Genomic DNA, 115,343 nt, shown 5'->3' on the forward strand with positions numbered 1-115,343 from the left:
CGTTTTCTCGCCATGATCGCCTTTGGCAATAGGTTTCAGCAGCGTGGCGCAGAGGGCAGGGGTCAGAATCAATGCCACCAGCACAGACAGCACCATTGCGGAAACAATCGTGATGGAGAACTGACGGTAAATAGCCCCTGTGGATCCGCCAGTGAACGCCATGGGGACGAATACTGCTGACAGAACCAGGGCAATACCGACCAGCGCGCCCTGTATCTGTTCCATGGAGCGTTTTGTCGCTTCTTTCGGCGGCAATCCTTCTTCCGCCATGACGCGTTCCACGTTTTCGACCACGACGATGGCATCATCCACCAGAAGCCCGATTGCCAGAACCATCGCAAACATGGTCAAGGTGTTAATGGAGTAACCAAAGGCCGAGAGGATGGCGAATGTACCCAGCAGAACAACCGGTACCGCAATCGTAGGAATCAGCGTGGCGCGGAAGTTCTGCAAGAACAGATACATCACCAGGAAAACCAGTACGATGGCTTCTGCCAGTGTTTTTACCACTTCGTTAATTGAGATTTTAACGAAAGGGGTTGTGTCATAGGGATAAACGACTTTCAGCCCGGAAGGAAAGAATTCTTCCAGGTTGGCCAGTTCGTTTTTTACTGCGGTTGCCGTATCCAGCGCGTTCGCACCGGTTGCCAGTTTGATACCGATACCCGCAGCGGGTTGACCGTTGAAGCGGGCGATAATGTCATAGCTTTCGGCCCCGAGTTCGACACGCGCTACGTCCTTTAAACGAACCTGTGAGCCATCCGTGTTCACCTTCAGCAGAATCTGCGAGAATTGCTCCGGCGAGTTCAAACGGGTCTGCGCAATGATTGACGAGTTCAACTGCTGGCCGGGAACCGGAGGCGAGCCGCCCAACTGGCCTGCCGCAATCTGGTTGTTCTGCACCGTGATAGCTGAAGTTACGTCACTGGTCGTCAACTGATAGTTATTCAGCTTGTTCGGGTCCAGCCAGATACGCATTGCGTACTGTGCGCCAAACAGCTGTGCATCACCCACGCCGGAAGTACGGCTGATCGGATCTTTGACGTTAGCCGCCACATAGTCCGCAATATCTTCCTGCGATAATTTGCCGTCTTCACTGATGAAGGCTGCAACCATCAAGAAGCTGCTGCTGGATTTCTGGACGTTCACCCCTTGTTGCTGAACTTCCTGAGGCAGTAAAGGCATTGCCAACTGTAGCTTGTTTTGTACCTGAACCTGAGCAATGTCGGCGTTGGTGCCGGCATCAAAGGTCAAGGTAATCTGTACGGTACCAGATGAGTCACTGCTTGATGCCATGTACATCAGATTATCGATACCGTTCATATTCTGTTCGATAACCTGCGTAACAGAGTCTTGCAGCGTTGACGCATCGGCCCCCGGATAATTTGCTGTCACTTCAATTGCGGGTGGCGCGATCGTCGGATATTGGGCAATGGGCAATTTTACAATTGCCAGCAACCCCGCCAGCATCACGATAATGGCGAGTACCCATGCAAAAATGGGGCGATCTATAAAAAACTTAGCCATGAATTACCGGCTCCTGTTAAGACTTCGCGGGTTCAGCCGACGCTTGCTGCGGCTGCTCATTATCTTGAGCGACTTCTTGGGCCTTCACTTGTATACCGGGTCTGATTTTTTGCAGGCCGGTGAGAATAACGCGATCGCCTTCTTTCAAGCCTTCCGTAACCAACCATTTGTCACCAATTGCTTTACTGGTTTTAAGCGAACGCGGTTCGACTTTATCGCCTTCTCCGACAAGCATCGCCGTTGCTTCACCGCGTGGATCGCGGGTAATTCCCTGCTGTGGAACCAGTAACGCATTATTGTTTATACCGGACTCGAGACGCGCACGTACAAACATGCCGGGCAGAAGGTCGTGTTGCGGGTTAGGGAAAATGGCCCGTAAGGTGATTGAACCTGTGGTTTCATCAACGGTCACGTCCGAAAATTCCAGCGTACCCGGATGACCGTATTCTGAACCATCTTCCAGCAGCAGACGAACGGTCGCTTTACCTTCGTTCTGCTTCAGCGTGCCGTTTTCCAGTTCTTTTTTCAGTTGCAGGAAATCATTACTGGATTGCGTGACATCGACATACATCGGATCCAACTGCTGTACGGTGGTTAATGCGGTGGTTTGACCGGTGGAAACCAGCGCGCCTTCTGTTACCGTGGATTTACCAATCCGACCGGAGATCGGCGAACTTACTTTGGTATAGGCGAGGTTGATCTGAGCGGTATCTACCGCGGCTTGCGCGGCCTGAACAGCGGCATCGGCCTGACGGGACGTTGCAACCGCCTGATCGTAATCCTGTTTGCTGATGTAATTGGTTCCCAGCAGAGGTTTGTAACGATTAACGGTTAAACGAGCGATTTCAGCGCTGGCCTGTGCCTGTGCTAATGAGCCTCTGGCACTATTATAACTGGCCTCATACGTCGCAGGATCGATCTGATACAGTGATGCGCCAGCCTGAATATCACTTCCTTCAACAAAGTTGCGTTTCAGAATAATGCCACCGACCTGAGGGCGAACTTCTGCAATGCGATAGGCATTGGTACGGCCAGGCAAGTCAGTCGTGACATTCAGTGACTGTGTTTTCAATGTCACAATACCCACTTCAGGAGCCTGTTGTTGCGCATCAGCCTGCTGATTTTCACTACTGTCGCACCCTGCGAGAATTAAGCCGCCAGAAAGCATCAGAACTGCCGCCAGAGGCGTTAGCCCTCTGTTTTTGTTCATAGATAAACCTCAAGTGTCCGATTTGAAATTGACCAATGGATCACGTGCTTAAAACCCATTGCTGCGATAGTCTTATCTTCATGCTATGTTACATACATACTCGAATGTATGTAAATCACACTTTCCTTCAAATACAGCGATATGGCACGAAAAACCAAACTACAGGCTCAAGAAACCCGACGACAAATAATTGATGCAGCGTTGAGAGTATTCTCAGAGCATGGTGTATCTGCTACGTCACTGGCTGATATTGCCGCTGCCGCAGGCGTTACCCGTGGCGCTATTTACTGGCATTTCAAAAACAAAGCTGAATTATTTGATGAAATATGGGCATTAGCAGAAGCAAAAATCAGTGATTTTGAAATAGAGTATCAGACAAAATTCCCTGATAATCCACTCCTTGTGATGCGTGAATTATTGATTTATATGCTTCGTTTAACCGTCAATGACCCTCAGTGGCGCTCCATGATGGAAATCATTTTTCATAAATGTGAGTTTGTAGGTGAAATGCTACAGTCTTATAACGCTCGCAAAGCGCTTTATCTTTCCTGCTACACCGACATTGAAGATAACCTGATACGATGTATTCGTTTGGGGATGCTGCCAGCGGATGTTCATCCCCGTCGCGCCGCTATCGCATTACGCGCCTATTTTTCGGGCATTATGGAAAACTGGTTGTTCATGCCCGAGAGCTTCAACCTTGAGCAGGACGCGCCCACATTGACAGATGCTTTTATTGATATGCTTCGCTTCAGCACGGCCATTCGTCATACTGCTGTCTGATCGGCTCATTGAATATCGCTCGGTCTGGCTGTGTCGTTGATATGGGCGACGGGCGCTTGTCATCGCCCGTGCTTTGAAGGCTACGCTTCGGTAGGTTTTTTTTCCTGCTGCGCCTTCTTCTGAAAGTCTTCGCGTACGATTTCCAGGGCAGCCAGGGCAAGCTGCGGTTCGATTTGGTTATCTTCCAGTAACATGATCAGATCGACTGCCAGTTTGATCTCCGGGGGCGCATTTTCCAGTGACATAACGGATTCCCCTCCCTCATATTCTGTATGGGTCTTTCAGATATAGCAGAAAGACCACACAATTTACAGGCCCTGCTCGTTGCGTTCGATTAAGCGTTCCAGTCGGGAGAGTGCCTGCCGGCAGCGCGATAGTCGACCTTCCAGCGCCGCCAGTTCTTTTTGCAGCCGCTGTTGTTCACTGAATAACGTTTGTGTACTGAGCAGGCTTTCCCTGTCCTGAATCATGGAGAGCAGGCGGCGTTCGTAACCTTGATGTTCCGCTAATTTATGGTAGAGATCGTCTGCCGGGGGAGTGGTTGGCTGTTCCTGGCGTCGTAACGATTGTGTGGCCGACTCGCGTTGTAGCGCCGTAATTTGACTGACCAGTTTTTCTGCCATGAAGGCGACCTGTTCCGTGCGTTGTTCCGCGACCAGTTGCCGGATCAAATGTAAGTTCTGGCTGACTTCCGCGAAGTAATCTTTCAGGCGCGTACCATAGCTGCTGAATAATTGACGATCGAAACGCGACTGTGAAACGGATTTATTCGCGATCGGCTCGATTTCTTTTGCCAGCGTTGCAATCTGCTGTTCAAGAACCAGCAGCAGTTTGTGAGTGTTCACATTATTCCCCTACGCCAAGCGGATAGCCCAGCTTGCCTGTAATGATAGGCCGGTACAAGTTAATGTCGTTGTCCGGAATGAGAATATCTTAACTAACCAGTCGAAAAAGTTGGTGATAAAGTGTCATTGTCATAGCCGATGTTTTTAGATCGCAAGGGTGAATATGTATCGTGTGGCGTTGATAATATTAGGGTGGATCGCTGTGGTGCTGGCAACGCTTGGCGTGGTGTTGCCCCTGCTGCCGACTACGCCGTTTCTATTATTGGCGGCGTGGTGTTTCGCCCGTTCGTCTCCGCGTTTTCATTATTGGCTGCTTTATCGTTCATGGTTCGGCGGTTATTTACGTCATTGGCAGCAATACCGGGCGTTACCGCCGGGAGCAAAGTGGAAGGCGGTTACCGTTATTTTGTTAACGTTTGCGCTCTCGCTTTGGCTGGTTAAAATGATCTGGGTAAGAGTCTTGCTACTGGTGATTCTGGCAATTTTATTGACCTTTATGCTTCGTTTACCGGTTATTGATCCGGAACAACAAAAAATTTCCGGAAGAAATTTTTAATAACGCGTGGCGTTAACCGTTAGGTGACGAGGCTCGACAGCCCGTCATAAAAAGCGCGCTGACGCCGTGCAGATGGTTGCTTTTATCTGCCAGTTTGACTAGATTTGACCGTTTTCGTGCGCCGGCCGCCATTTCCTTTCTTTCGCAAGTGTGTCAATTCACTGGCAGATGAAGTGCTGGAAGTGGTGTGTGGGTCAGCATTAGTATGATTAGAACGTTTTATCAGGCACAGATATGATGACAGCGCAGCGTCCCGAATTGATTAAAAACAGTATCAAAAGCATTCCCGACTACCCAAAACCGGGGATTCTGTTCCGCGATGTAACGAGTCTGCTGGAAGATCCTGCCGCTTATGCCGCCAGCATCGAAATGTTGACCCATCGTTACCTCGATGCCGGTATTACCAAAGTCGTGGGAACAGAAGCGCGTGGTTTCCTGTTTGGCGCGCCAGTTGCTCTGGCACTGGGCGTTGGTTTCGTTCCTGTTCGCAAGCCAGGCAAGCTGCCGCGTCCCACCATCAGCGAGAGCTATGAACTGGAATATGGTTCCGACAGTCTGGAAATCCACTCGGATGCAATCAATGCCGCGGATAACGTACTGGTTATTGACGATCTGCTGGCAACCGGCGGGACGATTGAAGCGACGGTAAAACTGATTCGCCGTTTGGGTGGTCACGTCACCGACGCCGCTTTTGTCATCAACCTGTTCGATTTGGGTGGAGCACAACGTCTGGAAGCGATGGGCGTGCACTGCTATAGCCTGGTTGACTTCCCCGGACATTAATCATAACAGCCTCGCCGATAACGGCGAGGCTGTGTTAGCATGACCTCCTCAATAACTCAACTGTTGCGGTATTGATGAGCTATCAGGTTCTTGCCCGTAAGTGGCGTCCCCAAACCTTTGCCAATGTCGTTGGTCAAGAGCATGTACTGACCGCGTTGGCCAATGGCCTTTCTTTAGGCAGAATTCATCATGCCTATCTGTTTTCCGGTACGCGCGGCGTAGGGAAGACCACCATCGCGCGTTTGCTGGCAAAAGGGCTGAATTGTGAGCAGGGCGTAACCGCGACCCCTTGTGGACAATGTGAGAACTGCCGTGAGATCGAGCAAGGTCGTTTTGTCGATTTAATCGAGATCGATGCGGCTTCCCGCACCAAGGTCGAAGACACCCGCGAACTACTGGATAACGTGCAGTATGCGCCGGCGCGCGGCCGCTTCAAGGTCTACCTGATCGATGAAGTTCATATGCTATCGCGGCACAGTTTCAATGCGTTGCTGAAAACGCTGGAAGAACCGCCGCCGCACGTCAAATTCCTGCTGGCGACCACCGATCCGCAAAAGCTGCCGGTGACAATTTTGTCACGCTGCCTGCAATTCCATCTGAAAGCGCTGGATGTTGAACAGATTCGGGCGCATCTGGAGCAGGTGTTGCAGGCTGAACAACTGGTCAGCGAACCCCGGGCGTTACAATTGCTGGCGCGTGCCGCCGATGGCAGCCTGCGCGATGCGCTGAGCCTGACCGATCAGGCGATCGCCATGGGACAAGGTCAGGTGACGACCGAATCCGTTAGTCGGATGCTGGGAACGCTGGATGATGAGCAGCCGCTGGCGATTATCGAAGCGCTGGTGAAAGCCGATAGCGCGCACGTGATGTCCCTGCTCGATCAGGCGGCAGCGCGAGGCGTCGACTGGGAGGCGCTGCTGGTGGAAACCCTGACGTTACTGCATCGTATCGCCATGGTTCAATTGCTGCCGACGGCATTGAGTCACGATTATGCGTCGGTTGAAGCCCGCCTGCGGGATTTGGCCCGGGCGCTACCGCCTGCGGATGTGCAGCTTTACTACCAGATACTGCTGATAGGGCGCAAAGAATTGCCTTATGCGCCGGATCGCCGCATGGGCGTGGAAATGACGCTGCTGCGGGCGTTGGCATTTCACCCGCAACAGATAATCGAAGCGCCTGCGTCGGCGCCACCGGCAAATACCGGGCCGTCTCCCTCAACGCCGTCGGCGGCAACAGCCAATACCGCTGCGCCGCAAGGCAGTGCGCCGCAGGATAATGCGTTCGCGCCATCTTATCCGACGGACATGCCCGTGCCGCCTGCCGATTATGCTTCCGGCGCCTCCGCAGACGCCGAGTATGCGGCATCTGCGCCTCCCCCGGATACGGTTGATAGCGATCTTTCTGATACCACATCGCAACTGCTACAGGCGCGTAGCCGGCTGTTGCGCAAGCAGGGGACAACCCCGCCAAAAAAGGCTGAACCGGCAGCGTCTGATAAAACGCGGCCGGCAACCTCGGCGCTTGAGCGTTTAGCCTCGGTGACCGAGCGCAGCATGCAGCGGAAAAACGAAAAGGATTCGGCTGCGGTTTCCTCCAAAAAACCGGAAGCTTATCGCTGGCGTGCGCAAAACAAGGCTGAGGAGATAAAAGCGGATGTCACCACGCCGAAAGCGTTGCGTTCCGCGTTGGAGCATGAAAAAACGCCTGAACTGGCGGCGCGGTTGGCGGAGGAGTCGCTGGAGCGTGATGAATGGGCGGCGGAAATTAATCGCCTGTCGTTACCAAAACTGGTACAACAGCTGGCGTTAAATGCCTTCAGAGAGATCCCCGAGGCAGGTAAAATACATCTGCATCTGCGTTCTTCCCAGCGTCACCTGAATTCACCGGCGGCGCAGGAAACGCTGACGGAAGCGCTGACGGCGCACTACGGTCATCCGATAACGCTGTCGGTGACCGAAGATGATAATCCGGCGGTGCTGACGCCGCTGGAATGGCGTCAGGCGATTTATGAAGAAAAGCTGGCGCAGGCACGCCGGTCGATTCTGGCTGATAATACGATTCAAACGCTGCGGCGTTTCTTTGATGCGGAACTGGACGAAGAGAGTATCCGCCCTGTTTAACCGCTGCGAGTTTGCAGCCCGAAGTGATAGAGAGAAAACTATGTTTGGTAAAGGTGGAATTGGCAATCTGATGAAGCAAGCCCAGCAGATGCAGGAAAAAATGCAGCAGATGCAGGAAGAGATTGCAAATCTGGAAGTCACGGGTGAATCGGGTGCCGGTCTGGTGAAGATTACGATCAATGGGGCGCACAATTGCCGCCGTGTTGAGATCGATCCCAGCCTGATGGAAGACGATAAAGAAATGCTGGAAGATCTGATTGCGGCGGCGTTCAACGATGCCGCGCGTCGTATTGACGAAACGCAGAAAGAAAAAATGGCTTCTGTTTCCAGCGGCATGCAGTTGCCGCCAGGCTTTAAGATGCCGTTCTGATGCAAACCAGTCCGCTTCTTGAAGCACTGATGGAGGCGTTGCGCTGTTTGCCGGGGGTCGGGCCGAAATCGGCGCAGCGCATGGCTTTTCATCTGTTGCAGCGTAACCGCAGCGGAGGGATGCGTCTGGCGCAGGCGCTGACTCGCGCCATGTCTGAAGTTGGTCACTGTGCCGACTGCCGCACCTTCACCGAACAGGATGTGTGCACCATCTGTTCCAACCCGCGCCGTCAGCAAAATGGTCAGATCTGCGTGGTGGAAAGCCCGGCGGATATTCATGCCATCGAACAGACCGGGCAGTTTGCCGGACGTTACTTTGTGCTGATGGGACATTTATCGCCGCTCGATGGGATCGGCCCGGATGATATTGGTCTGGGGCGTCTGGAAGAGCGTCTGCAAAGCGAATCGATCGGCGAAGTCATTCTGGCCACCAACCCGACGGTGGAAGGTGACGCGACGGCTAACTACATTGCCGAACTGTGCGCGCAATATGGCGTGATGGCCAGCCGGATTGCCCATGGCGTTCCTGTCGGGGGAGAGTTGGAAATGGTGGATGGCACCACGCTTTCCCACTCGCTTGCCGGTCGTCAACCTTTCAAGTTTTAATCTCAACCGGCTGTCAGAGTGCTGCCTGACCGCCGGGTTACCCTTTCATTTATCCGATCTTTTTGCCTGGCCTCGCCCTTGAAATTATCGTGTCTTATCCCCACTTCATGCTCATCGTCAGTTTAATCAGCCTGAATAATATTAGGATTGAGGTAAGCAACAATGAGTATGAAAGGCCAAGAAACCCGTGGATTCCAGTCCGAAGTAAAGCAACTGCTGCATTTGATGATCCATTCACTGTATTCCAATAAAGAAATCTTCCTGCGTGAATTGATCTCCAATGCCTCCGATGCGGCAGATAAATTACGTTTCCGGGCATTGTCTGCCCCTGAACTGTATGCCGGCGACGGTGACCTGCGCGTGCGAGTTTCGACCGACAAAGAAAAACGTACTCTGACGATTTCTGATAACGGTATTGGTATGAGCCGTGAGGAAGTGATTGATAATCTGGGAACGATCGCTAAATCCGGCACAAAAGCGTTTTTGGAGTCGATAGGGTCCGATCAGATTAAAGACAGCCAACTGATTGGTCAGTTTGGCGTTGGGTTTTATTCAGCCTTTATCGTAGCGGATAAGGTTACGGTGCGCACTCGTGCGGCCGGCGCGGCTGCCGATCAGGCGGTGTTCTGGGAATCGGCGGGCGAGGGGGACTACACCATCGCCGATATCACCAAAGACGATCGCGGCACTGAAATTACGCTGCATCTGCGGGAAGGGGAAGATGAATTTCTGGATGACTGGCGCGTGCGCTCCATCATCAGCAAATACTCCGATCACATTGCGCTGCCGGTGGAGATTGAATCCCGAACGGAAAGTGAAGAAGAGGGCGGTGAATCAACCGTAAGCTGGGAGAAGATCAACAAGGCACAGGCCCTGTGGACGCGCAGCAAATCTGAAATCAGTGATGACGAATATAACGAGTTCTACAAGCACATCGCCCATGATTTTACCGACCCGCTGAGCTGGAGCCACAACCGTGTGGAAGGCAAGCAGGAGTACACCAGCCTGCTGTATATCCCTGCCCGTGCGCCGTGGGACATGTGGAACCGCGACCATAAGCACGGTCTGAAACTGTATGTGCAGCGCGTATTTATTATGGATGATGCCGAACAGTTCATGCCGAACTATCTGCGTTTCGTTCGCGGCCTGATTGATTCCAATGATTTGCCGCTCAACGTTTCCCGCGAGATTCTACAGGATAGCCGTGTCACTCAGAACCTGCGTAATGCCCTGACCAAACGCGTATTGCAGATGCTGGAAAAACTGGCGAAAGATGACGCGGAAAAATATCAAACCTTCTGGCAACAGTTCGGCCTGGTGCTGAAAGAAGGCCCGGCTGAAGACAGCGGCAACCGCGAAGCGATCGCTAAACTGCTGCGCTTCGCCACAACGCAGTCCGACAGCTCAGCACAGACCGTATCGCTGGAAGAGTATGTTGGCCGGATGGTTGAAGGTCAGGATAAAATTTATTACATCACGGCTGACAGCTATGCCGCCGCGAAGAGCAGCCCGCATCTGGAACTGTTCCGCAAGAAAGGCATTGAAGTGCTGCTGCTGTCCGATCGTATCGACGAATGGATGATGAGCTACCTGACTGAGTTCGATGGCAAGTCATTCCAGTCTGTCAGCAAGGCGGATGACGCGCTGGATAAGCTGGCGGATGAAGAAAACGATGCGCAGAAAGAAGCGGAAAAAGCGCTGGAGCCTTTTGTCGATCGCGTGAAAACCCTGTTGGGTGAGCGGGTGAAAGACGTTCGTTTGACGCACCGCCTGACGGATACGCCCGCGATTGTGGTCACTGACGCCAATGAAATGAGTACGCAGATGGCGAAACTGTTTGCCGCTGCCGGACAACAGGCGCCGGAAGTGAAGTATATTTTTGAACTGAACCCGGAACATGCGCTGGTTAAGCGTGCTGCCGATGTCAGTGATGAAGCCGGATTTGCCGAATGGGTAGAGCTGCTGCTCGATCAGGCTTTACTGGCAGAGCGCGGTACGCTGGACGATCCTAACCAGTTTATCCGTCGCATGAACCAGTTGTTGACGGCCTGATATCGTCTCTCAGACCCCGGTTCTCCGGGGTCGTTAAACGCCGCTGGCGGCGTTTTTTCATTATTTATCGGTTATGACGCCATGCCCATTCGCGTGGCAGCCCGATCGGATTTTCTCTGGTTTCCACCTCGCCGAATATTCTTTTATTCGTCTACACTCACAGTCATGACCGCCCGTCCATAAGGTTTGGCGGCTTTTTCACCGACTGATGATATGCTGAAGCGAGCCCGTTCCTTGAGGATAAGCGCCTGGAATGGTATGGTTTAGCGTTTTTCAAATTTATTTTATAAAAACTACATAGCAAGGGGATTTACGCAATGCGTATTATTCTGCTGGGCGCTCCAGGCGCAGGCAAAGGTACTCAGGCTCAATTCATCATGGAAAAATACGGGATCCCGCAGATTTCCACTGGTGATATGCTACGTGCCGCGGTAAAAGCGGGTACTGCACTGGGTAAGCAGGCTAAAGAAATCATGGACGCTGGTAAGCTGGTGACGGATGAATTGGTCATTGCCCTGGTTAAAGAACGTATCGCCCAGGATGATTGTCATAACGGTTTTCTGCTGGATGGTTTCCCGCGGACTATTCCGCAGGCTGATGCCATGAAAGAAGCGGGCATCAATGTGGATTATGTGATTGAATTTGCTGTTCCTGATGAACTGATCGTCGATCGTATTGTGGGACGCCGCGTTCATGCCGCGTCCGGCCGGGTTTATCATGTGAAATTTAATCCGCCTAAAGTTGAAGGCAAGGATGACGTTACGGGCGAAGAACTGACGACGCGTAAAGACGATCAGGAAGAAACCGTACGTAAACGTCTGGTGGAATATCACCAGCAAACCGCGCCGCTGGTGGCTTACTACCAGAAAGAAGCTGATGCGGGCAACACCCGTTACTTCAAAGTGGAAGGTACGCGCAAAGTCGCAGAAGTTCGCGCCGAACTGGAAACGATCCTGGGCTGATTTCCCCAGCGCCCGGAACATAGGGTCAATGCTTCTGATGCCAGACAACCGTCTGGCATTTTTTATGGCGGGCTGTCACTACTACATGACGTTGAAAAACGCAGGCGCGTTTTTATGTCGGCGTCGGACACGGTTACTTTCTTCTATTGATGACATCGGTTTTAACCATGCTATCTATCCGTATTGGTTTGGTTTTTTTCGCTACAATAAAGACTTCGATAGGTAGGCATAGCGGGTTGGCTGGATAGATAAGCGGCTTGTTTTAAGGGGAAGGTATGAGAGTAGAGAAACTCGGCGTTTTGATGGTGAATTTAGGGACGCCCGATGCACCGACACCGCATGCGGTGAAACGCTATCTGGCCGAGTTCCTGAGCGACAGGCGTGTCGTGGACACGCCTCGTCTGTTATGGCAGCCGCTGCTGCGTGGCGTCATACTGCCGTTCCGCTCTCCGCGAGTGGCAAAACTCTATCAGTCCGTCTGGATGGAGGGCGGCTCGCCGCTGCTGGTGATTAGTCGTCGGCAACAGCAGGCGCTGGCGTCACGCCTGCCTGATATTCCTGTCGAGTTGGGGATGAGCTATGGCTCTCCCAGCCTGCATTCTGCGCTGGATAAACTGTTATTGCAGGGCGTCACGCAACTGGTGGTTATACCGATGTATCCCCAGTATTCCTGTTCGACCACGGCCTCTGTCTGGGATGGACTGGCGACACAGCTACGCCGCTATCGTCAATTGCCCGCCATTCGCTTTATTCGTGATTACGCGGAACACCCTGCTTATATTGCCGCATTAAAATATCGGGTTGAACAGGCCTTTGCCGAGCATGGTGAGCCAGATCGACTGGTGCTCTCTTTTCATGGTATCCCGCAGCGTTACGCTAACGAAGGCGATGACTATCCGCAGCGTTGTCATGCAACCGCCGACGCATTGATTACCGCATTGGGATTGCCGCAGGAAAAGGTGATGATGACCTTCCAGTCGCGTTTCGGGCGCGAGCCCTGGCTGACGCCTTATACGGATGAAACGATGCAGGCGCTGCCTGCGCAGGGTGTTAAACGTATTCAGATTATGTGTCCGGGATTTGCCGCAGACTGTCTGGAAACGCTGGAAGAGATTCAGGAGCAGAACCGCGAGATCTTTTTGCACGCGGGCGGCGAAGCATTTAACTACATTCCCGCGCTGAATGACGATCCGTTGCATATCGATATGCTTGAGCAATTAGTCACAAAAGCAGATTAAGCCAACGTGCGATAACAGCAGAAAATCAAGGCGAGGATATCCCCGCCTTGTTGCTATGGGAGGCGATTGTCGGAGCAATCGTCCTTACCAGAAATCAGATAGGACATTCCCGCGGAGTTGCCGGCTCTTGGTCCAGATTCAGCAATGTGATCATGCTATTGGCTATTTCACGTTCGCCCATCACAACCTCATTGGCGCCATGTTCCGTGATATAGCTGACCTCGTCGTCATAATGCGCGCGAGCAATGATCTCCAGATCGGCGCGTTTTTCCCGTGCGGCGGCCACAATTTCCCCGGCTTCATAGCCGTTGGGAATAGTGAGTAACAGCCAACGCGCGCAGTCCAGACGGGCGATTTCCATGATTTCGGGTTTGGTGGCGTTACCGAGGACGGCCTTAATGCCTTGCTCACGCAGGGCATCGACACGCGAGCGGGAGTTTTCAACCACGACGACCGGAATGCCGACCTGATGCAGCTTAGCGCCAATCAGGCTGCCTACGCGTCCATAGCCGACCAGCAGCGCATGGTTGCATAAATCGACGGGAATCTGTTTCTCTTCCTCAATCGCTTCTTCCACGATCTGCTCTTCAATGGTTTCATTTTTCGCCAGATAGCGTTCAAGCATTGCAAAGATCAAGGGGTTGATCATGATAGAGAGAATTGCCCCGGCCAGCACCAGGCTACGGCCTTCCTCTGACAGCAGACCCAGCGCGATACCGAGACCGGCAAGAATAAAGGCAAATTCGCCGATTTGCGCCAGGCTGGCAGAAATAGTCAACGCGGTGCGCTTGGAGTGACCAAACAACCGCACCAGAATAAATGCGGCGGCCGACTTGCCGAATACAATGATCGCCAGCGTAATCAAGACGGCAATCGGATCATTGATGAGAATCATCGGGTCGAACAGCATGCCGACGGAAACAAAGAACAGCACCGCGAAGGCATCACGCAGAGGTAATGTATCGTGTGCCGCCCGCTGACTGAGTTCCGATTCATTCAGCACCACGCCAGCGAAGAATGCGCCCAGAGCAAAAGAAACATCAAACAGTTTAACCGCGCCGAAGGCGATGCCCAGTGCCATGGCAAGCACTGCCAGCGTAAACAGTTCGCGGGAGCCGGTACTGGCGCTTTTCGCCAGTACCCAGGGAACCAGACGGCGTCCGACAACAATCATCAGGGTAATAAAGGCAATGACTTTACCGATGGTCCAGGCCAGATCGCGTAGCAGTTTGCCGGTATCCGCATGTTCCGCACCAATCATGTCGCCAAATGCCGGCAGGAGAACCAGCGTTAGCACCATGGCCAGATCTTCAACAATCAGCCAACCGATGGCGATTTGGCCGCGTTGGCTGTCAATTAGCTGTCGCTCTTCCAATGCCCGCAGCAGGACAACGGTACTGGCGGTGGAAAGGCAGAGGCCGAAAACCAGACCGCTTGCCAAACTCCAGCCCAGCATGGCCGAAAGCGCCATGCCAAGCAATGTTGCTACGGCGATCTGCGCTATGGCCCCGGGAATCGCGATTGATTTTACCGCCATCAGATCTTTCAGGGAGAAGTGTAAACCGACACCAAACATCAAAAGAATAACACCCAACTCCGCCAATTCCGGCGCCAGTGAGGTGTCAGCAACAAATCCTGGCGTAAACGGCCCGACGAGTACACCGGCAACAAGATAGCCAACAAGAGGGGAGATGCGCAGGCGATTCGCCAGAATACCGAGGAGGAAGGCGAGTACCAGCCCTCCGGAAATAGTAGAAATTAGAGGTGTTGCAGCATGCATCCCGACTCCTTGTGCCATGAGGTGAAACGTGAATGAGCGGACTTCTTCTTACCCTTCTTATCTGACGTCGCAGCCAAAACATAATGAGAACGTGGTGAATGGCTTCTCACCCATTGGAATCACCCGATTGTGTAATTCGTTTGTTTTTTCTTGACGGCAAGGCCAGCAACGTCGGCAATATACAAATTCTATTGCATATGGAGAAATCTTGCTTGGGAAAAAATGGGTTTTTGTAAAAAAGGTTAGTTTACCAAGCGATTCATATTGTAACACAGATTTAAACACGGTTTCTCACGATAAGCATTGATAAACATGCGTAATTATTACCATAAAGCGCCCATCTTGGTGAGTATCCCACATGACTTTTCAGAGTATCCGATAAAACAACGTCATCGTCAGGTCGAAAACCAGAGAAAATAAGGAATAAAAGGCATGAAAATGGATTATCCCGACGAACTATCCATATTAAGAAGAATTCATGACAACACGAAGACAGCCCGACTGAGTTGACCATCGAAAGAATGGATAAGTGTGCTTGATGAAACACATCTATTATAGAATGTGTGCCGCTTCCTTAAGGGACAACGTCAGATAGGGTTCATCAGTCTGTGCTAGCCTGATTGGCGGGGTTTCTCTATCCACAGTCACTGGGTATTTAAAATAAATGGAGATTTATCATGCGTTTTTCAATAAAAACTCTGGGCTACGCGGTTGCGGTATCGCTGGCGCTGACGTCTGTAGGCGCGATGGCCTGGGAAAAAGATAAAACGTATGCCATCACAATATTGCATACAAACGATCATCACGGCCACTTCTGGCAAAATGATTATGGTGAGTATGGGTTGGCGGCACAGAAAACACTGGTTGATCAAATTCGTCAGGACGTCACCAGCAAAGGGGGGAGCGTTCTGTTGCTGTCCGGCGGTGATATCAATACCGGGGTGCCTGAATCAGATTTACAGGATGCCGAGCCGGACTTTCGCGGCATGAATATGGTTGGCTATGATGCGATGGCGCTGGGTAACCACGAGTTTGACAACCCGCTTTCGGTGCTGCGTCAGCAGGAGAAATGGGCCGATTTCCCGCTGCTTTCCGCCAATATTTATCAAAAGAGCACCAATAAACGTCTGTTCAAACCGTATGCCCTGTTTGATAAACAAGGGGTGAAAATTGCTGTTATCGGCCTGACAACCGACGATACCGCCAAACTGGGCAATCCTGAGTATTTTACGGATATCGAATTTCGTCAGCCCGCGACCGAGGCCAGACAGGTAGTCGATGAATTACGCCAGACGGAAAAACCGGATGTCATCATCGCGGCGACGCATATGGGCCATTATGACGATGGTCAGCATGGCTCTAATGCGCCGGGCGATGTGGAAATGGCGCGTAGCCTGCCCGCCGGCTATCTTGACATGATTGTCGGCGGCCATTCGCAGGACCCGCTTTGTATGGCCAGCGAAAATAAAAAACAGGTGGATTATGTGCCTGGTACGCCTTGTGCCCCGGATCGTCAAAATGGCATCTGGATTGTTCAGGCACATGAATGGGGTAAATATGTCGGTCGTGCAGATTTCACTTTCCGCAATGGCGAGTTGAAACTGGAGCACTACCAGCTTATTCCGGTCAACCTGAAGAAAAAAGTCGAGAAAGCGGACGGAAAAAGTGAACGCGTTTACTACACGCAGGAAATTGCGCAAGACCCTTCCGTACTGAACATGCTGACGCCTTTCCAGGAAAAAGGTCAGGCACAACTGGATGTGAAAGTCGGCAGCGTCAACGGAAAACTGGAGGGCGATCGCAGTCAGGTTCGTTTCCATCAGACCAATTTGGCCCGGGTGCTGTTGTCCGCCCAGCTTGAGCGTGCGAACGCCGATTTTGCCGTCATGAGCGGCGGTGGCGTGCGAGACTCCATTGAATCCGGGGATATCACGTATAAAAGTGTGCTGAAAGTGCAGCCTTTTGCCAACACGCTGGTTTATGTCGATATGAAAGGCAGCGAAGTGGAAAAGTATCTGACGGTGGTCGCCAATAAAAAGGTCGATTCCGGTGCGTATGCTCAGTTTCTTAACGTCAGTCTGATTGCCGACGGTGAAGGCGTGCAGGACATCAAGATCAAAGGGGAACCGTTGCAGGCAGACCGCGTCTACCGTATGGCTACGCTGAATTTTAACGCGCTGGGTGGGGATGGGTATCCGCGTATTGATAGTTTACCCAGCTACGTGAATACCGGGTTTATCGACGCTGAAGTCCTGAAACAGTACATTGAAACACACTCGCCGCTGGATGCCGCGGCGTATGAACCGCAAGGCGAGATTGTTTATAAATAGCCAATCGTCGTCGTTCAGAGACAGACTGCTGAAAACGCAGTCTGTCTTTACCCACTTTTCCGTTTCTGCCGCTGGCCGGAACTAAGCGGATTTTTGGCGCGGAAAAAGATTGCCACACGTCGCTGCCGTGCTTTCCGCAGTGTGTTCCTGACCCCGCAGCTGAATGTTTCACGGCGCTGATATCGATGTCGCTATCGGCGCTTTTACTGGCGGGTATTTTCCGCTAACCGCTCACCGGACAATTCTAACCGCTTAGCTCGCTATTCTGCCTCCTACTCAAATACCCGCCGTCCGCCCCCACGCGATGCCGTAATGTGCCGCCATCATTTTCTGTATCCGAACGATGCGCTAACCCGTGTTATCGCATGAGGTGTTACCAGGGTTTACCTTTCCACAGCTAACTAAATCAAACAATGACGATTTTCAATTGAAGGATGTCTTATGAAGAGCAGTACTATTCTTAAACACATCCCCTGGATGATCCTTGGGGTCATAGGGGCTGCCTGTCTTGGCGTAGTCGCACTGCGCCGCGGCGAGCATGTCAGTGCGTTATGGATTATTGTCGCTTCTGTCGCCGTCTACCTTGTGGCTTACCGATACTACAGCCTGTATATCGCGCAAAAAGTCATGCAGTTGGATCCGACCAGAGCGACGCCGGCCGTGGTCAATAACGACGGCCTTAACTACGTTCCGACCAACCGCAATGTGCTGTTTGGGCACCACTTTGCCGCTATCGCGGGCGCGGGTCCGCTGGTTGGGCCGGTACTGGCCGCGCAGGTCGGCTATCTGCCGGGCACGCTGTGGCTGCTGGGCGGCGTGGTGCTGGCGGGTGCTGTTCAGGACTTCATGGTGCTGTTCATTTCGACCCGTCGTAACGGCGCGTCGTTAGGCGAAATCGTTAAGAAAGAGCTGGGGCCGATTCCAGGCACGATTGCACTGTTTGGCTGCTTCCTTATCATGATCATTATTCTGGCCGTACTGGCATTGATTGTGGTTAAAGCGCTGGCAGAAAGTCCGTGGGGGGTGTTCACCGTGTGTTCCACGGTGCCGATCGCGCTGTTTATGGGCATCTACATGCGCTTTATCCGTCCGGGCCGCGTAGGCGAAGTTTCGGTTATCGGGATTGTGCTGCTGGTGATGGCGATCTGGTTTGGTGGCGTTGTCGCGCATGACCCGTACTGGGGTCCGGCGTTGACCTTCAAGGACACCACCATCACCTATACGCTGATTGGCTACGCCTTTGTTTCCGCGCTGCTGCCGGTATGGTTGATTCTGGCGCCGCGTGACTATCTGGCCACTTTCCTGAAAATCGGGGTTATCGTTGGTCTGGCTATCGGCATCGTGATCCTGAACCCGGATCTGAAAATGCCTGCGGTGACGCAGTTTGTGGATGGCACCGGCCCGGTATGGAAAGGTACGCTGTTCCCATTCCTGTTTATCACCATTGCCTGTGGCGCGGTATCTGGCTTCCATGCGCTGATTGCTTCCGGTACGACGCCGAAACTGCTGGCTAACGAAATGGATGCGCGTTTCATCGGCTATGGCGCCATGTTGATGGAGTCCTTCGTCGCGGTAATGGCGCTGGTTGCGGCCTCTATTATCGAACCGGGTCTGTACTTTGCGATGAACACCCCGCCTGCGGCGTTGGGTATCACCATGCCGGATCTGCACCGACTGGGCACGGCTGATGCGCCGATGATCCTGTCACAGTTGCAGGATGTTTCCGCGCACGCTGCGGCGACGGTCAGTTCCTGGGGCTTTGTCATTTCTCCTGAGCAAATCCTGCAAACGGCGAAAGACATTGGTGAACCTTCTGTTCTGAACCGTGCGGGCGGCGCCCCGACGCTGGCGGTGGGGATTGCGTACGTGTTCCATCAGATCATTCCGGGCGCCGACATGGGTTTCTGGTACCACTTCGGTATCCTGTTTGAAGCGCTGTTCATCCTGACCGCACTGGATGCGGGTACGCGTGCCGGCCGCTTTATGTTGCAGGATCTGCTGGGCAACTTTGTTCCATTCCTGAAGAAAACCGATTCGCTGGTGGCGGGTATCATCGGTACGGCTGGCTGCGTGGGTCTGTGGGGTTACCTGCTGTATCAGGGCGTTGTCGATCCGCTGGGCGGTGTGAAGAGCCTGTGGCCGCTGTTCGGTATCTCTAACCAGATGCTGGCGGCTGTGGCGCTGGTATTGGGTACGGTTATCCTGATTAAGATGAAACGTGCGCAGTACATCTGGGTGACGTTAGTACCGGCTATCTGGCTGCTGATCTGCACCACCTGGGCGCTGGGCCTGAAACTGTTCAGTGATAATCCGCAGTTGGAAGGCTTCTTCTATATGGCCAACATGTTCAAAGGCAAGATCGCCGAAGGCGGCGCCGATCTGAGCGCGCAGCAGATTGCGAATATGAACCATATTGTGACCAACAATTACACCAACGCGGGTCTGAGCATTCTGTTCCTGATCGTGGTGTACAGCATTATCGCGTACGGTATCAAAGCCGCGCTGGAAGCCCGGAAAGCACCGGGGCGCACGGATCAGGAAACGCCGTATGTGCCGGTTCCTGAAGGTGGCGTGAAAGTCTCTTCCGGTCACTAAGTATCACTATCCCGTCAGATTTTGGGAGACGGCTAGCACGGTCGGAACGCAAAAGATGACGGGTCTGTCTACCCTGTATAATGTATAACGTTATACAGGGTATTTTCATATAGCGACCGTCGTTTGCGGTGGCCCGGAGGTGATGATGTTTGGCAATCTGGGAAAAGCAGGAAAGTATTTGGGCCAGGCGGCACGTATGCTGGTTGGTATGCCGGACTACGATACCTATGTGCAGCATATGCAGACTAACCACCCTGATAAACCGATGATGACTTACGAAGAATTTTTCCGCGAGCGCCAGCAGGCGCGTTATGGCGGAGATGGCAAAGGCGGGATGCGTTGTTGTTAACAAATAAGTTGTTAACAAAATAAATTGTTAACAGATAAGCTGTTGGCAAATCGGGAGCAGTTATGACTCAACCACTCTATGTAACCATACTTACCGGCTTTCTGGGCGCGGGCAAAACCACGTTGTTACGCCATATTCTGAATGCCGATCATGGTTACAAGATTGCCGTAATTGAAAATGAATTTGGTGAAGTACCGATTGATAACGCGCTGATTGGTGAGCGGGCAAGCCAAATCACGACGCTGAGCAACGGCTGTATCTGCTGTAGCCAGGCGAATGAACTGGCGGACGCGTTGCTTGATCTGTTGGATGGCGTTGATAGCGGCAAGCTGGATTTCGATCACGTCATCATTGAATGTACCGGTATGGCCGATCCTGGTCCGGTGGCGCAGACGTTCTTCTCCCATGAGGCGCTCTGCGAGCGCTTTGTGCTGGACGGCATTATTACGCTGGTTGATGCGGTACACGCTCAGCAGCAGCTCGATCAATTTACCATTGCCCAGTCGCAGATTGGCTATGCCGATCGGATTCTGCTAACGAAAACCGATGTGGCGGGCGAAGATGAAACCTTGCTTGCGCGCCTCCAGCGTATCAATGCCCGCGCACCGATCTATCCGGTGATACATGGCGATATCGATCTGGGCGTTTTGTTCAATATCGAAGGCTTTATCCTTAATGACAAGCTGGCGGTGAAAACACCGGTGTTTCGCTTTATCGCGCCGACAGAAAACAATGTTCAGTCGATAGTCGTGTATCTGGATAAACCGGTTGAGCTGCCAGCCGTATCGGATGTGATGGAGAACCTGCTATTGCAGTTTTCCGATAACCTGTTGCGTTACAAAGGCATTCTGGCTATCAACGATGATGCCCGCCGCCTGCTGTTTCAGGGCGTTCAGCGTTTGTATAGCGCTGACTGGGACAGAGAATGGCGGGACGGCGAGGAAAGGCAAAGCGTGCTGGTCTTCATTGGCCAGGATCTTCCTGAACAGGAAATTCGTGACGCATTTGCTCGTCTGACGGCATAAATGAACCCCTTGTCGCCGGCCTTGTCAGGCTGGCGATGCGTTTTCTCTCTTTACATATTCTTGCCCGGCATAGCCGGTTGATCAATCGTGTTTGGCGATATCGGCGAAGGTGGCGCGTAACAGACGCGCCAAATCATCGGCGGCCAGCTCGATATCCAGCCCGCGTTTACCGCCCGAAATAAAAATCGTACTGAACTGGCGAGCTGGTTCGTCAATTACGGTTGGCAGCAGTTTTTTCTGTCCCAGCGGACTGATGCCCCCCACCAGATAACCGGTGACCCGTTGAGCAATGGCCGGATCGGCCATATCGGCTTTTTTCGCCGAGAGGGCGCGCGCCACTTTCTTTAAATCCAGCATCCCGGCAACCGGCGTCACGGCCACTGCCAGATTTTTGGCGTCGCCATTCAGTGAAACCAGCAGCGTTTTATAAACCTGTTCTTTATTTAATCCCAGTTTTTGGGCTGCTTCTTCGCCAAAGTTCGTTTCTTCACTGTCGTGGTGATAGCTATGCAGCGTAAAAGCAATCTTGTTTTTCTCTAAAAGTTTTACTGCCGGTGTCATGATTCAAATATCCTTACGGGCGACGTTTCGCTCAATTTGCCTGTAACAATGTCGGTAGGTTGTCATCACCATATAAATGCAGCGCGCCCACGGCAACTACATAGTTACCGGAAGGCAGCGCCTGAAGTTGTTTCTGCCAGCGACGGTTGCGCTGATTCATCAACAAATCGGTCATTTCATTGCTGAAGGTGGCCGGCATCTCCGGTGGGAGCTTGCCGGGCTTACGCTCCAGCCACCAGCCAACCATCGTTTGCAGCAGACGGGCGTTGGTGTGCCAGTGCCGGATTGTATCTTCCAGCAACAGCAGCCCGCCTTGTGGTAACTGCTGTAGCAGCGCGATCTGGGTATCCTGTCCCTCGAGTTCGATGATGGGCAAGCCTTGAGATTTTGCCGCTGTAATCAGTTGATAATCAATGCCGTAATCGGGTCTGAGCCCCAGTCTCTGGGCCTGATGCGCCTGTAACATCAGGGCGGCCTGCCAGGCTGGCAAATGGTCGATGGTGCTTTCACCGATCGGCAGCGATTCGCAGATTTGCTGTAATTGATGATAGTCGGCCGGATTCAGCCGCTGTGAAAGTGGAACGTCGATTTCCGACGGTTCAAAAGGAGAACCGGTATCTGAGATGTCTGCTTCGACAATCAGGGCGGTGGCATGCTGTAGCTGTTGCAGCAGTTCGCCGGGTAATGGCGACATATCCAGACTGCCCATATGAATACTGCCAACCAGGTGAAACTGGCGTTCGTTCGCGAGTTGAATATCGATCGCGGGATAGGCATAAGTCAGGGGCGAGATAAACCCAAGGAACGTCGCTATCCTGCGCAGTTGCTGCCACATAAATTTCTGTCTCCGGACGTGAAGAATCCTATGCTAAACGCTAATGCAATCAAGTTGTACTGGTTATCGGATGAAAAATGCGGATGCGGGTAAATCGGGTGGCAAATCAGGGCAGGGGGTAGTGACGTCTGGCAGCATACGCCGTACTCAGGTCGTCATGCCTGCGCACAAAAACACGTTCAGTGTCGTTGTGCGCAGGACAATGTTGCTGCATATGGCTTTCTGCCGGTAAAGCCGATCACGACTTCGGTTTGAAGCGCAATAACCGGTTGGCGTTACTGACGACGGTAATGGATGACAATGCCATCGCCGCGCCGGCAACGACCGGACTCAACAGCGTACCCGTCAGCGGATAGAGCACGCCAGCGGCAATGGGAATACCGAGCGAGTTATAGATAAAGGCCCCCAGCAGGTTCTGTTTCATATTACTCAGCGTGGCTCTGGAAAGGGCCAGCGCGTCGGCAACGCCGTGCAGGCTGTGGCGCATCAGGGTAATGGCCGCGGTTTCGATAGCAATATCGCTGCCGCCTCCCATGGCGATCCCTACGTCAGCCTGCGCCAGCGCAGGCGCGTCATTAATGCCGTCGCCAATCATGGCAACGCGTTTCCCCTGTGCTTGCAGCTTTTTGATGGCGTCGGCTTTGCCGTCCGGCAGAACGCCCGCAATCACCCGATCGATTCCGGCGTCTTTGGCGATGGCATTCGCCGTCAGCGGATTATCGCCTGTCAACATGACCAGTTGGTAACCTTGCTGATGCAGACGTTGCAGCGCGGTAACGCTGTCCTGACGCAATGGATCCTGAATGGAAAATACGGCGGCGATATGACCGTTTGCCGCCAGCAGCACAGGGGTAATACCACGCCGCGCCTGTTCATTAATCCAGCTCTCTCCGGCCTCGATATCTATCTGATGCTGTTTTAGCAGCGCCGGATTGCCGAGTAGCAGCGAGTCATCTCCGATGTTGCCACTGACGCCCAGGCCGCGAAGGGTTCGGAACTGTTCAACCTCTGTGAGTGGCAATCCATCGGCCCGTTCGACCAGCGCTTTAGCCAGCGGATGGTTGGAGCCCTGCTCCAGCGCTGCCGCCCAGATCAGCGCCTGTTGTTCGGTTATCGACCCAAACGTATGCACATCGACGACGCGCGGCTGGCCCTCAGTGAGCGTACCGGTTTTATCAAACACCAGCACGTCCAGTTTACTGGCCTGTTGCAGGGCGTCGGCATCCCGAACCAGTACGCCCAGTTCCGCCGCACGACCAACGCCGGAAATGATCGACATCGGCGTTGCCAATCCAAGCGCGCACGGACAGGCGATGATCAGGACCGTCGTGGCAATGACCAGCGTATAGACGATTTGTGGCGGCGGCCCGGTGAAATACCAGATTGCACCGCTGATGATGGCAATCGCGACCACGACGGGCACAAACACGGCGGAAATACGATCGGCCAGTTGGCCGATAGCCGGTTTGCTGCTCTGCGCCTGCCTGACCAGGCGGATGATGCGTGACAGCGTGGTTTGATTGCCGACGGCATCCGCCCGGAATAACGCACTGCCATCGGCAACCAGCGTACCGGCATGCACCGTATCACCGTGGGCTTGCTGCTGAGGAATGGGTTCGCCGGTCAACATGGCTTCATCGATCCACAATTCCCCTTGCAGGATTTCGCCGTCAACGGGAATGCGATCGCCCGTTGTCAGTCTCAGCGTCATTCCGGCCTGCACATCGGACAGCGGGATGGTTTTCTCTCCGTCCGGCGTGACCACGCGGGCGCTTGGCGGCGTCAGATCCAACAGCCTTTCCAGCGCGCGTGAAGAACGTTGGCGGGCACGTTGTTCCAGAGCATGGCCGAGATTAATCAGACCGATAATCATGGCGCTGGCTTCATAGTAGAGATGGCGCGCCGCCATAGGAAACACGTCCGGCCACACATTAACGGTAATGGAATAGAGCCAGGCGGCGCCGGTGCCGAGTGCGACCAGCGTATCCATCGTTGCGCTGCCATTTTTCAGGCTACGCCAGGCATTACGATAGAAATGTCCTCCGGCGAAAATCATCACGGCCAGCGTCAGCAGACCGACCACCAGCCACGGCGTGCGGCTTTCCGGCGTCAGCGTCATGCTGCCGCCCAGCACGCCCCAGAGCATCAGCGGTACGCCCAGTAGCAGGCCTAATGCGGCCTGCCATTGGAAGCGGCGGATGTTTTGTTGCGCGGTTTCCTGCTGACGCGCACGGCGTTCGTCTTCATCCACAATGATTTCTGCGCCATAGCCTGCCTGTTCAACCGCCGTAATCAAGGCTTCGTGTGTGGCGTGTCCGTTGACCAGCGCGCTGCGTTCCGCCAGATTGACGCGTGCCTGCGTTACGCCTTCGACATTCAGCAAAGCATGCTGAACGCGGTTAACGCAACTGGCGCAGCTCATGCCCTGAAGCAGAAGCTGTACGCTGTCATCATTATCGCTATCCGCGGTGAGCGTTGCCGGAAGATCGTTCTGGGCCGCTGGCAGCGCTTCCGGCGCGATCGCTACCTGTGCCAGCGGCTCAGTTTTTGGGTGAGCGGTTTCCAGTACGCTGGCCTGATAGCCGGCCTGTTCGACGGCATTAACCAGGGCGACAGCGTCAGCATCGCCATAGATTTGAGCCTGTTCTTTTGACACTTCAGCCGCGATAACGCCCGGAACGGCTTCCAGAGCCTGGCGCGTGGAAGCCACGCAGTGATTGCAGCTTAACCCTGAAAGCTGTAATGAAACATCGGGCGTGGTGGCGCGATGGGCTTCATAGCCCGCCTGCCCGATACTGTGAATCAGTGCCTGCACATCAGCATTGCCGGTGATTCTGGCGTAGTGGAGCGTGACCTCGGCCTGTTCGACGTCAGGCATCGCTTCCAGCGTTTTTTTGACTCGTTGTATACAATGTCCACAGGTGAGACCCTGTAATGACAAGACGGTCGTTGGTGACATAATCTTCTTCTCCTGTGAGTTCAGCCGTGGTTAACGGTGGACTTCATCTTGTAATCTTTCAGGCTGCGGAAAAAAGACAGTGGAAAAAGATAAAACCTGTACCTCGATCGGCTGTCTGATTTCTGTGACTTGTTGAACAGGTTAAACCTTCCAGCAAGGGGAGGGTCAAGGGGGAAATGATGAATATCAGCGATGTGGCAAAAAAAACCGGCCTCACCAGTAAAACGATTCGTTTCTATGAAGAGAAAGCATTGATGACGGCACCGCTACGTTCTGAAAATGGCTATCGTAGCTATGATGCTCATCATGTCGAAGAACTGACTCTGCTGCGTCAAGCTCGCCAGGTTGGGTTTAATCTGGAGGAGTGCCGGGAACTGGTGGCGCTGTTTAACGATCCTTTGCGACACAGCGCAGACGTTAAAGCCCGCACCATGCAGAAAGTACATGAAATTGAAGTGCATATTGAAGAACTGAAAGCGATGCGCCAGCGTTTACTGCTTTTGGCGGAACAATGTCCGGGCGACAGCGGCGCAGAGTGCCCGATCATCGACAATCTCGCAGGGTGTTGTCATACGGAAGGAACGGGTCCTTCCGATCATGACGACTGAGATTAAGACTTCACTTCGCGAACGTACAAGGTTATGCCTTCAACGGCAATCACTTCAATGTGCGTACCGGCAGCCAAATCCTGTGCTGATTTTACCCGCCAGGTGCTGTCGCCGATGCGGGCCCGGCCAAAACCATTGACGACGGGCTCGCTCAGCGTCGCGCGCAGACCAACCAGCTGTTTCCCGCGTTGATTCAGCACACTCTGTGGTTGCGCAAGCGTTCGCCTGCGTAACCAGTACCACCAGAGCAGGGCGGTGATGATCGTCAGCACGGAAAAGGCGATGCCTTGCCACGGCCACGAAAATGGTACGGCCCATACCAGCAGACCGACCAGTATCGCAGAGATACCGCTCCAGAGCAGATAGCCACTGGCTCCCAGCATTTCGGCCGCCAGTAACAGGCCGCCGAGCGACAGCCAGAACCAGTGCGCATTTTCCACCACCAGTTCGATGTCCATTATTGGCCTCGGCTATCTTTACTGTCTTTGATCAATTCGGTGATACCGCCGATAGCGCCCATCAGATTGCTGGCTTCCAGCGGCATCATGATGACCTTGCTGTTATTGGATGAACCAATCTGTTGCAGGGCATCGGTATATTTCTGGGCGACAAAGTAGTTGATTGCCTGAATGTTACCGGCGGCAATCGCCTCTGATACCATTTTGGTTGCCTGCGCTTCCGCTTCCGCCGCACGTTCACGCGCTTCCGCTTCGAGGAACGCGGACTGACGCTGGCCTTCCGCTTTCAGGATCTGCGACTGTTTTTCGCCTTCAGCGCGCAAAATAGCGGCCTGACGCACCCCTTCCGCTTCAAGAATATCAGCACGTTTGTTACGTTCGGCTTTCATCTGGGCATTCATTGCCGCAATAAGTTCGGCCGGCGGGCGAACATCGCGGATTTCGATACGGGTAATTTTCACGCCCCACGGATTGGTTGCCTCATCGACAATGTGCAGCAGGCGGCTGTTAATGCTGTCACGCTGAGAAAGCATTTCATCCAGTTCCATTGAGCCCAGTACGGTACGGAAGTTGGTCATGGTCAGGTTGACGATGGCCTGTTCCAGATTACTGACTTCATAGGCCGCGCGCGCGGGATCGATAACCTGAATAAAGCAGACCGCATCGATCGCCACATTGGCGTTATCGCGCGAAATGACTTCCTGAGACGGGATATCCAGTACCTGTTCCATCATGTTGATTTTCCGGCCAATGCGATCCATGAACGGCACCACCAGATTAAGACCCGGCATCAGCGTTTTGGTGTAGCGGCCGAAGCGTTCAACGGTCCATTGGTAGCCCTGGGGCACAATTTTAATGCCTGACCAGACGAGGATCAGTGCGACAAAGATCAATACAGGAATCACGGTAAGCATTATCTAAAACCTCCCAGTTGTTTTATCAGATGTTAGTGTAACCCAAGCGTAGCCGGAATCCGTTGCGTTGTGGTTATTTTCCACCGTTTTGTCGCTTTCGGCAGCCTTTGTCCTGTTCTTGTCCCGTTAGTGGAAAACCGGGGCAGGAAAAACACGCTGAATGAAAAATATGACAGCTTTGATAAGTTTGTCATATTAGACAAGTTTGGAAGGTTTTTGCTACGGTGAATCGACTTCATTAATCCTTGGTCTATATATCCGGCGATACGCCCGCGCTGCGGCAAGGGATATCCGGAGATGCTGTTAATCAGGAGTATGTGATGAGCCCTTCACCTGCAATAAAAAAAGCGCCGCCTAACGATCCCGCCTCACCTCCGGTAGCCATCTCGATGAAAGGAGTGAAAAAGCAGTTTCTGGATCACGATGAAAACGTGGTGGATGTGATTAAAGACATCTCGATTGATATTTATCATCGGGAGTTTATCAGTATTGTCGGCCCCAGCGGATGCGGCAAGACCACCATGTTCAACATGATTGCCGGACTGCTGACGCCCACTTCCGGTGATATTCAGGTGTTTGACCAATACTACGCCATTCCCAAGAAAGGGCGGGTGGGTTACATGCTGCAAAAGGATCTGCTGTTTCCCTGGCGCACCATCCTCGATAACGTCTGTCTGGGGCTGGAAATCAGTGAAGTGCCGAAGAAAGAGCGCCATGAGCGCGCCATGGACTACCTGCAAAAATATGGTCTGGGCGATTTTGCCCATGCTTATCCCGCCACGCTTTCCGGGGGAATGCGCCAGAGGGCGGCGCTGATCCGTACCTTGGTGATCGATCCGGACATCATTCTGCTTGATGAGCCGTTCTCCGCACTGGATTACCAGACCCGTCTGGTGCTGGAAGAAGAGATCCTGTCGATTCTTAATGAATACGGCAAAACGGTGGTGCTGATCACCCACGACATCGGCGAAGCGATCTCGATGTCCGATCGCATCGTGGTGATGTCGCAGCGGCCGACGTGGAATAAAAAAACCTATGAAGTCGGTCTGGCCAAGCAACATGGCTCTGCCATGGGCGCCCGTAAAGATGCGCGCTATCAACAATTTTTCGACGCGATATGGGCCGATATGGACATTCAACTGGGAGGCCGGTCATGAATACGCCTGTTACCGCTACGGATAAAAACCGTTCCCGTCTGTCGGCCCTGAGCCGTCGGCGCAAAAAGAAATTTCAGTCGCTGCTGAAAGATAATGGCTGGCGGGCGCTGATCCTCATCACGCTGGTGGCGCTGTGGCAATACGGCGTAGACACCGGCATGGTTAATGCCTTTCTGATGGGCTCTCCGGCAGGGATCTGGCAAGAGTTTAGCCGCTTGCTGGCGAACGGCGAACTGCTGACCAATACCTATGTCACGGTTTACGCCACGGTGACCGGCTTTGTGCTGGGCAGCCTGCTGGGGTCGTTGTCCGGGCTGCTGCTGTGGTATTCACCTACGCTGGCGCGCATCCTCGATCCGTTTTTTATTGCCCTGAACGGACTGCCGAAAATTGCGCTGGCGCCCATCATTATCATCTGGTTCGGCTCCGGGCTGTTTTCCAAAATCGCGCTGGCGTTTATCGCGACTTATATCGTCGCGCTGCTGTCGGCGTGGCAGGGAACGCGCCAGATTGATGACAATCAGGTGAATTTGATGCGTTCGCTGGGGGCTAATAAGAATCAGATTTTCCGCAAAGTGGTGATCCCGTCCACGCTGCCGTGGATCATCTCCGCCTTCCGCCTGAACATCGGTTTCGCGCTGATTGCCGATATCGGTGGGGAATTTATCTCCTCTGATTATGGCCTGGGCAAAATGATTTTCGTCGCCGGTAACCTGTTCAACCTCAATGTGGTGTGGGTCGGCGTCTTTACCCTGCTGTTTGTCGCTATCGTGCTCTATCTGCTGGTTATCCAACTACAGCGCTGGCTGCTGCCCTGGGAACGCCAGTCCGGTAATCGTTAGTCATGCCTTTAACCCATTAATCGAAGGAATTCACAGATGAATAAAATTGTTTCATGGCTGTGTGCCGCCGTCTTTACCCTGGGCTCTGCCGGCGGTTTCGCCGCCGATGGCAAGGCCGATCGCGTGCTGGTGACCGAGGCGTTTCACACGCTGTTGTATCTGCCGGTTTATGTGGCGAAACATCAGGGAATGTTTGCCCAGAATCAGATTGATATGGCGACCATCCGCTCGGCCGGCTCCGGCCCTACCGCGCTGGCGGCCGTGCTGTCCGGCGAGGCGCAGTTCTCGGTTCACGGGCCCGAACATGTGGGATTCGCTCAGCAGAAAGGCGGTAAAGCCAAAGCCGTCAGCGCCGTCGCCAATAGTGCGCCGGTGTGGATACTGGCCAGGCCGGACTTTACCTTTAACTCACCCGCCGATTTGAAAGGTAAACGAGTGGTGTCGGGGCTGGCGCCAGGCACGTCCAATACGCTGCTGCTGCGTTTGCTACAGCAACAGGGTCTGGACGCGAAGCGAGATGTCACGATTGAAGAGGTGCAGAACGGCTCGGAGCTGGGACCGCTGCTGGCCGGCAGAGCGGACGCGGCGGTGGTCTATGAGCCTCAGGCGGATCAGGGCATAGGGCAGGGGTTGAAAGTGATTTACGACTTTACCCGCGATTATCCTGAGTATGCGTTCTCCACCATCAATACCTCAGAGAAAATCATCGCCGACAATCCGCAGTTGGTTGCACGTTTCGTCAAATCCATCAACGAATCGCTGGCCTTTATCCACCAGCACCCGGATGAAGCGAAAAAGGTGGCTCGTCTGGAGTTTGCCTCTCTGGATGGCAAGGTGGTGGATGCCGCGGTGCAGCGCATGATCGACAGTAATGTCTATCCCGCGAACGCGGTTATTTCACCTTTGGCATTCACAACCGCGATCGATATTCAAAAATTCGTCGGCAATATCACGCAGGATATGCCTTATGAACAGATTGTCGACGGTCAGTTCGCCAGCCAGCCCTGATAAGGATCGGTTCTATGAATAATGTGTTAGACCATTCTCCTTTTGCCACGATTGCCGCCACCCGGCGGCTGTTGGCGGCAGGTAAAGTCTCGCCGAGCGAGTTGCTGAATCACTTTCTGGCGCGTATTGATGAGCGCGATGGTCAGATCAAAGCCTGGCGTTATCTCGATCGGGACGGCGCCAGACGACGGGCGGCGGAGCTGGACCGGCAGATGGCGGCGATTGCCTGCAAACCCGCGCTATTTGGCATTCCCTATGGCGCCAAGGATATCTTCCACACCCGCGGACTGCCCACCGAGGGCGGCTCTAAAGTCTGTCAGGGGGCGATCTCCACCGAGAACGCCAGCGTTATCGACCGGCTGGATGAGATGGGGGCGCTGTTGCTCGGTAAGCTGACCACCACGGAGTTCGCCAATTTAGGCACGCCGCCGGAAACCGGCAACGCCTGGAATCCACAGCATACGCCCGGTGGCTCAAGCAGCGGTTCCGCGGCGGCGCTTGGCGCGCGCATGGCGCTAATGACGCTGGGTACGCAGACGGCCGGATCGCTGTCCCGTCCGGCGGCGTTTAACGGGGTCACGGTGCTCAAGGCAACCTATGGCCGTATCAGTAAAGCCGGGGTTATTCCGGCCAGCTGGTCGCTTGATCATGTCGGCGCCTTTACTCACACCGTTGAAGATGCGGCGTTGGTGTATAACGCGCTGTCAGGGCCGGACCCGCGGGATGAAACCACCCAGACGCTGCCTTACACGCCGTTGCAACTAAGGGAAAAACACGATTATACCGTCGGCATCGTGGAACATCCGTGGTTTGACAGCGTGGATGATGAGGTCGGCGTTGCCTGCCGGAAGGCGATGGATGAACTGGCCGGACGCGGCGTCCGGCTGCGGCGCATCGGTCTGCCGGAGAGCTTTGATGCGGCCTGTCAGGCCCATCAGATCGTGATGCAGGCTGAATGTGCCGCCTATCACCGCACGACATTCCTGCAAACGCCGACGTTGTTCGGCGCCTATTTACAGGAATTTCTGCAACAAGGTCTGGCTATTTCCGCCCATGAGTATCTACAGGCTCAGCAGACTCGTGCCCGTTACCGCGCGGATCTGGCGGCGCTGTTTGACGGCGTTGATCTCCTGATGACGCCGGCGGCGCCGACGCTGGCGCCTTATAGCCTGGAACGCACCGGTTCGCCGGCGTTTAATATGCCGTTCACCAATGCCGGCGTGCCGACGCTGGCGCTGCCGGTCGGTTTTTCCCGTTCGGGATTGCCCATCGGTATGCAGTGGGTGGCCCGGCACGGTAATGAACAGGCGCTGGTGGACCTGGGGTTATACTATCAGCAGATGACCGACTGGCATGCCTGTTTACCTCCGGTCTGTCAGCACTGAAAATAACCCGCTCGCTGGTGTAGTCTGGTCCAGCGGGCGGGAGACAAACGCATTATGATTTTTTTGATGATAGGCCGTCACTTTGTGACGTTGAAAAACGCTTCCGGCGTTTTTTTAAGCGCACGGTCTGTGCGCGGTAGTCTTTTCCGGTTAACCAGGATGGCGTGTTATGTACGATAAATTATTGACGGTGTCTGATGCGGCAAAAATGTTGGGGATTTCCGCCAGCACCTTAAGGCGTCTGGAGGAAAATGGCGAGGTGAAAACCTATGGCCTCAAGGTGGTTTATACCCCCGGCGGCCAGCGCCGCTATCTGGCCGATGAAATCCAGCGTATTTATTCACAGACGGGGTTTGCCAGCCAAATTGGTTTCGGCTTGAAGGCGGCCGTACTGATACGGGACGTGACCTATGCCTTTATGGATTCGGGTTCCACGCTGGCGATCAACACGCCGTTCAATAAAACCGCCCTGCGTCAGCTGCTGGAAATGGCGAAACAACGTCAATTGCCGACGGTTTTTACCCGCACGGTTTATCAGGAAGATCACCATTTTTCCCGCATGTGGGGGAAAAAGTTTTCCTCCATTACCGTCCTGACCGATGGCGCTTACCTCAACCGGACCGATGCGGCGCTGGAGGATATCTCGTTCGATCGGATGCAGTCCACGTGCTATATCTCCGATTTTCACGGTCACGATCTGGCTAACTGGTTAAAGCAGCGGGACGTTGATACGGTAATTCTGGGGGGCGTGACCGCCAGCGGCAGTTTGCGCGCCACGGCGATTGAAGCGTTTCAGGAGGGGTTTCATGTGGTGGTGCCGCGGGAGACGGTCGGCGACAGAAGTCAGTCGGTACTGGATTTCACGCTGTTGGATCTTAACGCCCGCTATGCCGATGTGCTTGGCATTGACGAGGTATTTGGCTGGCTGGCCGATCAACCGGTTCTGGCGGAACCGGTGTAACCGGTGCGGCGGCGATGCGTCACATATCCAGTTCGATATCGTTTAGCGGTATACAGCAACAGGGCAGGATTTCTCCCTGTTGCAGGCAGGCTAACGGCGTCTGGCGATAAGCGACGTTGCCTTTGAGCAGACGCAGGCGACAAGAGCCGCAGTAGCCGGATCGGCACTGGTATTCGACGCTCACCTGATGAGACTCCAGCACATCCAGCAATGAATGCCCGTTGTCGGTGCAGGCGATCTGCGCACCTGACGTGCGCAGCGTGATGGTTGCGTTATCCATGGCGGTTAAAGCTGGAAATCACTCAGATCGTCAGCATTCATTTCAGAATCAATCTGACCCACCAGGTAAGAGCTGACTTCGACTTCCTGCGGCGCGACCTGAACGTTATCGGAAACCAGCCAGGCGTTGATCCACGGAATCGGGTTGGTGCGCGTTTCAAACGGCAACGACAGACCAACGGCCTGCATACGGATGTTGGTAATATATTCCACGTACTGACACAGAATGTCTTTGTTCAGGCCAATCATGGAACCATCGCGGAACAGATATTCCGCCCACTCTTTTTCCTGCTGTGCGGCGAGCACGAACAGGTCATAGCATTCCTGCTGGCACTCTGCGGCAATTTTGGCCATCTCCGGGTCATCATTCCCGGAGCGCATCAGGTTCAGCATATGCTGGGTGCCGGTCAGATGCAGCGCTTCATCGCGGGCAATCAGCTTGATGATTTTGGCGTTGCCTTCCATCAGTTCACGTTCCGCAAAGGCGAATGAACAGGCGAAGCTGACGTAGAAACGGATCGCTTCCAGCGCGTTGACGCTCATCAGGCACAGATAGAGTTTTTTCTTCAGTTCATACAGGTTAACGGTAACGGTTTCGCCATTGACCTGATGCGTTCCTTCTCCCAGCAGGTGGTAGTAGCTGGTCATTTCGATGAGCGAATCGTAGTAACCGGAAATATCTTTGGCGCGCTTCAGAATCTCTTCATTGGTAACGATGTCGTCAAAAACCAGCGACGGATCGTTAACGATGTTGCGGATAATATGGGTATATGACCGGGAGTGAATGGTTTCGGAAAACGCCCAGGTTTCTACCCAGGTTTCCAGCTCAGGAATGGAAATCAGCGGCAGCAGCGCGACGTTCGGGCTACGGCCCTGAATGGAATCCAGCAGAGTCTGGTATTTCAGGTTACTGATAAAAATGTGTTTTTCATGCTCAGGCAGCGCCTGATAGTCGATACGGTCACGGGATACGTCAACTTCTTCCGGGCGCCAGAAGAAGGAAAGTTGTTTTTCAATCAACTTTTCAAAGATTTCATATTTTTGCTGATCGAAACGGGCAACGTTAACCGACTGACCGAAGAACATCGGTTCAAGTAACTGGTCGTTTTTATTCTGTGAAAAAGTGGTATAGGCCATGGGTTTCTCCGAAAAAATGCCTGGAGCATTTTTTAACGCCGCTTACGGCGGCCCGTAGGGGGGCGGACAGGGATTGTCCGCCATAAAAGGATAAAAGGCTGCTGTGCAGCCCCTTGATACTGGCTTAAATCTTACACGCGCCGCCTTCGCAGCCATCATCCTGCGGCTCTGCCAGCAGGTCATCCTGCGCATCTTCCGCGCCGTCACGGGTATTCTGGTAGTAGAGCGTTTTTACGCCGAACTTGTACGCCGTCAGCAGATCCTTCAGCAGTTGCTTCATCGGCACTTTCCCTGACGGGAAACGAGACGGATCGTAGTTGGTATTGGAAGAAATTGCCTGATCGACAAATTTCTGCATCACGCCAACCAGTTGCAGGTAGCCGTCGTTGTTCGGCATTTCCCACAGCAGTTCGTAAGCGTCTTTCAGCGTTTCATATTCAGGCACCACCTGACGCAGGATACCGTCTTTTGACGCTTTGACGCTGATGTGTCCGCGCGGCGGCTCAATGCCGTTGGTGGCATTGGAGATCTGCGAAGACGTTTCGGAAGGCATCAGTGCCGACAGCGTCGAGTTGCGCAGGCCGAATTCCTGAATGTCTTTACGCAGCGCTTCCCAGTCATAATGCAGCGGTTCGCTGCAAATCGCGTCCAGATCGCGTTTGTAAGTGTCAATCGGCAGCACGCCCTGAGAGTAGGTGGTTTCATTGAACCACGGGCAGGCGCCTTGTTCGCGAGCCAGCACGTTAGAGGCTTTCAACAGGTAGTATTGAATGGCTTCAAAGGTTCTGTGAGTCAGGTTGTTGGCGCTGCCATCGGAATAGCGCACGCCATTTTTCGCCAGATAGTAAGCGAAGTTAATTACGCCGATACCCAGCGTGCGACGTCCCATGGCGCCACGCTGGGCTGCCGGAATGGGGTAGTCCTGATAATCCAGCAGGGCGTCCAGCGCACGAACCGCCAGCGTCGCCAGTTCTTCCAGATCGTCCAGACTGTCGATGGCGCCGAGGTTGAACGCGGACAGCGTACACAGGGCAATCTCGCCGTTTTCGTCATTCACGTCATTCAGCGGTTTGGTCGGCAGCGCAATTTCCAGACACAGGTTGGACTGGCGCACCGGCGCGACCTGCGCGTCAAACGGACTGTGCGTATTGCAGTGATCCACGTTCTGGATATAGATACGGCCAGTGGACGCGCGCTCTTGCATCATCAGCGAGAACAATTCGACCGCTTTGATCCGCTGTTTGCGGATGCTGTCATCCTGCTCGTATTGCACATACAGACGTTCAAATTCATCCTGATCGGCAAAGAAGGCGTCATACAGCCCCGGAACGTCAGATGGGCTGAACAGCGTGATGTCTTCACCTTTGACCAGACGCTGATACATCAGCTTGTTCAACTGTACCCCGTAGTCGAGATGACGAACGCGGTTGCCTTCAACGCCGCGGTTGTTTTTCAGTACCAGCAGGCTTTCCACTTCCAGATGCCACAGCGGATAGAACAGCGTAGCGGCGCCGCCGCGCACGCCGCCCTGCGAACAGGACTTCACGGCGGTCTGGAAATGTTTGTAGAACGGGATACAGCCGGTATGGAAGGCTTCACCGCCGCGGATCGGGCTACCGAGCGCACGGATGCGGCCTGCGTTGATACCAATCCCCGCCCGCTGGGAAACGTATTTCACGATGGCGCTTGAGGTGGCGTTGATGGAATCCAGGCTATCGCCACATTCGATCAGTACGCAAGAGCTGAACTGACGAGTGGGGGTGCGCACGCCGGCCATAATGGGGGTCGGCAGCGAAATCTTGAACGTTGAGATCGCATCGTAAAAGCGTTTGATGTAGCCCAGACGGGTTTCTTTGGGATAGCCGGAGAACAGGCAGGCGGCGACCAGAATATACAGGAACTGCGCGCTTTCGTAGATGTCGCCGGTCACGCGGTTCTGAGTCAGATATTTCCCTTCCAGCTGTTTAACCGCGGCATAAGAGAAGTTCATGTCACGCCAGTGATCGATAAAGGCGTCCATTTCAGCGAACTCTTCCGCACTATAGTCTTCCAGCAGGTGCTTGTCGTATTTCCCCATCTCGACCATTTTGGCGACGTGATCCAGCAGTGCCGGCGGTTCAAACTGGCCGTAGGCTTTTTTGCGCAGGTGGAAGATCGCCAGACGCGCAGCCAGGTATTGGTAATCCGGGCTTTCACGGGAAATCAGGTCGGCAGCCGCCTTGATGATGGTTTCATGGATATCAGAGGTTTTGATGCCGTCATAAAACTGAATGTGGGAGCGCAGTTCCACCTGAGAAACGGAAACATTGTGCAAACCTTCTGCGGCCCAGGTAATGACGCGATGGATTTTATCCAGATTGATTTTTTCTTTCGTGCCATCACGTTTGGTAACGAGCAAACTCTGGTTCATGAGAAGTAACACCTTCGGTTTTTCTGCCCCATCCTTCGTGCGTGCGAAAAACGGCACATCGGGCACACTTGTGCCTTTCTGCCAGAAGCAAACACTATATGTAGGGGGTTGGGTTTGGTTTGACAACAAGATAATGAGAAAAATGTGTTATTGCAAGTGAACAAAACCGCGGTAAATTGTGGATAACTTAGGGAGGAAATGTTATTGATTCGCTAACTGCCTGTTTGCTCGGGCTCTCCGGTATTGTCAACCCGTGGGGAGAAAAAACGAAATAATTGATCGGTTGGCGTTTTATTGTTCGTGTCGAAAATCATCATATTGATCAAATCGTAAAGCGGAAAAATAAACTCGGACTTATCTGATGATTAAGGCTGAGGTTTTGACCATCCTGCGAACCGGTTCTGCCATCCCCGCGAAGACAGGGAGCCATTCACTTCGCGGGGGATGGGGGAACGTATTTATGCTTCGTGCCGGGTATGCAGCATATAGTTCACATCCACATTCGGGCCGAGCTTGAAGTGGTCCATCAGCGGATTGTAATGCAGCCCGATAATATGTTTCTCGCGCAGCGGGGTGGTATCAATCCATGCCATGAGTTCAGCCGGACGGATGAATTTTTTTATGTCGTGCGTGCCGCGCGGCACCATTTTCAGAATATATTCTGCGCCGATCACCGCCATCATCCAGGCTTTGGCGTTGCGGTTGATGGTGGAAAAAAAGACATGGCCGCCCGGTTTGACCAGCCTGGCGCAGGCCTGAACGACGGACTGCGGATCGGGGACATGCTCCAGCATTTCCATACAGGTGACGACGTCGTATTCGCCTGCGTGCGCCTGTGCATGGGACTCTACGGTTTCCTGAACATAATTTACCGCCATGCCGCTTTCCAGCGCGTGCAAACGTGCAACCTGTAAGGGTTCCGCTCCCATATCCAGACCGGTTACGTCTGCGCCTTCACGCGCCATGCTTTCGGTCAGAATGCCGCCGCCGCAGCCGACATCCAGGATTTTCTTGCCGAACAAACCTTCCGCCCGCTGGGCGATATAGCCCAGGCGCAGCGGGTTGATGCGGTGTAGCGGTTTGAATTCGCCTTCCAGATCCCACCAGCGGGAAGCGATCGCCTCGAATTTGGCAATTTCCTGATGATCGACGTTTGGGGTTTGATGTTCAGCGTTCATTTACAATCACGACCTTTGGTTATCTTCAATTAAACGCGAGTATATCGATACCGTTCACGATGTTGTAGCGCTCATCGATTTGCTCTCGGGATGATTTATTCACGCTCCGTTATTTCTGCTGATGCAAAGTATCACGTCATTGATTGCGGGGAGTTTCCCCCGAAACGGCGGTTTGTGATATAATTTTCCACCTTTTGAACTCGGGTAGATGCATAAATAGAGGGATAGCGGCTCCATGAGCGACCTTGCCAGAGAAATCACACCGGTCAACATTGAAGAAGAGCTGAAAAGCTCGTATCTGGACTATGCCATGTCCGTTATTGTCGGGCGTGCGTTACCAGATGTTCGTGATGGACTAAAACCGGTACACCGTCGCGTACTGTACGCGATGAGCGTATTGGGGAACGACTGGAATAAACCTTATAAAAAATCGGCCCGTGTTGTCGGGGACGTGATCGGTAAATATCACCCGCATGGTGATACTGCGGTCTACGATACCATTGTGCGTATGGCGCAACCTTTCTCACTGCGTTATACGCTGGTGGACGGGCAGGGTAACTTCGGCTCCATCGACGGCGACTCCGCGGCGGCGATGCGTTATACCGAAGTTCGTATGGCGAAAATCGCCCATGAACTGCTGGCCGATCTGGAAAAAGATACGGTTGATTTTGTGCCTAACTATGATGGCACGGAGCAGATTCCTGATGTTATGCCGACCCGTATCCCCAACCTGTTGGTCAACGGGTCTTCCGGTATTGCGGTTGGGATGGCGACCAACATTCCGCCCCACAACCTGACGGAAGTGGTGAACGGCTGTCTGGCCTATATCGACGACGAAAATATCAGCCTTGAAGGTCTGATGGAGCACATTAAAGGGCCCGATTTCCCGACGGCCGCCATCATCAACGGCAGACGGGGTATTGAAGAGGCGTACCGCACCGGACGGGGCAAGATCTACATTCGCGCGCGCGCTGAAGTAGAAGCCGACGCCAAAACCGGACGCGAAACCATTATCGTGCATGAAATTCCTTATCAGGTGAACAAAGCGCGCCTGATTGAGAAGATTGCCGAACTGGTAAAAGACAAGCGTGTTGAAGGCATCAGCGCACTGCGCGACGAGTCTGATAAAGACGGTATGCGCATTGTCATTGAGATCAAGCGTGACGCCGTGGGCGAAGTCGTCCTGAATAACCTTTACTCCCAGACGCAGCTGCAAACGTCTTTCGGCATCAACATGGTGGCGCTGCATCAGGGCCAGCCTAAGATCATGGCGCTGAAAGATATTCTGGCTGCTTTTGTACGTCACCGCCGTGAAGTGGTGACGCGCCGTACCATTTTTGAACTGCGCAAAGCTCGAGACCGTGCTCATATTTTGGAAGGTCTGGCGATCGCGCTGGCGAATATCGACCCGATTATCGAACTGATTCGTCGCGCGCCGTCACCGGCAGAAGCGAAAGCCTCGCTGATTGCCGAGTCGTGGGAGCTGGGTACGGTAGCGGCCATGCTGGAACGTTCGGGTGATGATGCTGCGCGTCCTGAATGGCTGGAACCGGAATTTGGTATCCGCGAGGGCCGCTATTATCTGACCGAGCAGCAGGCTCAGGCGATTCTGGATCTGCGTTTGCAGAAACTGACCGGTCTTGAGCATGAAAAACTGCTGGATGAGTATAAAGAACTGCTGACTCAGATCGCCGAGTTGCTTTATATCCTGAACAGCCCGGACCGTCTGATGGAAGTCATTCGTGAAGAGCTGGAAGCGATCAAAACGCAATACAGCGATGAACGTCGTACTGAGATCACCGCTAACACGGCCGACATCAACATCGAAGATTTGATCAACGAGGAAGATGTGGTGGTGACCCTGTCTCATCAGGGGTATGTGAAATATCAGCCGCTGAGCGACTATGAAGCCCAGCGTCGTGGCGGTCGCGGTAAGTCTGCCGCGCGCATTAAAGAAGAAGATTTCATCGATCGTCTGCTGGTGGCCAACACCCATGACACGATCCTGTGCTTCTCCAGCCGTGGTCGTCTGTACTGGATGAAGGTGTACCAACTGCCGGAAGCCAGCCGTGGCGCTCGCGGTCGTCCGATCGTCAACCTGTTGCCGCTTGAGGCGGATGAGCGTATCACGGCAATTCTGCCGGTTCGCGAATATGAAGAAGGCCGCCATGTGTTTATGGCGACCGCCAGCGGTACGGTGAAAAAGACCGCACTGACGGAATTCAGCCGCCCGCGTAGCGCCGGTATTATCGCCGTCAATCTGAATGATGGTGATGAACTGATTGGCGTCGATTTGACCGACGGTAAAAACGAGGCGATGCTGTTCTCGGCGGAAGGTAAAGTGGTGCGCTTCTCTGAAGGCGCGGTGCGCTCCATGGGCCGGACGGCAACCGGGGTTCGCGGCATCAATCTGCAAGGCGAAGATCGCGTCGTATCGTTGATCATTCCTCGCGGTGAAGGCGATATTCTGACCGTGACGCAAAATGGTTTTGGTAAACGTACCGCCGTCAGCGAGTACCCGACCAAGTCCCGCGCCACGAAAGGGGTTATCTCCATCAAGGTGAGCGAACGTAACGGTAAAGTGGTTGGCGCCGTTCAGGTTGACGCTGCCGATCAGATCATGATGATCACCGATGCGGGAACGCTGGTTCGTACGCGTGTGTCTGAAGTCAGTATTGTGGGCCGCAACACCCAGGGTGTTACGTTGATCCGTACGGCGGAAGATGAACATGTCGTCGGCCTGCAACGCGTTGCTGAACCGGTCGAAGATGAAGAGTTGGATGGCGTCGTAAACGTTGAAGGTGAAATAGCCGAAGACGAAGACATCGCCGACGATATCGACGCCGATGACGACGTAGCGGAAGACGACGAAGATTAAGTCCCCGTTATGCCCTGAATAATTCGGGTGGCAGGACAACGCGTTGTCGTTTTGAACAACGCCCATGCAACCTGAAGTCTGGCGGGGATAGCGGTAATAAACCTGAGCCAGCGCGTGATGCGCTGGCTTTTTTTATGCAGGATCGGTAGTGTATCGGCAGGTGTGCGACACTGGTTAATCTTTTTCTCAATTCAACGGTATCCACTTGAAATATCTCGCCTCGTTCCATACGACATTAAAAGTCTCCCGTTATTTATTTCGGGTGCTGGCCATTATGCTATGGGTGCTCGGCGCGCTGATATCCGTGTTTTATATCAGTAACGTATTGAATGAAAAAGAATCGGATTTACGTCAGGAATATAACCTGAGTTTCGATCAATCGCAGGGATATATTCGCCACGCGGCTGATATTGTTCGTGAGCTTAAATATCTGGCGGCCAATCATCTGGCGAGTCCGGCGGAAAAACCGGATAGTCCGATAGATAAAGAGCCCGGTCTATCCGTTTATCCGATTTTGCCGGGTGCCGATTGTTACGATGGGGATCATAATCATTCACTGGTGTCATTAAGTGATTTTTTTGATGGTTGGCGAGAAAACTTTTCAGCGGTATACGATCTCAATCGGGTATTTTTTGTCGGGGGCGATCAGCAGTGCATGGTGGATTTTGGTATCCGCAACCAGTCGCTGGATCGCGATAATCTGTTTAAAAATGTCCAGAATCGTTTTCAGGAACAGAAGAATGCTGTTCGGTCGGCATCTCAGGATGAAACGGTCTACTGGATTACACCCGCACAGGCGCCCGATGTCGGTTACTTATATGCGTTGACGCCTATTTATGTAGGGAATAAGCTTGAAGTTATCATGGGGATTGAACAGACAGTCCGCCTGGATGATTTCGTGTCGGTCGGGAAATTCCCGATCAGCGTGCAATTGATTAACCAATATAACCAGCCGATTCTGCATTTTTCCGAAGGCAAAGGCCGCTATGTTCCTTCCGCCAGCACAAACCCGATAGACCACAATTATTTCGGCTATGTGAACGGGTATGATGAAATCATCCTGAAAAAGAACCTGCCTCCCACGGCGTTCAGCATTATCTATTCGCTTCCTCTGCGGGTATTGCTGTCCCATATCAGCACTCTGATCATTAATATGGCGCTGTTTAATACGCTGTCAGCCATATTGCTGTTTGTGCTGGCCTGGATCTTTGAACGGAAAATGCTGTTGCCCGCGGAAGTGAATGCTTTCCAGCTAGAGGAAAACGAGCAGTTCAACCGTAAAATCGTGGCCTCTGCGCCGGTGGGCATCTGTATTCTGCGGATTAACGATGGCACCAATATTCTCAGTAATGAGCTGGCACATAATTATCTGAATTTACTGACTCATGAAGATCGCCTGCGTATTACCCGGATTATTTGCGAGCAGCAATCCAAATTTGTCGATGTGCTGACCAGCAGAAATCATCATCTGCAAATCAGCTTCGTCCATTCCCGCTATCGTAATGAGAATGTGGCGATCTGCGTACTGCTTGACGTCAGCGCGCGCGTAAAAATGGAAGAGTCGCTACAGGAAATGGCCAATGCCGCCGAGCAGGCCAGCCAGTCCAAATCCATGTTTCTGGCGACGGTAAGCCATGAATTGCGCACGCCGCTGTATGGCATTATCGGCAACCTGGACTTATTACAGACGAAAGCGTTGCCTAAGGACGTGAGTCGTCTGGTCGCGGCGATGAATAACTCCTCGTCGCTATTGTTGAAGATCATCAGCGACATTCTCGATTTTTCCAAGATCGAGTCAGAGCAGCTGAAAATTGAACCCTGCGAGTTTGCTCCACACGAAGTGATCAGCCACATCACCAGCAACTATTTGCCGCTGGTGGTGAAGAAACACCTTACGCTGTACTGCTTTATCGATCCCAATGTTCCGGTCAGTTTGTCTGGCGATCCCGTTCGTTTACAGCAGGTACTTTCCAACCTGCTGAGTAATGCCATCAAGTTCACTGATACGGGATGCATTATTTTTCAGGTGGAATGTCGCGATGGTTATCTGGAGTTTCTGGTGCGCGACACTGGCGTGGGGATCCTGCCGCGTGAAGCAGCGAAGCTTTTTGATCCCTTCTTTCAGGCTGGTAGCGGGGTGCAACGCCATTTTCAGGGCACTGGGCTGGGGTTGGCGATCTGTGAAAAGCTGATCAATCTGATGGATGGCGATATCTCGATCGAATCGGAGCCTGGACTGGGCAGCCAGTTTGGTATCAGAATTCCGCTCTATAAGGCACATTATGCGCCGGTCCCCATCAATGCTGGTTTGCAGGGGAAAATGTGCTGGCTGATGGTGCGCAATATCCGGCTGGAGTCTTATCTGCTCGCCTTTTTACAGGAACACGGTTTGCGGGCTTGCCGTTACCAGCGTCAGACCATCGGTAGTGATGATGTGATTATCAGCGATTCCGACGTGTCTGAATCGCTCGATGCCCGTGCACGGATCGTTATCAGTGGTTCACATACGGGATCTGCGCAGGAAATCAGCCCGGGATACTGGCTGCACAGTACGTCTATGCCGCAGTATCTGCCGGATTTGCTGGAAAGAATATATCGTCCGCAAACGGAAGATGGATCGTCCGCGGCGCTTTCAACGCCGTTGACCAATTATAGCCGTACCGAGAACGGCGATGTCATGATTCTGGTCGTCGACGATCATCCGATTAACCGACGGTTGTTGGCGGATCAGCTTGGTTCACTGGGTTATATGGCCATGACGGCAAACGATGGGGTTGATGCGCTGAGCGTGTTGGGTAAAAACGCTGTCGATATTGTGCTGACGGACGTCAATATGCCGAATATGGATGGTTATCGGTTGACGCAATGTCTGCGGGAACAGGGGCGACATTTCCCGGTCATCGGCGTGACGGCGAATGCGTTGGCGGAAGAGCGGCAGCGCTGTTTACAGGCGGGAATGGACAACTGTTTATCCAAACCTGTGACGTTGGATACCCTGCAACAAACGCTGTCCTATTACAGCGATGTGGTGCGTCAATCCAGAGCGGCCGCTGAAACCTGAATGCCCCGGATTCTCCCCTGTGAAGAGAAGCGCCCGGGATAAACCAAATCAGAAGGTTGGTCATCAAACCCAGGCAACGTTATCTGTTGCCTGGTGCCCCCAATCATGAGGGCTTTAGCTCAACTTACTCTTTTTCTGCCGAGGTGGAGTTGATGCTCACAGAAGAAAGGTAGTTCAGCAGAGCGATATCGTTATCGACGCCGAGTTTTGTCATCGCTGATTTCTTCTGGCTGCTGATGGTTTTGATGCTACGGTTAAGTTTTTTGGCAATCTCGGTGACCAGAAAACCTTCGGCGAACAGACGCAGCACTTCGCTTTCTTTCGGAGACAACCGTTTGTCGCCATAGCCGCTGGAACTGATTTTTTCCAATACTCTGGTGACGCTTTCCGGCGTGAATTTTTTGCCTTTTTGCAGTGCGGCCAATGCCTTGGGTAAGTCGGTTGGCGCACCTTGTTTTAGTACAATCCCTTCAATATCCAGATCCAGAACCGCACTTAAAATAGCCGGGTTATTGTTCATGGTCAGAACGATAATGGAGAGATGGGGAAAATGACGTTTAATGTATTTAATTAAGGTAATACCATCGCCATATTTATCACCCGGCATGGACAAATCGGTAATTAAAACGTTAGCGTCCAGTTTCGGCAGGTTATTGATCAGCGCGGTTGAATCTTCGAATTCACCCACGACGTTGACCCACTCAATTTGTTCAAGTGACTTTCTGATGCCAAAAAGGACAATAGGATGGTCGTCGGCAATAATTACGTTTAGGTTACTCATCGGTTAGGTTACTCATATTGTTGGCTACCTTGCTGTATACCCTTCATCTTTCAAGTTGCAGGTGTGTTGGCTTCATCATTTGGCTCTCTCTGGGCCTCACCCCTTCGGGACGGCTGCTGGCAGCGTTCAAATCTGTCCAGGCAATTTGTTACCCGAATCACATACTCAGGTAAGCCCATCGGGGTGCTTTCGGTCGCCGCCTTCCTGTTCCCCGGAATCTATTGGGGATAGTAATGCACTGACAAATCTTTCAATTTCATGAAGGTTATTTTCGATCTGTGCACCATCGTGCGCGGTAATATGTTGTTCAAGCCGCTCACACAACTGTTTGCCAGGATGCAGGTTTAACATGGCAAACACGCCTTTCAGCCGATGTGCCGTTTGTGAAAGTGACATAAAATCGCCATCTTCCGCTTCAGTATACAGCCTCTTTAAATCATCGGGTACTGTCTCAATAAACAGAGAATAATAATCACTTGACGCCAGCTGACCGGCGTAGAACGCGTCATCATGCTCATCGTCTGTTAGCCCCGTATCGGTTGGCGCTTCCAGCTGTTGCTCAATCAACTTAAGCAATGCTCCCAGCAAAAGTTGGCTGATATTATAATTCGCTCTCAATCGATGAGGACCCAGAGGAATGATGGCCGGGTCATCACCAGTTAGTAATATAGAATAATCAGCGGTTCTTTCCGGATCGTCGGTGATGCAGATATCCACTTTCTGATTAATCTGCCGTTCATCACTGATGAGATAATTGGCTCCCCAGCCAGTGATAAGATGGCTGACAATATGTCGCACTTCATCGGCGGTGATATCCAGTAATACGGTAATGCCGTCCAGCAGCTTTTCTTCCTCGACCGGAAGGGGATCCGGCGTCATGTTTACCGTCAGGATGTAGTGTGTGCCGAGTCCTTTCTTACTGTGAATATTTAACTGGCCGCCAAGTTTATTGCACAGCTGATTGCACAAAAACAGGGTTAATCCCGAGTTTTGACCAAAGCGGTCCGCCGTGGTCGGATTCAGGAAGGGATGATTGAGATTATCTTGTTCCGTCCCCGAAATTCCTGCGCCGGTATCACTGATTTGTACGATTAGTTTTTCCGGCGCGGTTTGGTCACTGACGATCGAAACGGTAATTTTTCCGTATTCGGTATTGGTAATGGAATAATTCAGCAGGAGCGACAGGGTCTTTTTCAGCAGTTCGCCATCACCCATATAGGTTTGATTGATATCCAGCTTGTAATGACTGAACAGGCAAAGCCCTTTCTGATTAATGCGCGGGAGCCATTCCAGCAATAAACTGTCGATCATGGTCAGTGGAGAGAAACTTTCGTTAGCCAGTTTCCACTCCTGAACTTCCAGTTTTTCCTGTAGGGCAATATTATCCAGTAGTTCGATAGCACAGGCGGTATCGACCGTAAGTTGTTCAGTTAACTGCTGCTGTTCGCTTTTATCATCGGTATGGCGAATCGCTTGTAAATTTTTATGCAGCGACAGCAGGGGTTGTTTGAATTCGCTCAGCAGGTTTCTGAACAGGCGCTTTCTGGCCTGCACATTTTTCTCATATTCACGCTGCGCCAACTGGAGCTTTCTATTGACCAGAATCTCTTTGTCTTGCTCGCGCAGCAGGAACAGGCAATAGTCGGCGGAATATTGGCTGCGGAACTGGCGAATTTCAAACATCTCATTATTCACCGTTACCTGAATCACGCCTTGATGTTCATCCGCCATATTGGCGACTTTTTGCAAGCTCAGGTGCGGCAATAAATGTTCTGCCTGTTCATTCTGAACAATCACTTTGTTACTGCCAAAATCATAAATCAGCACGCCCATCGGAATACGACCGATAGTCTCATGATAAATGTTGAGCTGCTTTCTCAGCCGGTGGGAAAGATCTTCATCCGGATGGGAGTATTTCTGGCGGAAAATATAAAAACCGGCAATGGAAAATAGCAATAACGCCAGATTAAGCAATAGCAGCCAGACGTTATTGCGCAGAATGTCAATGAGCAACACTTTTATCGGGGTCTGAAACACAATTTTCACTGGCGCATTCACCAGCGGCGATGATATTTCAATCAGCGATCTACCCAACTGGATATCCGTCATGTCTTCGCTGCCGCTGTTCGTATCAATATTATTGGCCGAAGGCGTGTCTTGCCTCAGTTGGAGGCCTTCGCGCGGCAGGATGGACGGAATCAAATCGTTAATCGGTAAATCGAAAGCAATAATGGTTGCCAGGTGACCGGGCTGATTAAACGTTGTGCGCAATGTGAAATAGTAATCATCATAAAAGCGCAGCTTGCGCAGCGGAGAGAAACTTTCACGTTCATCCAGTGCGTTGGCCTGTTGCAGCATTTCCGTTCGGCGCGCCTCGGCAATTGCCGTAATGTAACTTCCGCGGAATTGGGATGAAATATCCTTCAACGTCTGCGTTGAGATCATCGTCAGGCTATTATCCACCCCGTTCAGGTAATACATGGAATATACGTTGGTTTCCGCCCCCCACAGAATATCCAGCGAGCGGGAGATGCGGCGAACGGAATGGAGCGTCGATACATCATGCTGACCAAATATCAGGGCATCCGTTTTCTGGCCGTTCTTTTCTACATAGAAAACGTTGGGCATCAGGTTGATGGCGTTGATATCCTCCTCGCTGGAGAGCGGGTCGTTATTCAGGTCGCCATAAATCTGGTAAGTGAAAAAGCGGTAGGCATCAATACGTTTCTGCACACCCTGGGTCAGATCGATCAGGGCAAGCTTCTTTTCCGCCAGCCAGTTACTGAAGTAGTTATAGCCAAACGCACCGGTTACGAAGCACAGTAGCAGGGTAAGCAGAGCAAAATAACGCATGATGATGGCTGGCATTGATCAATGTTCCTGATTACGGGTAATGGCTCGCGCACTGGCGCAGACAATCAGTAACAGCAATGCCACAAAGCCAAAAGCGAGTGACAGGCTGCTGAGTTGAGCGATGAAACCCAATAGCGTCGGGCCAACCAGAATACCAGCGTAACCTACAGTTGTAATGGATGCGATAGCCAGATTTGCCGGCATGATTTTCTGATTGCCTGCCGCGCTGAACAGAATCGGAACTACGTTTGACGCGCCGATCCCCACCATGACGAAACCGAGAATCGACGTCAGCGCGTTGTCGATACTGATGGTCAACAACAGACCCAACGCGGCGCAAAGACTACCGCCCGCAAGGATCGCGTAGCGTCCGAGTGCATTGACCACGCGATCGCCGGTCAGCCTGCCGATCGTCATCGCGACGGAAAACGCGGCGTAACCGATCCCCGCTTGCGCGCTGCTCAGGTGACGTTTAACGGTTAAAAACAGCGCGCTCCAGTCCAGAATGGCGCCCTCCGCCAGAAACATGATGAAGCATAGCAGGCCGATAAACATGACCCAGCCGCGGGGGATCGCAAAGAGCGGACCGCCCTCGCCCTCATTAGTGGTACGCAGCAGATGTGTTTGCGCCCTCGACATCAAGACCAGCAACAGTGCAACAATGACCCAAATGGCCGTCAGCGGTGACAGGCCAAGCCACAATAAGGCGCTGACGCCGCCGGCCCCGGCAATCCCGCCAACGCTGAAGAAACCGTGGAAACCGGACATCATGGCTCGACCGCTTGCGCGCTCGACAATGACGGCCTGAATATTCATTGATACGTCAATCATGCCAATCGCCGCGCCGAAAAAGAGCAGCGTCACGGCCATGACCGGAATCGTACCTGCCTGTGTCAGCATCGGCAGAATCACACACAGTGTGGCACTGGCGATCAGAATGACGGTGCGGCAGCCGAGTTTGCCGGTGAGTAATCCGGTAAACGGCATTGCCAGTAGCGAGCCAATTCCCAGAGAGAGTAGCAGCATACCCAAAGAAGCGTCGTTGATGTCCAGACGATGCTTAACAAAAGGAACCAGCGGCGCCCAGGAAGCCATAGCGAAGCCTGCGACAAAAAAACAGATGCGAGTTGCCGCCTGTGCTTTTCGGCCGGGTTGCTGTTCGGTATATAACGATTCGGAATTCAGCGTTGAGCTCATATCCTTGACGGCACTATCGGGTAGACGTAATAAGGGATTCTTTCTACCATAATTAAGTTATTGAATCGAAGGATTCATGATCTGTCGACGTCCTGTGGACGTATTATCAGATAAGTTAACGTAAGTTGCATAAAAGATGTCCGCACGCTCAGTGCGGTTGATAACGTCTTCGCTTCAACCTATGGTGAATCGTCCTGATGCTCTGACCGTTTATTATCCTCGGGAAATAAAAAAATGCCGGTTAAAAAACCGGCGAAAGGAATAAGGTTAATTAGAGAAATAATGATGAAGGATTATTCTAATGGTAATGTGTAATAGTGTTTTGTCGTTTCATGCGATCAATGCCTCGCCTGGGCAGAATGCTTAATTGGGATGTGACAGTCACTATTGGTAACGATATGAAAAAAGCGGGGGGCAGCTATCATTGGCGTTGAAGAAAATAATGCTTTCATCTTGTTAATTTTTTATCTTTCTTATTTATATCAATATGTTGTTATTTTAGTGGCGCGTCGGGTTATTATTTTTTGTGCAGGTTTCATTTAAATTGTCAATGCGTTTTTTCTGATAAAATAAACTCATTCAGTAATGATAAATTCTCTCTATAGTTGGATTCGTTATTCCAAATTATTATTTTTTCATGACTTATGTGGCGCTAACGATTAAAAGATCGGTGCTTTGTCCGTATTACGTGGCGACAACGTCGGTTATTGTCTGACGGGAATGGCAGCAGCGGCTGGAAATGCTTTTATGCCCAATCAGCGCCATCCGATTCTAACGCTGGTGGCGGGGGATGTCCTTTTGCCAGATGCGTAACATGGCTTCATGCATTTCTCATCTTGTGAAGCGGTTAACCTGATGGCGCGTATTGCCCTTTTTTATCCTGAATAACCTCTCACCCAAAGTGTCTTTTTTTACCGTATAATCCTGTGCTTTACGTTAGGTTACCGGGGTTAGGGTGAAACAACTTTCCGACCTGTTGTGGCATATGCAGCAGGATTTACGCGAACCACAGCCTGAGAGTGCGGGTTTCAGACAGATAACACGTTCATTGATCCTCAGTGAAAGTGAACCGTCTGGGCTGCTGCCATGGCTGGCGACTCAGCCTGCGTATCCCCAGTTTTACTGGCAACATCGTCAGGACGATGAGGAAGCCGCCGTGTGTGGTCTGGTTTGTGGTTTCCATCACGCTCAGGAAGCGGAAGATTTCCTTTTGCAGCATGGCTGTGACAGCCATGTGCGTATCTGGGGATTGAATGCCTTCGACCAGACACCGCGTGAGTATCGGTCTGGTCTTTCCCCCAGCTATCTTTTTCTGCCCCGCGTGGAGCTATTGCGCCAGGGTAATACGCTGAGCCTGCGAATTAATTTATTCAGTGGGGCATCGCTACAGCAGGACGCTGATGAAGCCTCTGCATTTATCAAGTTCTTGCTGCCGATACGGCCGCTGCCGCCCTTGCAGGCGGAAGTGGACGCGGTTGACCATCGGCCGGATCGTCAGAATTGGATCAAACTGTTGCAACAGGCGCTGCACAATATTGCGGCCGGGGGGATGGAAAAAGTGGTTCTGGCAAGAAAGACCACGTTGACCCTGAAACAGCCGTTACAGGCAACAACCTTTATGGCCGCCAGCCGGGCGGCCAACCATCATTGTTTTCATTTTATGCTGGCGCATGATGCCCGGCAGGCTTTTCTTGGTTCCAGCCCGGAGCGGCTTTATCGCCGTTATGACACGCAGTTGGAAACCGAAGCGTTGGCGGGTACGGTTGCCAGCGACAAGGATGATGAAAAAGCGGCGGCATTTGCACATTGGCTGATGAAAGACACCAAAAACCAGTGCGAGAATATGCTGGTGGTGGACGATATCTGTCAGCGGTTGCAACAGTCGGCGTTATCGCTGGATGTCATGCCGCCGGAAGTGGTGCGGCTACGCAAAGTGCAGCATCTGCGCCGCGCGATTCAGGCGACGCTGAGACAGCCGTCAGATGTCGTTTGTCTTGATAACTTGCAACCGACCGCGGCCGTTGCCGGATTGCCAAGACGGGTTGCCCGGCGTTTCATTGCTGAGAAGGAACCTTTCGAGCGCGGCTGGTATGCGGGGTCTGCGGGCTACCTGTCTCGTCGACAGGCCGAGTTTTGCGTCGCACTGCGTTCGGCAGAGATCAATAACAACATTTTGACCTTGTATGCCGGAGCCGGAATTGTCGCCGGATCTGATCCAGAACAAGAATGGCAGGAACTGGAAAACAAAGCTGCGGGTCTGAAATCGCTGTTAGACGGTGATATGTCATAGTTTTGTTTTATCTTTGTTGTATCAGGTACTGGTTTATATCAAAGTTGACGCTGTAAAAAAAAATATAATTATTTTCGGAATCCGCAACCTGAGCTGTTGAGTAAATCATGGCAACAAGTGTATTTAATCGTCGCTGGGCCGCGTTGCTGCTTGAAGCGCTGACCCGTCATGGTGTCCGCCACATATGCATTGCGCCCGGTTCCCGTTCCACACCGCTGACACTGTCAGCGGCCAATCATGATGCGCTGACGTGCCATACCCATTTTGACGAACGGGGATTGGGGCATTTGGCTTTAGGGCTGGCAAAAGGCGCTCATGAACCGGTGGCTATTGTGGTGACCTCAGGTACGGCTGCCGCGAATCTCTATCCGGCGATCATTGAAGCGGGTCTGACGGGGGAGCGGCTGGTGGTCTTGACCGCCGATCGTCCTCCCGAATTGATTGATTGCGGAGCCAATCAGGCTATCCGCCAGCATGGGCTGTATGCGTCCCATTCCATGGCCGCGCTGAATTTGCCGCGACCGACGCCGGACATTCCTGCCAGTTGGCTGGTTTCCTCGCTCGATAGCGCCATGGCGCAGTTAACGCACGGCGTGTTGCACATTAATTGTCCGTTTGCCGAGCCGTTATATGGCGCGGATGATGATGCGGCTTTCCAGGACTGGTCGCTGACGCTGGGTGACTGGTGGCAAAGCGGGGAACCCTGGCTGCGTGAAATGCATCAAACCACGCTAACGGTTCAGCCGGACTGGCATGAATGGCGGCAAAAACGCGGGGTGGTGATTGCCGGTCGCATCAGCCCGGCGCAGGGGGCGCGGGTCGCGCAGTGGGCGAACGAATTAGGCTGGCCGCTGATTGGCGACGTTCAGTCACAAAGTGGTCAGCCCTTGCCCTGCGCGGATATCTGGCTGGCGAACGCCGCCGCGCAGGAACGATTGCGGCAGGCTGAAATTGTCGTGCAATTTGGCGGTAGCCTGACTGGAAAACGTCTGCTGCAATGGCAGGAAAAATGTCAGCCACAGACGTTTTGGCTGGTGGATGCGCTGCCGGGGCGTCTTGATCCCGCACATCACCGTGGTCGCCGTCTGATTGCCGACGTCAGCGACTGGCTGGCCGCTCATCCCGCTATTACGCAAGCTCCCTGGGCGGATGAATTGAACGGTATCGCCCTCCATGCCCAACAGCAGGTTATCGAATATCTGACCGATCGTTTTGGCGAGGCGCAGCTTGCACAGCGGCTCCCCGAACTGCTTCCCAGCGATGGTCAATTGTTTGTGGGTAACAGTCTGGTTGTGCGTTTGATCGATGCGCTGGCGCAGTTGCCGGCACATTACCCGGTATACGGTAACCGCGGCGCCAGCGGTATTGATGGGTTGATCTCGACGCTGGCCGGCGTTCAGCGTGCGACCGGCAAGGCTACGCTTGGGATCGTGGGCGATCTTTCCGCGTTATACGATCTCAATGCGCTGGCTTTACTGCGTCAGGCGCCCGCGCCGCTGGTGCTGATTGTCGTAAATAACGATGGCGGCCAGATTTTTTCGCTGCTGCCGACGCCTGCTGAACAGCGGGAAGCATTTTACTGCATGCCGCAACACGTTGAATTCGGTCACGCGGCTGCCATGTTCGGCCTCAACTATGTCCGCGCCGAACGCTGGGAACAGATCGCGGATACCGTAGCCAGGAGTTGGGCGCAGGGTGGCGTCACGCTGCTGGAAGTGATAGTGCCGCCAAAAGATGGGGCGGAAACGCTGAACGCGCTGGTATCACAGGCGGCAACGTGGTTACGCTAAGCTGTCAGCGGCTCATGCCGGCGGAGATGACGCCCGCGCAGCCGTGGCTGATATGCTTACATGGCCTGCTGGGCAGCGGTGAAGACTGGCGGCCCATCATGCCTTTTTGTAATGAATGGCCGCTGCTGCTGGTGGATTTGCCGGGGCACGGCGCATCGCGGAACGTGGCCGCGGGGGATTTCGCACAAATCAGTCAGCAACTGGCATCGACCATCGCGCAACAGGGCATTGAGCGCTATTGGCTGCTGGGATATTCGCTGGGCGGACGGCTTGCCATGTATCACGCTTGCTTTGGTCGGCATCAGGGCATGCAGGGCCTGCTGGTGGAAGGCGGTAATCCCGGACTTGACGATGCTCATCAGCGCGAGGCGCGTTTATTGCACGATGCCCGCTGGGCGCAGCGCTTTCGCGATGAGTCACTGGAAACGGTGCTGAACGATTGGTATCGACAGGACGTGTTCGCCGATCTGGATGCCGCGCAGCGTAATGAGCTGATTGCCCGGCGTCGTCATAATCATGGCGCGGCGGTGGCGGCGATGCTGGATGCCGCCTCGTTAGGGCATCAGCCCTGGCTGGTGGACAAGCTTCGGCAGTTGGTTATCCCATTTGGTTATCTGTGCGGCGTCAGAGACATGAAATTTCAGGCGCTGGCAATGCAATATGGTCTGCCCTTAATGCGCGTGGCGCAGGCCGGCCATAACGCGCATCAGGCGAATCCGGCGGAGTATGCCGCCCGGATATTTTCTTTTATCTCGCATCCCGTTAAGGATTAATACTTATGCTTTATCCCAGTGAAGAACTGCTTTACGCCCCGGTAGAATGGCACGATTGCAGCGGTGATTTCACCGATATCCTCTTCCATAAATCGACGGATGGCATTGCCAAAATCACCATTAACCGTCCGCAGGTGCGCAATGCTTTCCGCCCGCAAACGGTAAAAGAGATGATCCACGCGTTGGAAAACGCGCGTTACGACGACGGGATTGGCGTGATTATTCTGACGGGCGCCGGCGACAAGGCATTCTGTTCCGGCGGCGATCAGAAAGTTCGTGGCGACTATGGCGGCTATCAGGACGACAGCGGCGTACATCATCTGAATGTGCTGGATTTCCAACGCCAGATCCGCACCTGTCCGAAACCGGTAGTGGCAATGGTGGCGGGCTATTCCATCGGCGGCGGCCACGTGCTGCACATGATGTGTGACCTGACGATTGCGGCGGAAAATGCCATTTTCGGTCAGACCGGGCCACGCGTGGGGTCCTTTGACGGGGGCTGGGGCGCGTCCTATATGGCGCGTATCGTCGGACAGAAAAAAGCCCGCGAAATCTGGTTCCTGTGCCGCCAGTATGATGCCGCCCAGGCGCTGGATATGGGGCTGGTCAATACCGTCGTTCCGCTGGCCTCCCTGGAAAAAGAAACCGTTCGCTGGTGCCGTGAAATGTTGCAAAACAGCCCGATGGCGTTGCGCTGCCTGAAAGCGGCGCTGAACGCCGACTGTGACGGACAGGCTGGGTTGCAGGAGCTGGCGGGCAACGCCACCATGCTGTTCTATATGACTGACGAAGGTCAGGAAGGCCGCAATGCCTTCAATGAAAAACGCCAGCCCGATTTCAGCAAATTCAAACGGAATCCGTAATGCGTCAGGTTAAGGTTTATCGCTACCGTGTGCCGATGGAAGCGGGGGTGGTGCTGCGTAATCAGCGCCTGAAAACCCGCGACGGGCTGATCGTCTGCTTGCAACAGGGTGAGCAGCAAGGCTGGGGGGAAATCGCGCCGCTGCCGGAGTTCAGTGTGGAAACGTTGGCGGAAGCCGAATCCGCCACGCTTGAACAACTCACGCGCTGGCTGGCGGGTGATACATGGTCTGACGCGCTGCCGCCGTCCGTTGCGTTTGGTCTGAGCTGTGCGGCGGCAGAGCTGGAACAGCGCTTACCGATAGTGGCGGATTACCGTAAAGCGCCACTTTGTAACGGCGATCCTGACGAACTGTTCGCCATGTTACAGGCGTTGCCCGGTGAAAAAGTGGCGAAGGTCAAAGTCGGTCTGTATGAAGCGGTCCGCGATGGCATGATCGTCAACGTGCTGCTGGAGGCATTGCCTGACCTGAAGTTGCGTCTGGATGCCAACCGCAGTTGGACGCGAGCCAAAGCGGATGGCTTTGCCCGTTATGTCGCGCCCGCCCTGCGTTCCCGCATTGCGTTTCTGGAAGAGCCTTGCAAGACCCGTCAGGAATCCCGCGAGTTTGCACAGCAAACCGGCATTCATATCGCCTGGGATGAAAGCGTGCGCGAAGCGGATTTTCGAGTGGAAGCCGAGCCGGGCGTGAGCGCTATTGTGATCAAGCCAACGCTGGTGGGCAGTCTTGCCCGTTGCCAGCAGCTGGTACAGGATGCGCATCAGGCGGGATTAACGGCGGTAATCAGTTCCAGTATTGAATCCAGCCTGGGGCTAACCCAACTGGCGCGGCTGGCGCACTGGCTGACGCCAGACACCATTCCCGGGCTGGATACGCTGGATTTGATGCAGGCGCAGATAATACGGCCGTGGCCGGAAAGTCCGTTACCGCTGCTGCCAGCCGAGCAACTGGAACGGGTATGGCAGGCCTGACCGACTGGCCCTGGCATTATTGGGCCGGACAGACGCCATCTTCCGTCGCGTTGATTGATGGAGAGGTCCGCTGGCATTGGCGGCAGCTTGCCCGGCGGGTGAATCAGTTGGCCGCGGGGTTCGAACAGCAGGGGGTGATGCCCGGTTGTGGCGTGGTGTTGCGCGGTAAAAACAGCAGGACGATGTTGTGCTGCTATCTGGCGCTATTGCAATGCGGTGCGCGTTTGTTGCCGCTTAATCCCCAGTTGCCCGAATCATTAACCGAAAATTTGCTGCCTTCCCTCAATATGCAATACGGGCTGTTTCTGGATGAGCAACCGTTGCCGTCTGGTTTGATTGCTTTGTCGTGCGTATCGGATGCGTTTTCCCCGCCATCTCAATCCGCTTTACCGCGCTGGCAGCCCGATCAACTGGCGACGCTGACGCTGACTTCGGGGTCGAGTGGATTGCCTAAAGCCGCCGCACATACCTTCTCTGCCCATCTGGCGAGTGCGGAAGGCGTGCTGGAAATGATGGCTTTTTCCGCAGAGGATAGCTGGCTGCTGTCACTGCCGCTGTTTCATGTTTCCGGACAGGGAATCGTGTGGCGCTGGTTGGCGGTCGGGGCGACGATTGTCGTACGCGCGCATCAACCGCTGGAATCTGCTTTGCGGGATTGTACCCACGCTTCTCTGGTTCCGACTCAGCTATGGCGTCTGTTATCGCAAAATACGCTTCCCCCCACGTTGAATGCGGTGTTGCTGGGCGGCGCGATGATCCCGCTGGCGCTTACGCAGCAGGCCGAATCCCTCGGCGTTCGCTGCTGGTGCGGCTATGGCCTGACGGAACTGGCTTCCACGGTGTGCGCCAAGCGCGCCGATGGCCGGGGGGGCGTAGGATTGCCGCTGCGCGGACGTGAAATTCGTCTGGTTGGTGAGGAAGTGTTATTGCGCGGCAGCACGCTGGCTTCCGGCTATTGGCGTGATGGCCGGCTTTTCCCGCTGGCGGATGAAGCGGGGTGGTTCCACACCCGGGATCGCGGCGCTTTTGACGAGGGCGAATGGCGCATTCTGGGGCGTCTGGATAACCAGTTCTTCAGCGGTGGAGAAGGCATCCAACCGGAAAATATCGAAACGGCGCTGCTGGCGCACCCCGATATTCAGCAAGCCTGTGTGGTACCGGTTGATGACGCAGAGTTTGGCCAGCGTCCCGTTGCCGTTGTGGAAATCACCGGCGCCACGACGTTGGCGGCTATTCGCGATTGGCTGTTGCCGCAGCTCGCCGGATTTCAGCGTCCGGTAGCCTATTATTCACTGCCTGAGGAATTAAAAAACGGCGGCATTAAAATTTCCCGTCAACAGGTGAAGGCGTGGGTGCAGGCGACGGCCAAAGGGGCGGGCTATCCTGCCCGCGAGAGTGACCACAAAAAAGGTTAAGCAGAGGAATGATGCTTATCAGACGACAGTTGTCACAACTTTTCAGATGATTAAAAGAATAAATTGGGTTTTAGGCCGATTTTGTACTGGAGCATAGGGACGTTTGCGGTAAAATCGCCGAGGATATCGATATGTTTTGCACGGCGTTTAATGACTATTTTAAGGATATTGAAATGAAAAAGTTTGTAATTGCCTGTGCAGGAAGCTTGCTGCTCGCCAGCGCTTCTGTACATGCCATTAGCCTTTCAGGGGAAGCGGGACGCGACTATTCCGGCGCCAATGTCGGGTTTGGTTTGGGCGTCCCCGGACTGGCCGGCAGCGTGAGTTATTCCCACGGCGACAACAACAACGATGTCTACGGGTTTGGATTAGGCTATACCATTCCTGTCGGCCCGTTGAAACTGACCCTCGGCGGCAAGGCGTTGTATCTGAATCAGGATCGCGCTACTGACGGTCATGCGCTGGCGCTGGGCGGCGGTCTGCAATGGCCGATTAACCGTTACTTCTCCATCTACGGCGAAGGTTATTATTCCCCGGACGCGTTTTCCAGCCACGTCGATCACTACGTTGAAGGCAAGGCGGGCGTTCGCTGGCAGGTCTTCGGTCCGTTAAACGTGGATGTGGGCTATCGCTACATCAATCTGGCGGGCGAAAGCGGTCGTTCAGATAACAAACTGGCTGATACGGCCTATATCGGGGTTGGTTTGAACTTCTGACGGCCGGTCGAAAGACGCAAGGTCACTAAAAAGAGCGTGAATCATCACGCTCTTTTTACATTCAACCTCCGCTGGCTGAGGGAGGGCAACCAGCCGGCTGCCATCGCGCATTGAATCATAATGATGCTTTATCTATCGGGGAAAATCGCCGGAGTCATTGCCAGAAAGAAACGTTGTGTTTCACCAACCGAGTTTTTAAAGTGGGTAAAGCGTAATCACGAGGAGTAAAAGATGCTTAGGGTCGAGATGTTATGTACCGGCGATGAAGTGCTGCATGGTCAGATTATTGATACCAATGCGGCCTGGCTGGCGGATTATCTGTTTCAACAGGGATTACCGATGACCAGCCGTATGACGGTTGGCGATGACCTCGATGCCTTGGTGACAACGATTACACAACGTAGTCAGATTGCGGATGTTCTGATTGTCAATGGCGGACTGGGGCCGACCAGTGACGATCTCAGCGCGTTGGCGGCTGCCACGGCCGCCGGGGAAGGCTTGGTTGAACATGCTGAATGGCTGGCACGGATGGAGGCGTTTTTTACCGAACGGGGGCGGGTAATGGCGCCCAGCAACCGGAAACAGGCGCAGATCCCCGCCAGCGCCGAAATGGTCGATAATCCCGTGGGGACGGCATGCGGCTTTGCCATGCCGCTCAATAAATGCCTGATGTTTTTTACGCCGGGCGTACCCTCGGAATTCAAGGTGATGGTGGATCAACAGATCATGCCACGTCTGCGCGATCGTTTTGCCATTTCCGAACCGCCGCTGTGTTTGCGACTCACCACGTTTGGGCGATCTGAAAGCGATCTGGCCAGTCAACTGGATGGACAATCACTCCCGCCGGGGGTGGTTCTGGGCTATCGTTCTTCCATGCCGATTATTGAACTGAAACTGACCGGACCCGCCGCGCAACGGCCGGCAATGGAACGGCTGTGGGAACGGGTACGCACCGTGGCGGGTGAAAACGCCATCTTTGAAGGGACGGAAGGCCTGCCGGCGCAGCTGGCGCGTCGGCTGCGCGAGCGGGATCTTAAGCTGGCGATCGGTGAAGACTTTACTGCCGGTTTGCTGAACTGGCAGTTACAGTCCGCCAGTGTGCCATTAGCGGGGGGTGAACTGCGGGTGAATAGCGCTGAGCTGGATTTGCAGCCGTTTGCCGATGACACGCGTCAGCTGGCAGAACGTCATGGATCGCCGCTGGCGCTGCGAGTTGGAGGCCGGCGGGGCGACCGGCTGGTGATTGCCCTGCATACGCCGCAAGGCACATTTGCGCAGGCCATACAGTATAACGTTCCGCGCTATAGTCTGAACACGCATCAGGACGTTGTGGCCATGTTTGCCATGAACATGTTGCGCCGCTGGTTGAATGGCTGGTCTGTTTACGGCGGTCACGGGTGGATCAATGTACTGGAGACGTTAGCGTAAGAGACATCTGATTAATCGGATGGCCGCTCGCCGGCTTTTGCCGGCGACAGGGACGAATGTCTGCGGCGTGATTTTTTACCCTTTTTAGCGTGCAAAATTTTTCTCATTTTCCCCTTGTGGGCTGTCGTGGATTTTTTTACTGGTTTCCCATTTCTGATGCAACAGGATGAATGAATATGACATTGAAGCTGAAGAGCTTGCTGGGCGGCGCTCTGCTGGCCGCCACGACGATGGTGTTTTCTCCCTCGGTATGGGCGCATGCGCATTTGAAAAGTCAGGTCCCGGTAGCCGACAGTACCGTTGACACGGCCCCCGACGCGCTTACGCTGACCTTCACGGAAAATATTGAACCCGCGTTCAGCGGCGTTGAAATCATTGATGATGCCCGGCAATCGCAATCAATAAGCAAAACCTCGGTTACGCCTGATGCGCGTAATCAGATGAATGTGACGTTGGCGAAACCGCTGGCAAGCGGGCGTTATCAGGTCAACTGGCACGTTTTGTCCGTTGACGGCCATAAACTCAAAGGTAGCTACCGTTTTACGGTGAAATAACCTGTGGCGCTGGATAGCCTTTATGTGGCGCTGCGCTGGGGATATTTTTCTGCCCTGATGCTGACAACCGGCGGCGCCTTTTATGTTGTCTGGCTGGCGCCGGGCGATTTCAGACGCTATCTGGCCGGTCGGCTGAATCTGGTATTGCGAAGTACCCTGTGGGTTACGCTGGGATGCGCAAGTGTCATCCTGTCGCTGCAACTGGTTATCATGAGCGGCGACTGGCGCAACCTGACGGATGGCGATATCTGGCAGGCGGTGCTGACCACTACGGTCGGCAAGGCATGGGGCGTACAGATATTGCTGGCGCTATTGGCGTTTCTGGGGCTGATGGCGCGTGATGTTTCCCGATACCGGTTTATCTTGCTGGTTTGCGTAACGCAGTGGTGCGGCATGGCGTATATCGGACATGCCGCCGGACTGGAAGGCGGGTTGGGAATAGCGCAGCGGGCTAATCATGTGCTGCATCTGATCTCGTCAGCATTATGGGCCGGCGGTCTGCCGCCGTTGCTGTACCTGATGGTTGAAGGACGAAATCCGGCAGTGCGTAAGGATGCCATTGCCACAATGATGCGTTTTTCCCGCTACGGGCATGTCTGGGTCATGCTGAATATCGTGACCGGAGCGTTCAGCGCTCTGCTGCTATTGGGATGGCCTCCGCCGGTTAGCCTGTACAGCGGATTATTGCTGGTCAAGGCGGCGTTAGTGCTGGTGATGATCGCGCTGGCATTGTTCAATCGGTATTGGCTGGTTCCCCAACTGGGGAGAGAGAACGGAGAGTCGGTGTTGCGTAAGCTGGTCACGTACGTCTGGATAGAGATTGGGCTGGCATCGCTGGTGCTTCTGCTGGTGAGTTATTTTGCTACGCTGTCTCCCTATCCGGTGAACGGATAACCACCAGAACGGCACGATATTCCCCTGTTGAATTCTGGTGGATGTCGTGCCGAAATCTGTAAAGCTGCAATCAGTAAAGCAGGGAGTAGAGCTGGCGGCGGTAGCGGGCGGCCAGTGCGTCGCCGGTGCCCAGCGCGGCCATAATATCCATCAGCGTCTTGCGGGCGTTACCGTTGGCGGCCCCCAGATCTTTCTTCAGAAAGCTCATCAACAGCTCAAGGGACTCTTCATTGCGTCCAACCTGATGCAGCTGCAAAGCCAGTTGTACCGCCAGCTCCGCGTTTTGCGGGTCAGCGTCCAACTGCTGCTGTAACAGTTGAATTTCCGGCGTATCCGCGGCCTGCCTGAGCAATTCAATCTGCGCCACCAGACTATGGTAACGGGTATCCTGATCCTGCAATGGAACCGTCGCCAGCACCGCTTCGGCATCTTCGCTGCGGTTAAGCTGAATCTGGACTTCCGCCAGCATCAGACCGATATCGCTGCGCTGTTGGCTCAACTGCCAGGCTTCTTTCAGCAGCGGCATGGCCTCGGGTAACTTACCTTCCTGAATCAACTGCTGCGCTTCAGCTACCTTCAGCTCTTCTTCTTTCGGCAGCGCGCGTTTTAACAGTTCACGCACCGCTTCTTCCGGCTGCGGCCCCTGAAAACCATCCAGCGGCTGACCGTCTTTAAACAGATAGACGGTTGGAATGGCGCGCAAACCAAATTGGGCGGCAACGTGCTGTTCCGCATCGCAATCGACTTTTGCCAGAATAAATTGCCCGGCGTATTCCTGCGCCAGTTTGTTCAGTATCGGTTCCAGTTGCAGACAGTGCTGACTGCGTTCGGACCAAAAATAAAACAGTACGGGTAATGTCGTGGAATGCTCCAGCACCTGATGCAGGTTGGATTCGTTGACATCAATGATATTGGCTTGTTGTTCTAGCATTATGCGTTCTCTCTTATCCTCGTCCGTCTTGGCTATTAATGGGGGCGAAATGCGCCACTTCAAGCCAATCCCCGTCATCTTTCAGGTTGCAGGCGTGTTGGCTTCGTTCAACGATTCGGCCCATCCGTTGGCCCCGATCCGTTGGGGGGCGCTGCTTGCCGCCTTCCTGCAAAGCGATATCAGGAGCGGGTTCGTAATACATTGTCCAGATAGCGTCCCGGCAGCAGGCGGCGTAGCCATGATAACGAGTGGGCTACCAGCGTCACGGGGTAGCGCAGTCTGGGCCGGGGGCTTTCCAGCGCGTGATACAGTTTAGGCAATACGGCTTCCGGCGGCAGCGTGAATCGTCGGGCGATGCCGGGATTGGTGACCGGTTGGTCCGTTTGCGTCTGATCGACGTTGTCGGTAAAGCGCGTGCTGAGCGGTCCGGGTTCAATCAGGCTGACGTGTAAACCGCTGCCATACAGTTCCATCCGCAGGGCATCCGACCATGCCTCCAGTGCAAATTTGCTGGCGGCATACGCGCCACGCCCCGGCGTGGCGACCAGTCCCATCACCGAACTGGTCTGAATAATCCGTCCTTCGCCGTGTGGCAGCATGGCGGGCAGCAATAGCTGCGTCAACTGATGCGTCCCGAACAGATTGCTGGAAAACTGATGTTCAAGCTGCTGGCGCGATATACTGTTCAGCGGCCCGTATAAGCCGTATCCGGCGTTATTAAACAAACCATACAATCGGTTATCGGTCAGTCTGATGACGTCGGCGGCGGCTTGTTCAACGCTGGCGGCGTCATCCAGATCCAGTTCAATCCCTTCCAGTCCCAGCGCGCTCATACGTGCGACGTCATCGGCCCGGCGGCAGGCGGCAAGCACGCGATAGCCGCGCTGTTGCAGAGCCTGGGCGGCAATCAGACCAATACCGCTGGAACAACCGGTAATGAAAACCGTTTTTTGCATAACTTTACCTAATTCAAAAGCCCTATTTATCAAGACTCATGGTTAACTAAGGGTTCCAGCTGTTTCGCCATCCAGTCGGCGATAAACGGTTGGGCATCACGGGTCGGGTGGATGCCATCTTCCATTATCCACTCGGGTTTTTGATAAACCTGCTCCATAAAAAAGGGTAGCAGCGGAAGCGCAAACTGCTTCGCCAACCGGGGATAAACGTCGCTGAACGATTCCGTATAGCGGCGTCCATAGTTGGTCGGCAGACGAATTTGCATGAGCAGGGGTTCGGCGTTGGCCTGCCTGACCAACGTGATGATTTTGGTCAGGTCCTGTTCGATATTTTGCGGAGGAAAACCCCGTAGTCCATCGTTGCCGCCAAGTTCGATCAGAACCCAGCGCGGCTGATGCTGTTCCAGCAATGCCGGAAGACGTGCCAGCCCTTGTGCGGCGGTATCGCCGCTGATGCTGGCATTAACCACGTTGGCGCCTTTTTGCCGGGTCTGCCACTGTTTGTTCAGCAAGGCGGGCCAGGCGTTGGCCGCCGGCATCTGGTAGCCCGCGCTGAGGCTATCGCCCAGAATCAATAAAGTGTCCGCGGCGAAAGCGCGTACACTGCATAATCCCAGAAGCAAAAGGACGAAAACATGTTTGCAAAGACCAGTCCAGCGAGTGCTATGCCAACCAAAACCGGGCCCGCGGAAAACATTCTTGAAGTTCATCATCTTAGTAAGCACGTTGGTCAAGGAGAGAATCGGCTTTCCATCCTTACCGGAGTTGAGCTCATTGTCAAACCCGCACAGACAATTGCGCTGATTGGTGAGTCTGGATCGGGGAAATCGACGCTACTGGGCATTCTCGCCGGTCTGGATGATGGCAGTGAAGGTGAAGTCAGCCTGATGGGCGAGTCATTAAGCAAACTGGATGAGGAAGGGCGTGCGGCGCTGCGAGCCAGAGACGTGGGATTTGTCTTTCAGTCTTTTATGCTGGTGCCGACGCTGAATGCGCTGGAAAACGTCCAGCTCCCCGCGCTGTTACGCGGCGAGAGTGATAGCCACAGCCGCGGTCAGGCAGAGCAACTGTTGCAGCAACTGGGGCTGGGTGAACGATTACATCACCTGCCGGCCCAGCTTTCCGGCGGCGAACAGCAGCGCGTGGCGCTGGCGCGGGCTTTTAGCGGTCGTCCCAAAGTGCTGTTCGCCGATGAACCGACCGGGAATCTGGATCGCAAAACTGGCGAGCGTATTGTCGACCTGCTGTTTTCTCTGAACCGCGATTATGCCACCACGTTGATTCTGGTCACCCATGATGAACAGCTTGCGGCTCGCTGTGAGCGCCGGCTGCGTCTGATAGATGGCAAGCTGCGGGAGGACGCATGATCTGGCGGTGGTTCTGGCGCGAATGGCGCTCTCCTTCCTTATTGATTGTCTGGCTGGCGTTAACGCTGGCCGTGGCTTGTGTGTTGGCGCTGGGCAATATCAGCGATCGCATGGAAAAAGGGCTGAGCCAGCAGAGCCGGGATTTTCTGGCTGGCGATCGGGTGTTACGCGCATCGCGTCCGGTGGATGAAACATGGCTTCAGACGGCGCAACAGCAAGGGTTGACGCTTAGCCGACAGATTTCATTCATGACCATGACGTTTGCGGGCGATACGCCTCAGCTAGCGAGGATCAAGGCGACCGATCGGCGTTATCCGCTGTACGGTCAATTGCAGACGCGTCCGGCCGGGCTGCATGCCGAAGCGGGAACCGTGCTGGTGGCGCCAAGGCTGCTGGCATTGCTGGGACTGAACGTCGGCGACATGCTGGACGTGGGAGATACCTCCCTGCGTATTGCCGGGGAGCTGATTCAGGAGCCGGATGCCGGATTTAATCCGTTTGATACCGCGCCGCGTGTTTTGATGAACCTGGACGATGTGGAAAAAACCGGGGCCATCCAACCCGGCGGCCGGATTACCTGGCGCTATATGTTTGCCGGAGATGAGCAGCAAATCAGCAGGTTCAGTGATTTCATCAAGCCGCAGCTCAAACCCGATCAGCGCTGGTACGGCATGGAGGATTCCGAAGGCGCGCTGAGTCAGTCGCTGAAGCGTTCTCAGCAATTCCTGTTGCTGTCGGCCCTGCTGACGCTGTTGCTGTCCATCGCGGCGGTAGCGGTTTCCATGGGGCATTATTGCCGCAGCCGTTATGATCTGGTGGCGGTGCTAAAAACGCTGGGAGCAGGGAAAAAAGCGCTGCAACGGCTGATTGTCGGCCAATGGCTCTCGGTGCTGGGACTGGCGGCGCTGTGCGGCAGCCTGGTCGGGCTCGGGTTTGAAGCATTGTTGATGAAAATGCTGGCACCGGTATTGCCTGCGGCGTTGCCCGCATCGGGACTATGGCCGTGGATCTGGGCGCTGGGTTCATTAGTGCTGATTTCATTGCTGGTCGGGCTGAGGCCTTATCGCCTGCTGCTGGCGACGCAGCCGCTGCGCGTATTGCGTCAGGACGTGGTGGCGAATGTCTGGCCGCTGCGTTATTACCTGCCGATAGTGCTGGCGATTGTGGTTGGTCTGCTTGCCATTCTGTCCGGCGGCGGTTCGCTGCTGTGGGCCTTGCTGGGCGGGATGGCGGTACTCTCGCTGCTATTGGGCGTGATTGGCTGGGGCGGATTGCTGCTGTTACGGCGCCTGACGGTTAAGCGACTGGCGATGCGGCTGGCGATTAACCGTTTGTTGCGCCAACCCTGGTCGACGCTCAGCCAGTTGGCGGCATTTTCACTGTCGTTCATGTTGCTGGCTTTGCTGCTGGTGATGCGGGGAGATTTGCTGGAACGTTGGCAACAACAGTTGCCGCCGGGCAGCCCGAACTATTTTCTGCTGAATATGACCGCAGAACAGGTGCCGCAGGTCAAAACCTTCCTTGAACAGCATCAGGTCGATGCGGGGCAATTTTATCCGATCGTTCGTGCGCGCCTGACGGAAATTAATCAGCAGGTGGCAACGGAAGTGATTCATGAGGACGATCCCGGCGGCAATACGGTCAATCGTGAGCTGAACCTGACCTGGATGGACGGTATTCCTGAACACAACGTTCTGGTTGAGGGGGACGCGCCGCAAGCGGGCGAAGTCTCGATGGAAGCGGAAGAAGCCAAAAAGATGGGGATCAACATCGGGGATACGCTGACCTTTACCGGCGACACGCAGCCATTCAGCGCCAAAGTGACCAGCTTCCGGCAGGTGGATTGGGAAAGTTTGCGTCCGAACTTTTTCTTTATCTTTCCCGCGGGCGCGTTGGATAGTCAGCCGCAGTCCTGGCTGACCAGTTTCCGCTACGACGGTGATGAAAAGATGATTACGCAGCTTAATCGTCAGTTCCCGACGTTGAGCGTAATGGATGTCGGCAGCATTCTGCGTCAGATTGGACAGGTATTGCAGCAGGTGAGCCGGGCGCTGGAAATCATGGTCATTCTGGTGTTGTTCTGTGGCGTGCTGTTGCTGCTGGCGCAGATTCAGGTCGGCATGCGCCAGCGGCGACAGGAACTGATGGTATACCGGACGCTGGGCGCCGGACTTCGTCTTCTGCGTACCACACTATGGTGCGAGTTTGCGGTTCTGGGGCTGGCGGCCGGTATTGCCGCCGCCATTGGCGCGGAAGCGGCGCTGTGGTTATTGCAGCGCGAGGTCTTCAACTTCCCGTGGGAACCGAATATCGTCATGTGGGTGACATTGCCGCTGTCCGCCGCTTTTCTGCTGTCACTGTGCGGCGGCTGGCTGGGGATTCGCCTGCTGCGCGGCAAGGCGCTGTTCCGGCAGTTCGCGGGGTAAGATCATAGGCCGGGTGATACCGGTCTGAGGTTGATGATAAACGTTTACGCCACGGAATGACTATCTACCTACCATGCAAAGAGCGGCGGCTGTTTCGTGCGTGATAAATCGCGGAATCTCTCTGCGGCACTCGTGCCACGCCCGACTCAGGGCGCTCATTCGCCAGCGCCCTGAGAACCCGGGCTTTTGGCGGAAATTATGCCGCTGACGCGGTGCCCTCGGCGTTCATGCCGCTGTTCGAGCCGCCAGTGACGCGTTCCCGACGCGGCACTGGCTTTCGCGACGTCCTGTCGCTCACTCGGCGGTCATGCCCACCTCAGCATAATTTTTTACGCCGGAAAGTAAAAAAACAGTGAAATGCGCTGTCTGTTAGCGCTTTTTTCACAGTTTTACAGGCCGGGTGAACCGGCCTTATTTTACGATTATTGGCTGATTGAACTACCCGGTGCGGGGCCGCCGGTGCCGGTTACCGTTTTGTGCTTCGCCAGATATTGCTGCTGGAAAATGCACATGCGGATGGTGTTGCGGTATTCGCCGTTGATGAAGAACTCGTGGATCAGCTCGCCTTCCACTTCAAACCCCAGCTTGCTATAGATGTGAATCGCTCTCTTATTCTCTTTATCGACAATCAGATACAGCTTATACAGGTTCAGCACCGAGAAACCGTAATCCATTGCCAGTTTTGCCGCGGCGCTGGCGTATCCGTGGCCCTGATAGGCGGGATCGATGATGATTTGGAATTCGGCGCGCCGATGGATGTGATTGATTTCTACCAGTTCGACCAAACCGACCTTGGTCTGTTCGTGCTCAATGATAAAACGCCGCTCGCTCTGGTCGTGGATATGTTTGTCATACAGATCGCTGAGTTCGACAAACGCCTCATAAGGTTCTTCAAACCAGTAACGCATGACGCTGGCATTGTTATCCAACTGATGGATAAAAGTGAGATCGTCCCGCTCCAGCGGTCGTAGCCGAACGGCGTTGCTCGTACCGGACATAGTGAATCCTTAAAATTTCAATTTTTTCTGCCAATAAAATTGCCTTAATCATAAACTCATTCGAGTTAGCAAGGCATTAGTCAGGCGAATATTTTTGCTGTCTTTAGCCGAAAAACAACGGTTATGTCAGTCAGATTTCCGCCATTTATTCACCAAAACCCGTATTGGATCACGTTTCATTCGCCTATCTCGGTTCAGCCCGTTGAACCAGGCGTATTTTCCGCTTTTCAGGGCGGATAAACTTTATTTCAACAGAGGGCGGGAATCGTTATGAGTGGTAAAGGCTGTAATTCATTAATCAGAGCGGAAAAAATACTCACGCATATCGCCTATGTCGGCATGGCGAGTTTTATGGAGCTGTTAAGAGAATTTCAGTATCCGAAAAGTAGCCTGCTGAATTTATTAAATGTGATGGTGGAGTGCGGCTTCTTAATTAAAAGTGAACAGAATCAATATTCTCTGGGCATTAAAACTTATGAGCTTGGTTGCCAGGCGCTGCACCGGAAAAATATCTTTGAAGTCACCAAGCGCCCGATGCAGGAACTGTCGATGAAAAGTGGCCTGGTTTGTCATTTAGGGGCGATGGAAAGTTATTCCGCGATTTATCTCGATAAAGTCGAAAGCCCGGATTCGGTGCCGACGCGGAAAAGCTGGATTGGTAAAAAGCTGGAATTACACATCACCGCACTCGGCAAGGCGTTGCTGGCGTGGAAGAGCCGCGAAGAGATCGATTATTTTCTCGATGCGTTAGTTCTGAAAAAACACACTCGTAATACGTTTACCGATAAAAAATTATTTCGCGAAGAGTTACAGAAAACGCGTTTGCGCGGATGGGCGATCGACAATGAAGAATCAACCTATGGCGCCGTATGTTTAAGTATGCCGGTCTTCGATATGTATAACCGGGTTAATTATGCGATCTCACTGTCGGGCGATCCGGTGGTGTATTCAGGCAAGAAGGTCGATGGTTATCTCGAGCTGCTCAGGCAATGCGCCAGGCAAATATCACATGGGCTGGGATACCGTAATGAAAATGAGTATTTAAGAAAAGGAAACTGATGTAATGAAAAAATTTAGCGGCATTATTCCGCCTGTCTCCAGCACCTTTGATAGTAATGGCAATATTGATAAAGCCGCCATGAAAGAGGTTGCCGATTTTCTGATTAACAAAGGCGTCGATGGCCTTTTTTATCTGGGTACCGGCGGGGAGTTTAGCCAGATGAACGCGCAGCAGAGAATGGCTTTCGCCGAGGAAGCCGTTGCGGTGGTCGCCGGGCGGGTGCCGGTGTTGATTGGCGTGGGCTCCACGTCAACCGACGAGGCGGTAAAACTGGCCCGCCACGCCGAATCCTGCGGCGCGGAGGGGATCGTCGCCATTAACCCCTGGTACTGGAAAGTGGCTCCGCGCAATCTGGACGATTATTACCAGCAAATCGCCCGTAGCGTCAGCCTGCCGGTGATCCTTTACAACTTCCCGGATCTCACCGGCCAGGACTTAACGCCGGAGGTCGTCAAGCGTCTGGTGCTGCAAAACGAAAACATCGTCGGCATTAAAGACACCATCGACAGCGTCGGCCATCTGCGCGCCATGATCAACACCGTCAAAGCCGTGCGCCCGACGTTTTCCGTGTTCTGCGGTTTCGACGATCATTTACTCAACACCCTGCTGCTGGGCGGCGATGGGGCGATTACCGCCAGCGTCAACTTTGCTCCGGATTTATCCGTTGGGATTTACCGGGCCTGGCAGGAGGGCGATCTGGCGACGGCGGCCGCGCTCAATAAGAAGCTCCTGCAACTGCCGTCCATTTATGCGTTGGAAACCCCGTTTGTCTCGCTGATTAAATATGCCATGCAATGCGTGGGGCTGCCGGTGAATACCCGGTGCCTGCCGCCAATTCTGGACGCCTCAGCAGAGGCGAAAGAGAAAGTTCGTGAGCTGTTAGTCGCGCAGGAAATTTTAAAATCATAAGGGGACACCATGTCTGTTTGCGATATTTATGATGACGATAACCCGGACATTTACCGCGTCAGAACCCACGCCGCTGGCCCGCAGGGCGAGCTGCCGCTGACGTCGGAGATGCTAATTAACCGTCCCAGCGGCGATATTTTCGGCATGACGATGAATGCCGGGATGGGCTGGCAACCGGACGAGCTCGACCGTGACGCCATTCTGCTGCTGAGCACGCTTGGCGGCCTGCGCGGCGCCGACGGCAAGCCTGTCGCCCTGGCGCTGCATCAGGGGCACTATGAGCTGGATATCCAGATGAAAGCGGCGGCGGAGGTGATCAAAACACATCGCGCTCTGCCTTATGCCGTGTATGTTTCCGATCCCTGCGACGGGCGTACGCAGGGCACCACCGGCATGTTTGATTCGCTGCCTTATCGCAATGACGCATCGATGGTGATGCGTCGTCTGATCCGCTCGCTGCCCGATGCGAAAGCGGTGATTGGCGTGGCGACCTGCGATAAAGGGCTACCGGCGACCATGATGGCGCTGGCATCCCAGCATGACAAAGCGACGGTGCTGATCCCCGGCGGAGCCACACTGCCCGCGCAGCACGGCGAAGATAACGGCAAAGTACAGACCATTGGCGCGCGCTTCGCAAACGGTGAGTTATCATTGCAGGATGCGCGCCGGGCAGGCTGTCAGGCGTGCGCCTCATCCGGCGGCGGCTGTCAGTTCCTCGGCACCGCCGGCACGTCGCAAGTTGTGGCCGAAGGCCTGGGGCTGGCGATCCCGCACTCCGCGCTGGCGCCCTCCGGCGAACCGGTGTGGGAAGAGATTGCCCGCGCCTCCGCCCGCGCGGCCCTGCGTCTGACGCAAAAAGGCATCACCACCAAAGCGATCCTCACCGATAAAGCCATTGAGAATGCCATGATGGTGCATGCCGCGTTTGGCGGGTCCACCAATTTGCTGCTGCATATCCCGGCGATTGCGCACCAGGCGGGCTGCCGCATCCCCACCGTCGAAGACTGGATCCGCATTAATAAACAGGTGCCACGGCTGGTGAGCGTGCTGCCAAACGGCCCGGTCTATCATCCGACCGTGAACGCGTTTATGGCGGGCGGCGTACCGGAAGTGATGCTGCATCTGCGCCAACTGGGTCTGTTGCATGAAGATGTGATGACCGTCACCGGCCACACGCTGAAAGAAAATCTCGACTGGTGGGAACAGGCCGGGCGTCGGCAGGCATTTAAAGATCTGCTGCGCAAACAGGAGCAGGTGGAGCCGGACGACGTCATTATGTCGCCGCAACAGGCGTTAAAACGCGGATTAACCTCGACCATCACCTTCCCGGTGGGGAATATTGCGCCGGAAGGCTCGGTGATCAAATCCACCGCCATTGACGCTTCCGTTATTAATGAAGAGGGCGTGTATTATCATAAAGGTGCGGCGAAGGTGTATCTGTCAGAGAAAACCGCCATTTACGATATCAAACACGACAATATCAAAGCCGGCGATATTCTGGTGATTATCGGCGTCGGCCCATCCGGCACCGGGATGGAGGAAACCTATCAGGTAACCAGCGCGCTGAAACATCTCTCCTACGGTAAGCATGTTTCGCTGATTACCGATGCCCGTTTTTCCGGCGTATCCACCGGGGCCTGTATCGGCCACGCCGGGCCGGAAGCGCTGGCTGGCGGCGCAATAGGTAAATTACGCACCGGAGATATTATTGAAATTAAAATCGACTGCAAACAGCTTAAAGGAGAAGTGAATTTCTTAGGCGCTGGCAGCGATAAAGTATTACCCACACGCGAGGAGGCCACCGCTATTTTAAATGCCAGAAGTCGTCATCCCGATTTAATTCCTGACCCTGATTTACCCGATGATACCCGGTTGTGGGCAATGCTCCAGGCGGTAAGCGGCGGGACATGGACTGGGTGTATTTATGATGTCAATAAAATAAGCGAAGCACTAAGCGAATATATTAATAAACACTGAAAGAAATAAAAACATTCTTATCCGAAATCCTTCAGGCGCCGCGCTCGCCCCGCCTGAACGATAACTGATTGCTATCTGATAATGAGAGGACATTATGCCACTGTTAATTGTTGTGGCAGGTATTGCTGTACTCCTGCTTTTAACCATAAAAATTAAATTAAATACATTTGTTTCATTAATTATTGTCTCGATCGGTGTCGCCATCGCCAGTGGAATGGGACTGAATAAAGTTGTCGCTTCGGTCGAATCCGGCCTTGGCGGCACGCTGGGGCATATTGGCCTGATATTCGGCTTCGGCGTTATGCTCGGCCGTTTATTATCCGATGCCGGGGGCGCGCAGCGTATTGCGCTGACGATGCTGAAATATTTCGGCGCTAAAAAACTGGACTGGGCGGTCGTCTGTTCAGCCTTTATTGTCGGGATTGCGCTGTTTTTCGAAGTGGGTTTGATTCTGCTGGTGCCCATTCTGTTCGCTATCGCCCGTGAAGCCAAAATTTCGCCGATGTATATGTGCGTGCCGATGTTATCCGGTTTGCTGGTGGCGCACGGCTTTCTGCCGCCGCACCCGGGGCCGACCGTTATCGCCAGAGAATATGGCGCGGATGTCGGTATGGTGCTGATTTACGGCATCATTGTCGGTATCCCCACCTTTATTCTTTGCGGCCCGCTGTTGAATAAAGTGTGCCAGCGCCTGATCCCGGAGGCGTTTAAAAAAGAGGGCAATATCGCGTCGCTTGGCGCCACCAAAAGCTTTAGTGAAAGCGAAATGCCGGGGTTTGGTATCAGCTTTTTAACCGCTATGCTGCCGGTGATCCTGATGGCGCTGGTGACCATCATGCAGATGGCGCGGCCAAAAGATGCCGGCGACCCCAGCGCGTTGTACAACATGTTCCTGTTTCTGGGCAACTCCACCATTGCGATGCTGATTTCGCTGCTCTTCGCCATTTACACCATGGGCGTGGGCAGAGGGAAAACCATTGTGGAACTGATGGACTCCTGTAGCAAGGCGATTGCCGGTATCGCCGGTCTGTTGCTGATTATCGGCGGCGGCGGCGCGTTCAAGCAGGTGTTGATTGATTCCGGCGTCGGCCAGTATATCTCCACGCTGGTGTCGGGGATGGATATCAACCCGATCCTGATGGCGTGGGGCGTAGCGGCCTTCCTGAGGATCTGTCTGGGGTCCGCCACGGTGGCCGCGATTTCAACCGCCGGGTTAGTGATCCCGCTGCTGGCCGTGCATCCGAGCACCAACCTGGCGTTGATTACGCTGGCGACCGGCGCGGGTTCGTGTATTTGCTCTCACGTCAACGATGCCAGCTTCTGGATGATTAAGGATTTCTTCGGCCTGACTACGAAAGAGACGCTATTGTCCTGGACGCTGATGTCGACCCTGTTATCCCTCTGCGGGCTGATTTTTATTCTTCTTGCCAGCATGGTGATATAAAACTAAAACATAGCGCAGGCGCTTAACCCGAAGGCTGGCTTTATGCCAGCCTTCGGGATTTCTGCGTAGAACGTCTGGTTGGACGAAAAAGAAAGGAGAGTACCGTCCTGCTTTGTCAGCGGCAAAGCAGGACGGCGGGGCGTCAGAAATCGACGCTGGCGCGCAGCACCACCTGCCGCGGCTCGCCAACGGCGATGCGCAGGTTATTGCCGCTGGACGGATAATAGGTTTTATCAAACAGATTTTTCACGTTGATCTGCCATTTCACCTTATAGCCGTTAAGCGGCAGGCTATAGGCCACAAACGCATCGGCCACCGTGTAATCATCCAGATAGAAACTGTTTGCCGCGTCACCCGCGCGGCGGCTCACATAACGCGCGCCTGCGCCGGCGCGCAGGTCATCGCCGGCAGCCAGACCAATATTGCCGAAATCCTGTGTCAGGAATAAAGACGCCGTATGACGAGCCGCATTCGGCATTCTGTTGCCGTTATTGCCTGGATCGGCAGTCACGCGGGCATCGGTATAGGCATAGGAACCGATCAGGCTCAGCGAATCGGTCAGCTTCCCGGCCAGATCCAGTTCCACGCCCTGTGAACGGACTTTACCCGCGGTACGGGTCACCGTTTCTCCGTTGAGGGTTTCGTTGACCATCACATTGCGCTTTTCAATGTCAAATAAGGCCAGATTCCCGGTAATCCGGTTGGGCAGATCGAGCTTGGCGCCAATCTCGTAAGCTGTGCCAATTTCCGGCGGTAGCGCGCCAATTTGCGTCGCAATAGATGAGTTGGGCTTAAACGATTCGCTGTAGCTGGCATAGAGGGAAGAATAGTCGGTCAGGCTGTAAATAATCCCGGCCCGCGGTACCAGACGATGGTATGAACTGTCTGTCGCGGTAACAAATGGGCGGCCTTTGCCCGCCATAACGTCAAAGCTGTCATAGCGTAAGCCGCCCAGCAACTGCCAGCGATCGTTCAGGCGAATCACGTCCTGCATAAAGAAGCCGGTGCTGTCGATATTTTCCCGCTGGTCGCTGTCGGCGGCGCTGACGTTGGTCGATGCGGGTTGTTGTCCATAGACCGGGTCATAGACGTTGAAGTTTGAGCTGGCGGTCCCGCGGATCATATCGCCACGGTAGGTTCGATCGGCTTCGTAATCAAAACCAAACAGCAACTGATGATTGATGCGCCCCCAGTCGATATCACCATTTAATGTAAGCTGCACCACCTGCGTCTGGGCATGAGCATCGGCGGTTGCGTCTGGCTGACGCCTCAGTACGCCGGTATCGGGGTTATACGCCGTTGCCCGCGCCTGATTGTCGCTGTACCGGTTGCGGTTATAAGAATAGGTCAGGCTGCTTTTCCAACGATCGGTCAGATTGCGATCCACCTGCATGGTGATGCTGTCCTGATCGCCGCGGGTAGCGTTGTAGTGCTCGTCGAAGCGGCGTTTGCGCGGCGTATTTACCGGCTTACCGGTATTGGTGTCGAGCACGGTGCCGCGGTCAAACGGCGTCAGGTATTCCATATGTTCGTATGCCACCCGCACGGTGGTGTCTTCACCGTACCACATCAGCGATGGGGCGATGGTGGTCTGGCGGTTGCGGCCAAAATTACGCCAATAGTCGGTTTCATCATGATCGACCACCATACGATAGGCCAGCCCGGAAGCCCCCAACGGCCCGGTGACATCCAACTGACCGCCGCCGCCGTTAAAGCTGCTGCCCCAGCCTTCAATATGGGTCTTCTGTTCCAGCTCCGGTTTTTTACTGACGATATTGATTACGCCACCGGGTTCACCCATGCCATACAGCATGGAGGCCGGGCCTTTCAGCACCTCCACGCGATCGCTGGTGGGGGTGAAATTACGGGCCTGAATGGAGCGGACGCCGTCACGAAAGATGGAGCCGTCGCGGTTGTCGCCAAAGCCGCGTTTGATGAGCGCATCCTGCGTGCCGCCGAGCGTATTGGATTGGGTAATCCCGCTGACGTTATATAAGGCTTCATCAATGTTCCGTACCGCGCGATCCTCAATGACCTGAGCCGGGACGACGTTGACCGCCTGCGGCACATCCAGCAGCCGGCTTTCGGTACGGGTGCCGGTGGTGGTTTTATGCGGCTGATAGCCCGTTTCGGTTTCAGCCTGTTCCACCGTGGTTGCGGTGACCTCCAGCGTGTCGTTTTGGGCGTCGGCGATGGCCGCCTGAGTTCCAAATGGCAAAAGTACCAGCAACGGCCAACCGTTACGCAGTGTCTTGTTATTCATGCGAGATCTGACTCCAATAAGTCCCTGAAAAATCGATGGGTAAAAATTGCAGGTAAAGTTCTTGTAGTGTGCGTTGCGGATCGATGTCGGCAAACAGGTCGGGATACAGCGCTTTGGCGAACATCTCTACCATCACCACGTGATAAGGACTGAGGTAAAAGTTGTGCCACATACTCCAGGCTCGGCCAGTCTGTACGGCCTGAAGGTGAGAAAGAATCGGTTCCTGACGAATCAGGCTGTTGAAGCTGGTCTGCGCCTGCTGTTTGGTCACCATCGGTCCCAGCATCAGGCTGGAGAAGCGTTTTCCTTCAGGCCCGGCCATTCCGGTGGCGATGTAGACATCGGGTTTGGCTGCCAGTACGCGTTCCGGGCTGAGTTCGCCGTAGACGCTGTTAATGGCCCCGGCAGCGATGTTTTCACCACCGGCGAACCTCAGCAAATCGCCAAGATTGCCGCCCACGGCCGTCGTGCAGCAGGTATCGCGGCGCCCAAGGTGCAGGTGCAACATCACGGTGGTTTTTCTACCGTGGTATTGGGCAATTCGTTCCCCGATCGCCGCCATGTGTTTCTGATAGAAGGCGCTGAAGTCGGCCGCCCGCTGTGGTTGATTCAGAACGTCACCCAGCAGGCGAATACTTGGCAGCGTGTTATTAAGCAAATCCACGCGTAAATCGATATAAATCACCGGTACGCCAGCGCGCGCCAGCGTCTGTTCCAACTGGTCTTCGTTTGACGGGGTTTTTGCCAGGCGCGGTAAAATAACCAGATCGGGTTTTAACGGCAGCAGCGCTTCTGCATTCATGGTCTGCAAACTGCCGTTGCCTAATTGTGGAATCTGGCCGATCGACGGAAATTTTTCCGTATAGCGTTGCCAGCTCTGCGCATCGTAACGTGACATATCTCCCGGCCAGCCCACCACATTTTTTGCCGGATTACCCGGCTCCAGCAGCGCCAGCGTGTAGAGCATGCGGCTTTCGCCGAGGATGATGCGTTGTGGATTGTCGGGGATCTCTACCTGCCGGCCGAGAATATCGGTAACGGTTTTTGCCGGCGATAACGGGCTAAGGATCGATAGAAAAAAGAGTATGACGATACGCATGATTAACTCTGCCAAAAACCGGGCTGCGAAGGATAATCATTGTTATTTCTATTTTCAACGTACAGCGGGTAGGGTTAATGACCGCGGGTGACAGATATCGTTGCAGATCCGAAAGTTACTGTTAATTAAGTAAATAATTAAAGCGGAAGGCGGTAATAAAAAGCCGGAATAATCGTCATGTTACGGATTGCGCTAAGAGAGGAATATTCAATATTGGGCGGGGTAAAAAGCCTTAAGCGAGATGCACATCCATATGATTGGTATGAATGTGCATCTGAGTCATTATTCCGCGGCATAACCCTGAGGGGGAATGCGGATGCCATCAAGCCATGCCTCGTTTTCACGCATGACCAGACGACCGTTCAGGAACCAATTCACGACCATGGGATAGATAGTGTGTTCCTGCGTTTTTACGCGAGCGGTCAACGTTTCTTCGGTATCGTCGCTAAAAACCGGTACTTTTGCCTGCAAAATAATCGGTCCGCCATCCAGATCATCCGTTACGAAATGCACGGAGGTGCCATGTACGGCATCGCCATTTTCCAGCGCCTTGCGGTGCGTGTGCAGCCCGGGATATTTCGGTAACAGCGATGGGTGGATGTTGAGTATTTTGCCTGCGAACTGCGCGACAAAATCGGGGCTCAGAATCCGCATATACCCCGCCAGAACAACCAGAGCGGGTTCATACTGTTCAATTTCCTGCGCCATGGCCGCATCATAGGCCGCACGTTCAGGAAAGGCTTCCGGGCTGATGATATGCGTCGGAATGTCTGCATCCTGCGCAATCTGTAGCCCGTAGGCTTCGGGGTTATTGCTGAATACTGCGGCTATCTTTCCTTTCATGCGTCCGCGCTTGCCGGCGTCAATCAACGCCTGCAAGTTGCTTCCCTGACCTGATATCAAGACAACGACGTTTTTCATCAGTTAATGACCACTGAGTCTCCGGCATCGGTTTGCGTAATGACGCCGATTTTCCATGCGTTCTCGCCACTGCTGTTCAATAAAGCGATGGCCTCGTCTGCCTGTTCGGTTGGCAATACGATGATCATACCAACACCACAGTTAAAAGTACGATACATTTCGTGTCGGCTGACATTACCCGCCTGTTGCAGCCAGTTAAAGACCGCCGGCCATTGCCAGCTGGATTCATCGATCGTTGCCTGCATACCTTCCGGCAGTACGCGTGGGATATTTTCCCAGAAGCCGCCGCCGGTCAGGTGGGAGATAGCGTGTACGTCGATTTTTTCAATCAGGGACAGGACTGATTTCACGTAAATCTTGGTCGGAGCCAGCAGATGGTCGGCCAGCGGTTTGCCTTCCAGCATAAACTGCTCTGGATTGGTCTGGCTGACTTCAAGAACTTTACGTACCAGCGAATAACCGTTCGAATGCGGCCCGCTGGATGCAAGGGCAATCAGCGTGTCGCCAGATTGTACTTTGCTGCCATCAATGATTTCGGATTTTTCAACGACGCCAACGCAGAAACCCGCCACGTCATAATCTTCACCGTGGTACATGCCCGGCATTTCGGCCGTTTCGCCGCCGACCAGCGCGCAGCCAGACTGTTTGCAGCCTTCAGCGATACCGGTAATGACGCTGCTGGCCGTATCCACATCCAGTTTGCCAGTGGCGTAATAGTCGAGGAAAAACAGCGGCTCGGCACCCTGTACGACCAAATCGTTAACACACATGGCAACCAAATCGATACCGATCGTATTGTGGCGCTTGAGATCCATTGCCAGACGCAGCTTGGTGCCGACTCCGTCAGTGCCGGAAACCAGAATGGGTTCACGGTATTTTTGCGGTAAGGCGCACAAGGCGCCGAAACCACCCAGACCACCCATGACTTCCGGGCGACGGGTCTGTTTCACTACACCTTTGATACGGTCTACCAATGCGTTGCCAGCATCAATATCCACACCTGCGTCTTTATAGCTGAGAGAGGTTTTGTCGGTCACTGCGGAGTCCCCACGGAGGTTACATTTTGTGGTTAAAAAATTGAGCGCGCTAATTCTAGCAGTGTGGGCAAACGTTTGCGAGTAATGTGTCATCGGCTGTCGGGTTTTTCCTTAATACTCTTCACGTTTTTTAAAGCGGCAGGGAAATGATTTTCCTTTTCTGTCTGCTTCAGACTGGCGTTGGCGCCTTTTCGCAACGTGCGGCCTATCGGGTGTCGGCAGTAATTTCCTTTATCGGTTGATCTGGATCAGGCTTAATCGTATAGCACTAAGTAAAAAAAGCGGTATAATCCCGCGATTTTTTTATGGCGGGCGTGCTGTCCGCCACCCTGCGGGCCGTCACCAGGTGACGTTAAAAAACGCGCCCGGCGTTTTTTAAGCGGTAGGCTATCCTGCAGGCCGCCGCAAACGGCGTTTAAAAGCGTCTCAGGCGTTTTTTGTCCGTCCACTGTCTAGGGGAGAATAATGATGAAGATCGTCGAGGTGAAACATCCACTCGTCAAACATAAACTTGGTCTGATGCGTGAAACTGATATCAGTACCAAACGTTTTCGTGAGTTGGCTTCGGAGGTCGGAAGTTTGTTGACCTATGAAGCAACGGCCGATTTAGCCACCGAGAAGGTGACCATTGACGGTTGGTGTGGCCCGGTTGAAGTCGATCAAATCAAAGGCAAAAAAATTACCGTGGTGCCTATCCTGCGGGCCGGTTTGGGGATGATGGAAGGCGTGCTGGAAAATGTGCCCAGCGCACGTATCAGCGTTGTCGGTATTTACCGTAATGAAGAAACGCTGGAGCCAGTACCGTATTTTCAAAAGCTGGTTTCCAATATCGAAGAGCGTATGGCGCTGGTTGTTGACCCGATGTTGGCAACGGGCGGTTCAATGATTGCCACGATCGATCTGTTGAAGAAAGCGGGCTGCCAAAATATCAAAGTGCTGGTACTGGTTGCCGCCCCGGAAGGGATCGCCGCGCTGGAGAAAGCCCACCCGGACGTTGAACTCTATACGGCATCGATCGATAAGGGACTTAACGAGCATGGTTATATCATGCCGGGCCTGGGCGACGCGGGCGATAAAATATTTGGTACCAAATAGCAGGCAGGCCGACTGATTCAGTCGGCTTTTTTATGATGGGCAGTCTCTGCCCATCACCCTTCGGGTCGTCGCAAGCGACGTTGAAAAACGCCTTTGGCGTTTTTTTATGATGAGCGGTCTCTGCCCGTCGCCCTTTGGGTCGTCGCAAGCGACGTTGAAAAACGCCTTTGGCGTTTTTTTATGANACGTTGAAAAACGCCTTTGGCGTTTTTTTATGATGAGCGGTCTCTGCCCGTCGCCCTTTGGGTCGTCGCAAGCGACGTTGAAAAACGCCTTTGGCGTTTTTTTATGATGAGCGGTCTCTGCCCGTCGCCCTTTGGGTCGTCGCAAGCGACGTTGAAAAACGCCTTTGGCGTTTTTTTATGACGGGTGGTTCCTGCCCGTCGCCCTTTGGGGGGCAAAGTCGGTCTCAACAACATAATCAGCCGGAATGGTTGGCTCCGCCGCGGCGGGGCGGATGAAGTCTGGCTGTAATAACAGGTGCGGGCACCGGCCCGCATACAATAAATAGCAACGTTACAGAGGATATAAAGATGACTCGTCGCGCCATCGGGGTAAGTGAACGACCGCCCTTGTTACAAACCATCCCGCTGAGCTTCCAACATCTGTTCGCGATGTTTGGTGCCACCGTTTTGGTGCCGATCCTGTTCAAGATCAACCCGGCGACCGTACTGTTATTCAACGGTATTGGCACGTTGCTTTATTTGTTTATCTGTAAAGGCAAAATTCCTGCCTATCTGGGCTCCAGTTTTGCATTTATTTCACCGGTGCTGCTGCTGTTGCCGTTGGGCTATGAGGTCGCATTGGGTGGATTTATCATGTGCGGCGTGCTGTTTTGTCTGGTGGCGCTGATTGTCAAAAAAGCCGGGACCGGCTGGCTGGACGTCTTGTTCCCGCCTGCGGCCATGGGGGCGATTGTTGCGGTAATCGGCCTTGAACTGGCGGGCGTCGCTGCCGGTATGGCCGGGTTATTGCCTGCCGACGGTACGGCAATGGATACCACGGCGGTGACTATTTCGCTGTCCACGCTGGCGGTGACGATCCTTGGATCGGTGCTGTTCCGTGGTTTTCTGGCGATTATCCCGATTTTGATCGGGGTGTTGGCGGGATATGCCTTGTCGTTTGCCATGGGCGTGGTGGATTTCGCTCCTGTCAGCGAGGCGAACTGGTTTGCTCTGCCGACTTTTTACACGCCGCGTTTTGAATGGTTCGCCATTCTGACTATTCTGCCAGCCGCACTGGTCGTCATCGCTGAACATATCGGCCATCTGGTTGTGACGGCGAATATCGTCAAGAAAGATCTGATGCGTGAGCCGGGGCTACACCGCTCCATGTTCGCCAACGGTATTTCTACCGTTCTGTCCGGATTCTTTGGTTCCACGCCCAATACCACCTACGGCGAAAACATCGGCGTACTGGCGATCACCAAGGTATACAGTACCTGGGTAATCGGCGGCGCGGCGATCATTGCCATCCTGCTTTCCTGTGTCGGTAAACTGGCGGCGGCGATCCAGGCGGTACCGGTGCCGGTAATGGGGGGCGTCTCGTTATTGCTGTACGGGGTAATCGGCGCATCGGGTATTCGCGTGTTGATTGAATCCAAAGTGGATTACAACAAAGCGCAGAACCTGATTCTGACCTCCGTGATCCTGATTATCGGTGTCAGCGGTGCGAAAGTTCATCTGGGAGCGACCGAGCTGAAAGGTATGGCGCTGGCTACGGTCGTGGGCATCGGTATGAGTCTGTTATTCAAAGTGATTAGCCTGTTCCGCAAAGAGGAAGTGATTCTTGATGCGCCTGATGCAGAAGACACTATCCATCGTTAAGGCGATGTTTACGGATTGCCGTCTGCTTTGTCTCACTCTGTTGCGGGGCTGGTTCGCGACGCCCTCAACAGGGATGAGTTTCTGTGATAGACTCGAACGGTTTTCCTGCCTGTCTTGCTTGAGGTGATTCTGAACACGCCGGCACAGCTTTCATTGCCACTTTATTTACCGGATAACGAAACGTTCGCCAGTTTCTATCCGGGAGAGAACGCGTCTCTTCTTGCCGCGATTACCAACGCGCTGCGTCAGGAACATGGAAGTTATATTTACTTCTGGTCACGGGAAGGGGGAGGCCGCAGCCATCTGTTGCATGCCGCCTGTGCCGATTTATCCCGTCATGGACAGGCGGTGGGCTATGTGCCGTTGGATAAACGGGCCTATTTCGTCCCTGAGGTGCTGGACGGCATGGAGCAACTGGCGCTGGTGTGCATGGATAATATTGAGTCTATCGCGGGTGATGAAGCCTGGGAAATGGCCGTTTTCAATCTCTATAACCGCGTTCAGGAAACCGGCCACACCCGTCTGCTGATTACCGGCGATCGTCCTCCGCGCCAGCTTAACCTGCATCTTCCCGATCTTTCTTCACGCCTGGACTGGGGGCAGATTTACAAGCTACAGCCACTGTCCGATGAAGAGAAAGGCGAAGCGCTGCAACTGCGGGCGAAACTGCGTGGTTTTGAACTGCCGGAAGACGTCAGCCGTTTTTTGCTTAAACGGCTGGATCGTGAAATGCGAACGCTGTTCACGACGCTGGATCAGCTCGATCATGCTTCTATCACCGCCCAGCGCAAGCTGACCATTCCTTTCGTCAAAGAGATCCTCGGTCTGTAGCCCGACTACAATATCTCCAATACCTGCTCGGGCGGACGACCAATGCGGGCCTGTTGACCAACCACCACGATGGGGCGCTCAATCAGCCTGGGATGGTCGATCATGGCCTGAAGCAGCTGCGCTTCCGTCAGTGACGCGTTGGCGAGATTCAACTGCTGGTAAATCTCTTCTTTCTTGCGCATCAGATCGCGGGCGCTGTTCAGGCCGAGTTGCTGAATCAAGCGGGTCAGCGTGTCCGCATCGGGCGGCGTATCCAGGTAGCGCACCACATCGGGTTCAATGCCGTGCTGTTGCAGCAGCGCCAGCGTTTCACGGCTCTTGGAACAGCGGGGGTTATGGTAAATCGTTACGCGTTTGGTCACGGTAAATTATCCTTAATTTCTATCCGGCGTCAGGATTTCTGATATTGGCGGAAGCGCTGCTGGAGCTGGCGCAGCTGGTCGATACGCGCATCATAGCGGGCCTGTTCCAGGCTGCCGAGTTTAACTAACGAGCTGGCGTTGCTGAGCAGGCGTATGGATTGATCGAGCTGCCCGGTTAACGCCATGCTTTCCGCTCTGGCCGATAATTCTTCCGCCCGCAGTCCCTGGGCGGCAGAAGCCTGCGCCAGCAGATCCCAACCGTTTGGATCGTCAGGATGGGCATAGGTATAGCGATAGAGAATTTTACTCGCGGCGGCAGGCTGTTTCCCTTCAACGTAAGCGTTCGCCAGATTGAGTTGCAGTACCGGATTGTTTTGTACGCCAGCCTGGTTTTGCAGCCGGGCGATCGCCTGTGTCGCACGATTTTGCCCCAGATCGATATCCGTCATGAGATCCAGAAACCACGGGCTATCAGGCGTCTTACTCAATAGCGGCTGTAAGATATTGCGGGCTTCATCGTATTTTTTGGCCTGATAGAGACGAATGGCCTGCCCATATTGTGCCGCCAACTGCTCACGCACATTCCCTTTCGCCCAGGTATCCAGCAGATCATCACTGAGAGGCCGGTCCGCCGATCCATACATACCAAAGGTGCGCACTTTCGCAAACAGGAAATCCTGTGACGACTGAACCGGCGTTGAACGCATCTGATTGGCGCGGTTACGCGCATCGGACAGACGGCTTTCCGGTAAGGGGTGGGTAAGCAGAATTTCCGGCGGTTTCGAGCTATAGCGCGACTGATCGGCCAGCTTTTGCATGAAGTTCGGCATGGCCTGCGGATCAAAACCGGCGCGTTGCAATACCTGGATACCGATACGGTCCGCTTCTTGTTCGTTAGCCTGAGTAAAGGTAATCATTCCCTGTTGGGCCCCGGCCATTGTCCCGCTTAACGCCGCCATGCCCAACTGAGGATTTGCCATCGCCAGGAGAATGGAACCGAGCGCGCCTACCCAGGTTAGCGGCGCATTACGCTGTTGCGACTCCATGGTTCGGGCCAGATGGCGCTGCGTAACGTGCGAAATTTCATGCGCCAGTACCGAAGCCAGCTCGCTTTCGTTATCCGCGTAGCGAAACAGGGCTGAGTGCAGCACGACGTTGCCGCCGAAAAAGGCGAAGGCGTTGATGTCATCATTACGAATCAGGAAGAAGTGGAAAGGCGTTCGTACCGAATCCGCCTGTTTTACCAGCCGGTTTCCCAACTGATTGATGTAATTGGACAGCAAGGGATCGTTAATCAGCGGCGCGCCGGCCCGTAACTGGCGGACATAAAAATCGCCCATCGCCAGTTCCTGATTGATGCTGAGTGTGCCGCCAGCGGTTGTGCCGATATCAGGCAGCCTGTCCTGAATGTCGGCCTGTACGGGAAACTGGGGGCTGGTCAACAGCGTCCCTAACAGGACGGCGATGACCGTTTTTTTTAACCGGCTAGACATAACGGAAAATAACCTTATCAACAGCCAACATTAAAGAAGCTTACTAACCATCTTAGCCAGCAGCGGCAAACAAAGAAATATTTATCCGGAAAATGGTGATGCTATGTGTTGCCGACGTCAAAAAAGAAGTGGAAATCCCGGCTTCAGGTATTGATGATCCGCCGACCCCATTCTCCGGCGGTATGCGCAATGTTTATCGGCAAAAGCGTTGCTCTACCTGGCCTATCGCCGCCACTCGTACCTGGTGGCGGGCACCTTCAAACTCCGCGTTCAGCCAGGCATCAACAATCATTTTCGCCAGTTCCAGTCCTACCACGCGGGAGCCGAACGCCAGAATATTGGTGTTGTTATGCTGGCGGGAAAGCTGTGCCGAATAAGGCTCGCTACAGACCACCGCGCGAATGCCGGGAAATTTATTCGCCGTAATAGAAATGCCCACGCCAGTACCGCAGATCAGGATCCCGCCATCGGCCTCGCCGTTCATCACCGCTTCCGCCACCGCGCTGGCAAAACGCGGGTAGTCAGTGCGTTCATCCGACCAGGTGCCTTTATCAATCGCTTCAATCCCTGTTGCCCGCAGATGCGCCAGAATCTCCTCTTTGAGGATAAAACCGACATGGTCACAGCCAAATGCAATCCTCTTCATGTTACACGCCTCATGTTTTGTCAGACTTTACGGTTACGATGATTTTTGTGATTTATTGCCGGTTGTAGGGTGAATAAAACCGCAAAAACACCGCAGGTGGCCCCTGTTTTACACGTCATGCTTTTACGAAGCAATACGGAAAAGTGCACCGCAAGGATGGTCGACACCGCGTTAATTTCTGGGGAATTCATTTATATTTATGTTTTTATTATATTTTGTTGGGTTGTTGAATTTGGCTTTCCGCCATAACTTCACAATAAACAAAACTTTATGAATTATTTTATTTTGTGAAGTTGTCGGCATATTTTATGTTCACCCTGTGGTGATATAGTGATGTCTTCATTTCAAGGACAAGAGAAAGCGATGAGCCAGTCTGAGTTTGATCAAGGGCTTCCACAGGGTATCGGCATTGCACCTTATCTGCGTATGAAGCAGGAAGGGATGACGGAAAACGAAAGCCGTATTGTGGAATGGTTGCTGACGCCGGGTAATCTGAGTGATGCGCCGGCTATTAAAGACGTTGCCGAAGCCCTGATGGTGTCTGAGGCGATGATTGTCAAGGTGTCAAAACTGCTGGGGTTTAGCGGCTTTCGCAATCTCCGCAGTGCGCTGGTTGACTACTTTTCGCAGTCTGAACAGGTTTTGCCCGCAGAGCTGTCATTTGATGAAGCGCCACAGGATGTGGTCAATAAGGTGTTCAACATCACATTGCGCACCATTATGGAAGGGCAATCCATTGTTAACGTCGATGAGATTCACCGCGCCGCTCGTTTCTTTTACGGCGCAAACCAGCGCGATCTGTATGGGGTTGGCGGTTCGAACGCGATCTGTGCCGACATCCACCATAAGCTGCTGCGTATCGGCGTGCGCTGTCAGGCTTATCAGGACGCACACATCATGATGATGTCCGCCGCGCTGTTACAAGAAGGAGACGTTGTGCTGGTGGTGTCCCATTCCGGGCGGACCAGCGATTTGAAAGCAGCTGTCGAACTGGCGAAAAAGAACGGCGCAAAAATTATCTGTATTACCCATAGCTACCATTCGCCAATTGCCAAACTGGCCGACTTTATTATTTGTTCGCCAGCACCGGAGACGCCGTTATTAGGGCGAAACGCTTCAGCCCGAATATTACAACTCACATTGTTAGATGCTTTTTTTGTTTCTGTTGCCCAACAAAATATTGAACAGGCAACATTAAATATGGAGAAAACCGGCGCCATCGTCGATTTTTTTCGTCGTGACCGATGAAGTAAAAAAAGATTAATCCCGGGATACTGGGATTAATCGCTACGTACCCCTACAAAGAGAATACTGCTATGAATAAATTTCTGAAATTATTCAGCGCCGCCGCCGTGGGCTTAATATTATCTACCAGCGCCTTCGCTGCTGCTGAATATGCCGTAGTATTAAAAACCTTATCCAATCCTTTTTGGGTGGATATGAAAAAAGGGATTGAAGAGGAAGCCAAAACGCTTGGCATTTCCGTAGATATATTTGCTTCGCCATCTGAAGGTGATTTTCAGTCTCAGTTGCAGTTATTCGAAGATTTAAGCAATAAAAATTACAAGGGTATTGCCTTTGCGCCACTCTCTTCCGTTAATCTGGTCATGCCGGTTGCCCGTGCGTGGAAAAAAGGGATTTATCTGGTCAACCTCGATGAAAAAATCGATATGGATAACCTGAAAAAGGCGGGGGGCAATGTCGAAGGCTTCGTTACCACCGATAACGTCGCAGTCGGTGCAAAAGGCGCCGACTTCATTATCGGGGAACTGGGTGCGGAAGGCGGAGAAGTCGCCATTATCGAAGGCAAAGCCGGTAACGCGTCCGGTGAAGCGCGCCGCAATGGCGCAACCAGTTCGTTCAAAAAGGCAAGCCAAATCAAGCTGGTTGCCAGTCAGCCTGCCGACTGGGATCGCATTAAGGCGCTGGACGTCGCCACTAACGTGCTACAGCGTAACCCGAATCTGAAAGCGTTTTATTGCGCTAACGACACTATGGCGATGGGCGTGGCCCAGGCCGTTGCCAACGCCGGCAAGATCGGCAAAGTACTGGTGGTGGGGACCGATGGCATCCCGGAAGCGCGTAAAATGGTTGAGGCGGGGCAGATGACCGCAACCGTGGCACAGAACCCGGCGGATATCGGCGCGACCGGCCTGAAACTGATGGTCGACGCGGCGAAAACCGGCAAGGTGATCGCGCTGGAGAAAGACCCGGAATTTAAGCTCGTCGACTCGATTCTGGTGACAAAGTAATTTTCCCCTCACCCTGGCCCTCTCCTCTGAGGAGAGGGAAAATTTGAGGAATCAATATGGTCACGCCTTATATCAATATGGCGGGGATCGGCAAATCCTTTGGTCCGGTTCACGCATTAAAATCGGTTGATTTAACGGTTTATACTCATGAGATTCATGCGTTATTGGGAGAAAATGGCGCCGGTAAATCAACGTTAATGAAAGTATTGTCGGGAATATATGAACCGACCAAAGGCACCATCAATATTAATAATGTTAATTACGATAAGCTTGACCATAAATTGGCGGCGCAATTGGGTATCGGTATTATTTATCAGGAACTCAGCGTTATTGATGAATTAACCGTACTGGAAAATTTATATATAGGTCGCCACCTGACCAAAAAAGTTTGTGGCGTCAATATTATTGACTGGAAAGAGATGCGCGTCCGTGCGGCAATGATGTTATTACGCGTCGGGCTGAAAGTGGATCTCGATACGAAAGTCGGGAATTTATCCATCAGCTATAAACAGATGCTGGAAATTGCCAAAACATTAATGCTCGATGCCAAAGTCATCATTATGGATGAACCCACCTCGTCTCTTACCAGCAAAGAGATTGATTATCTGTTTCTGATTATGAATCAGTTACGTAAAGAGGGAACGGCCATTGTTTATATCTCGCATAAGCTGGCGGAGATTCGTCGTATTTGCGACCGCTATACGGTGATGAAAGACGGCAGCAGCGTGTGCAGCGGTATGGTCAGCGATGTATCGAACGATGACATTGTGCATCTGATGGTTGGCCGCGAGCTGCAAAACCGCTTTAACGCCATGAAAGAAAGTACCGGCAATATCGAACGCGACACCGTGTTTGAAGTGAAAAACGTCACCAGTCGCGATAAGAAAAAAGTTCGCGATATCTCGTTTAGCGTTAACCGTGGGGAAATTCTGGGCTTTGCCGGACTGGTTGGTTCCGGGCGCACCGAACTGATGGATTGTCTGTTCGGCGTGGATAAAAGAAGCCGGGGAGAAATCCGCTTGAATGGCAAGGTGATTTCACCGCGTTCGCCGCTGGATGCGTTGAAAAAGGGGATGGCCTATATCACCGAAAGCCGCCGCGACAATGGTTTCTTCGCTAATTTTTCCATCGCGCAGAACATCGCTATCAGTAAAAGCCTGAAACAGGGCGGCTACAAAGGCGCGATGGGGCTATTTCATGAAGCCGAAGAGCGCAAAACGGCTGAAGTACAGCGCAACCTGCTGGCGCTCAAGTGTCATTCCGTGGACCAGAACATTACCGAGCTTTCCGGCGGCAACCAGCAAAAAGTGCTGATTTCCAAATGGTTATGCTGTGAACCTGACGTCATCATTTTCGATGAGCCGACCCGCGGCATTGACGTTGGCGCTAAAGCCGAGATTTACAAGGTCATGCGCCAACTGGCTGATCAGGGCAAGGTCATCCTGATGGTCTCGTCTGAACTTCCTGAAATTATCGCCGTCTGTGACCGCATCGCCGTGTTCTGCGAAGGGCGACTGACGCAAATCCTGACCAATCGTGAAGATCTGAGCGAAGAGGAGATTATGGCATGGGCGTTACCACAAGAGTAAACGGTGAAACGGGCGGGAAAAAGCCGTTTAATTTCGCGCAATTCTGGGACAGATTCGGCACCTTTTTTATTCTGGCGATCATTGTGGCGATCTTCGGCACGCTGTCGTCGGAATACTTCCTCACCGCCAATAACATCACGCAGATCTTTGTTCAAAGCTCCGTGACCGTATTGATCGGCATGGGGGAGTTCTTCGCCATACTGGTGGCGGGGATCGACCTTTCCGTCGGTGCGATTCTGGCGCTATCGGGCATGGTGACCGCCAAACTGATGCTGGCCGGCGTCGATCCGTTTCTTGCGGCCCTCATCGGCGGGGTGCTGGTGGGCGGCGCGTTAGGGGCGATTAACGGCTGTCTGGTGAACTGGACCGGACTGCATCCTTTCATCATCACCCTCGGTACTAACGCTATTTTCCGCGGAGTGACGCTGGTCATTTCCGACGCCAATTCTGTCTACGGTTTTTCCTTCGAATTTGTGAACTTTTTTGCGGCAAGCGTACTTGGCATTCCGGTCCCGGTGATCTTCTCGCTGCTGGTGGCGGTGATCCTCTGGTTCCTCACCACGCGCATGCGGCTCGGACGCAATATCTATGCGCTGGGCGGCAACAAAAATTCGGCGTTCTATTCCGGTATCGATGTGAAATTCCACATGCTGGTGGTGTTCATTATATCCGGCGTGTGCGCGGGGCTGGCGGGCGTGGTCTCTACCGCCCGTCTGGGCGCCGCTGAGCCCATGGCCGGCATGGGGTTTGAAACCTACGCCATCGCCAGCGCCATTATCGGCGGTACCAGTTTCTTCGGCGGCAAGGGCCGTATCTTCTCAGTGGTCATTGGTGGTCTGATTATCGGCACCATCAATAACGGGCTGAACATTCTGCAAGTACAAACCTATTACCAACTGGTGGTGATGGGCGGGCTGATTATCGCAGCCGTCGCTCTTGACCGGCTTATCAGCAAGTAAGGAATTCATGATGAAAATATCCCCCTCTCTGATGTGTATGGATCTGATGAAATTCAAAGAACAGATCGAGTTTATTGATAGTCATGCGGACTATTTTCATATCGACATCATGGACGGCCACTTCGTACCGAACCTGACGCTGTCTCCGTTTTTTGTCAGCCAGGTGAAAAAGCTGGCGAGTAAGCCGCTGGACTGTCACCTGATGGTGACCCGCCCGCAGGACTACATCGGTCAACTGGCGCGTGCGGGCGCGGATTTCATCACCCTGCATCCGGAAACCATCAACGGTCAGGCCTTTCGCCTGATCGATGAGATCCGCCGCCACGGCATGAAAGTGGGGTTGATCCTCAACCCGGAAACAGCGGTTGAAGCGATGAAATACTATATCCATAAAGCCGATAAGGTCACCGTGATGACGGTCGATCCTGGCTTTGCCGGGCAGCCGTTTATCCCGGAAATGCTGGACAAAATTGCCGAACTGAAAGCCTGGCGTGAGCGTGAAGGGCTGAGCTACGAAATTGAGATCGACGGTTCCTGTAATCAGGCCACCTACGAGAAATTAATCGCCGCAGGTGCGGATGTGTTCATTGTCGGCACGTCAGGGTTGTTCAATCATTCAGACAATATCGACGAAGCCTGGTCATTGATGGCGCAACAAATTCTGACGGCGAAGAAGAAGAGCGAGGTACAGCCTCATGCCAGAACTGCATAACGTGGTGGCGGGCGTGGACATGGGGGCAACCCATATCCGGCTCTGCCTGCAAACGGCTGAAGGCACCGTGCTGCACTGTGAGAAACGCCGTACGGCGCAGGTGATTGAACCCGGCGTAGTGGTGGGGATCGCCGCGTTTATCCAGGAGCAGCTTTATCGCTTTCATGCTCGCTGTCACTGCCTGATGATGGGGTTGCCGGCGCTGATCGGCAAAGATAAGCGCACGATTATCTCCACGCCCAACCTGTCGCTCGAATGGGGGGCGCTGGCAGACAAACTGGAAGCGGTACTGGGTTGCCCGGTGGAATTCGCCCGCGATGTGAACCTGCAACTTTCTTATGACGTCAGTGAAAACGAACTGACCGATAAGCTGGTGCTTGGCGCTTACCTTGGCACCGGCATGGGCTTTGCCATCTGGCTGAACGGTGCGCCGTGGACCGGCGCGCATGGCGTGGCGGGCGAGCTGGGGCATATTCCGCAGGGCGATATGAATTTGCAATGCGGCTGTGGCAACGCGGGTTGTCTGGAAACCGTCTGTTCCGGCGTAGCGTTACGCCGCTGGTATGAACAGCAACCGCGAGATTATGCGCTGGGAGAACTGTTCCTGCACGCCACTAATGAACCGTTTGTACAGGCGCTTTTGCACCATGCGGCGCGTGCCATCGCCACCAGCATTAATCTGTTTGATCCCGATGCCGTCATTCTGGGCGGCGGGGTGATGGATATGTCCGCTTTCCCCCGCGCAACGCTGGTTACACAGATTCAGGCGCATGTGCGCCATCCGTTACCGCACGATGAAGTGCGTTTCCTGGCGGCATCTTCTTCTGCATTTAACGGTGCGCAGGGCGCGGCGACCCTTGCCCGGAACCATTTTCTGACGCGTGAGCACACTGAGTGGAAATAAGGGGGAAAGACCGCAACGGTCTGTGAACTGCACCCCAAAAGTTGGACACCCAACGAGTAAGGGTGGTCTGAGGCGGTATTAGGCATAAAATGCCCGTATATAAACGGGCATTATCGTCGGACAGGAGAACCTACCGCGGCGGCGGTTCAGACGGTTTTCAGGTAGTCGAGAACGATGTCGTGGTGGTTGCTGGTTTTGAAATCGTCAAAAACCTTCTCCACTTTGCCGTTTTCATCGATCAAAAAGCTGATGCGATGAATGCCGTCATAGGTTTTCCCCATGAACGTTTTTTCGCCCCATATGCCAAATCCTTCTGAAACCTCATGATTTTCATCAGATAACAGGGTGAAGTTTAAGAGTTCTTTTTCGACGAAGCGGGACAGTTTTTCGGGTTTATCGGTACTGATACCCAACACCTCGACGCCATGTTTTTTCAGTTCATCCATGTTGTCACGCAGTCCGCATGCTTGTACGGTACATCCCGGCGTCATGGCTTTAGGGTAGAAATACACCAACACTTTCTGTCCCTGGAAGTCGGTTAAATTTACTTGTTCGCCGTCCTGGTCGGGCAAGCTAAATTTCGGTGCGATATCACCGGCTTTCAGTGTATTCATCACTACTCTCCGTCTTTCTCTTCATGCTGCTGTGGATAGTTCACGACGCTAATACTGCCTTGTGCGTGCAGTTCTGTACATAGCTGATAGAAGGCCGGCTCAATAATTGACCCATCCAGCATCGCAGGGCTGTGCGCGGTAATTTGAATATACAACTGCGGCGGCTCGTCACCTTGGTCATTTTGCGTTTTGGAAACCAATTCGGCAATGTTCATCTGGTGAGAATCAAATAAATCGGTGAAGCGCTCGATGATATGAGGCGAGTCGGCGACATCCACTTTCACCCACACGGTGGAAGGCATCGGCGGCCGGGCCTGAGATTCAGTGCGTTTCATGACAATCAGCAGATCCATTTCCGCCCCTTTTAACGGCAGGGTGGATTCGATCAGCGTAATCGCATTCCAGCTTCCGGAAAGCAGCATGATAAACGTGAATTCTTTGCCCAGCATGGCAAGACGGCTATCTTCAATATTACAGCCGCAACTGCTGACGTGGCGGGTAATGGCGTTAACAATTCCGGGGCGATCGACGCCCAGAGCAGTGATAACCAGATAGTGTTCTTGTGAACTCGGCAAAATGATGCTTCCTGTCCTTCTTCATGAAAGTAACATGGTAAACATAAAAAATTGCCGGGAGCAATTTTTAACGTCGCTCGCGACGGCCCGGAGGGTGACGCTTGATACCGGCGATGGCGGGGGATAACGAAGTATTCCGTCGGGCTATACCGCTTTTGGTACGTTATTGACATCGTTCAGGATGTTTTTTGAGGGCCATCACTGTCATGGTTGGATATTCGACGATACTTGATGGTTTCCGGGGATCGTAAAACGTCGCTCGCATTGATTCGGCGTGTAAGCAGGACGTTCGTTATAACAGAAACGTCAGAAGAGTTTTTAATGCCGCTTGCGGTATCATAAAAAAAACGTGTGCCGGGGGCTTACAACACCCTTGCGCGCTTGCTTTTGCATAGAAGTCAAAAGTACCATGAGGCACTTGTTTGTGGAGGGGATGGCCAATGTTTACGGGAAGTATTGTCGCGCTGGTTACACCGATGGACGCCAAAGGCGCTGTCGATCGTGCAAGCCTGAAAAAACTGATTGATTATCATGTCGCTAGCGGTACATCAGCGATTGTTTCTGTCGGAACGACAGGAGAGTCCGCCACGCTGAGTCACGATGAGCATGGCGATGTGGTCATGATGACGCTGGAGCTGAGCGACGGCCGTATTCCGGTCATTGCCGGGACGGGCGCCAATGCTACCGCAGAAGGTATTTCGTTAACCAAGCGTTTTCACGGTACGGGCGTGGTGGGCTGCCTGACGGTAACGCCGTATTATAACCGACCGACTCAGGAAGGTTTGTACCAGCACTTCAAAGCGATTGCCGAGCATACCGATCTGCCGCAGATTCTGTATAACGTGCCTTCCCGTACCGGTTGTGACATGCTGCCGGAAACCATCGCGCGTTTGTCTGAAATTAAAAATATTGTCGCTGTTAAAGAAGCGACGGGGAACTTAAGCCGGGTTAGTCAGATCCAAGAGCTGGTTAGTGAAGACTTTATTTTGCTGAGCGGTGATGATGCCAGCGGTCTGGACTTCATGCAACTTGGTGGCAAAGGCGTAATTTCCGTTACAGCAAACATTGCGGCCCGTGAAATGGTTGAGCTTTGCAAGCTGGCGGCGCAAGGCAATTTTGTTGAAGCGCGTCGTTTGAATCAGCGCCTGATGCCGTTGCATCAAAAATTATTTGTCGAACCCAATCCTATCCCGGTGAAATGGGCCTGTAAGGAATTGGGACTCATGGCGACCGATACGCTTCGCCTGCCGATGACACCATTGACTGACTCCGGTCGGGCGGTGATGGAGCGCGCGCTGAAGCAAGCGGGTTTGCTGTAACCGTTAGGGAGATTTAATGACGTATTCATTACAAAAGTCGATGGTGGCAAAAGTAGTTGGCATATCATTAGTGATGCTGTTGGCTGCTTGTTCCAGCGATCAGCGCTATAAGCGTCAGGTGAGTGGCGATGAGTCTTATCTGGAGGTGCCGGCGCAAAAAGCGCTGAATACGCCAGCCGGTATGATTCTACCGGTACAGAACGGAGATTATGACATACCGCCGGTAACCCTGAATGGCGCTGTAGGTAAAACGCTGGATATTCGTCCTCCGTTGCAGCCATTGGCTTTGTTGAATGGTTCCCGTACCCAGATTTCGGGTAGCACGGCAACGCTACTGTTGGAAAACAGCGCGCAAAATAGTCAGCTTTGGCCTCAGGTTGTTCGTGTCGTGCAGGATAAAGGTTTCACTATCGCCAGCCGTCAGGATGCCAGTCAGATGCTGACGACCGACTGGATCATGTGGCAGCGTCAGGATGAAGACGTCCAGTATCAGGGACGCTATCAGATTTCGGTTCAACCACAAGGCTATCAGGTCGCGGTGGTGGTCAAACTGCTGGAATTGCAGCAGCAGACTAACCCCGTCGTTGAGCCTTCCCAGCTTCAGCGTTACACCGGGCTGATGCTGAATACGATCAGCGAAGAACTGGATAGTCAGGCAACGGCGCGTGAAAACGCACTGGCAAACCGTACCAGTGGTTCGCTGGATGTACAGAGCGGCGCGGATGATACCGGTCTGCCGTTGCTGGTGGTGCGCGGTCCATACTCCGTGGTGTGGGAGCGTTTGCCGACGGCTCTGGACAAAATAGGCATGAAGGTTAGCGATCGCAGCCGACCTCAGGGATCGGTGTCCGTCACTTACAGAGCGCCGAGCAGTGGCACCTGGAATGATATCGGTGCGCGAGATCCTGAATTACCGAATGGCGATTATAAATTGCAGGTCGGCGATCTTGATAACCGTAGTAGTCTGCAATTTATTGATTCCAAAGGACATACGCTAAGCCAGTCGCAGAACGATGCGCTGGTGGCCGTGTTCCAGGCGGCGTTCAATAAGTAACTTGCAAGGGTCGGATAATCCGACCCTTCTTCATTTATTCAACAACCGATACCCAAAGTAATTGAAGTCGCTGTCTGGCGGTAAACGAACGAATTCCGATGAGCTTGCGCAGGTAGGTCTCCGGGAAGCGCGGGTGCTGTTGATGATGCGGCCGCTTCAAATAAGAAGGGGATAAGCGTTAAATTCTCGGGCCGTCTGTGGTTGGCCCTCACTGTGTGGAGTAATAAAGATGCAAAAGCTAGCTGAGTTGTATCGTGGAAAGGCGAAAACGGTCTACACCACCGAAGATCCCGACCTGCTGGTGCTGGAGTTTCGCAATGATACGTCAGCAGGAGATGGTGCCCGCATTGAGCAGTTTGATCGTAAGGGGATGGTGAACAACAAGTTCAACCATTTCATTATGAGCAAACTGGAAGAAGCCGGGATCCCGACGCAAATGGTAAGCCTGCTTTCTGATACCGAAGTGCTGGTAAAAAAACTGGACATGGTGCCGGTAGAATGTGTGGTGCGTAACCGTGCCGCCGGGTCATTGGTAAAACGTCTGGGTATCGAAGAAGGTATCGAACTGAATCCGCCGCTGTTTGATCTGTTCCTGAAAAACGACGCCATGCACGACCCAATGGTGAATGAGTCCTACTGCAAGACGTTCAATTGGGTGAGCGAAGAGAATCTGGCCCGGATGAAAGAACTGAGCTACAAGGCGAATGAGGTGCTGAGTAAACTGTTTGGTGATGCCGGTCTGATTCTGGTCGATTTCAAACTGGAGTTTGGTTTATTCAAAGGCGAAGTCGTGCTGGGCGATGAGTTCTCTCCAGACGGCAGCCGTCTGTGGGATAAAGCGACGCTGAATAAAATGGACAAAGATCGTTTCCGCCAGAGTCTTGGTGGCCTGATTGAAGCGTATGAAGAAGTGGCACACCGTATCGGTGTAAAACTGGACTAATTGCGCAATCGTTTACGTTCAGCCTGTCAGATTCGTGATTGTCTGACCGGCTGATTTTTTTTACCGGTCCTATCCCGATTTCCTCTCTCCCTCATTTTGTCTGCCGGGCCATTTCGCGCACGGTCTGTCGGTAATAACCTTTTTGCACTACAAACCTACGTAAGTTGCACAGTTTTAGCGCATTGAACCACCAATGATCCCTCAGCCGACCGTACGCTCACTGATTGGATCCTCTCGCCTGGCTCCTTCGTCGTAAAATTAATCCTTAATTAACAATCTATTGCTTTTTTTTATGCGCATTTTTTCCGCACCGATTATTTTTGGCGCATTTTCTGCATTAATTCCATTGCTACATACATGAGTTCGTTATAACGGAAATGGGGTGAATTATGTTCAATATAAATCAGGGTAAAGGTAGAACGAGTTGGGTGATTGGATTTTTGTTCGCTGCCACAGCGTCCGGTTTTGCCACTCAAGCACAGGCCGCAAAACTGGATGATGTGTTGAAACGCGGTCATCTGATTGTGGGAACGGGCAGCACAAATGCTCCCTGGGGTTTTCAAGGCGCTGACGGCACGTTGCAAGGGTTTGATATTGATATTGCACACATTATTGCCAAAGGATTGTTCAACGACGCCAGCAAGGTGCAGTTTGTCCAGCAATCGTCGGATGCCCGGATTCCGAATCTGCTGACTGATAAAGTCGATTTAACCTGTCAGGCCATGACAGTGACCGCGCAGCGCGCTCAGCAGGTGGCCTTTACCATTCCTTATTATCGTGAAGGGGTGGCGTTACTGCTGCTGGCAAACAGTAAACATCAGCAACTGGCGGATATGGATGCCGCGGGGGGCGATCTGAATGTGGCGGTGTTACAGAATGTCTATGCCGAAGAATTGGTGCATCAGGCGTTGCCGAAAGCCAAGGTTTCACAGTATGAAAGCGTCGATTTGATGTATCAGGCGCTCAACTCCGGGCGTGCGGATGCCGTGGCGACGGACCAGTCGTCGGCGAAATGGTTAATGGTGCAGACGCCGGGACGCTATCGTTCGCCAGACTATGCATGGAGCCCGCAGACGTACTCTTGCGCCCTGAAACGCGGCGACCAGGACTGGCTTAACTTCGTCAATACGGCGCTGCATGAATCCATGGTTGGGGTCGATTTTGCCGACTATGCGGCCGCCTATAAAAAATGGTTCGGGGGCACATTGAATACACCGCAGATTGGTTTCCCAGTTGAATATAAATAAGCATGACGGCGCCGGACAACGCTGTCTGGCGCGTTGAGGTAACACCATGGGCTATCAACTTAATTTTTCCTCTGTGTGGCAAAATTTCGATCTGTTGCTCGCCGGATTATGGCTGGGGATTGAATTATCGCTGATCTCTATAGCCATTGGCTGTGCGTTGGGGTTAACCGCCGCATTCTGCATGCTGTCGAAAAACGCGGGCTTACGCTGGGTTGCGACGCTGTATGTCACCATCATACGAAATCTGCCGATCCTGATTTTGATTCTGATGATCTATTTTGCCTTGCCGAGCCTGGGCATTCGTTTAGATCAGCTCGGCTCGTTTATCGTCACGCTATCGCTGTATGCCGGGGCCTACCTGACCGAAGTGTTCCGGGCCGGTTTGCTGGGGATCCCCAAAGGGCAGCGAGAAGCCGGGCAGGCCATCGGCCTGAAAGAGTGGCAAATCAAATGTTACATCATTATTCCGGTCATGTTCCGCAATGTACTGCCTTCGCTCAGCAATAATTTTATCTCCTTGTTCAAAGATACCTCGCTTGCTGCCGCTATCGCGGTACCGGAACTGACTTTTTATGCGCGAAAAATAAATCTGGAAAGTTATCGGGTTATTGAAACCTGGCTGGTTACCAGCTTGTTGTACATCGCGACCTGTTACCTGCTGGCGGCGCTGTTGCGCATGCTTGAACAGCGGCTGGCGCTGGTGCGTTAAGGAGAAGAGATGAACGATCCTTTTAGCTGGTGGTATCAGCTTTGGCAGGCAAGAACCACGTTGGCTCAGGGTTTTGCCATTACGTTATCCAGTTCGGTACTGGCGATTTTGTTAGGCACATTGCTCGGCGCTGTGGTGGGACTGTTGCTGAGTTATGGCCGCGGACCTGTGCGTTGGACGGTTCGATTTTATATTGATGTGATACGCGGCACGCCGGTACTGGTGCTGGTGTTGTCCTGCTTTTATATCGCTCCGGCATTGGGTTGGCATATCGGGGCTTTTGAGGCCGGAGTCATGGCGCTGGCGATGTTTTGCAGTTCCCATGTGGCGGAAATTGTACGCGGCGCGCTACAGGCGGTACCAAGGGGACAGAGTGAAGCGGCGAAGGCGATTGGTCTGACGTTTTTTCAGGATCTCTGCTACGTCCAGTTGCCGCAGGCGTTACGCCAGATCCTGCCTACCTGGGTCAACTCCGCCGCGGAAATTGTCAAGGCTTCGACGTTGCTATCCGTCATTGGCGTGGCTGATTTATTACTCAGTTCGCAACAGGTGATCGCCCGCACTTTTATGACGCTGCCATTTTATGCGTTCGCCGGACTGTTGTTCTTCATCATTAACTTCTCGATTGAGCTTTTAGGCCATCATCTGGAAAAGAAAGTGAGATTGCCATGAATCAGACACCGAGCGTAGTGGCTGACGCGCCACTGTTGAAAATCAATAACCTGCACAAGCAATATGATCAGGTTGAAGTCCTTAAGGGGATCGATCTCACGCTGGCGCGCGGCGACGTCGTGACATTAATCGGTTCCAGTGGTTCGGGAAAAACGACGCTGCTGCGCTGCGTAAATTTATTGGAGGAATTTCAGCAGGGAGAAATTCTCCTCAACGATCAGCCTATCGGTTACCACCAGCAGCAAAACAGGCGGGTACGCCATCCTGAAAAAGTGATCGCACAGCATCGTGCCATGACGGGGATGGCGTTCCAGCAGTTCAATCTATTCCCGCATTTAACGGCGCTACAGAATGTGACGCTGGGACTGCTGAAAGTGAAAAAAATACCGAAAGATGAAGCGGTTGCTAACGCGGAGCGTTGGCTGGAACGCGTCGGTCTACTGGCGCGCCGCGATCACTATCCTGGTCAATTGTCCGGTGGTCAGCAGCAGCGAGTGGCGATTGCCCGCGCTATCGCCATGAATCCCAGTCTGATGCTGTTTGACGAAGTCACTTCTGCGCTGGACCCCGAATTGGTCGGAGAGGTGCTGGCGGTGATCAAAAGTCTGGCGGAAGACGGGATGACCATGCTGTTGGTCACGCATGAAATGCGCTTTGCCTACGAAGTCTCCGACCGGATTGTTTTCATGAATCAGGGGCGTATCGAAGAGGAAGGGCCCCCTAAGCAATTATTTCATCAGCCCGTGTCGCCACGTTTGGCTGAGTTTATTAAACATTCCCATTTTTAACCGACGATAAATCACAACCACAGGAGTGATGATATGAGTATTACCCGTTACGGTGCTGGTGAGCGTGGTGCTGGCGGCCAGCCATTACCTTTTGCGCGCGCGGTAGAGGCGGATGGCTGGCTCTATGTGTCCGGTCAGGTGGCGATGGAGAAGGGAGAGATCGTTGATGGCGGCATTATTGCTCAAACCCATAAAGCCATGCAGAACGTAATCGCCATCCTTGAGGAAGCGGGCTATGGCCTGGAACATGTCGTCAGGATAGGCGTATGGCTGGATGATCCCCGAGATTTCTGGAGTTTTAATAAAGTTTTTGCGGAGTATTTCTCTGCTCATGCCCCTGCACGCGCCTGCGTGCAATCCAGCATGATGGTGGATTGCAAAGTGGAAATTGACTGTATTGCTTATAAGTCAGTATAACTGTCTGAAAGATAAGTAGTACCTGAGGGGGAAGTCATGACGGTTCCGGATGTAAAGCGGCGCGCGCGCGGGCTTGATCGTGCGTTCGAAATACTCGAGTACCTGAAAATACAGCGACAACCGTTGCGTCCGCATGATATTGCCAAGGGGATTAATGCCCCGAAATCAACGGTGTATGAGTTGATCGCGCTGCTGCAAGAACGGCGAATTCTTGAGCCGGTTGGTCATGACGGTCTGGTGTACCTGGGAAGGGAACTCTATTTTCTGGGTCAGGCGCACCTTAACCATTTTGATTTTACCCGCGAAGCCGATCGTTTTCTGGAACAGATCGTCGAACGTACCCATGAAACCGCACAGATGTGTCTGCTTAACGGGCGAAAATATAACGTTGCGCTGATGCGTGAGGGCGAGCGCGCTTTCCGTATTTCTTCCGGCGTGGGGGAGGACATCCCGATCCCCTGGACGGCTTCCGGGCGATTGTTGCTGGGACATATGAGCGATGAAGAGATCCTCGACTTTGTTCCAGCAGATGATTTCACGTTACCGAATGGCACAAGATTGTCGCCCGATCGATTTTTACATGAGATCCGGCAGTCGCATCAGGAAGGCTTTTTCTCTTTCGATAGCATAGCGGATACCTATACTCACTGTTTTGCTGCCGGTGTTTACAATATTCAACATCAGTGTATCGCCACGTTTTGTATCGTGGCGCCACGCGGTGATGCTTATGTTAACCATGATCATTACCGTAGCGTACTGATGGAGTGCGCGCGGGCGATGGAGCAACGGTTGGCCGGAAAACAAAGCAGATAATCTGGAGTACATGATATGTCTCACTCTGATAAAGGCAGCGCCCGCTTAGGCGACAGCCTTCTGAAGCAGGTCAGCCTGCCTGCGCTGGTGCTGCACCAACAGGCGCTGAATCATAATCTGCGTTGGATGCAGGACTATGCCAATGCGCATCGCGCGCAGCTGGCGCCGCACGGAAAAACGACCATGACGCCTGCGCTTTTTCGGCGTCAGTTAGAACAGGGCGCATGGGGAATGACTCTGGCGACCGCAGTGCAAAGCTCCGTGGCCTATGAGCACGGCGTGCGGCGAGTTTTGATGGCGAACCAGCTGGTTGGCGAGCCCAATATGGCAATTATCGCCGGCTTGCTGAAGCAGGGCGGGCTGGAGTTCCACTGTCTGGTGGAAAATCCGGATAACGTGCGGGCGCTGGGAGATTACTTTGGCGCTCAGGGGCTACAGTTGAACGTGATGCTGGAAATCGGCGTACCTCATGGTCGCTGCGGTTGCCGCACCGATCGGCAGATTAACGCCGTGTTGGCCGCTATCGACGCTTCACCCGCGCTGGTGTTGACGGGGATTGAAGGCTATGAAGGGGTGATCCACGGCGAGCAGCCGGAAGGCGCGATCCAGGCCTTTGCCGCTTATCTGGTGGAAACCGCCGTGTCGCTACAGGGGCAGGGGAAATTTGGCATCCCTCATCCTTATATTACCGCGTCGGGTTCTGCCTGGTACGATCTGATCGCGGGCGAATTTGCGCGTCTACAGGCGGATACGTTGTTTACTCCCTTGCTGCGACCGGGGTGTTATCTGGTTCACGATCATGGATTATATAAAGTGGCGCAGGCTGGCGTGTTGCATCGCCATCCGGAGATGGAGGGCGCGCTGCTGCCGGCGATGGAAGTATGGGCCCATGTGCAATCCCTGCCGGAGTCAGGATGCGCCATTATCGCATTTGGCAAACGGGACATCGCCTTTGACGCCGGATATCCCGAACCGCTGCGTCATTATCCTTTGGGCGAAGGTGATCCTGTTGTCTTTGGACAGGACTACCACATCACGGCAATGATGGATCAGCACGCCTTTTTGCAGATACCGGCGGAACATGGCCTTCGCGTGGGCGATATCATTGCGTTTGGCGCCTCTCATCCGTGTCTGACATTTGATAAATGGCGTCAGGTCTGTTTGGTCGATGACGATCTGAACGTGGTTGAAATAATGCCGACATTCTTCTGACGCCATGCCTGGCAGCGCCTCTGTACCGAATCTCCTCTTCATTTTTGTCACCGGGCCCCTTGCGGGCCCTGTCCCGTTGGAACGCGGCCTTCCGGCGCTAGCCCCGGAGGCGGCGCCATAAATCGATGAGGGAATAACCATTTGCAATCACGTTATCGGTAGATTTTGTGGATTAATCCCTTGAATCGCGTTGTCTGATGCTATTATTAGTCGCTTCTGCGTATGTCGCTCCCGATGACTTTTTTCTGATTCATGGGCAAGGACTTTTCATGGCCTATTTTGATCCGACGTTGTTAATTTTACTGGTGCTGGCCGGGCTTGGCATTATCAGCCATAACATGACGGTTACGTTGGCGATCCTTATTTTACTGATGGTGCGTATTACACCGCTGAATAACTATTTCCCGTGGGTGGAAAAATATGGCCTGAGCATTGGCATCGTTATTCTCACTGTCGGCGTCATGGCGCCGATCGCCAGCGGAAAGATCACCGCCGGTGAAGTGATACACTCGTTTTTGCACTGGAAATCGCTGCTGGCAATTTTGATCGGCGTAGTCGTGTCGTGGCTGGGCGGGCGCGGCGTTTCCCTGATGAGTAACCAGCCTTCCGTAGTGGCGGGGTTGCTGGTCGGCACCGTGATGGGCGTTGCCCTGTTTCGCGGCATTCCTGTCGGGCCGTTAATCGCCGCAGGCCTGCTGTCTCTGCTGATTGGCAAAACCTGATCTCTCCTATGTCTGCCAGATTCCCCGACTTTTTAAACAGCCTGTCTCAGCAAATCCGCTATGGTGTCCGCCGTTTGCTGGTGTTGAGCGGTGAATCTGACTGGAGTGAAACTCAGGCGCGATTGCTGATGGATCACATCGGGGAAAGCGGGTTATGGATCAGCGATCGTGCGCCGGATGGCGTGACGTCGTTAGCCGCCGGTAAGGTCCGGACACGGCTTGGGCATGAGTTCGGTCATGCGGTGTTTGATGCCCGGCGCGGGCTGGATGTTGAAGCGCTGGCGATGCTGTCCGGAACACTCCGGGCCGGAAGCTGGCTGTTGTTGTTAGTTCCGCCGTGGCAGGACTGGCGCCGTTTGCCGGATGATGACAGCCTGCGTTGGAGTGAACAACCTCGGCCGATGGCCACACCGCGTTTCATTCGGCATTTCCAACGCCAGCTGCTTGCGGATGATGACGTCACGATCTGGCAGCAAGGGCAAACGCTGGCGATCAAACCGTTGTCCCATCGCCCGGAATGGCAGCCCGCCAGCGGGGAACCCACGCCCCGGCAACAACATATTCTGGCTCAGTTGCTCGCGGCTTCGCAGGGGGTTTATGTGATTACCGCGCCACGCGGACGGGGTAAATCGACGTTGGCCGGCATGTTGACGCAGCGCTGGGACGGGCCATGCTGGATAACGGCGCCATCCCGTTCGGCAACCGATGTACTACAGCATTATGCCCGCAGTGATGTACGGTTCTGGGCTCCGGATGCGCTACTGGAGTATTGCCGTCTCAATCCGCCGCCGCAAATTGACTGGCTGCTGATAGATGAAGCTGCCGCGATCCCATCCCCTGTTCTGAGCGCGCTGCTCAGGTATTTCCCTCGAATTCTGATGACGACGACCGTACAGGGATATGAAGGTACCGGTCGCGGGTTTCTGCTGAAATTCTGTGCAACGCTGCCGCAGTGGCAGGCCTTTACGCTGGATGAACCTTTGCGCTGGGCCAATCACGATCCGCTGGAGCGCGTGCTGGATAATGCGTTGCTGTTTGCCGACCCTCTGCCTAATACTCCAGGGCAATCAAACAGCGTAAATGGCGAATCGCTTTTATCGCCATCCTGCGATATCAGGGAAGAACATCCCGCTGACTGGCTGCGTCAGCCGTTGCGTATGCGGCAGTGCTACGCGCTATTGTGCAGCGCACATTACCGTACTTCGCCCCTTGACCTGCGTCGCCTGCTGGATGCGCCCGGTATGCATGTTTACAGCGCCAGCGTAATGGATGAAGTTAGCGGCGTGCTGTGGATGGTGGATGAAGGGGGATTATCCGCTGAACTGGCACATGCCGTATGGGCCGGGGTGCGTCGTCCGCGGGGCAATCTGGTGGCTCAGTCATTAGCGGCGCACGGCGGGCAATGGACTGCGCCGACGCTCCGCTCCCGACGTATCAGCCGTATTGCCATCGCTGCCGATTACCGGCGGCAGGGCTTCGGACAAGCCCTGATTGAGCATGGCAAACTGGCGGCTCGCTCACAGGGAGTGGATTATCTATCGGTGAGTTTTGGCTATCAGCCGGATTTATGGGCATTCTGGCAATCCTGCGGTTTTCAACTGGCGCGTATCGGCAGCCATCTTGAAGCCAGCAGCGGCTGTTACAGCGCGATGGCGCTATTGCCGCTGAATGCCAGCGGTCAGCAACTGGCTGATCGGTGCGCTCATCAACTGGCGCGGGATTGGTGCTGGCTGCGCCGCATTATCCCGCTTGATTTACCGCTGCCACTGAATAAGAGCACCGGGTTGGATGAAGAGGACTGGCGTACGCTGGCGGGGTTCGCTTTTTCCCATCGGTCAATGGAAGCCAGCTTTGCCGCGTTGTCCCGACTGATCGCCAATATCGCCTTCCCTCCGCCTGCGTTGCATTTGCTGAGTGAAAACCCGCTGGATATCGAACAAATGGTCAAAACGCTTGGTCTGCCGGGGAAAAAAGCGTTGCTGCGACGGTGGCGTGAAGAAACCGCAGAAGCGCTGAAATATTATGATAGTACGGCATGTAATGACTGGCAGCGCTGGACGCGGGATATCATTCGACCCTCGCTCCCCTGAGAGGGCGGTATATGGAAGTTGTCACTCAAGCCGTGGTTGGAAGGCCGGTGGGTTACGAAGCAGTTCCCTAACTTTTCCTGCAATGGCGCTTCAAGGCGCATTAATTGTTCTGGATAGGTGCGATAGAATTCACCTTCTTTTTCCTGATGTTATTTAGAACGTAAAACCGCTTCCCGGAATACAGGGCTTTGGAGAAAGCGGGTATCTGTTCATCGCATCTTTCTTTGATGAATAAAAAGCTGACGAATAAAAATTACCTATATCGATAAATACTTAAGGATATGGGCCGCGATGACTTTTAAATAAATATTCCATTTCTCTGAGTAACCTCATCTTTGGGTTTATTATCAGATCCGTTCTTTATTCATTGGCCGCTGGCGAATAGATAAGCGGGTCCTGGTCTTTCATTAATATCTGTGCAATAACATGGGAAAAGTGACAGCGAGAAATGAGTTTTATTCTTTCCGATCTTTTTCCTGATGATTTCCTGATTTGAGGTATGCCGATGCTTGAGTTACGCCCCAACTGTGAAAACTGCGACTGTGATTTGCCGCCGCATTCCGAGAGCTATATTTGCTCCTGCGAGTGCAAAAGCACGGATAAGAGGCGAAGATAAAAGCGGTATCAACCCGTCTGTTGCAAAAAAATGGAACATCTCGTTCAATAAATCCCGATTTCTCCCTGCGGGGTGGAGCGTATAGTGAATGGTAAATATCATTAATGATCGGTTGCCGATACTGGGAATGGATCGGCGGCGCGCAGGAGAAACAAAATGAATCAGGAATATGTTGTTATACAAAATCCTACTGCTCCACAGCGGTTGTTTTTACTTTTTCATGGCGTAGGTGATACGGCCGCGGGGATGGCGCCGATTGGCCGTTATTTCGCGGCTGCGTTTCCCGACGCTTTGGTGGTCAGCGTTGGCGGGCCGTTCAGTACCGGATTTGGTGAAGGACGTCAGTGGTTTTCCGTACAGGGCGTGTCGGAAGAAAATCGGGAGTCCCGCATTGAAGCCGTTATGCCGCGTTTTATTGAAACGATACGGTTCTGGCAGCAAAAAAGCGGCGTGGATTTTACGCGAACCACGCTGATGGGTTTCTCGCAGGGGAGTATCATGTCTCTGGAAGCATTAAAGTCAGAACCCCATCTGGCGGGACACATTGTCGCTTTCAGCGGACGTTTTGCCGTATTGCCGGACAACGCATTCCGTGATGTCGCCGTTCATTTGATTCACGGAGAAGCGGATGGGGTGATTGTGGTTGATCATGCCCGCGCTGCCGCTCAGCGCTTCAACGCGTTGGGAACGAATTTCACGTTGGATACCGTACCAGGGGTCGGACACGGCATTGATGAACGCATGTTGAATCATGCGCTGGGCTATCTTAAATAAGCCGGTATTTTTCTTTTTTAGCGCTTTCTGACGATCGTTTTATAATAAAGCGCTTTTATTCTATTTGGGTGAATGAATTTTGATAGGGTTCCGGATTTTATAATACGGGTTTTATCCATATTCAAAATCATTTAATCCATATATGAATGTCGAATAATACATAGCAATGTATTTATTTGTGTCGAAGGATAAACATTTATCTTCTTTTTTCCGATATAAGTATATTCGTCCTTATGGAGAAAGAGGGTGTGATATGTTTAAACGTATTAAAGTGATTACCATCCTTGTTATGGTGTTGTTTATCTTAGGCGTCTCTCAATTCTTCACCGGTGCGCTATCTGTTCGGGCACTGGTTAACGATAAAGAAGGGTTTCTCGTTTCTCAGCGCTCTAACCAGAATGTTGCCGCCTTTACTGATGCATGGATTATGATGAATCAGACGCGTATCGCTATCGGTTCTATTGTACAAAACATGATGATAGGGAATGCGGATAAAGAAGCAATGCAGGCGCTCTTGCAGCAAGCGGAGACACAGCTGGCCGCATCGGAGAGCAGCTACAAACAATATCTGTCAATTCCCAATACGCCGGGGCTGGATGAAAACCTATCCCAAAAACTTGAGGACAGTTATACCGCTTATCAAAAACTGCTGCATGACATTATTGATGCGCTTGCCGGCGGGCTGGCGGGTTCGGCCATGAAACTGAACAGCGGGGCGACGGCGCTTAATGTGGCCATGCAGGAAAGCTATATTGCGTGGCGGGAAGCACAAACCCAGTTATCTGATGCAGGGCTACGGGAAAATAATTTTGCGTTTGAAACGATGTTGTGGCTCCTGGGAACGATTTCGGTGCTGGTGGTGCTGGTGATTATTCTCAGTTGGATCGGATTACAGCGCATTCTTTTACATCCGATGCGTGAACTCATGCGGCATATCAGCGCGATCGCCGAAGGCGATCTGACGTTACAGATCGATGCCGGAGGGCGTAATGAGATGAGCCAGCTTGCGGCAGGATTGCGCCATATGCAACAGTCGTTAATTAATACGGTAAGCATGGTTCGTGACAGTTCTCATTCTATTTACACCGGCGCCAGCGAGATTTCCGCGGGCAGCAATGACCTGTCTTCCCGCACTGAGCAACAGGCCGCCTCATTAGAAGAAACCGCGGCCAGCATGGAACAATTGACCTCGACGGTCAAACAGAACTCGGACAATGCCAGGCAGGCGACCCAACTGGCAAAAAATGCGTCGGAGACCGCCGATAAAGGCGGTCTGGTCGTCGATAATGTGGTGAAAACCATGAATGAGATTTCTGATAGTTCGCAAAAAATTGCACATATCACCAGCGTCATTGACGGCATTGCTTTCCAGACCAATATTCTGGCGCTGAATGCGGCGGTAGAAGCGGCCCGCGCGGGAGAACAAGGCCGTGGTTTCGCGGTGGTGGCGGGCGAAGTTCGGACGCTCGCTCAGCGTAGCGCTCAGGCGGCAAAAGAGATCAAATCGTTGATTGACGATTCGGTCAGCCGGGTCAATACGGGGTCTTCGCAGGTGAAAGAAGCGGGCGATACGATGAAAGAAATCGTCAGCGCCGTGACCCGGGTGACCGATATCATGGGAGAGATTGCGTCTGCCTCGGATGAACAAAGTCATGGCATTGATCTGGTGGGGCAGGCAATCACCGAAATGGATCGCGTTACCCAGCAGAACGCCGCGCTGGTTGAAGAATCCGCTTCAGCGTCCGCGGCGCTGGAGGAGCAGGCGGGACTTTTGCAAAGTGCGGTTGCCGTGTTCAAAGTGAATCAGGCCGCGGCGCCGGAACGGCACAACGAGAAAACATTATCGATTGCTTCACCCGCTAAATCCCCCGATCGTAAGGTCGCGCCGACGGCCTCTTCAAACGCGCATTGGGAAACATTTTAAATCGTGGATAGCGGCACTTGCTGAAAGAGGCAACGCAGGCCATCGGTCTGCATTGCCTTTTTAAAGGGATCGTGCGCCAGATTTAAACGCGTTCAACAATCATCGCAATGCCTTGTCCACCGCCGATACACAGCGTTGCCAGTCCCAGCGTTTTGTCATAGCTGCGCAAAGCATGAACCAGCGTAACCAGAATACGTGCGCCGCTGGCGCCGATGGGATGACCCAGCGCAATGGCGCCGCCATTAACGTTCACTTTCTCGGGATCGAGCCGCAAATCCCGCTGTACCGCCAGATATTGGGCGGCAAACGCTTCATTGGCTTCGATCAGGTCGATATCACCAATGGTTAACCCCGCTTTGATAAGCGCTTTCTGCGTCGCCGGGATCGGCCCCAATCCCATGACTTCGCTTGGTACGCCTGCCGAGGCCCAGCTACGAATCCTCGCCAGTGGTTTTATCCCTTGTTTTTTCGCCTCTGATTCACGCATTAATACCAGCGCGGCGGCGGCATCGTTTATACCGGAAGCGTTGCCCGCGGTGACGGTGCCATCGGCGGAAAAGGCGGGGCGCAGTGCCGCCAGCGACGCCAGCGTGGTATCCGCGCGGGGAAATTCATCCTGTGCAAAAATGCGGGTTTCTTTTTTGCCGCGCAGTGCAATCGGCGTAATTTCCGCCTGGAAACGACCACTTTCAATCGCTGCTATCGCTTTCTGCTGTGAGGCCAGCGCCACCTGATCCTGTGCTTCACGGGTTATCTGGTAGCGTTCGGCGATGTTTTCCGCCGTTGTACCCATGTGGTAATGATTGAAAGCACACCATAAACCATCGTGAATCATAATATCGATCAGCTTACCGTGCCCCATGCGATAGCCGTGGCGTGCTTTTTCCAGCAGATAGGGGGCCGCGCTCATGTTTTCCATACCGCCGGTGATGCAGACCTGATTATCGCCGGACAGAATAGACTGAGCGCCGAGAGCGACCGATTTCAGGCCGGAGCCGCAGACTTTGCTGATAGTGAGTGACGGGGTTTCAATCGAAATACCTGACGCGATACTGGCCTGATGGGCCGGGTTTTGCCCGAGTCCAGCCTGTAGCACATTTCCCAGAATCACTTCATCAATAGTCAGATTTTCCGGCAACGCCGACAGGCAATCACGGATGGCGGCGGAAGCCATTTCAATGGCGGACGTATTCGCCAGGCTGCCTGCGAATTTACCAATGGCGGTTCTTTTCGCATTAACAATAACAACGGAGTCGTTCATGGTCGCCTCTATTAATTTATTTTCATCGGTTGTAAATCGGCGGAAACAATAAAGTTTGCCTCGGTTTTCTGGCGTAATTCGTCGACGGTCATTCCCGGACTAATTTCACTCAGCACCATTTGTTGATTAATAAAATGAAATACCGCCAGTTCGGTAACGACCATGCTGACCTTATTAACGGCGGTAAGCGGATAGGTGCACCGGTGCAATAATTTGGCGTCGCCATTCTTTGCGCAGTGTTCCAGCGCGATAATCACTTTCTTCGCACCGACGACTAAATCCATGGCGCCGCCCATGCCCGGCACCATTTTCCCTGGCACCATCCAGTTGGCCAGGCTGCCGTGTTCATCGACCTGTAAGCCGCCCAGAACACAGATATCGACGTGACCGCCGCGAATTAAGGCAAAGGAAAATGCGCTGTCGAACATGGCGGCGCCGGGGATCATGCCGCACGGCTGACCGCCGGCATTGACCAGATTATGGTCAGGCTCGGTGATGGCGCCTAATCCCAGAAAGCCGTTTTCAGATTGAAAGGTGACCTGAATATTTTCCGGAACGTAATTGGCGACTTTGGTCGGCAGGCCAATGCCTAAATTAACCACATCGCCGTTTTTAAGTTCCCGTGCCACCCGACGGGCAATTAATTCTTTCGCATCCATTATTTCTCTCCCAAATAAAGGTGATCAACCAGCGCGGCAGGGGTGACAATACATTCCGGCGCTAATTGCCCGACAGGAATAACCTGCTCACACTGTGCAATAACTTTCTGGGCTGCCAGGGCGATAAGGGGATTAAAGTTACGGGTGGTCAGGTTATAAATAAGGTTTCCACTGGTGTCGGCAATACTGGCTTGTAAAATAGCCAAATCCGCTTTTAACGGTAATTCTAATAAATAAGTAATATCATTAATGGTTATTTTTTGTTTATTCTCTTCGACAACGGTTCCCACGCCAGTCGGCGTTAAAAAGCCGCCTAATCCCGCGCCGCCGCTGCGAATCCGCTCGGCCAGCGTACCTTGCGGAACCAGTTCCACGTCCATTTCACCGGCGATCATCCGGCGTCCGGTTTCCGGGTTGGTGCCGATATGCGAGGCAATAACTTTTTTAACCTGACCATTGGCAATAAGCGGACCGACGCCGGTATCCACGAAGCCCGTGTCATTGCCGATAATCGTTAAATCAGAGACGCCGGATTTAATAATTTCATCTACCAATAATTTCGGTGTTCCGACGCCCATAAAACCACCGAACATAATTGTCATTCCATCATATAAATATGAGCGGAAATGGCTGGCATCAATGATTTTGTTATTCATTGTGTTGTCACTCCATAAAAAAGGCCGAGAGAGGCCAAAGCGGGTAATTAATTACCCGCTGGTAAACTGAAATGAATAGCGATTAAATATCGATATCTAATATTGCGGAGCTTAATCCTTTACCATGCATATCTAATGCTAATGAACGGGTGACGCCACCGCCCAGCGCGCCATACATAACAAAATTCAGCGCACCGATTGCCGGTAATTCATAGCGGACAACGTCACCGGTCACGATATCGGCAAACCAGGCTTTTACTTTTTCCGTAGTGATTTTTTCTTTCAATAATTCGTAATCTTCCGCACGGTAAGCAATAAGTGAAATATTGGAGGTATTTCCTTTATCTCCGGTACGGGAGTGGGCAATTTCACGCAGTTTCATTATTTAATCTCCAGATAATCAACGGCAGGCGTTACGCAAGCGCGAGACAGCAGGGTGGAATCCATCGCCAGAATTTCTTTAACGGCCTTGTTGACGCCGCCGCCGCCGGCAGGGCCGTTGGTGTAAAGCGTTTCGACCTCATTACCGATCTTGACCGCCTGCGCTCTGGAGGTGCAGCGGGCCGCAACGCGGGCGCGTACTTCGTATGGCTGACTGTCCTGCGAGCGCTGAGCGCCATGCAGAGAATCGACGCCAATCAGATCGTAACGAATTTCCTGCGGTTCAAATCGGCACAGGGCAAAACGGCCTTTGACGATACCCAGCGCCAGACGGCCGCGTGCAACTGCGCCGGGGCCGGCATAAGAAATCTCGCCTTCGCCGATGAATCCATCCTGATAACCGACGGACACTTTTAATGTATCGGTTTTGGCCCGACCGGTGGCGCCCTGTACACGAACGCGATTTTCACCGTCTTGCGTGAAAGTCACGTGGCTGAAATCGGCGATGACATCCGGTGTGATGTAGCTGTCCGGGCGGTGAATTTCATACAGCAGCTGTTCTTTACAGGTATCGACGCAAACACAGCCGCCGGAACCCTCGACTTTGGTGATGATGGCGCAACCGTCCTCGGCGATCTCGGCGATTGGGAAGCCAAGCCGGTCGAGATTAGGGATGTCTTTGAAACCGGGATCGGCGTAGTAACCGCCGGTGATCTGGCCGGCACACTCCAGCAGGTGGCCGATGCAGGTGCCTTTACCCAGACGATCCCAGTCATCAGCCGCCCAGTTGAATTCATACATCATGGCGGACAGGAACAGCGAAGGATCGGATACGCGGCCGGCAATAATGATGTCCGCATCCTGACGGAGCGCTTCCACCAACGCGTCGGCGCCCAGATAGGCGTTGGCGGAAATGATATCTTTGCCGCATGAAGAAATTGGCTGACCGATTTCGTCCAGACGCGCATCCTGAGTAATCAGCATGGAATGCACGTCATCCCCGGTGACAACCGCGATTTTCAACCGGGTGGCGCCCAGTTCTTTCGCAATTTCCAGTACGCGCCGGCCTGCGGCTACCGGGTTGGCAGACCCCATATTGGTGATGATTTTGATGCCTTTCTCCAGGCAAATCGGCAGCACGGCGTGCATTCTGTCCGCCAACAGCTCGTTGTAGCCTTTCTCTGGATTCTGCTGCTTTTGCTTCTGGCCGATGGCGATAGTACGCTCTGCCAGACATTCAAAAACCAGATACTGGATGTCGCCTTTCTGCGCCAGTTCTACTGCCGGTTCAATACGATCGCCAGCGTAGCCGGCCCCGGAACCAATACGAATCGTCTTCATAAAAAACCTCTTATTAATTAAATGTGTCTGGTGTCGTCCTCATGGGAAAGCCGCGAGCTTTTCCTACAGGGGAAACACCCCAAAGATGACGCAGGCGAACGTCATGATGACGCTGGCGGCCCAGAGCACAGGAATCGAGAATTTCTGGTGGTCTGCGAGATCAACGCCAGCCAGACTGACCAGCAGGAAGGTCGCCGGCGTCAGCGGACTGACCGGGAAACCGGTGGTCATCTGTCCCAGTACGGATGCCTGAGCAATCTGAATCGGCGGTACACCCAGCATGTCTACGGTATGGGCGATAACAGGCATAATGCCGAAGTAGTAAGAGTCGGGATCGAATACCAGGCTCAGCGGCATGGAGATCAGGCCGACAATAAACGGAATGTGCGAGGCAAAAGATTCCGGGACAAAGCTGACGGCGGACAGCGACATGGCTTTCAGCATGCCGGTGCCGCTCATGATGCCGGTAAATGCGCCTGCGGCGAACAGAATGCTGGCCATCATCAATGCCGCTTTGGCATGCGCATTGATACGTTCTTTCTGCATTTCGACATTCGGGTAGTTGAACATCAGCGCCAGCGTCAGTGCGATCATGAAGGCAACGGTCGGCGAGATCTTGGTAAAGACCATGGTGCCGATAACGGCAATCACCAGTGCAATATTGACCCAGAACATGCGCGGACGACGCAGCGCCTTTTCGGCATCGGTCAGCTCTTTGACATGTTGTTCGTTACCAATGTTGTGGGCGCCGCTGGCTAACGGGTTGCCTGAAGCCAGACCCAGACGCTTTTCTTCCTTCTTACCCCAGTAATAACCCATCAGAACCATAAAGGTCAGGCCGCAGATCTGTGCCGGGATCAGGGGAATGAACAAGTCATGGGTGGTGGTGTTCAGCGCGGCGGCGGCGCGGATCATCGGGCCGGTCCACGGCAGGAAGTTAACGCCGGCGCTGAGAGCGGTAATACCGACCAGAATGCGTTTATCCATCCCGAGTTTGTTAAACAGCGGCAACATGGCGGGGATGGTGATCAGGAAGGTAACGGCTCCGTTGCCATCCAGGTGAGCGATCAATGCCAGTACGCCTGTGCCAATGATGATTTTGACCGGATTGGTACCGACAATCCGTAAAATCCCTTTGATAATGGGATCAAACATGCCGGCATCGGTCACCACGCCGAAAAAGGCAATGGCGAAAACGAACATGGCCGCCATGGGCGCGAGTTTGGTAATCCCGTCAACAATATATTTTGCCGTGTCGGTCCCGCTTCCTGCGGCGAGCGCGCCAATGACGGGAATAACAATTAATGCCACCAACGGGGACATTCGTTTCGTCATGATGAAAAATAGCAGGGTGGCTATCGTAAGCACCCCGATTAGGGCTAGCATAAAGAACTCCTCTCTCTATTATTATATGTTACATATATGTTTCATTTACAATAAATTAAACAACTCAATAAAATATCATCGAATAAATAACAAATATAAAATGAATACATAACCCAGAGTCGTTTGATTTTTGTTGACGCTATTTTTATCACTACGAATCGTTCTATACTAACTCGTAATTGCAATGGTTTTATTTATAAAAACAATGAATTTATTTTATTTGTTAGTGCGATAAATCATAATGATTTATTTATAAATCAGTAACTAATTGTTTTTATTTGGAAAGATGGGTTTGTATCGATGCGGTGTCGTTTAGGGGATGTGATATTGATTGAAAATGGTTGTTGGGGTAAAAATTAACGGTGAAAATCAAGGATAAATAATTGCGGAGTAGATCATAAAAATAAAATGTATTGATTGTTTTTCGTTGAACTTGCCCTTTTTTTATCTGACACTCCATTTTTATTTATGCAGTCAGGGACGTTATGAATTTATCCATAAAACAATTGCGGGCGTTCATCGCGTTAACGGAAACCGATAATTTTACTCGTGCGGCACAGAAAATAAGTCTCTCGCAACCCGCGTTTAGCGCACTAATTGCCGGGCTGGAAGAAGAGGTTGGATACCGGTTATTCGACAGGGATACCCGTAAAGTCCAGTTGAATGCAGACGGCATCCATTTTATTGACATCGCTCGTCGGCTCATTCAAACGCATGACGACGCCGTCGGCGAAATTAAATCTTATGCCACCGGGTATAAAGGTAAAATCGTACTGGCGGTGCTGCCGTCCATGGCCGTGGAGTGGTTGCCGCAGGTGTTGGCGCAGTATCACCACGCGTATCCCAAAATCAAGGTTGAACTGCTGGATACGCAGTGGGACCGCTGTTTGAAAGCGGTGCTGGACGGACGGGCCGATCTGGCGTTAACCGCCGGGCAACCGTCGCCGGGAACCTTCAGTTCCAAGATGTTGTTTGCGGATAATTTCTATCTGATTTGTCATAACCGCCACCCTCTTGCCCAGCGTGATGCGGTGGATGTGGCTGAAGTGGCGGAATATCCCTTCGTCGGGTTTTGTCAGGGCACCAGCATTCGGCAGTACACCGATCGGCTTATGGAGCCGCATGGCTTTAACTACGTGCTTGAGGTGCGCCAGTTGACGACCATGATGGGGCTGGTGGCGGCCAATTATGGCGTCAGTATTGTGACGGGATTAACGTTGTTCCAGTTTCAACACAAAGACATTGCCATTATTCCGTTTCGGGATTTGTCGTTGCAGCGCGGGATTTATCTGGTGACAGACAAAGAACGGCAGCTTTCTGTCTGTGCCAAAGAGTTTTATGATTTTCTTCAGGAGCGGGCAGAAAGCTTTGTTCCGGCGTCTTGATGACCGGCCGTTCATCAGGGTTTTTTCTGCGGCCAGTCATCCTCTTCGTCATCCCATTTATCGTTGTTATCACGATGAGGAGGAAGCTTCGGTTTGTTGAGCAGAAATTTCTTGTGATCGACATTGCGCAGTTCTTTAATGCCGTTGATCAACATGCCTATCAGGATAATCAGGATTACCCACCAGTAGTCAGCCAGCCATGCCATGATTAAGCTCCATCAACATTATGGATAAAACGGGTAAACAGCTGTGGCAGATGCTCGCATAACCAGTTAGATCCCGCGATATCTTCGCCTTGCCAGGCTGAGCGAATAATGTCGGACGTAAGCTGTTGTTCCGCATGTTGTGCCAGTGGATAATAGCTGATATGCCAGGGTTCTGCTGCGACGCCGCCGAGATCGTGAGCATAAGGGCGATAAAATCCGTATTCATGCATATGCTGACTCAGCCAGATATTCAGCGCCGCAAAGTAACCGCCTGGCTCGTATTCCCAGGGTTCCAATTGCAGTTTTTGTCCCTCGGGCAGCAAATTCGGATCGTAAATATCCAGATCGCTGCCCCAGTGATGCCGACTGGCGCCGGGCATGGCGGACCAGCGTAAAATCGCTTTGCAGCGCTCGCCTTCATCCAGCGCCAGGATGTCCAGCGGCTGACCATCGTTGCCCGTCACCGGGCGCTCCCCTCTGAATTTTCCATTCCAGATTAACCGCTGACGTTCGAAATCACGAAAGGTGCTGGCAGGTTGCAGATTAAGCCCGTCTTGGGCGGCGGCCTGCTGCATCGCCTGAAATGCGGGGATGGTGTCAGGATGAAGACGGTGAGGACCACTTAAAGTGACCAGATGACTGTCGCTTTTACCGGTTAACATGGCATGAGTCATCATGCGAGTAGTTGCTCCATAACGCGCTGATACATCCGGCTTAACAGCTGCAAATCCGCAGCGCTGACGCACTCGTCCACTTTGTGGATGGTGGCGTTAACCGGGCCGAGTTCTACCACCTGCGCACCCATTCGGGCGATAAAGCGTCCGTCTGATGTGCCGCCGTTGGTCAACAACGCGGGCGTTACTTCATTGTAATGCTCTACGGCGTTAACCACCGCATCAACCAGTTCACCACGGGCTGTCAGGAATGGCTGACCGGAAAGACTCCAGTCGATAGTGTAGTTTAGCTGGTGGCGATCAAATAGTTCGGCAACGCGTTGTTTGATCAGTTCATCCGTCAGTTCCGTGCTGAAACGGAAATTGAATTGCACCGATAATTCCCCTGGAATCACGTTGCTGCTGCCGGTGCCGGCCTGAATATTGGCAATCTGCATGCTGGTTGGCGGGAAGAATTCATTGCCCTGATCCCATTCTGTCGTTACCAGTTCATTCAATGCGGACATGGCCCGATGTACGGGATTATCCGCCAGATGAGGGTAGGCGACGTGGCCTTGCACGC

General features: G+C 53.3%; 102 protein-coding genes, 1 pseudogene and 1 other annotated feature (2 of these 104 running past the window's edge). Of the genes and pseudogenes, 64 read left to right on the forward strand and 39 right to left on the reverse strand.

Going from position 1 to position 115,343, the window contains the following annotated elements:
* Positions 1 to 1,527, reverse strand: partial view of an efflux RND transporter permease subunit gene (locus DDT52_RS07160; RefSeq protein WP_136155735.1) — the start only. The gene continues 1,620 nt to the left of window position 1, outside the view; 1,527 of the gene's 3,147 nt are visible here — the first part of the coding sequence; its start codon is at positions 1,525 to 1,527; the stop codon falls past the left edge of the window.
* 16 nt (positions 1,528 to 1,543) lie between these two features.
* Positions 1,544 to 2,737 carry an efflux RND transporter periplasmic adaptor subunit gene (locus DDT52_RS07165; protein WP_136155736.1) on the reverse strand — a complete coding sequence of 398 codons (1,194 nt, stop codon included), beginning with the start codon at positions 2,735 to 2,737 and terminating at the stop codon, positions 1,544 to 1,546.
* Between the two features lie 141 nt (positions 2,738 to 2,878).
* On the opposite strand from DDT52_RS07165, the gene acrR reads away from it, so the two are divergent.
* Positions 2,879 to 3,520 (forward strand): multidrug efflux transporter transcriptional repressor AcrR, encoded by a 642-nt coding sequence (gene acrR, locus DDT52_RS07170; RefSeq protein ID WP_136155737.1) that lies wholly within the window; start codon positions 2,879 to 2,881, stop codon positions 3,518 to 3,520.
* Positions 3,521 to 3,600: 80 nt separating this feature from the next.
* Here acrR and rsmS read toward each other — a convergent pair whose 3' ends face one another.
* Together rsmS and priC are read right to left on the reverse strand one after the other, a co-directional pair.
* The gene (gene rsmS / locus DDT52_RS07175; RefSeq protein ID WP_136155738.1) at positions 3,601 to 3,765 is read right to left on the reverse strand and encodes a pleiotropic regulatory protein RsmS; all 165 of its coding nucleotides are present in this window, start codon (positions 3,763 to 3,765) and stop codon (positions 3,601 to 3,603) included.
* Positions 3,766 to 3,828: 63 nt separating this feature from the next.
* Complete coding sequence (gene priC / locus DDT52_RS07180) at positions 3,829 to 4,365, reverse strand: primosomal replication protein PriC (protein WP_136155739.1); 537 nt, start codon at positions 4,363 to 4,365, stop codon at positions 3,829 to 3,831.
* A gap of 163 nt (positions 4,366 to 4,528) precedes the next feature.
* On the opposite strand from priC, the gene DDT52_RS07185 reads away from it, so the two are divergent.
* From DDT52_RS07185 to hemH, 9 genes are all read left to right on the forward strand, one after another.
* A complete protein-coding gene (locus DDT52_RS07185; protein WP_136155740.1) occupies positions 4,529 to 4,921 on the forward strand; it encodes a DUF454 family protein in 393 nt (130 codons plus the stop codon).
* 234 nt (positions 4,922 to 5,155) lie between these two features.
* Entirely contained in the window at positions 5,156 to 5,704 is a 549-nt protein-coding gene (gene apt, locus DDT52_RS07190; RefSeq protein WP_136155741.1) for an adenine phosphoribosyltransferase, read from the forward strand.
* A 74-nt stretch (positions 5,705 to 5,778) separates the two neighbouring features.
* Positions 5,779 to 7,824, forward strand: a complete 2,046-nt coding sequence (gene dnaX / locus DDT52_RS07195; RefSeq protein WP_136155742.1) for a DNA polymerase III subunit gamma/tau — start codon at positions 5,779 to 5,781, stop codon at positions 7,822 to 7,824.
* Positions 7,154 to 7,218 (forward strand) — a sequence feature (DnaX frameshifting element). (Overlaps the previous gene by 65 nt.)
* 40 nt (positions 7,825 to 7,864) lie before the next feature.
* Complete coding sequence (locus tag DDT52_RS07200) at positions 7,865 to 8,194, forward strand: YbaB/EbfC family nucleoid-associated protein (protein ID WP_109052918.1); 330 nt, start codon at positions 7,865 to 7,867, stop codon at positions 8,192 to 8,194.
* The gene (gene recR, locus DDT52_RS07205; RefSeq protein ID WP_109052919.1) at positions 8,194 to 8,799 is read left to right on the forward strand and encodes a recombination mediator RecR; all 606 of its coding nucleotides are present in this window, start codon (positions 8,194 to 8,196) and stop codon (positions 8,797 to 8,799) included. The genes DDT52_RS07200 and recR overlap by 1 nt, the downstream gene beginning before the upstream one ends.
* A gap of 168 nt (positions 8,800 to 8,967) precedes the next feature.
* A complete protein-coding gene (htpG, locus tag DDT52_RS07210; protein ID WP_210732691.1) occupies positions 8,968 to 10,851 on the forward strand; it encodes a molecular chaperone HtpG in 1,884 nt (627 codons plus the stop codon).
* A gap of 317 nt (positions 10,852 to 11,168) precedes the next feature.
* On the forward strand, positions 11,169 to 11,813 hold the full coding sequence (gene adk / locus DDT52_RS07215) for an adenylate kinase (RefSeq protein WP_136155744.1): 645 nt from the start codon (positions 11,169 to 11,171) through the stop codon (positions 11,811 to 11,813).
* A 28-nt stretch (positions 11,814 to 11,841) separates the two neighbouring features.
* On the forward strand, positions 11,842 to 12,039 hold the full coding sequence (locus DDT52_RS07220) for a hypothetical protein (RefSeq protein ID WP_136155745.1): 198 nt from the start codon (positions 11,842 to 11,844) through the stop codon (positions 12,037 to 12,039).
* A gap of 49 nt (positions 12,040 to 12,088) precedes the next feature.
* Complete coding sequence (gene hemH / locus DDT52_RS07225; RefSeq protein WP_136155746.1) at positions 12,089 to 13,051, forward strand: ferrochelatase; 963 nt, start codon at positions 12,089 to 12,091, stop codon at positions 13,049 to 13,051.
* Between the two features lie 94 nt (positions 13,052 to 13,145).
* Here the strand turns inward: hemH and ybaL are convergent, their stop codons facing one another.
* Positions 13,146 to 14,831, reverse strand: coding sequence for a YbaL family putative K(+) efflux transporter (gene ybaL / locus DDT52_RS07230; protein ID WP_136155747.1), 1,686 nt, complete (start codon positions 14,829 to 14,831; stop codon positions 13,146 to 13,148).
* A 677-nt stretch (positions 14,832 to 15,508) separates the two neighbouring features.
* Between ybaL and ushA the strand changes: the two genes are divergently transcribed.
* The 4 genes from ushA to yjiA all read left to right on the forward strand — a co-directional run bounded on the left by ushA (position 15,509) and on the right by yjiA (position 21,130).
* Complete coding sequence (gene ushA / locus DDT52_RS07235) at positions 15,509 to 17,161, forward strand: bifunctional UDP-sugar hydrolase/5'-nucleotidase UshA (RefSeq protein WP_136155748.1); 1,653 nt, start codon at positions 15,509 to 15,511, stop codon at positions 17,159 to 17,161.
* A 441-nt stretch (positions 17,162 to 17,602) separates the two neighbouring features.
* Complete coding sequence (locus tag DDT52_RS07240) at positions 17,603 to 19,756, forward strand: carbon starvation CstA family protein (RefSeq protein WP_136155749.1); 2,154 nt, start codon at positions 17,603 to 17,605, stop codon at positions 19,754 to 19,756.
* Positions 19,757 to 19,901: 145 nt separating this feature from the next.
* Entirely contained in the window at positions 19,902 to 20,105 is a 204-nt protein-coding gene (locus tag DDT52_RS07245) for a YbdD/YjiX family protein (RefSeq protein ID WP_109052933.1), read from the forward strand.
* Positions 20,106 to 20,167: 62 nt separating this feature from the next.
* Complete coding sequence (yjiA, locus tag DDT52_RS07250) at positions 20,168 to 21,130, forward strand: GTPase (RefSeq protein ID WP_136155750.1); 963 nt, start codon at positions 20,168 to 20,170, stop codon at positions 21,128 to 21,130.
* A gap of 81 nt (positions 21,131 to 21,211) precedes the next feature.
* Here yjiA and ybaK read toward each other — a convergent pair whose 3' ends face one another.
* The 3 genes from ybaK to copA all read right to left on the reverse strand — a co-directional run bounded on the left by ybaK (position 21,212) and on the right by copA (position 25,485).
* Positions 21,212 to 21,691, reverse strand: a complete 480-nt coding sequence (gene ybaK, locus DDT52_RS07255; RefSeq protein WP_136155751.1) for a Cys-tRNA(Pro)/Cys-tRNA(Cys) deacylase YbaK — start codon at positions 21,689 to 21,691, stop codon at positions 21,212 to 21,214.
* A 31-nt stretch (positions 21,692 to 21,722) separates the two neighbouring features.
* On the reverse strand, positions 21,723 to 22,526 hold the full coding sequence (locus DDT52_RS07260; RefSeq protein WP_136155752.1) for a TraB/GumN family protein: 804 nt from the start codon (positions 22,524 to 22,526) through the stop codon (positions 21,723 to 21,725).
* Between the two features lie 238 nt (positions 22,527 to 22,764).
* Positions 22,765 to 25,485: a copper-exporting P-type ATPase CopA gene (copA, locus tag DDT52_RS07265; RefSeq protein WP_136155753.1), complete on the reverse strand. Its 2,721-nt coding sequence runs from the start codon at positions 25,483 to 25,485 to the stop codon at positions 22,765 to 22,767.
* Positions 25,486 to 25,664: 179 nt separating this feature from the next.
* Here copA and cueR point away from each other — a divergent pair, with 179 nt between their 5' ends.
* A complete protein-coding gene (cueR, locus tag DDT52_RS07270; RefSeq protein ID WP_136155840.1) occupies positions 25,665 to 26,093 on the forward strand; it encodes a Cu(I)-responsive transcriptional regulator in 429 nt (142 codons plus the stop codon).
* A 2-nt stretch (positions 26,094 to 26,095) separates the two neighbouring features.
* Here the strand turns inward: cueR and DDT52_RS07275 are convergent, their stop codons facing one another.
* Positions 26,096 to 26,551 carry an NfeD family protein gene (locus DDT52_RS07275; protein WP_109052938.1) on the reverse strand — a complete coding sequence of 152 codons (456 nt, stop codon included), beginning with the start codon at positions 26,549 to 26,551 and terminating at the stop codon, positions 26,096 to 26,098.
* Positions 26,551 to 27,465: an SPFH domain-containing protein gene (locus DDT52_RS07280; protein WP_109052939.1), complete on the reverse strand. Its 915-nt coding sequence runs from the start codon at positions 27,463 to 27,465 to the stop codon at positions 26,551 to 26,553. The genes DDT52_RS07275 and DDT52_RS07280 overlap by 1 nt, the downstream gene beginning before the upstream one ends.
* 320 nt (positions 27,466 to 27,785) lie before the next feature.
* Here DDT52_RS07280 and DDT52_RS07285 point away from each other — a divergent pair, with 320 nt between their 5' ends.
* The 5 genes from DDT52_RS07285 (at position 27,786) to DDT52_RS07305 (ending at position 32,818) form a co-directional block, all read left to right on the forward strand.
* On the forward strand, positions 27,786 to 28,622 hold the full coding sequence (locus DDT52_RS07285; protein WP_136155754.1) for an ABC transporter ATP-binding protein: 837 nt from the start codon (positions 27,786 to 27,788) through the stop codon (positions 28,620 to 28,622).
* Entirely contained in the window at positions 28,619 to 29,464 is an 846-nt protein-coding gene (locus tag DDT52_RS07290; RefSeq protein ID WP_136155755.1) for an ABC transporter permease, read from the forward strand. Before DDT52_RS07285 ends, DDT52_RS07290 begins: the two co-directional genes overlap by 4 nt.
* A 36-nt stretch (positions 29,465 to 29,500) precedes the next feature.
* Positions 29,501 to 30,472: an ABC transporter substrate-binding protein gene (locus DDT52_RS07295; protein ID WP_136155756.1), complete on the forward strand. Its 972-nt coding sequence runs from the start codon at positions 29,501 to 29,503 to the stop codon at positions 30,470 to 30,472.
* 14 nt (positions 30,473 to 30,486) lie between these two features.
* Positions 30,487 to 31,857: an amidase gene (locus tag DDT52_RS07300; RefSeq protein ID WP_136155757.1), complete on the forward strand. Its 1,371-nt coding sequence runs from the start codon at positions 30,487 to 30,489 to the stop codon at positions 31,855 to 31,857.
* Positions 31,858 to 32,026: 169 nt separating this feature from the next.
* Positions 32,027 to 32,818 carry an isochorismatase family protein gene (locus tag DDT52_RS07305; protein ID WP_136155758.1) on the forward strand — a complete coding sequence of 264 codons (792 nt, stop codon included), beginning with the start codon at positions 32,027 to 32,029 and terminating at the stop codon, positions 32,816 to 32,818.
* A 19-nt stretch (positions 32,819 to 32,837) separates the two neighbouring features.
* Here the strand turns inward: DDT52_RS07305 and yfaE are convergent, their stop codons facing one another.
* The 4 genes from yfaE to ubiG form a co-directional block, all read right to left on the reverse strand.
* Positions 32,838 to 33,098, reverse strand: coding sequence for a class I ribonucleotide reductase maintenance protein YfaE (yfaE, locus tag DDT52_RS07310; RefSeq protein ID WP_136155759.1), 261 nt, complete (start codon positions 33,096 to 33,098; stop codon positions 32,838 to 32,840).
* A 5-nt stretch (positions 33,099 to 33,103) separates the two neighbouring features.
* Positions 33,104 to 34,234, reverse strand: a complete 1,131-nt coding sequence (gene nrdB, locus DDT52_RS07315) for a class Ia ribonucleoside-diphosphate reductase subunit beta (RefSeq protein WP_109052946.1) — start codon at positions 34,232 to 34,234, stop codon at positions 33,104 to 33,106.
* Positions 34,235 to 34,358: 124 nt separating this feature from the next.
* Positions 34,359 to 36,644 (reverse strand): class 1a ribonucleoside-diphosphate reductase subunit alpha, encoded by a 2,286-nt coding sequence (nrdA, locus tag DDT52_RS07320; RefSeq protein ID WP_136155760.1) that lies wholly within the window; start codon positions 36,642 to 36,644, stop codon positions 34,359 to 34,361.
* A 458-nt stretch (positions 36,645 to 37,102) separates the two neighbouring features.
* A complete protein-coding gene (ubiG, locus tag DDT52_RS07325; protein WP_136155761.1) occupies positions 37,103 to 37,822 on the reverse strand; it encodes a bifunctional 2-polyprenyl-6-hydroxyphenol methylase/3-demethylubiquinol 3-O-methyltransferase UbiG in 720 nt (239 codons plus the stop codon).
* A 235-nt stretch (positions 37,823 to 38,057) separates the two neighbouring features.
* Here ubiG and gyrA point away from each other — a divergent pair, with 235 nt between their 5' ends.
* Together gyrA and rcsC are read left to right on the forward strand one after the other, a co-directional pair.
* Positions 38,058 to 40,700 (forward strand): DNA topoisomerase (ATP-hydrolyzing) subunit A, encoded by a 2,643-nt coding sequence (gene gyrA / locus DDT52_RS07330; protein ID WP_136155762.1) that lies wholly within the window; start codon positions 38,058 to 38,060, stop codon positions 40,698 to 40,700.
* Positions 40,701 to 40,905: 205 nt separating this feature from the next.
* On the forward strand, positions 40,906 to 43,761 hold the full coding sequence (gene rcsC, locus DDT52_RS07335; RefSeq protein WP_136155763.1) for a two-component system sensor histidine kinase RcsC: 2,856 nt from the start codon (positions 40,906 to 40,908) through the stop codon (positions 43,759 to 43,761).
* Positions 43,762 to 43,885: 124 nt separating this feature from the next.
* Here rcsC and rcsB read toward each other — a convergent pair whose 3' ends face one another.
* From rcsB to DDT52_RS07350, 3 genes are all read right to left on the reverse strand, one after another.
* On the reverse strand, positions 43,886 to 44,542 hold the full coding sequence (gene rcsB, locus DDT52_RS07340) for a response regulator transcription factor RcsB (protein ID WP_136155764.1): 657 nt from the start codon (positions 44,540 to 44,542) through the stop codon (positions 43,886 to 43,888).
* A gap of 165 nt (positions 44,543 to 44,707) precedes the next feature.
* Positions 44,708 to 47,410 carry a phosphotransferase RcsD gene (rcsD, locus tag DDT52_RS07345; RefSeq protein ID WP_136155765.1) on the reverse strand — a complete coding sequence of 901 codons (2,703 nt, stop codon included), beginning with the start codon at positions 47,408 to 47,410 and terminating at the stop codon, positions 44,708 to 44,710.
* Between the two features lie 3 nt (positions 47,411 to 47,413).
* On the reverse strand, positions 47,414 to 48,592 hold the full coding sequence (locus tag DDT52_RS07350) for an MFS transporter (protein ID WP_136155766.1): 1,179 nt from the start codon (positions 48,590 to 48,592) through the stop codon (positions 47,414 to 47,416).
* 675 nt (positions 48,593 to 49,267) lie between these two features.
* On the opposite strand from DDT52_RS07350, the gene DDT52_RS20910 reads away from it, so the two are divergent.
* The 11 genes from DDT52_RS20910 (at position 49,268) to copD (ending at position 60,286) form a co-directional block, all read left to right on the forward strand.
* Positions 49,268 to 49,405: a hypothetical protein gene (locus tag DDT52_RS20910; RefSeq protein WP_168709748.1), complete on the forward strand. Its 138-nt coding sequence runs from the start codon at positions 49,268 to 49,270 to the stop codon at positions 49,403 to 49,405.
* Between the two features lie 142 nt (positions 49,406 to 49,547).
* Positions 49,548 to 50,882, forward strand: coding sequence for an isochorismate synthase MenF (gene menF / locus DDT52_RS07355; RefSeq protein WP_136155767.1), 1,335 nt, complete (start codon positions 49,548 to 49,550; stop codon positions 50,880 to 50,882).
* A 107-nt stretch (positions 50,883 to 50,989) separates the two neighbouring features.
* Positions 50,990 to 52,672: a 2-succinyl-5-enolpyruvyl-6-hydroxy-3-cyclohexene-1-carboxylic-acid synthase gene (gene menD / locus DDT52_RS07360; protein ID WP_136155768.1), complete on the forward strand. Its 1,683-nt coding sequence runs from the start codon at positions 50,990 to 50,992 to the stop codon at positions 52,670 to 52,672.
* 14 nt (positions 52,673 to 52,686) lie between these two features.
* Complete coding sequence (menH, locus tag DDT52_RS07365; RefSeq protein ID WP_136155841.1) at positions 52,687 to 53,445, forward strand: 2-succinyl-6-hydroxy-2,4-cyclohexadiene-1-carboxylate synthase; 759 nt, start codon at positions 52,687 to 52,689, stop codon at positions 53,443 to 53,445.
* Positions 53,446 to 53,450: 5 nt separating this feature from the next.
* Complete coding sequence (gene menB, locus DDT52_RS07370) at positions 53,451 to 54,308, forward strand: 1,4-dihydroxy-2-naphthoyl-CoA synthase (protein WP_109052957.1); 858 nt, start codon at positions 53,451 to 53,453, stop codon at positions 54,306 to 54,308.
* Entirely contained in the window at positions 54,308 to 55,279 is a 972-nt protein-coding gene (menC, locus tag DDT52_RS07375; protein ID WP_136155769.1) for an o-succinylbenzoate synthase, read from the forward strand. The genes menB and menC overlap by 1 nt, the downstream gene beginning before the upstream one ends.
* Positions 55,267 to 56,694, forward strand: coding sequence for an o-succinylbenzoate--CoA ligase (gene menE, locus DDT52_RS07380; RefSeq protein ID WP_136155770.1), 1,428 nt, complete (start codon positions 55,267 to 55,269; stop codon positions 56,692 to 56,694). Before menC ends, menE begins: the two co-directional genes overlap by 13 nt.
* A 173-nt stretch (positions 56,695 to 56,867) precedes the next feature.
* Positions 56,868 to 57,410: a YfaZ family outer membrane protein gene (locus DDT52_RS07385; RefSeq protein WP_109053061.1), complete on the forward strand. Its 543-nt coding sequence runs from the start codon at positions 56,868 to 56,870 to the stop codon at positions 57,408 to 57,410.
* A 231-nt stretch (positions 57,411 to 57,641) separates the two neighbouring features.
* Positions 57,642 to 58,838 (forward strand): nicotinamide mononucleotide deamidase-related protein YfaY, encoded by a 1,197-nt coding sequence (locus DDT52_RS07390; RefSeq protein WP_136155771.1) that lies wholly within the window; start codon positions 57,642 to 57,644, stop codon positions 58,836 to 58,838.
* A gap of 230 nt (positions 58,839 to 59,068) precedes the next feature.
* The gene (gene copC / locus DDT52_RS07395; RefSeq protein ID WP_247595500.1) at positions 59,069 to 59,392 is read left to right on the forward strand and encodes a copper homeostasis periplasmic binding protein CopC; all 324 of its coding nucleotides are present in this window, start codon (positions 59,069 to 59,071) and stop codon (positions 59,390 to 59,392) included.
* 3 nt (positions 59,393 to 59,395) lie between these two features.
* Positions 59,396 to 60,286, forward strand: a complete 891-nt coding sequence (copD, locus tag DDT52_RS07400; protein WP_136155773.1) for a copper homeostasis membrane protein CopD — start codon at positions 59,396 to 59,398, stop codon at positions 60,284 to 60,286.
* A 70-nt stretch (positions 60,287 to 60,356) separates the two neighbouring features.
* Here the strand turns inward: copD and DDT52_RS07405 are convergent, their stop codons facing one another.
* The 3 genes from DDT52_RS07405 to tesA form a co-directional block, all read right to left on the reverse strand.
* Entirely contained in the window at positions 60,357 to 61,217 is an 861-nt protein-coding gene (locus DDT52_RS07405) for a co-chaperone YbbN (RefSeq protein ID WP_136155774.1), read from the reverse strand.
* Positions 61,218 to 61,396: 179 nt separating this feature from the next.
* Positions 61,397 to 62,173, reverse strand: coding sequence for an SDR family oxidoreductase (locus DDT52_RS07410; RefSeq protein ID WP_136155775.1), 777 nt, complete (start codon positions 62,171 to 62,173; stop codon positions 61,397 to 61,399).
* A 29-nt stretch (positions 62,174 to 62,202) separates the two neighbouring features.
* The gene (gene tesA / locus DDT52_RS07415) at positions 62,203 to 62,886 is read right to left on the reverse strand and encodes a multifunctional acyl-CoA thioesterase I/protease I/lysophospholipase L1 (protein ID WP_136155776.1); all 684 of its coding nucleotides are present in this window, start codon (positions 62,884 to 62,886) and stop codon (positions 62,203 to 62,205) included.
* Between tesA and ybbA the strand changes: the two genes are divergently transcribed.
* Together ybbA and ybbP are read left to right on the forward strand one after the other, a co-directional pair.
* Complete coding sequence (ybbA, locus tag DDT52_RS07420) at positions 62,839 to 63,540, forward strand: putative ABC transporter ATP-binding protein YbbA (protein ID WP_210732687.1); 702 nt, start codon at positions 62,839 to 62,841, stop codon at positions 63,538 to 63,540. The two genes, tesA and ybbA, sit on opposite strands and share 48 nt — an antisense overlap.
* Complete coding sequence (gene ybbP, locus DDT52_RS07425; RefSeq protein WP_136155777.1) at positions 63,537 to 65,966, forward strand: putative ABC transporter permease subunit YbbP; 2,430 nt, start codon at positions 63,537 to 63,539, stop codon at positions 65,964 to 65,966. The genes ybbA and ybbP overlap by 4 nt, the downstream gene beginning before the upstream one ends.
* A 422-nt stretch (positions 65,967 to 66,388) precedes the next feature.
* On the opposite strand, the gene speG is transcribed toward ybbP, so the two are convergent.
* Positions 66,389 to 66,964: a spermidine N1-acetyltransferase gene (gene speG / locus DDT52_RS07430; RefSeq protein WP_136155778.1), complete on the reverse strand. Its 576-nt coding sequence runs from the start codon at positions 66,962 to 66,964 to the stop codon at positions 66,389 to 66,391.
* 270 nt (positions 66,965 to 67,234) lie between these two features.
* On the opposite strand from speG, the gene DDT52_RS07435 reads away from it, so the two are divergent.
* From DDT52_RS07435 to DDT52_RS07450, 4 genes are all read left to right on the forward strand, one after another.
* Entirely contained in the window at positions 67,235 to 68,023 is a 789-nt protein-coding gene (locus DDT52_RS07435; RefSeq protein WP_136155779.1) for an IclR family transcriptional regulator, read from the forward strand.
* A 4-nt stretch (positions 68,024 to 68,027) separates the two neighbouring features.
* Positions 68,028 to 68,933, forward strand: coding sequence for a dihydrodipicolinate synthase family protein (locus DDT52_RS07440; protein WP_136155780.1), 906 nt, complete (start codon positions 68,028 to 68,030; stop codon positions 68,931 to 68,933).
* A 9-nt stretch (positions 68,934 to 68,942) separates the two neighbouring features.
* Positions 68,943 to 70,910: a YjhG/YagF family D-xylonate dehydratase gene (locus DDT52_RS07445; protein ID WP_136155781.1), complete on the forward strand. Its 1,968-nt coding sequence runs from the start codon at positions 68,943 to 68,945 to the stop codon at positions 70,908 to 70,910.
* Positions 70,911 to 71,004: 94 nt separating this feature from the next.
* A complete protein-coding gene (locus tag DDT52_RS07450) occupies positions 71,005 to 72,354 on the forward strand; it encodes a GntP family permease (RefSeq protein WP_136155782.1) in 1,350 nt (449 codons plus the stop codon).
* Between the two features lie 142 nt (positions 72,355 to 72,496).
* Here DDT52_RS07450 and DDT52_RS07455 read toward each other — a convergent pair whose 3' ends face one another.
* The 4 genes from DDT52_RS07455 to purM form a co-directional block, all read right to left on the reverse strand.
* Positions 72,497 to 74,617, reverse strand: coding sequence for a TonB-dependent siderophore receptor (locus DDT52_RS07455; RefSeq protein ID WP_136155783.1), 2,121 nt, complete (start codon positions 74,615 to 74,617; stop codon positions 72,497 to 72,499).
* Positions 74,610 to 75,716, reverse strand: a complete 1,107-nt coding sequence (locus DDT52_RS07460; RefSeq protein WP_136155784.1) for an ABC transporter substrate-binding protein — start codon at positions 75,714 to 75,716, stop codon at positions 74,610 to 74,612. The genes DDT52_RS07455 and DDT52_RS07460 overlap by 8 nt, the downstream gene beginning before the upstream one ends.
* A 282-nt stretch (positions 75,717 to 75,998) precedes the next feature.
* On the reverse strand, positions 75,999 to 76,637 hold the full coding sequence (purN, locus tag DDT52_RS07465) for a phosphoribosylglycinamide formyltransferase (RefSeq protein WP_136155785.1): 639 nt from the start codon (positions 76,635 to 76,637) through the stop codon (positions 75,999 to 76,001).
* On the reverse strand, positions 76,637 to 77,674 hold the full coding sequence (gene purM / locus DDT52_RS07470; RefSeq protein WP_136155786.1) for a phosphoribosylformylglycinamidine cyclo-ligase: 1,038 nt from the start codon (positions 77,672 to 77,674) through the stop codon (positions 76,637 to 76,639). Before purM ends, purN begins: the two co-directional genes overlap by 1 nt.
* A gap of 468 nt (positions 77,675 to 78,142) precedes the next feature.
* Here purM and upp point away from each other — a divergent pair, with 468 nt between their 5' ends.
* The 3 genes from upp (at position 78,143) to hda (ending at position 81,426) form a co-directional block, all read left to right on the forward strand.
* The gene (gene upp, locus DDT52_RS07475) at positions 78,143 to 78,769 is read left to right on the forward strand and encodes a uracil phosphoribosyltransferase (RefSeq protein WP_136155842.1); all 627 of its coding nucleotides are present in this window, start codon (positions 78,143 to 78,145) and stop codon (positions 78,767 to 78,769) included.
* Between the two features lie 533 nt (positions 78,770 to 79,302).
* Positions 79,303 to 80,595: a uracil permease gene (gene uraA, locus DDT52_RS07480; protein ID WP_136155787.1), complete on the forward strand. Its 1,293-nt coding sequence runs from the start codon at positions 79,303 to 79,305 to the stop codon at positions 80,593 to 80,595.
* A gap of 123 nt (positions 80,596 to 80,718) precedes the next feature.
* The gene (gene hda, locus DDT52_RS07485; RefSeq protein ID WP_168709749.1) at positions 80,719 to 81,426 is read left to right on the forward strand and encodes a DnaA inactivator Hda; all 708 of its coding nucleotides are present in this window, start codon (positions 80,719 to 80,721) and stop codon (positions 81,424 to 81,426) included.
* Between the two features lie 5 nt (positions 81,427 to 81,431).
* Here the strand turns inward: hda and arsC are convergent, their stop codons facing one another.
* From arsC to rpiB, 3 genes are all read right to left on the reverse strand, one after another.
* Positions 81,432 to 81,788, reverse strand: coding sequence for an arsenate reductase (glutaredoxin) (gene arsC, locus DDT52_RS07490; protein ID WP_136155788.1), 357 nt, complete (start codon positions 81,786 to 81,788; stop codon positions 81,432 to 81,434).
* A 29-nt stretch (positions 81,789 to 81,817) separates the two neighbouring features.
* On the reverse strand, positions 81,818 to 83,281 hold the full coding sequence (gene bepA, locus DDT52_RS07495; protein WP_136155789.1) for a beta-barrel assembly-enhancing protease: 1,464 nt from the start codon (positions 83,279 to 83,281) through the stop codon (positions 81,818 to 81,820).
* Positions 83,282 to 83,474: 193 nt separating this feature from the next.
* Complete coding sequence (gene rpiB / locus DDT52_RS07500; RefSeq protein WP_136155790.1) at positions 83,475 to 83,927, reverse strand: bifunctional allose-6-phosphate isomerase/ribose-5-phosphate isomerase RpiB; 453 nt, start codon at positions 83,925 to 83,927, stop codon at positions 83,475 to 83,477.
* 363 nt (positions 83,928 to 84,290) lie between these two features.
* On the opposite strand from rpiB, the gene DDT52_RS07505 reads away from it, so the two are divergent.
* The 6 genes from DDT52_RS07505 (at position 84,291) to alsK (ending at position 90,343) form a co-directional block, all read left to right on the forward strand.
* Positions 84,291 to 85,175 (forward strand): MurR/RpiR family transcriptional regulator, encoded by an 885-nt coding sequence (locus DDT52_RS07505; protein WP_136155843.1) that lies wholly within the window; start codon positions 84,291 to 84,293, stop codon positions 85,173 to 85,175.
* Between the two features lie 68 nt (positions 85,176 to 85,243).
* Positions 85,244 to 86,179 (forward strand): D-allose transporter substrate-binding protein, encoded by a 936-nt coding sequence (gene alsB / locus DDT52_RS07510; RefSeq protein WP_136155791.1) that lies wholly within the window; start codon positions 85,244 to 85,246, stop codon positions 86,177 to 86,179.
* A 56-nt stretch (positions 86,180 to 86,235) separates the two neighbouring features.
* A complete protein-coding gene (gene alsA / locus DDT52_RS07515; RefSeq protein ID WP_136155792.1) occupies positions 86,236 to 87,768 on the forward strand; it encodes a D-allose ABC transporter ATP-binding protein AlsA in 1,533 nt (510 codons plus the stop codon).
* Positions 87,747 to 88,727 (forward strand): D-allose ABC transporter permease, encoded by a 981-nt coding sequence (gene alsC, locus DDT52_RS07520; protein ID WP_136155793.1) that lies wholly within the window; start codon positions 87,747 to 87,749, stop codon positions 88,725 to 88,727. Before alsA ends, alsC begins: the two co-directional genes overlap by 22 nt.
* 10 nt (positions 88,728 to 88,737) lie before the next feature.
* The gene (gene alsE / locus DDT52_RS07525) at positions 88,738 to 89,439 is read left to right on the forward strand and encodes a D-allulose 6-phosphate 3-epimerase (protein ID WP_136155844.1); all 702 of its coding nucleotides are present in this window, start codon (positions 88,738 to 88,740) and stop codon (positions 89,437 to 89,439) included.
* On the forward strand, positions 89,423 to 90,343 hold the full coding sequence (gene alsK / locus DDT52_RS07530) for an allose kinase (protein WP_136155794.1): 921 nt from the start codon (positions 89,423 to 89,425) through the stop codon (positions 90,341 to 90,343). Before alsE ends, alsK begins: the two co-directional genes overlap by 17 nt.
* 146 nt (positions 90,344 to 90,489) lie before the next feature.
* On the opposite strand, the gene bcp is transcribed toward alsK, so the two are convergent.
* Both bcp and DDT52_RS07540 read right to left on the reverse strand, forming a co-directional pair.
* Positions 90,490 to 90,957: a thioredoxin-dependent thiol peroxidase gene (bcp, locus tag DDT52_RS07535; RefSeq protein WP_136155795.1), complete on the reverse strand. Its 468-nt coding sequence runs from the start codon at positions 90,955 to 90,957 to the stop codon at positions 90,490 to 90,492.
* 2 nt (positions 90,958 to 90,959) lie between these two features.
* Entirely contained in the window at positions 90,960 to 91,535 is a 576-nt protein-coding gene (locus DDT52_RS07540) for a glycine cleavage system transcriptional repressor (protein ID WP_210732693.1), read from the reverse strand.
* 437 nt (positions 91,536 to 91,972) lie between these two features.
* Here DDT52_RS07540 and dapA point away from each other — a divergent pair, with 437 nt between their 5' ends.
* The 15 genes and pseudogenes from dapA to DDT52_RS07615 all read left to right on the forward strand — a co-directional run bounded on the left by dapA (position 91,973) and on the right by DDT52_RS07615 (position 106,832).
* Positions 91,973 to 92,851: a 4-hydroxy-tetrahydrodipicolinate synthase gene (dapA, locus tag DDT52_RS07545; protein ID WP_109052988.1), complete on the forward strand. Its 879-nt coding sequence runs from the start codon at positions 91,973 to 91,975 to the stop codon at positions 92,849 to 92,851.
* Between the two features lie 16 nt (positions 92,852 to 92,867).
* Positions 92,868 to 93,905 (forward strand): outer membrane protein assembly factor BamC, encoded by a 1,038-nt coding sequence (gene bamC / locus DDT52_RS07550; RefSeq protein WP_136155796.1) that lies wholly within the window; start codon positions 92,868 to 92,870, stop codon positions 93,903 to 93,905.
* A gap of 229 nt (positions 93,906 to 94,134) precedes the next feature.
* Entirely contained in the window at positions 94,135 to 94,848 is a 714-nt protein-coding gene (gene purC / locus DDT52_RS07555; protein WP_136155797.1) for a phosphoribosylaminoimidazolesuccinocarboxamide synthase, read from the forward strand.
* A 389-nt stretch (positions 94,849 to 95,237) separates the two neighbouring features.
* Positions 95,238 to 96,095: a transporter substrate-binding protein gene (locus DDT52_RS07560; RefSeq protein WP_136155798.1), complete on the forward strand. Its 858-nt coding sequence runs from the start codon at positions 95,238 to 95,240 to the stop codon at positions 96,093 to 96,095.
* Positions 96,096 to 96,141: 46 nt separating this feature from the next.
* Positions 96,142 to 96,804 (forward strand): amino acid ABC transporter permease, encoded by a 663-nt coding sequence (locus DDT52_RS07565; RefSeq protein WP_109052992.1) that lies wholly within the window; start codon positions 96,142 to 96,144, stop codon positions 96,802 to 96,804.
* Between the two features lie 9 nt (positions 96,805 to 96,813).
* Positions 96,814 to 97,476, forward strand: coding sequence for an amino acid ABC transporter permease (locus DDT52_RS07570; protein WP_109052993.1), 663 nt, complete (start codon positions 96,814 to 96,816; stop codon positions 97,474 to 97,476).
* The gene (locus DDT52_RS07575; protein ID WP_136155799.1) at positions 97,473 to 98,264 is read left to right on the forward strand and encodes an amino acid ABC transporter ATP-binding protein; all 792 of its coding nucleotides are present in this window, start codon (positions 97,473 to 97,475) and stop codon (positions 98,262 to 98,264) included. Before DDT52_RS07570 ends, DDT52_RS07575 begins: the two co-directional genes overlap by 4 nt.
* A gap of 33 nt (positions 98,265 to 98,297) precedes the next feature.
* Positions 98,298 to 98,681 carry a RidA family protein gene (locus DDT52_RS07580; RefSeq protein WP_136155800.1) on the forward strand — a complete coding sequence of 128 codons (384 nt, stop codon included), beginning with the start codon at positions 98,298 to 98,300 and terminating at the stop codon, positions 98,679 to 98,681.
* A gap of 36 nt (positions 98,682 to 98,717) precedes the next feature.
* Positions 98,718 to 99,494: an IclR family transcriptional regulator gene (locus DDT52_RS07585; RefSeq protein ID WP_109052996.1), complete on the forward strand. Its 777-nt coding sequence runs from the start codon at positions 98,718 to 98,720 to the stop codon at positions 99,492 to 99,494.
* Positions 99,495 to 99,509: 15 nt separating this feature from the next.
* A complete protein-coding gene (locus DDT52_RS07590; protein WP_136155801.1) occupies positions 99,510 to 100,706 on the forward strand; it encodes an amino acid deaminase in 1,197 nt (398 codons plus the stop codon).
* 269 nt (positions 100,707 to 100,975) lie between these two features.
* A complete protein-coding gene (locus tag DDT52_RS07595) occupies positions 100,976 to 101,428 on the forward strand; it encodes a DUF441 domain-containing protein (RefSeq protein WP_109052998.1) in 453 nt (150 codons plus the stop codon).
* An 8-nt stretch (positions 101,429 to 101,436) separates the two neighbouring features.
* Positions 101,437 to 103,518 carry a tRNA(Met) cytidine acetyltransferase TmcA gene (locus DDT52_RS07600; RefSeq protein ID WP_136155802.1) on the forward strand — a complete coding sequence of 694 codons (2,082 nt, stop codon included), beginning with the start codon at positions 101,437 to 101,439 and terminating at the stop codon, positions 103,516 to 103,518.
* A 505-nt stretch (positions 103,519 to 104,023) separates the two neighbouring features.
* Positions 104,024 to 104,107, forward strand: a pseudogene (locus DDT52_RS07605) (DUF1272 domain-containing protein); the annotation flags it as partial.
* Between the two features lie 183 nt (positions 104,108 to 104,290).
* On the forward strand, positions 104,291 to 104,908 hold the full coding sequence (ypfH, locus tag DDT52_RS07610) for an esterase (protein ID WP_136155804.1): 618 nt from the start codon (positions 104,291 to 104,293) through the stop codon (positions 104,906 to 104,908).
* A gap of 253 nt (positions 104,909 to 105,161) precedes the next feature.
* Positions 105,162 to 106,832 carry a methyl-accepting chemotaxis protein gene (locus DDT52_RS07615; RefSeq protein WP_136155805.1) on the forward strand — a complete coding sequence of 557 codons (1,671 nt, stop codon included), beginning with the start codon at positions 105,162 to 105,164 and terminating at the stop codon, positions 106,830 to 106,832.
* 82 nt (positions 106,833 to 106,914) lie between these two features.
* On the opposite strand, the gene DDT52_RS07620 is transcribed toward DDT52_RS07615, so the two are convergent.
* From DDT52_RS07620 to DDT52_RS07645, 6 genes are all read right to left on the reverse strand, one after another.
* Positions 106,915 to 108,093 carry an acetyl-CoA C-acetyltransferase gene (locus tag DDT52_RS07620; protein WP_136155806.1) on the reverse strand — a complete coding sequence of 393 codons (1,179 nt, stop codon included), beginning with the start codon at positions 108,091 to 108,093 and terminating at the stop codon, positions 106,915 to 106,917.
* 11 nt (positions 108,094 to 108,104) lie between these two features.
* Positions 108,105 to 108,752, reverse strand: a complete 648-nt coding sequence (locus tag DDT52_RS07625) for a 3-oxoacid CoA-transferase subunit B (RefSeq protein ID WP_109053014.1) — start codon at positions 108,750 to 108,752, stop codon at positions 108,105 to 108,107.
* The gene (gene atoD / locus DDT52_RS07630) at positions 108,752 to 109,408 is read right to left on the reverse strand and encodes an acetate CoA-transferase subunit alpha (protein ID WP_109053015.1); all 657 of its coding nucleotides are present in this window, start codon (positions 109,406 to 109,408) and stop codon (positions 108,752 to 108,754) included. Before atoD ends, DDT52_RS07625 begins: the two co-directional genes overlap by 1 nt.
* An 82-nt stretch (positions 109,409 to 109,490) precedes the next feature.
* On the reverse strand, positions 109,491 to 109,790 hold the full coding sequence (locus DDT52_RS07635; protein WP_136155807.1) for an AtuA-related protein: 300 nt from the start codon (positions 109,788 to 109,790) through the stop codon (positions 109,491 to 109,493).
* Entirely contained in the window at positions 109,790 to 111,130 is a 1,341-nt protein-coding gene (locus tag DDT52_RS07640) for an acyclic terpene utilization AtuA family protein (RefSeq protein WP_136155808.1), read from the reverse strand. The genes DDT52_RS07635 and DDT52_RS07640 overlap by 1 nt, the downstream gene beginning before the upstream one ends.
* Positions 111,131 to 111,193: 63 nt before the next feature.
* Complete coding sequence (locus DDT52_RS07645; protein ID WP_136155809.1) at positions 111,194 to 112,516, reverse strand: CitMHS family transporter; 1,323 nt, start codon at positions 112,514 to 112,516, stop codon at positions 111,194 to 111,196.
* A gap of 485 nt (positions 112,517 to 113,001) precedes the next feature.
* Between DDT52_RS07645 and DDT52_RS07650 the strand changes: the two genes are divergently transcribed.
* Positions 113,002 to 113,901 (forward strand): LysR family transcriptional regulator, encoded by a 900-nt coding sequence (locus tag DDT52_RS07650; protein WP_136155810.1) that lies wholly within the window; start codon positions 113,002 to 113,004, stop codon positions 113,899 to 113,901.
* 14 nt (positions 113,902 to 113,915) lie between these two features.
* On the opposite strand, the gene DDT52_RS07655 is transcribed toward DDT52_RS07650, so the two are convergent.
* The 3 genes in view from DDT52_RS07655 to dapE are tightly spaced (at most 2 nt apart) and all read right to left on the reverse strand, a layout consistent with a single transcriptional unit that may run on beyond the window.
* The gene (locus DDT52_RS07655) at positions 113,916 to 114,107 is read right to left on the reverse strand and encodes a YpfN family protein (protein ID WP_109053020.1); all 192 of its coding nucleotides are present in this window, start codon (positions 114,105 to 114,107) and stop codon (positions 113,916 to 113,918) included.
* A 2-nt stretch (positions 114,108 to 114,109) separates the two neighbouring features.
* Positions 114,110 to 114,784, reverse strand: coding sequence for a M15 family metallopeptidase (locus tag DDT52_RS07660; protein ID WP_136155811.1), 675 nt, complete (start codon positions 114,782 to 114,784; stop codon positions 114,110 to 114,112).
* On the reverse strand, positions 114,781 to 115,343 hold the 3' end of the coding sequence (gene dapE / locus DDT52_RS07665; protein WP_136155812.1) for a succinyl-diaminopimelate desuccinylase. The gene runs 565 nt beyond the window's last position; only the last 563 of its 1,128 coding nucleotides appear in the window; the start codon falls outside the window, past its right edge; its stop codon occupies positions 114,781 to 114,783. The genes DDT52_RS07660 and dapE overlap by 4 nt, the downstream gene beginning before the upstream one ends.

Origin of the sequence: Brenneria roseae subsp. roseae (assembly GCF_003115845.1) — a bacterium.
GTDB lineage: Bacteria > Pseudomonadota > Gammaproteobacteria > Enterobacterales > Enterobacteriaceae > Brenneria > Brenneria roseae.

Excerpts from the sequence above, each read along its gene's own strand:
- DDT52_RS07505 (WP_136155843.1), top strand. The coding sequence starts at position 84,291 with ATGAGCCAGTCTGAGTTTGATCAAGGGCTTCCACAGGGTATCGGCATT.
- DDT52_RS07600 (WP_136155802.1), top strand. The coding sequence starts at position 101,437 with ATGTCTGCCAGATTCCCCGACTTTTTAAACAGCCTGTCTCAGCAAATC.
- ybaL (WP_136155747.1), bottom strand. The coding sequence starts at position 14,831 with ATGCATGCTGCAACACCTCTAATTTCTACTATTTCCGGAGGGCTGGTA.
- upp (WP_136155842.1), top strand. The coding sequence starts at position 78,143 with ATGAAGATCGTCGAGGTGAAACATCCACTCGTCAAACATAAACTTGGT.
- DDT52_RS07560 (WP_136155798.1), top strand. The coding sequence starts at position 95,238 with ATGTTCAATATAAATCAGGGTAAAGGTAGAACGAGTTGGGTGATTGGA.
- DDT52_RS07220 (WP_136155745.1), top strand. The coding sequence starts at position 11,842 with ATGCTTCTGATGCCAGACAACCGTCTGGCATTTTTTATGGCGGGCTGT.
- hemH (WP_136155746.1), top strand. The coding sequence starts at position 12,089 with ATGAGAGTAGAGAAACTCGGCGTTTTGATGGTGAATTTAGGGACGCCC.
- recR (WP_109052919.1), top strand. The coding sequence starts at position 8,194 with ATGCAAACCAGTCCGCTTCTTGAAGCACTGATGGAGGCGTTGCGCTGT.
- purN (WP_136155785.1), bottom strand. The coding sequence starts at position 76,637 with ATGAAAAACGTCGTTGTCTTGATATCAGGTCAGGGAAGCAACTTGCAG.
- yjiA (WP_136155750.1), top strand. The coding sequence starts at position 20,168 with ATGACTCAACCACTCTATGTAACCATACTTACCGGCTTTCTGGGCGCG.
- ubiG (WP_136155761.1), bottom strand. The coding sequence starts at position 37,822 with ATGAACGCTGAACATCAAACCCCAAACGTCGATCATCAGGAAATTGCC.
- ybbA (WP_210732687.1), top strand. The coding sequence starts at position 62,839 with ATGCCAACCAAAACCGGGCCCGCGGAAAACATTCTTGAAGTTCATCAT.
- DDT52_RS07450 (WP_136155782.1), top strand. The coding sequence starts at position 71,005 with ATGCCACTGTTAATTGTTGTGGCAGGTATTGCTGTACTCCTGCTTTTA.
- DDT52_RS07285 (WP_136155754.1), top strand. The coding sequence starts at position 27,786 with ATGAGCCCTTCACCTGCAATAAAAAAAGCGCCGCCTAACGATCCCGCC.
- menH (WP_136155841.1), top strand. The coding sequence starts at position 52,687 with ATGCCGGCGGAGATGACGCCCGCGCAGCCGTGGCTGATATGCTTACAT.
- DDT52_RS07275 (WP_109052938.1), bottom strand. The coding sequence starts at position 26,551 with ATGGACATCGAACTGGTGGTGGAAAATGCGCACTGGTTCTGGCTGTCG.
- rpiB (WP_136155790.1), bottom strand. The coding sequence starts at position 83,927 with ATGAAGAGGATTGCATTTGGCTGTGACCATGTCGGTTTTATCCTCAAA.
- rcsD (WP_136155765.1), bottom strand. The coding sequence starts at position 47,410 with ATGCCAGCCATCATCATGCGTTATTTTGCTCTGCTTACCCTGCTACTG.
- uraA (WP_136155787.1), top strand. The coding sequence starts at position 79,303 with ATGACTCGTCGCGCCATCGGGGTAAGTGAACGACCGCCCTTGTTACAA.
- tesA (WP_136155776.1), bottom strand. The coding sequence starts at position 62,886 with ATGATGAACTTCAAGAATGTTTTCCGCGGGCCCGGTTTTGGTTGGCAT.
- bcp (WP_136155795.1), bottom strand. The coding sequence starts at position 90,957 with ATGAATACACTGAAAGCCGGTGATATCGCACCGAAATTTAGCTTGCCC.
- DDT52_RS07435 (WP_136155779.1), top strand. The coding sequence starts at position 67,235 with ATGAGTGGTAAAGGCTGTAATTCATTAATCAGAGCGGAAAAAATACTC.
- DDT52_RS07185 (WP_136155740.1), top strand. The coding sequence starts at position 4,529 with ATGTATCGTGTGGCGTTGATAATATTAGGGTGGATCGCTGTGGTGCTG.
- DDT52_RS07585 (WP_109052996.1), top strand. The coding sequence starts at position 98,718 with ATGACGGTTCCGGATGTAAAGCGGCGCGCGCGCGGGCTTGATCGTGCG.
- adk (WP_136155744.1), top strand. The coding sequence starts at position 11,169 with ATGCGTATTATTCTGCTGGGCGCTCCAGGCGCAGGCAAAGGTACTCAG.
- DDT52_RS07625 (WP_109053014.1), bottom strand. The coding sequence starts at position 108,752 with ATGGATGCGAAAGAATTAATTGCCCGTCGGGTGGCACGGGAACTTAAA.
- copA (WP_136155753.1), bottom strand. The coding sequence starts at position 25,485 with ATGTCACCAACGACCGTCTTGTCATTACAGGGTCTCACCTGTGGACAT.
- ybbP (WP_136155777.1), top strand. The coding sequence starts at position 63,537 with ATGATCTGGCGGTGGTTCTGGCGCGAATGGCGCTCTCCTTCCTTATTG.
- DDT52_RS07260 (WP_136155752.1), bottom strand. The coding sequence starts at position 22,526 with ATGTGGCAGCAACTGCGCAGGATAGCGACGTTCCTTGGGTTTATCTCG.
- DDT52_RS07390 (WP_136155771.1), top strand. The coding sequence starts at position 57,642 with ATGCTTAGGGTCGAGATGTTATGTACCGGCGATGAAGTGCTGCATGGT.
- ushA (WP_136155748.1), top strand. The coding sequence starts at position 15,509 with ATGCGTTTTTCAATAAAAACTCTGGGCTACGCGGTTGCGGTATCGCTG.
- DDT52_RS07615 (WP_136155805.1), top strand. The coding sequence starts at position 105,162 with ATGTTTAAACGTATTAAAGTGATTACCATCCTTGTTATGGTGTTGTTT.
- DDT52_RS07410 (WP_136155775.1), bottom strand. The coding sequence starts at position 62,173 with ATGCAAAAAACGGTTTTCATTACCGGTTGTTCCAGCGGTATTGGTCTG.
- DDT52_RS07385 (WP_109053061.1), top strand. The coding sequence starts at position 56,868 with ATGAAAAAGTTTGTAATTGCCTGTGCAGGAAGCTTGCTGCTCGCCAGC.
- DDT52_RS07240 (WP_136155749.1), top strand. The coding sequence starts at position 17,603 with ATGAAGAGCAGTACTATTCTTAAACACATCCCCTGGATGATCCTTGGG.
- acrR (WP_136155737.1), top strand. The coding sequence starts at position 2,879 with ATGGCACGAAAAACCAAACTACAGGCTCAAGAAACCCGACGACAAATA.
- alsE (WP_136155844.1), top strand. The coding sequence starts at position 88,738 with ATGAAAATATCCCCCTCTCTGATGTGTATGGATCTGATGAAATTCAAA.
- DDT52_RS07460 (WP_136155784.1), bottom strand. The coding sequence starts at position 75,716 with ATGCGTATCGTCATACTCTTTTTTCTATCGATCCTTAGCCCGTTATCG.
- DDT52_RS07620 (WP_136155806.1), bottom strand. The coding sequence starts at position 108,093 with ATGAACGACTCCGTTGTTATTGTTAATGCGAAAAGAACCGCCATTGGT.
- DDT52_RS07245 (WP_109052933.1), top strand. The coding sequence starts at position 19,902 with ATGTTTGGCAATCTGGGAAAAGCAGGAAAGTATTTGGGCCAGGCGGCA.
- DDT52_RS07645 (WP_136155809.1), bottom strand. The coding sequence starts at position 112,516 with ATGCTAGCCCTAATCGGGGTGCTTACGATAGCCACCCTGCTATTTTTC.
- alsB (WP_136155791.1), top strand. The coding sequence starts at position 85,244 with ATGAATAAATTTCTGAAATTATTCAGCGCCGCCGCCGTGGGCTTAATA.
- dnaX (WP_136155742.1), top strand. The coding sequence starts at position 5,779 with ATGAGCTATCAGGTTCTTGCCCGTAAGTGGCGTCCCCAAACCTTTGCC.
- DDT52_RS07350 (WP_136155766.1), bottom strand. The coding sequence starts at position 48,592 with ATGAGCTCAACGCTGAATTCCGAATCGTTATATACCGAACAGCAACCC.
- DDT52_RS07650 (WP_136155810.1), top strand. The coding sequence starts at position 113,002 with ATGAATTTATCCATAAAACAATTGCGGGCGTTCATCGCGTTAACGGAA.
- DDT52_RS07590 (WP_136155801.1), top strand. The coding sequence starts at position 99,510 with ATGTCTCACTCTGATAAAGGCAGCGCCCGCTTAGGCGACAGCCTTCTG.
- DDT52_RS07565 (WP_109052992.1), top strand. The coding sequence starts at position 96,142 with ATGGGCTATCAACTTAATTTTTCCTCTGTGTGGCAAAATTTCGATCTG.
- DDT52_RS07575 (WP_136155799.1), top strand. The coding sequence starts at position 97,473 with ATGAATCAGACACCGAGCGTAGTGGCTGACGCGCCACTGTTGAAAATC.
- DDT52_RS07655 (WP_109053020.1), bottom strand. The coding sequence starts at position 114,107 with ATGGCATGGCTGGCTGACTACTGGTGGGTAATCCTGATTATCCTGATA.
- alsA (WP_136155792.1), top strand. The coding sequence starts at position 86,236 with ATGGTCACGCCTTATATCAATATGGCGGGGATCGGCAAATCCTTTGGT.
- menE (WP_136155770.1), top strand. The coding sequence starts at position 55,267 with ATGGCAGGCCTGACCGACTGGCCCTGGCATTATTGGGCCGGACAGACG.
- rsmS (WP_136155738.1), bottom strand. The coding sequence starts at position 3,765 with ATGTCACTGGAAAATGCGCCCCCGGAGATCAAACTGGCAGTCGATCTG.
- speG (WP_136155778.1), bottom strand. The coding sequence starts at position 66,964 with ATGTCCGGTACGAGCAACGCCGTTCGGCTACGACCGCTGGAGCGGGAC.
- ypfH (WP_136155804.1), top strand. The coding sequence starts at position 104,291 with ATGAATCAGGAATATGTTGTTATACAAAATCCTACTGCTCCACAGCGG.
- bamC (WP_136155796.1), top strand. The coding sequence starts at position 92,868 with ATGACGTATTCATTACAAAAGTCGATGGTGGCAAAAGTAGTTGGCATA.
- DDT52_RS07660 (WP_136155811.1), bottom strand. The coding sequence starts at position 114,784 with ATGATGACTCATGCCATGTTAACCGGTAAAAGCGACAGTCATCTGGTC.
- DDT52_RS07640 (WP_136155808.1), bottom strand. The coding sequence starts at position 111,130 with ATGAAGACGATTCGTATTGGTTCCGGGGCCGGCTACGCTGGCGATCGT.
- dapA (WP_109052988.1), top strand. The coding sequence starts at position 91,973 with ATGTTTACGGGAAGTATTGTCGCGCTGGTTACACCGATGGACGCCAAA.
- DDT52_RS07295 (WP_136155756.1), top strand. The coding sequence starts at position 29,501 with ATGAATAAAATTGTTTCATGGCTGTGTGCCGCCGTCTTTACCCTGGGC.
- DDT52_RS07440 (WP_136155780.1), top strand. The coding sequence starts at position 68,028 with ATGAAAAAATTTAGCGGCATTATTCCGCCTGTCTCCAGCACCTTTGAT.
- DDT52_RS07455 (WP_136155783.1), bottom strand. The coding sequence starts at position 74,617 with ATGAATAACAAGACACTGCGTAACGGTTGGCCGTTGCTGGTACTTTTG.
- atoD (WP_109053015.1), bottom strand. The coding sequence starts at position 109,408 with ATGAATAACAAAATCATTGATGCCAGCCATTTCCGCTCATATTTATAT.
- DDT52_RS07165 (WP_136155736.1), bottom strand. The coding sequence starts at position 2,737 with ATGAACAAAAACAGAGGGCTAACGCCTCTGGCGGCAGTTCTGATGCTT.
- DDT52_RS07580 (WP_136155800.1), top strand. The coding sequence starts at position 98,298 with ATGAGTATTACCCGTTACGGTGCTGGTGAGCGTGGTGCTGGCGGCCAG.
- alsC (WP_136155793.1), top strand. The coding sequence starts at position 87,747 with ATGGGCGTTACCACAAGAGTAAACGGTGAAACGGGCGGGAAAAAGCCG.
- apt (WP_136155741.1), top strand. The coding sequence starts at position 5,156 with ATGATGACAGCGCAGCGTCCCGAATTGATTAAAAACAGTATCAAAAGC.
- gyrA (WP_136155762.1), top strand. The coding sequence starts at position 38,058 with ATGAGCGACCTTGCCAGAGAAATCACACCGGTCAACATTGAAGAAGAG.
- menD (WP_136155768.1), top strand. The coding sequence starts at position 50,990 with ATGGCAACAAGTGTATTTAATCGTCGCTGGGCCGCGTTGCTGCTTGAA.
- DDT52_RS07445 (WP_136155781.1), top strand. The coding sequence starts at position 68,943 with ATGTCTGTTTGCGATATTTATGATGACGATAACCCGGACATTTACCGC.
- DDT52_RS07290 (WP_136155755.1), top strand. The coding sequence starts at position 28,619 with ATGAATACGCCTGTTACCGCTACGGATAAAAACCGTTCCCGTCTGTCG.
- DDT52_RS07635 (WP_136155807.1), bottom strand. The coding sequence starts at position 109,790 with ATGAAACTGCGTGAAATTGCCCACTCCCGTACCGGAGATAAAGGAAAT.
- rcsB (WP_136155764.1), bottom strand. The coding sequence starts at position 44,542 with ATGAGTAACCTAAACGTAATTATTGCCGACGACCATCCTATTGTCCTT.
- cueR (WP_136155840.1), top strand. The coding sequence starts at position 25,665 with ATGAATATCAGCGATGTGGCAAAAAAAACCGGCCTCACCAGTAAAACG.
- htpG (WP_210732691.1), top strand. The coding sequence starts at position 8,968 with ATGAAAGGCCAAGAAACCCGTGGATTCCAGTCCGAAGTAAAGCAACTG.
- alsK (WP_136155794.1), top strand. The coding sequence starts at position 89,423 with ATGCCAGAACTGCATAACGTGGTGGCGGGCGTGGACATGGGGGCAACC.
- ybaK (WP_136155751.1), bottom strand. The coding sequence starts at position 21,691 with ATGACACCGGCAGTAAAACTTTTAGAGAAAAACAAGATTGCTTTTACG.
- DDT52_RS07595 (WP_109052998.1), top strand. The coding sequence starts at position 100,976 with ATGGCCTATTTTGATCCGACGTTGTTAATTTTACTGGTGCTGGCCGGG.
- DDT52_RS07570 (WP_109052993.1), top strand. The coding sequence starts at position 96,814 with ATGAACGATCCTTTTAGCTGGTGGTATCAGCTTTGGCAGGCAAGAACC.
- purC (WP_136155797.1), top strand. The coding sequence starts at position 94,135 with ATGCAAAAGCTAGCTGAGTTGTATCGTGGAAAGGCGAAAACGGTCTAC.
- menB (WP_109052957.1), top strand. The coding sequence starts at position 53,451 with ATGCTTTATCCCAGTGAAGAACTGCTTTACGCCCCGGTAGAATGGCAC.
- nrdA (WP_136155760.1), bottom strand. The coding sequence starts at position 36,644 with ATGAACCAGAGTTTGCTCGTTACCAAACGTGATGGCACGAAAGAAAAA.
- nrdB (WP_109052946.1), bottom strand. The coding sequence starts at position 34,234 with ATGGCCTATACCACTTTTTCACAGAATAAAAACGACCAGTTACTTGAA.
- yfaE (WP_136155759.1), bottom strand. The coding sequence starts at position 33,098 with ATGGATAACGCAACCATCACGCTGCGCACGTCAGGTGCGCAGATCGCC.
- DDT52_RS07405 (WP_136155774.1), bottom strand. The coding sequence starts at position 61,217 with ATGCTAGAACAACAAGCCAATATCATTGATGTCAACGAATCCAACCTG.
- DDT52_RS07200 (WP_109052918.1), top strand. The coding sequence starts at position 7,865 with ATGTTTGGTAAAGGTGGAATTGGCAATCTGATGAAGCAAGCCCAGCAG.
- bepA (WP_136155789.1), bottom strand. The coding sequence starts at position 83,281 with ATGTCTAGCCGGTTAAAAAAAACGGTCATCGCCGTCCTGTTAGGGACG.
- DDT52_RS07305 (WP_136155758.1), top strand. The coding sequence starts at position 32,027 with ATGTACGATAAATTATTGACGGTGTCTGATGCGGCAAAAATGTTGGGG.
- DDT52_RS07300 (WP_136155757.1), top strand. The coding sequence starts at position 30,487 with ATGAATAATGTGTTAGACCATTCTCCTTTTGCCACGATTGCCGCCACC.
- menC (WP_136155769.1), top strand. The coding sequence starts at position 54,308 with ATGCGTCAGGTTAAGGTTTATCGCTACCGTGTGCCGATGGAAGCGGGG.
- copC (WP_247595500.1), top strand. The coding sequence starts at position 59,069 with ATGGTGTTTTCTCCCTCGGTATGGGCGCATGCGCATTTGAAAAGTCAG.
- DDT52_RS07280 (WP_109052939.1), bottom strand. The coding sequence starts at position 27,465 with ATGCTTACCGTGATTCCTGTATTGATCTTTGTCGCACTGATCCTCGTC.